General features: G+C 34.2%; 92 protein-coding genes, 2 tRNA genes, 1 pseudogene and 1 riboswitch (1 of these 96 cut by a window edge). Of the genes and pseudogenes, 41 read left to right on the top strand and 54 right to left on the bottom strand.

The genetic code is table 11. The annotated features are described in order from the left end of the window. The 12 genes and pseudogenes from IRZ99_RS18270 to IRZ99_RS18215 all read right to left on the bottom strand — a co-directional run. Positions 1–4,983 (bottom strand): annotated as a pseudogene (locus IRZ99_RS18270) (DUF11 domain-containing protein); the annotation flags it as partial. A 1,026-nt stretch (positions 4,984–6,009) separates the two neighbouring features. Continuing rightward, the gene (queG, locus tag IRZ99_RS18265; RefSeq protein ID WP_194658603.1) at positions 6,010–6,936 is read right to left on the bottom strand and encodes a tRNA epoxyqueuosine(34) reductase QueG; all 927 of its coding nucleotides are present in this window, start codon (positions 6,934–6,936) and stop codon (positions 6,010–6,012) included. Next, positions 6,933–8,279 (bottom strand): cytochrome P450, encoded by a 1,347-nt coding sequence (locus tag IRZ99_RS18260; RefSeq protein ID WP_194658602.1) that lies wholly within the window; start codon positions 8,277–8,279, stop codon positions 6,933–6,935. The genes queG and IRZ99_RS18260 overlap by 4 nt, the downstream gene beginning before the upstream one ends. Before the next feature lie 10 nt (positions 8,280–8,289). After that, complete coding sequence (gene ruvB, locus IRZ99_RS18255) at positions 8,290–9,312, bottom strand: Holliday junction branch migration DNA helicase RuvB (protein WP_194658601.1); 1,023 nt, start codon at positions 9,310–9,312, stop codon at positions 8,290–8,292. A gap of 110 nt (positions 9,313–9,422) precedes the next feature. After that, a complete protein-coding gene (locus IRZ99_RS18250) occupies positions 9,423–11,225 on the bottom strand; it encodes a cbb3-type cytochrome c oxidase subunit I (RefSeq protein WP_099710744.1) in 1,803 nt (600 codons plus the stop codon). Positions 11,226–11,256: 31 nt separating this feature from the next. Further along, the gene (locus IRZ99_RS18245) at positions 11,257–12,441 is read right to left on the bottom strand and encodes a cytochrome c oxidase subunit II (protein ID WP_194658600.1); all 1,185 of its coding nucleotides are present in this window, start codon (positions 12,439–12,441) and stop codon (positions 11,257–11,259) included. Between the two features lie 19 nt (positions 12,442–12,460). Next, positions 12,461–13,984 carry a quinol:cytochrome C oxidoreductase gene (locus IRZ99_RS18240; RefSeq protein ID WP_194658599.1) on the bottom strand — a complete coding sequence of 508 codons (1,524 nt, stop codon included), beginning with the start codon at positions 13,982–13,984 and terminating at the stop codon, positions 12,461–12,463. A 27-nt stretch (positions 13,985–14,011) separates the two neighbouring features. Continuing rightward, positions 14,012–14,557 carry a cytochrome c gene (locus IRZ99_RS18235; protein ID WP_072970536.1) on the bottom strand — a complete coding sequence of 182 codons (546 nt, stop codon included), beginning with the start codon at positions 14,555–14,557 and terminating at the stop codon, positions 14,012–14,014. Between the two features lie 8 nt (positions 14,558–14,565). Then, complete coding sequence (locus tag IRZ99_RS18230; RefSeq protein WP_025572651.1) at positions 14,566–15,090, bottom strand: DUF3341 domain-containing protein; 525 nt, start codon at positions 15,088–15,090, stop codon at positions 14,566–14,568. Then, positions 15,083–16,483 carry an NrfD/PsrC family molybdoenzyme membrane anchor subunit gene (nrfD, locus tag IRZ99_RS18225; protein ID WP_026983716.1) on the bottom strand — a complete coding sequence of 467 codons (1,401 nt, stop codon included), beginning with the start codon at positions 16,481–16,483 and terminating at the stop codon, positions 15,083–15,085. The genes IRZ99_RS18230 and nrfD overlap by 8 nt, the downstream gene beginning before the upstream one ends. 32 nt (positions 16,484–16,515) lie before the next feature. Continuing rightward, positions 16,516–19,569, bottom strand: a complete 3,054-nt coding sequence (locus tag IRZ99_RS18220) for a TAT-variant-translocated molybdopterin oxidoreductase (protein WP_194658598.1) — start codon at positions 19,567–19,569, stop codon at positions 16,516–16,518. Between the two features lie 32 nt (positions 19,570–19,601). Then, positions 19,602–20,933, bottom strand: coding sequence for a c-type cytochrome (locus tag IRZ99_RS18215; protein ID WP_194658597.1), 1,332 nt, complete (start codon positions 20,931–20,933; stop codon positions 19,602–19,604). Positions 20,934–21,152: 219 nt separating this feature from the next. On the opposite strand from IRZ99_RS18215, the gene IRZ99_RS18210 reads away from it, so the two are divergent. Beyond that, positions 21,153–21,542, top strand: coding sequence for an SPOR domain-containing protein (locus tag IRZ99_RS18210; RefSeq protein ID WP_194658596.1), 390 nt, complete (start codon positions 21,153–21,155; stop codon positions 21,540–21,542). 66 nt (positions 21,543–21,608) lie between these two features. On the opposite strand, the gene IRZ99_RS18205 is transcribed toward IRZ99_RS18210, so the two are convergent. Next, on the bottom strand, positions 21,609–22,817 hold the full coding sequence (locus IRZ99_RS18205) for an MFS transporter (RefSeq protein WP_194658595.1): 1,209 nt from the start codon (positions 22,815–22,817) through the stop codon (positions 21,609–21,611). An 89-nt stretch (positions 22,818–22,906) separates the two neighbouring features. Between IRZ99_RS18205 and IRZ99_RS21320 the strand changes: the two genes are divergently transcribed. Then, positions 22,907–23,722, top strand: coding sequence for a helix-turn-helix domain-containing protein (locus IRZ99_RS21320; protein ID WP_194658611.1), 816 nt, complete (start codon positions 22,907–22,909; stop codon positions 23,720–23,722). A gap of 145 nt (positions 23,723–23,867) precedes the next feature. Here the strand turns inward: IRZ99_RS21320 and IRZ99_RS18195 are convergent, their stop codons facing one another. From IRZ99_RS18195 to rimP, 4 genes are all read right to left on the bottom strand, one after another. Next, complete coding sequence (locus tag IRZ99_RS18195; RefSeq protein ID WP_194658594.1) at positions 23,868–24,377, bottom strand: DUF4920 domain-containing protein; 510 nt, start codon at positions 24,375–24,377, stop codon at positions 23,868–23,870. Positions 24,378–24,522: 145 nt separating this feature from the next. After that, positions 24,523–27,408, bottom strand: coding sequence for a translation initiation factor IF-2 (gene infB / locus IRZ99_RS18190; protein WP_194658593.1), 2,886 nt, complete (start codon positions 27,406–27,408; stop codon positions 24,523–24,525). Positions 27,409–27,456: 48 nt separating this feature from the next. Beyond that, positions 27,457–28,710 (bottom strand): transcription termination factor NusA, encoded by a 1,254-nt coding sequence (gene nusA, locus IRZ99_RS18185; protein ID WP_056190461.1) that lies wholly within the window; start codon positions 28,708–28,710, stop codon positions 27,457–27,459. A gap of 13 nt (positions 28,711–28,723) precedes the next feature. Next, on the bottom strand, positions 28,724–29,188 hold the full coding sequence (gene rimP, locus IRZ99_RS18180) for a ribosome assembly cofactor RimP (protein ID WP_194658592.1): 465 nt from the start codon (positions 29,186–29,188) through the stop codon (positions 28,724–28,726). Between the two features lie 177 nt (positions 29,189–29,365). Between rimP and IRZ99_RS18175 the strand changes: the two genes are divergently transcribed. Continuing rightward, complete coding sequence (locus IRZ99_RS18175; RefSeq protein WP_194658591.1) at positions 29,366–30,190, top strand: universal stress protein; 825 nt, start codon at positions 29,366–29,368, stop codon at positions 30,188–30,190. Positions 30,191–30,263: 73 nt separating this feature from the next. Here IRZ99_RS18175 and IRZ99_RS18170 read toward each other — a convergent pair. Then, a tRNA-Gln gene (locus tag IRZ99_RS18170) sits at positions 30,264–30,334 on the bottom strand. A 265-nt stretch (positions 30,335–30,599) separates the two neighbouring features. Next, positions 30,600–30,670 (bottom strand) — tRNA-Gln (locus IRZ99_RS18165). A gap of 245 nt (positions 30,671–30,915) precedes the next feature. On the opposite strand from IRZ99_RS18165, the gene IRZ99_RS18160 reads away from it, so the two are divergent. After that, the gene (locus IRZ99_RS18160; RefSeq protein ID WP_194658590.1) at positions 30,916–34,197 is read left to right on the top strand and encodes a DUF2723 domain-containing protein; all 3,282 of its coding nucleotides are present in this window, start codon (positions 30,916–30,918) and stop codon (positions 34,195–34,197) included. 95 nt (positions 34,198–34,292) lie between these two features. Beyond that, on the top strand, positions 34,293–34,931 hold the full coding sequence (locus IRZ99_RS18155) for a polysaccharide deacetylase family protein (protein ID WP_194658589.1): 639 nt from the start codon (positions 34,293–34,295) through the stop codon (positions 34,929–34,931). 30 nt (positions 34,932–34,961) lie between these two features. On the opposite strand, the gene IRZ99_RS18150 is transcribed toward IRZ99_RS18155, so the two are convergent. The 6 genes from IRZ99_RS18150 to IRZ99_RS18125 form a co-directional block, all read right to left on the bottom strand. Further along, a complete protein-coding gene (locus IRZ99_RS18150; RefSeq protein ID WP_026983729.1) occupies positions 34,962–35,264 on the bottom strand; it encodes a co-chaperone YbbN in 303 nt (100 codons plus the stop codon). A 70-nt stretch (positions 35,265–35,334) separates the two neighbouring features. Beyond that, a complete protein-coding gene (locus tag IRZ99_RS18145) occupies positions 35,335–36,570 on the bottom strand; it encodes a metallophosphoesterase (RefSeq protein ID WP_194658588.1) in 1,236 nt (411 codons plus the stop codon). 177 nt (positions 36,571–36,747) lie between these two features. Next, a complete protein-coding gene (locus tag IRZ99_RS18140) occupies positions 36,748–36,930 on the bottom strand; it encodes a hypothetical protein (RefSeq protein ID WP_194658587.1) in 183 nt (60 codons plus the stop codon). 104 nt (positions 36,931–37,034) lie between these two features. Then, positions 37,035–38,372 (bottom strand): sensor histidine kinase, encoded by a 1,338-nt coding sequence (locus IRZ99_RS18135; protein ID WP_370527671.1) that lies wholly within the window; start codon positions 38,370–38,372, stop codon positions 37,035–37,037. Positions 38,373–38,382: 10 nt separating this feature from the next. After that, a complete protein-coding gene (locus IRZ99_RS18130) occupies positions 38,383–39,057 on the bottom strand; it encodes a response regulator transcription factor (RefSeq protein WP_194658586.1) in 675 nt (224 codons plus the stop codon). 187 nt (positions 39,058–39,244) lie between these two features. Further along, positions 39,245–39,463 carry a hypothetical protein gene (locus IRZ99_RS18125; RefSeq protein ID WP_194658585.1) on the bottom strand — a complete coding sequence of 73 codons (219 nt, stop codon included), beginning with the start codon at positions 39,461–39,463 and terminating at the stop codon, positions 39,245–39,247. A 323-nt stretch (positions 39,464–39,786) separates the two neighbouring features. On the opposite strand from IRZ99_RS18125, the gene polA reads away from it, so the two are divergent. Further along, on the top strand, positions 39,787–42,636 hold the full coding sequence (gene polA / locus IRZ99_RS18120; protein ID WP_194658584.1) for a DNA polymerase I: 2,850 nt from the start codon (positions 39,787–39,789) through the stop codon (positions 42,634–42,636). A gap of 125 nt (positions 42,637–42,761) precedes the next feature. Here the strand turns inward: polA and IRZ99_RS18115 are convergent, their stop codons facing one another. Beyond that, entirely contained in the window at positions 42,762–43,787 is a 1,026-nt protein-coding gene (locus tag IRZ99_RS18115; RefSeq protein WP_194658583.1) for a LacI family DNA-binding transcriptional regulator, read from the bottom strand. A gap of 193 nt (positions 43,788–43,980) precedes the next feature. Here IRZ99_RS18115 and IRZ99_RS18110 point away from each other — a divergent pair, with 193 nt between their 5' ends. From IRZ99_RS18110 to tsf, 6 genes are all read left to right on the top strand, one after another. Beyond that, entirely contained in the window at positions 43,981–44,730 is a 750-nt protein-coding gene (locus tag IRZ99_RS18110; protein WP_194658582.1) for a ferritin-like domain-containing protein, read from the top strand. 26 nt (positions 44,731–44,756) lie between these two features. Further along, entirely contained in the window at positions 44,757–45,569 is an 813-nt protein-coding gene (locus tag IRZ99_RS18105; RefSeq protein ID WP_194658581.1) for a ferritin-like domain-containing protein, read from the top strand. A 192-nt stretch (positions 45,570–45,761) separates the two neighbouring features. Next, positions 45,762–46,217 (top strand): 50S ribosomal protein L13, encoded by a 456-nt coding sequence (rplM, locus tag IRZ99_RS18100; RefSeq protein ID WP_026983738.1) that lies wholly within the window; start codon positions 45,762–45,764, stop codon positions 46,215–46,217. Continuing rightward, on the top strand, positions 46,217–46,603 hold the full coding sequence (gene rpsI, locus IRZ99_RS18095) for a 30S ribosomal protein S9 (protein ID WP_007808909.1): 387 nt from the start codon (positions 46,217–46,219) through the stop codon (positions 46,601–46,603). Before rplM ends, rpsI begins: the two co-directional genes overlap by 1 nt. Positions 46,604–46,779: 176 nt before the next feature. Beyond that, on the top strand, positions 46,780–47,577 hold the full coding sequence (gene rpsB, locus IRZ99_RS18090) for a 30S ribosomal protein S2 (protein ID WP_194658580.1): 798 nt from the start codon (positions 46,780–46,782) through the stop codon (positions 47,575–47,577). A 136-nt stretch (positions 47,578–47,713) separates the two neighbouring features. Further along, positions 47,714–48,676, top strand: coding sequence for a translation elongation factor Ts (gene tsf / locus IRZ99_RS18085; protein WP_194658579.1), 963 nt, complete (start codon positions 47,714–47,716; stop codon positions 48,674–48,676). Between the two features lie 69 nt (positions 48,677–48,745). Here the strand turns inward: tsf and IRZ99_RS18080 are convergent, their stop codons facing one another. Further along, positions 48,746–50,800 carry a M3 family metallopeptidase gene (locus IRZ99_RS18080; RefSeq protein ID WP_194658578.1) on the bottom strand — a complete coding sequence of 685 codons (2,055 nt, stop codon included), beginning with the start codon at positions 50,798–50,800 and terminating at the stop codon, positions 48,746–48,748. A gap of 269 nt (positions 50,801–51,069) precedes the next feature. Between IRZ99_RS18080 and IRZ99_RS18075 the strand changes: the two genes are divergently transcribed. The 12 genes from IRZ99_RS18075 to IRZ99_RS18020 all read left to right on the top strand — a co-directional run bounded on the left by IRZ99_RS18075 (position 51,070) and on the right by IRZ99_RS18020 (position 64,012). Next, entirely contained in the window at positions 51,070–54,753 is a 3,684-nt protein-coding gene (locus IRZ99_RS18075; protein WP_194658577.1) for a TraB/GumN family protein, read from the top strand. Positions 54,754–54,811: 58 nt separating this feature from the next. Further along, positions 54,812–55,474, top strand: coding sequence for a queuosine precursor transporter (locus IRZ99_RS18070; RefSeq protein WP_026983743.1), 663 nt, complete (start codon positions 54,812–54,814; stop codon positions 55,472–55,474). 12 nt (positions 55,475–55,486) lie between these two features. Next, positions 55,487–56,161 (top strand): hypothetical protein, encoded by a 675-nt coding sequence (locus IRZ99_RS18065; RefSeq protein WP_194658576.1) that lies wholly within the window; start codon positions 55,487–55,489, stop codon positions 56,159–56,161. Beyond that, positions 56,161–56,730, top strand: coding sequence for a DNA-3-methyladenine glycosylase I (locus IRZ99_RS18060; RefSeq protein WP_194658575.1), 570 nt, complete (start codon positions 56,161–56,163; stop codon positions 56,728–56,730). Before IRZ99_RS18065 ends, IRZ99_RS18060 begins: the two co-directional genes overlap by 1 nt. A gap of 89 nt (positions 56,731–56,819) precedes the next feature. Beyond that, positions 56,820–56,918: riboswitch (TPP riboswitch) on the top strand. A gap of 85 nt (positions 56,919–57,003) precedes the next feature. Then, entirely contained in the window at positions 57,004–57,210 is a 207-nt protein-coding gene (gene thiS, locus IRZ99_RS18055; protein ID WP_026983746.1) for a sulfur carrier protein ThiS, read from the top strand. 173 nt (positions 57,211–57,383) lie between these two features. Then, on the top strand, positions 57,384–59,207 hold the full coding sequence (gene thiC / locus IRZ99_RS18050; RefSeq protein ID WP_194658574.1) for a phosphomethylpyrimidine synthase ThiC: 1,824 nt from the start codon (positions 57,384–57,386) through the stop codon (positions 59,205–59,207). A 40-nt stretch (positions 59,208–59,247) separates the two neighbouring features. Next, positions 59,248–59,847 (top strand): thiamine phosphate synthase, encoded by a 600-nt coding sequence (locus IRZ99_RS18045; protein WP_194658573.1) that lies wholly within the window; start codon positions 59,248–59,250, stop codon positions 59,845–59,847. Next, positions 59,814–60,569: a hydroxymethylpyrimidine/phosphomethylpyrimidine kinase gene (locus tag IRZ99_RS18040; RefSeq protein WP_194658572.1), complete on the top strand. Its 756-nt coding sequence runs from the start codon at positions 59,814–59,816 to the stop codon at positions 60,567–60,569. Before IRZ99_RS18045 ends, IRZ99_RS18040 begins: the two co-directional genes overlap by 34 nt. Beyond that, on the top strand, positions 60,559–61,197 hold the full coding sequence (locus tag IRZ99_RS18035; protein ID WP_194658571.1) for a thiamine phosphate synthase: 639 nt from the start codon (positions 60,559–60,561) through the stop codon (positions 61,195–61,197). Before IRZ99_RS18040 ends, IRZ99_RS18035 begins: the two co-directional genes overlap by 11 nt. Beyond that, on the top strand, positions 61,178–61,954 hold the full coding sequence (locus IRZ99_RS18030; protein ID WP_305069335.1) for a thiazole synthase: 777 nt from the start codon (positions 61,178–61,180) through the stop codon (positions 61,952–61,954). Before IRZ99_RS18035 ends, IRZ99_RS18030 begins: the two co-directional genes overlap by 20 nt. A 151-nt stretch (positions 61,955–62,105) precedes the next feature. Beyond that, entirely contained in the window at positions 62,106–63,242 is a 1,137-nt protein-coding gene (gene thiH, locus IRZ99_RS18025; RefSeq protein WP_194658570.1) for a 2-iminoacetate synthase ThiH, read from the top strand. Between the two features lie 59 nt (positions 63,243–63,301). Further along, on the top strand, positions 63,302–64,012 hold the full coding sequence (locus IRZ99_RS18020; RefSeq protein ID WP_194658569.1) for a HesA/MoeB/ThiF family protein: 711 nt from the start codon (positions 63,302–63,304) through the stop codon (positions 64,010–64,012). On the opposite strand, the gene IRZ99_RS18015 is transcribed toward IRZ99_RS18020, so the two are convergent. The 4 genes from IRZ99_RS18015 to IRZ99_RS18000 all read right to left on the bottom strand — a co-directional run bounded on the left by IRZ99_RS18015 (position 64,009) and on the right by IRZ99_RS18000 (position 66,907). After that, positions 64,009–64,803, bottom strand: a complete 795-nt coding sequence (locus IRZ99_RS18015; RefSeq protein ID WP_194658568.1) for an MOSC domain-containing protein — start codon at positions 64,801–64,803, stop codon at positions 64,009–64,011. The genes IRZ99_RS18020 and IRZ99_RS18015 overlap by 4 nt on opposite strands. 1 nt (position 64,804) lies before the next feature. After that, positions 64,805–65,443, bottom strand: coding sequence for a leucyl/phenylalanyl-tRNA--protein transferase (aat, locus tag IRZ99_RS18010; RefSeq protein WP_194658567.1), 639 nt, complete (start codon positions 65,441–65,443; stop codon positions 64,805–64,807). Between the two features lie 186 nt (positions 65,444–65,629). After that, positions 65,630–66,001, bottom strand: a complete 372-nt coding sequence (locus IRZ99_RS18005) for a DUF3127 domain-containing protein (protein ID WP_026983757.1) — start codon at positions 65,999–66,001, stop codon at positions 65,630–65,632. Positions 66,002–66,031: 30 nt separating this feature from the next. Then, a complete protein-coding gene (locus IRZ99_RS18000; protein WP_194658566.1) occupies positions 66,032–66,907 on the bottom strand; it encodes a flavin reductase family protein in 876 nt (291 codons plus the stop codon). A 159-nt stretch (positions 66,908–67,066) separates the two neighbouring features. Here IRZ99_RS18000 and IRZ99_RS17995 point away from each other — a divergent pair, with 159 nt between their 5' ends. After that, positions 67,067–68,221: a PAS domain-containing sensor histidine kinase gene (locus tag IRZ99_RS17995; protein WP_194658565.1), complete on the top strand. Its 1,155-nt coding sequence runs from the start codon at positions 67,067–67,069 to the stop codon at positions 68,219–68,221. A gap of 41 nt (positions 68,222–68,262) precedes the next feature. Here IRZ99_RS17995 and IRZ99_RS17990 read toward each other — a convergent pair whose 3' ends face one another. Beyond that, the gene (locus IRZ99_RS17990) at positions 68,263–68,649 is read right to left on the bottom strand and encodes an HIT family protein (RefSeq protein WP_194658564.1); all 387 of its coding nucleotides are present in this window, start codon (positions 68,647–68,649) and stop codon (positions 68,263–68,265) included. Between the two features lie 66 nt (positions 68,650–68,715). Next, positions 68,716–69,192: a transcription elongation factor GreA gene (greA, locus tag IRZ99_RS17985; RefSeq protein ID WP_029271926.1), complete on the bottom strand. Its 477-nt coding sequence runs from the start codon at positions 69,190–69,192 to the stop codon at positions 68,716–68,718. A 156-nt stretch (positions 69,193–69,348) separates the two neighbouring features. On the opposite strand from greA, the gene IRZ99_RS17980 reads away from it, so the two are divergent. Next, positions 69,349–69,762: a hypothetical protein gene (locus IRZ99_RS17980; RefSeq protein WP_194658563.1), complete on the top strand. Its 414-nt coding sequence runs from the start codon at positions 69,349–69,351 to the stop codon at positions 69,760–69,762. Between the two features lie 54 nt (positions 69,763–69,816). Here IRZ99_RS17980 and IRZ99_RS17975 read toward each other — a convergent pair whose 3' ends face one another. The 5 genes from IRZ99_RS17975 to IRZ99_RS17955 all read right to left on the bottom strand — a co-directional run bounded on the left by IRZ99_RS17975 (position 69,817) and on the right by IRZ99_RS17955 (position 76,085). Then, complete coding sequence (locus IRZ99_RS17975; protein ID WP_228519119.1) at positions 69,817–71,949, bottom strand: TonB-dependent receptor; 2,133 nt, start codon at positions 71,947–71,949, stop codon at positions 69,817–69,819. A gap of 280 nt (positions 71,950–72,229) precedes the next feature. Beyond that, positions 72,230–72,634 carry an alternative ribosome rescue aminoacyl-tRNA hydrolase ArfB gene (arfB, locus tag IRZ99_RS17970; protein WP_194658561.1) on the bottom strand — a complete coding sequence of 135 codons (405 nt, stop codon included), beginning with the start codon at positions 72,632–72,634 and terminating at the stop codon, positions 72,230–72,232. After that, on the bottom strand, positions 72,634–74,748 hold the full coding sequence (locus IRZ99_RS17965; RefSeq protein ID WP_194658560.1) for a DUF4301 family protein: 2,115 nt from the start codon (positions 74,746–74,748) through the stop codon (positions 72,634–72,636). The genes arfB and IRZ99_RS17965 overlap by 1 nt, the downstream gene beginning before the upstream one ends. Continuing rightward, entirely contained in the window at positions 74,709–75,332 is a 624-nt protein-coding gene (gene pnuC, locus IRZ99_RS17960) for a nicotinamide riboside transporter PnuC (protein ID WP_194658559.1), read from the bottom strand. Before pnuC ends, IRZ99_RS17965 begins: the two co-directional genes overlap by 40 nt. A 24-nt stretch (positions 75,333–75,356) precedes the next feature. Then, on the bottom strand, positions 75,357–76,085 hold the full coding sequence (locus IRZ99_RS17955) for a geranylgeranylglyceryl/heptaprenylglyceryl phosphate synthase (RefSeq protein WP_194658558.1): 729 nt from the start codon (positions 76,083–76,085) through the stop codon (positions 75,357–75,359). Between the two features lie 95 nt (positions 76,086–76,180). On the opposite strand from IRZ99_RS17955, the gene IRZ99_RS17950 reads away from it, so the two are divergent. The 3 genes from IRZ99_RS17950 to IRZ99_RS17940 all read left to right on the top strand — a co-directional run bounded on the left by IRZ99_RS17950 (position 76,181) and on the right by IRZ99_RS17940 (position 77,541). After that, positions 76,181–76,777: a Crp/Fnr family transcriptional regulator gene (locus tag IRZ99_RS17950; protein ID WP_194658557.1), complete on the top strand. Its 597-nt coding sequence runs from the start codon at positions 76,181–76,183 to the stop codon at positions 76,775–76,777. Between the two features lie 81 nt (positions 76,778–76,858). Continuing rightward, positions 76,859–77,146: a hypothetical protein gene (locus IRZ99_RS17945; RefSeq protein WP_194658556.1), complete on the top strand. Its 288-nt coding sequence runs from the start codon at positions 76,859–76,861 to the stop codon at positions 77,144–77,146. Beyond that, complete coding sequence (locus tag IRZ99_RS17940) at positions 77,143–77,541, top strand: group III truncated hemoglobin (protein WP_194658555.1); 399 nt, start codon at positions 77,143–77,145, stop codon at positions 77,539–77,541. Before IRZ99_RS17945 ends, IRZ99_RS17940 begins: the two co-directional genes overlap by 4 nt. Positions 77,542–77,613: 72 nt before the next feature. Here the strand turns inward: IRZ99_RS17940 and IRZ99_RS17935 are convergent, their stop codons facing one another. After that, positions 77,614–78,264 (bottom strand): 4'-phosphopantetheinyl transferase superfamily protein, encoded by a 651-nt coding sequence (locus IRZ99_RS17935; RefSeq protein WP_194658554.1) that lies wholly within the window; start codon positions 78,262–78,264, stop codon positions 77,614–77,616. Between the two features lie 300 nt (positions 78,265–78,564). On the opposite strand from IRZ99_RS17935, the gene ahcY reads away from it, so the two are divergent. The 10 genes from ahcY to IRZ99_RS17885 all read left to right on the top strand — a co-directional run bounded on the left by ahcY (position 78,565) and on the right by IRZ99_RS17885 (position 88,199). Continuing rightward, positions 78,565–79,881, top strand: coding sequence for an adenosylhomocysteinase (gene ahcY, locus IRZ99_RS17930; RefSeq protein ID WP_026983772.1), 1,317 nt, complete (start codon positions 78,565–78,567; stop codon positions 79,879–79,881). A 341-nt stretch (positions 79,882–80,222) separates the two neighbouring features. Continuing rightward, complete coding sequence (locus IRZ99_RS17925) at positions 80,223–80,702, top strand: hypothetical protein (protein ID WP_194658553.1); 480 nt, start codon at positions 80,223–80,225, stop codon at positions 80,700–80,702. Positions 80,703–80,857: 155 nt separating this feature from the next. After that, on the top strand, positions 80,858–83,176 hold the full coding sequence (locus IRZ99_RS17920) for a patatin-like phospholipase family protein (RefSeq protein ID WP_194658552.1): 2,319 nt from the start codon (positions 80,858–80,860) through the stop codon (positions 83,174–83,176). 239 nt (positions 83,177–83,415) lie between these two features. Further along, entirely contained in the window at positions 83,416–84,504 is a 1,089-nt protein-coding gene (locus IRZ99_RS17915; RefSeq protein WP_194658551.1) for a hypothetical protein, read from the top strand. Positions 84,505–84,556: 52 nt separating this feature from the next. Further along, the gene (locus tag IRZ99_RS17910; RefSeq protein ID WP_194658550.1) at positions 84,557–84,889 is read left to right on the top strand and encodes a multidrug efflux SMR transporter; all 333 of its coding nucleotides are present in this window, start codon (positions 84,557–84,559) and stop codon (positions 84,887–84,889) included. A 12-nt stretch (positions 84,890–84,901) separates the two neighbouring features. Continuing rightward, the gene (locus IRZ99_RS17905; RefSeq protein WP_194658549.1) at positions 84,902–85,369 is read left to right on the top strand and encodes a GNAT family N-acetyltransferase; all 468 of its coding nucleotides are present in this window, start codon (positions 84,902–84,904) and stop codon (positions 85,367–85,369) included. A 268-nt stretch (positions 85,370–85,637) separates the two neighbouring features. Then, positions 85,638–86,489 carry a methylated-DNA--[protein]-cysteine S-methyltransferase gene (locus IRZ99_RS17900; RefSeq protein ID WP_194658548.1) on the top strand — a complete coding sequence of 284 codons (852 nt, stop codon included), beginning with the start codon at positions 85,638–85,640 and terminating at the stop codon, positions 86,487–86,489. Positions 86,490–86,539: 50 nt separating this feature from the next. After that, on the top strand, positions 86,540–87,253 hold the full coding sequence (locus tag IRZ99_RS17895; protein WP_194658547.1) for a 2OG-Fe(II) oxygenase: 714 nt from the start codon (positions 86,540–86,542) through the stop codon (positions 87,251–87,253). A gap of 105 nt (positions 87,254–87,358) precedes the next feature. After that, on the top strand, positions 87,359–87,604 hold the full coding sequence (locus IRZ99_RS17890) for an Ada metal-binding domain-containing protein (protein ID WP_194658546.1): 246 nt from the start codon (positions 87,359–87,361) through the stop codon (positions 87,602–87,604). Continuing rightward, positions 87,591–88,199 carry an alpha-ketoglutarate-dependent dioxygenase AlkB gene (locus IRZ99_RS17885; RefSeq protein WP_194658545.1) on the top strand — a complete coding sequence of 203 codons (609 nt, stop codon included), beginning with the start codon at positions 87,591–87,593 and terminating at the stop codon, positions 88,197–88,199. The genes IRZ99_RS17890 and IRZ99_RS17885 overlap by 14 nt, the downstream gene beginning before the upstream one ends. Before the next feature lie 3 nt (positions 88,200–88,202). On the opposite strand, the gene IRZ99_RS17880 is transcribed toward IRZ99_RS17885, so the two are convergent. Together IRZ99_RS17880 and IRZ99_RS17875 are read right to left on the bottom strand one after the other, a co-directional pair. Next, a complete protein-coding gene (locus IRZ99_RS17880) occupies positions 88,203–88,523 on the bottom strand; it encodes an MmcQ/YjbR family DNA-binding protein (protein ID WP_194658544.1) in 321 nt (106 codons plus the stop codon). Between the two features lie 52 nt (positions 88,524–88,575). After that, positions 88,576–89,331: an NUDIX domain-containing protein gene (locus tag IRZ99_RS17875; protein ID WP_194658543.1), complete on the bottom strand. Its 756-nt coding sequence runs from the start codon at positions 89,329–89,331 to the stop codon at positions 88,576–88,578. Between the two features lie 225 nt (positions 89,332–89,556). Between IRZ99_RS17875 and IRZ99_RS17870 the strand changes: the two genes are divergently transcribed. Further along, the gene (locus tag IRZ99_RS17870; RefSeq protein WP_228519118.1) at positions 89,557–89,883 is read left to right on the top strand and encodes a hypothetical protein; all 327 of its coding nucleotides are present in this window, start codon (positions 89,557–89,559) and stop codon (positions 89,881–89,883) included. A 50-nt stretch (positions 89,884–89,933) separates the two neighbouring features. Here IRZ99_RS17870 and IRZ99_RS17865 read toward each other — a convergent pair whose 3' ends face one another. From IRZ99_RS17865 to IRZ99_RS17815, 11 genes are all read right to left on the bottom strand, one after another. Continuing rightward, entirely contained in the window at positions 89,934–92,162 is a 2,229-nt protein-coding gene (locus IRZ99_RS17865) for a glycoside hydrolase family 3 N-terminal domain-containing protein (RefSeq protein ID WP_194658542.1), read from the bottom strand. A gap of 13 nt (positions 92,163–92,175) precedes the next feature. Beyond that, entirely contained in the window at positions 92,176–93,600 is a 1,425-nt protein-coding gene (locus IRZ99_RS17860) for a glycoside hydrolase family 30 beta sandwich domain-containing protein (RefSeq protein ID WP_194658541.1), read from the bottom strand. Positions 93,601–93,602: 2 nt separating this feature from the next. Beyond that, entirely contained in the window at positions 93,603–94,436 is an 834-nt protein-coding gene (locus IRZ99_RS17855; protein ID WP_194658540.1) for an endonuclease/exonuclease/phosphatase family protein, read from the bottom strand. A gap of 73 nt (positions 94,437–94,509) precedes the next feature. Next, positions 94,510–95,592 carry a glycoside hydrolase family 16 protein gene (locus IRZ99_RS17850; protein ID WP_228519116.1) on the bottom strand — a complete coding sequence of 361 codons (1,083 nt, stop codon included), beginning with the start codon at positions 95,590–95,592 and terminating at the stop codon, positions 94,510–94,512. Positions 95,593–95,611: 19 nt separating this feature from the next. Further along, on the bottom strand, positions 95,612–97,369 hold the full coding sequence (locus tag IRZ99_RS17845; protein WP_194658539.1) for a cellulase family glycosylhydrolase: 1,758 nt from the start codon (positions 97,367–97,369) through the stop codon (positions 95,612–95,614). Between the two features lie 36 nt (positions 97,370–97,405). Then, a complete protein-coding gene (locus IRZ99_RS17840; protein ID WP_194658538.1) occupies positions 97,406–98,884 on the bottom strand; it encodes a glycoside hydrolase family 30 beta sandwich domain-containing protein in 1,479 nt (492 codons plus the stop codon). A 27-nt stretch (positions 98,885–98,911) separates the two neighbouring features. Continuing rightward, positions 98,912–100,381: a glycoside hydrolase family 30 beta sandwich domain-containing protein gene (locus IRZ99_RS17835; protein ID WP_194658537.1), complete on the bottom strand. Its 1,470-nt coding sequence runs from the start codon at positions 100,379–100,381 to the stop codon at positions 98,912–98,914. Between the two features lie 93 nt (positions 100,382–100,474). Continuing rightward, positions 100,475–101,926, bottom strand: coding sequence for a glycoside hydrolase family 30 beta sandwich domain-containing protein (locus IRZ99_RS17830; RefSeq protein ID WP_194658536.1), 1,452 nt, complete (start codon positions 101,924–101,926; stop codon positions 100,475–100,477). A gap of 143 nt (positions 101,927–102,069) precedes the next feature. Then, the gene (locus IRZ99_RS17825) at positions 102,070–102,948 is read right to left on the bottom strand and encodes a hypothetical protein (protein WP_194658535.1); all 879 of its coding nucleotides are present in this window, start codon (positions 102,946–102,948) and stop codon (positions 102,070–102,072) included. 16 nt (positions 102,949–102,964) lie between these two features. After that, positions 102,965–104,473 (bottom strand): RagB/SusD family nutrient uptake outer membrane protein, encoded by a 1,509-nt coding sequence (locus tag IRZ99_RS17820; protein WP_194658534.1) that lies wholly within the window; start codon positions 104,471–104,473, stop codon positions 102,965–102,967. Between the two features lie 14 nt (positions 104,474–104,487). Beyond that, the gene (locus IRZ99_RS17815; RefSeq protein WP_194658533.1) at positions 104,488–107,598 is read right to left on the bottom strand and encodes a TonB-dependent receptor; all 3,111 of its coding nucleotides are present in this window, start codon (positions 107,596–107,598) and stop codon (positions 104,488–104,490) included. Between the two features lie 345 nt (positions 107,599–107,943). On the opposite strand from IRZ99_RS17815, the gene IRZ99_RS17810 reads away from it, so the two are divergent. Then, positions 107,944–110,814 carry a triple tyrosine motif-containing protein gene (locus IRZ99_RS17810; protein WP_194658532.1) on the top strand — a complete coding sequence of 957 codons (2,871 nt, stop codon included), beginning with the start codon at positions 107,944–107,946 and terminating at the stop codon, positions 110,812–110,814. A gap of 38 nt (positions 110,815–110,852) precedes the next feature. On the opposite strand, the gene murF is transcribed toward IRZ99_RS17810, so the two are convergent. Beyond that, on the bottom strand, positions 110,853–112,139 hold the full coding sequence (gene murF, locus IRZ99_RS17805) for a UDP-N-acetylmuramoyl-tripeptide--D-alanyl-D-alanine ligase (RefSeq protein WP_194658531.1): 1,287 nt from the start codon (positions 112,137–112,139) through the stop codon (positions 110,853–110,855). A gap of 120 nt (positions 112,140–112,259) precedes the next feature. Beyond that, positions 112,260–112,635 carry the 3' end of a gliding motility lipoprotein GldJ gene (gene gldJ / locus IRZ99_RS17800; RefSeq protein WP_194658530.1) on the bottom strand. Its footprint extends 1,310 nt past the window's final position, so the window shows 376 of its 1,686 coding nt (coding positions 1,311–1,686); the start codon falls outside the window, past its right edge — the gene reads right to left on this strand; the stop codon is at positions 112,260–112,262.

Below are 112,635 nucleotides of genomic sequence, written 5' to 3'. Positions count from 1 at the left end.
TCCTGTTGATGGCGTTATCGTATAAGTATAAGCCGCATTGTAATTGTCAATCGTAAAACTTCCTGTTGCCGTTGTACATGTTGGCTGGGTCACAGCGCTTAGTGTTGACACCGCAGGTGTTGAAGGCTGAGCGCTTACAACTGCCGCAACTGAATCTGATGAACTGCAAGATCCCAGTGTTGCTCTTATTGTATAACTTCCTTGTGGAGCTGTAACAGAACTTCCTGTTCTATTAACACCTGTTGATGGGGTTATCGTATAAGTATAAGCCGCATTATAATTGTCAATTGTAAAACTTCCTGTTGCCGTTGTACAAGTTGGCTGGGTCACAACACTTAGTGTTGGAACTGCTGGCGTTGAAGGCTGAGCGCTTACAACCGCTGCAACTGAATCTGATGAACTGCAAGATCCAAGTGTTGCTTTTATTGTATAACTTCCTTGTGGAGCCGTAACAGTACCATTAGTTTGTGTTACCCCTGTGGATGGCGTTATCGTATAAGTATAAGCCGCATTGTAATTGTCAATCGTAAAACTTCCTGTTGTCGTTGCACACGTCGGCTGGGTCACAGCGCTTAGTGTTGGAACTGCAGGTGTTGAAGGCTGTGCATTAACAGATGTCGTAGCTGAATTTCCTGAACTACAAACTCCTAATGTTGCCTTAACTACATAACTTCCTGTCGGAGCTGTAATGGAATTTCCTGTTCTAATAACTCCTGTTGATGGCGTTATCGTATAAGTGTAAGTCCCATCGTAATTGTCAATCGTAAAACTTCCCGTTGCCGTTGTACACGTTGGCTGGGTCACAGTGCTTAGTGTTGGAACTGAAAGTGTTGAGGGTTGTGCATTAATTACAAATCCTGTGTTTGCAGAATCACAACTATTGGCTGTCGCTTTAATGGTATAATTACCAGCCGGAGCTGTAACCGAACTTCCCGTTCTACTAACTCCTGTTGATGGGATTATTGTATAAGTATAAGAAGCATCATAATTGGTAATAGTAAAACTTCCTGTAGTTACTGTACAATTTGGTTGTGTTATCGTACTTAATATTGGAGCTGCCAAAGTATTTACAGTCACAATTCCTTTAATTGTAGCTGCTACACAAGGAGCAGTATGCCCAACAGTTGTTATTGTATAAGTTCCTCCTACTGTTGGAGTTCCTGAAATAGTTACTGTTTTTGCACCAGAATCAACAGCAAATGCTAATCCAGCTGGCAAATTAGTTACTACAACATTCGTTGCGCTTCCAGCAAAAGTATAAACAGTACTAGTGATTGCTGTCCCTGCACAAACTGCTGGATTTTGTGTACCACTGGTAAGTGTAACTGTAGAAATAGTGTTTATAACGGCTGCAACTGCAATTCTTGATGACGTAGGACATCCTTCAGTAGAGGTAGCACCAACATAGTAAGTAGTAGTACTTGATAAGCTTGGTGTTGTAAAGTTCGTTCCTGTTCCCAAAGATGTTCCACCTGTTGAAGCAGCATACCAATTGATGGTTGCCCCAGTTGATGCTGTTGCACTTAATGTTACTGTCCCCGTACCACATCTAGAACTTTCTGTTGTTGAATTTATAGTTGGTAACGTATTTACCGTAGCGACAACTGCAGTTCTGTCCGCAGTTGTACAACCATTCTCCGTTGCATCTACATAATAACTGGTTGTTGTTGATAAACTTGGTGTTGTAAAACTTGCACCTGTTCCCAAAGATGCACCACCTGTTGAAGCAGCATACCAATTAATTGTTCCTGATGAAGCCGCAGCTCCCAATGTCACCGTTCCTCCATCACATCGTGAAGCCGGTGTTGTTCCTGATATAGTTGGTTTCGCATTAATAACAAAATTTGTAGCTGTTCTACAACTTGAACCACTAGTGCAGGCAGCATAATAGGTTTTTGTCCCCGGTGTACTTGTATTTGTTAAACCTGATCCGGTAACACCTACAGGATTAAAAGAAGAACCTTTATAAATTGGTGTTCCACCAGAAGATGTGGTATACCATTCAATTTCTCCTAAGGTATAATTCACAGTAATCTGCATGTAATCAACCGATGCAGTTACAGTACCGTTTCCATTTCCATTTCCTCTATTAATATCCGCAGATAATACTATTCCAAAATCTGGCGAATTAATATCAGAAGGACTCCATGAACCATTCCATAAATCTGATGTACCTCCATAATCAATAACAGTCGTAGAACTAGTTGACCAATTACTATTTGTGACTTTTCTATTTGCACCCATAATGGATCCAGCCTTAATCAAACTGACAACATTATCTTTTACATTATTATTATTACTATCAACGCTACTAAAACGACTAATTGATACTTGAATACCTTTTATTGTAGCATTAGTTGGAATTGTAAAGCCAAAATTAGTTCCCTGAAGATAATGCGTTATAAAACTCCCTCCACTTGAGACAGCAACTGTAGCATTACTCGAATCATTCGAAGTAATTTTTTCAGGATTTACCCAGGATAGTGTATTGGTTCCTGCAGTTGCACTCGTTCCTGCCACAGCAATTTTCGCTCCTGTGCTCTCTGAAATTAAGCATGATGAAGAAGCTGTTAATGATCCCGTTCCATCCTGACAAATTGATACTCCTGTAGTCGTTGGTGCACCAGCAACTGCATTTATAACGATACCAGTAGTTGGAGATGAAGTACATCCCTGTGCATTTTTTGTTGTTACTTTATAAGTGCCCGCTACCAATCCCGAAAAAACACCTGTTGTATTATTTACCGGTGCTGCTATAGGATTTGTTCCTGTCAATGTATAACTTATTCCTGAGGCATTTGCTGGCATAATTACCGTTACTGTTCCTGTTGGAGTAGCACAACTTGACTGTAAAATTGTAACGGTCGGCGCAGTTGGCAAAGCTAGTATTGTTATATCATCTGCAGTCGAACTAGTTCCAATAAAGTTAGTACCCGGGACATTAGATTGGTTTAATCCTTCATAATTTTTACTAACCGTTCCATAAGCATTTGTAAATGGTGTTATTTTTCTATTTGGATCGGCAGTTGTACGAGTAGGATCAAGATATAAAGCTTGCGCATTAGAGCTATATGTCCCGGCAGTAATTGATGTTGCAACTTTCCCTACTAAGGTTATTGTTACAATTCCATTTTGTGCGATATTAAATCCACCAAATAAAGGATTATTTGCCGTAGCACTATTAGCCAAAGGTCCAGAAGGCCCGGAAGCATCAAGTGAATATGTTGCTGTAGCGGAATCAAATTCAATACCTGCTGGAAAAAGAAAGTCTAAAAATACTCCTGCAGCATTTCCTACCCCAGTATTTTTTATCTGAACCTCATAAGGTACTTTCTCATCAATGGAATTACAAATTGACGCTGTTGATAAAGTTTTTACTTTGGTCTCAAGAATAGGAAAGCAATTTGAATTTACCTGCAAATTTGGCGGAACATCTTGTATTGTAAATGTTGATACATAACCAACCGATCCACCTATAGCTCCGTGACTGATTCCATTACCAGCATTAGATTTACCTGCTACGCCACCAAGTACACTAGTAATTATGCTTACTGTACCTGAAAGATTATGACTAATAATTCCACCACCACCACCACCACCAGGTCCGTGCTCATCGTTATTATCATTTTCCGTATTTCCTCCAGCTCCTCCATTCGCCTCTATTCTAATAGTTGCATTACTATCATTAGAAATATTTAATAATACTGTTCCTCCAGCTCCTCCTCCTCCAGCTCCGTCAGGCGAACCTGAATAAGCGCCAGGTGCCCCCTTTCCGCCGTTAGCATAAATATTACCAGTTCCCAAAACTGTACCGGCATTAACGAGAATAATAGCACCTCCTACACCACCTTTTACACCAGATGAAGCATTATTGGCATCACCGGCTCCACCGCCTCCGCCCATAACAAGCCTCGGAAATGGAACAGCTGTAAGATATGATCTAAAACCCGGTCTTCCTCCTCCTGTTGCGGGAAGAATATTACCATTACCACCTTGCCATCCGGCACCACCTAAACCACCATATCCACCATTACCGCCTCCACCGCCGCCAGTATTATGGTCATTACCTCCTCCTCCTGCATTAGCTGGAGCTCCTCTTCCCGAAGATCCTCCCGGCATTCCTTCAACTAAATTATCAACTTGATTATATCCATCCCACATATAGCGTGGTGTTCCTGCTATTCCTTCTCCCTTTCCAGAAATTTTATTATTAGTTGATAATCCCACATAAGTATTAGCATCATTTAGATTAGAGTCTGCTCTGGGACTATAACCACCTCTAAAACCACGAGCAGTTCCATCAATTGTATATCCTGCAAAATTGAATGTCCCTGAAACATTAAAAGCGATTACACCACCTGCAACTCCATTAAAAGGTGGAGTAGTAATATTAGATGTAAGTGTTAAATTAGAATATTGTGGCACTCTAACGATTTGAAATGTTCTTTTCCCTCTTGTTGCTGTTGCATCTGCGTTAAAAAAACTATTGAGCACACCGCCGCCAGAACCAGTCCCTTTAAATGTTAAATTCCCTCCTGTCAATGGTACGTTATTAGTTGCAATAACATATTCAAAAATACCAGTATTGCCAATAGCCGTAAAACCAGTCCCTCCTAAACCATCCAAGCCACTATTTGCAGTTCCAGAACCATAACTTGTACTATTTGTATAATCTATTGTAGCATCCTGCATTTGAATAATTAAAATCAAATCGCCTGCAGAAATTGGAGTCGCTCCAAAATTATTAAGATAACCATCTGTTGCTGGTACTTTACTTAGTACTATGGATTTTGCTCCGGCATTCATCGTAACATTTCCTGTAATAGGATAATAAGTATTTACAGAACTTGATACTGTTACAGGGCCATCAACTCCAGGGGTACCGCAAATTTGCGCAAACAAAGATGCGTTTGATAATAGAAGTACTAAAGCAATAAAAAATGGCCTAAATAAATTACGGCCTTTAAAAGTAAAGTTACGCATACACAAATGAGATTTGAGGAATACAAATATTGTTAACCGAATAACCAATCACGGTTTTCAGGATATAGCAGACATACGAAAAAATATGATGAAGGGATTTTAAATTAAAAAAAAATCTGAAGTGAGATTTTTTTCTTAATTCAAAAAATGATTGAACCATTTGAGTAATCGGCTCAAGACATAAAAATAGTCTCATAATTTCATGGTAGTTTTGGTGTGGCGAAAATAGATAAACACCTAATAACTAGCTACATTAGTCGACAAACTACCTATAAAAACGTTGAATTACACTTATTTTCAAGCAAAACGCCCTTTTATATTTAAAAAAATTAATCATTCATCAATATAAAAGGAGAAATTTATTAATTTTTTATGAATTAAGACAGATTATCTTTAGTTTAATAACAAAACATCAAAAAATCTTACAAAATTAAAAATTACAAAAAGAGGTTTCATTTTTAACATTTGTTTACTTTTTATTTACAATATGTTAAAGGCGTTTTTCTTCTTAAGTAATTATTTTTAATAAAATTTATTACTATTGAACTCACTTTTTTCAAATAAAAAATGAGTTAAAAGACATCTCTACAATTAGATAATTTATTCTACAAACAAGACGAATAAATATTGATTATCAAACATTTAACGTTTTAATAAATATTTTATCTTTTTAATTAAATAAAAAAACTGTTGCACTTTCAAAATTCACAAACGCTTTCTTACATCTCAATAAATAAGAGAAGTAATAATTTAATTACCAGATTCTATAATAAAATTATTGTTGATCAATAAAACAAACTTTCAATAGATTTACCGTTTGTCGATAAAAAACATAGACAAAATACACATGTTGTGTTTCATTTCCTACATTGCAAAAAAGACACATATATCAAATTGTAAAAGAGGTTCTTACAAAAATGTGTCTTTTTCTTCGTTTATAAAAATATGGGAAATAAAATTCTGGAAGCAAATTATTAGGCAATTCAATAGAAAAAAAATAATCAAAACCGATATCTAACTTTTTCTTTAATCTAAAAAGTTAATATTGCGTTTTAAACCATCGAATTTGGTTCGCTTAATTGGAGAATTTTTAAAGACTTTTTTGAAAGTTTCTTCCGTTATTTCAATCCAATCTTTCTTTGAAAAAGAAAGCAATTCAGGATTAGGATTAAATAAGGGTTCAGAATGTGGTTTTGAAAAACGATTCCACGGACAAACATCCTGACAAGTATCACAACCAAACATCCACTCATCGAATTTCCCTTTCATCTCATAAGGAATATTCTCTTTTAGTTCAATTGTATAATAGGAAATACATTTGCTTCCATCAACAACATAGGGAGCAACTATTGCCTGAGTGGGACAAGCATCAATACAAGCAGTACACGATCCACAATGATCCGTAGTAGCATGATCATAGTCTAAATCTAAATCAAGTATTAATTCTGCAATAAAGTAAAACGAACCTACTTTTTGAGTTAGCAAATTACTGTTTTTGCCAATCCAGCCCAATCCACTTTTTGCAGCCCAGGCTTTATCTAACACAGGCGCAGAATCAACAAAAGCACGGCCTGAAACATCTCCGATATTTTCTTGAATAGCATCTAAAAGTTCCTTTAATTTTTCTTTAATAACAAAATGATAATCTTGGCCATAAGCATATTTGGAAATTTTAAAACTTTCATGGTTCTGAGATTCTGCAGGATAATAATTAAGTAAAAGTGAAATTACGCTTTTTGCATCATCAACTAATAACGTCGGATCTAATCGCTTATCAAAATGATTTTCCATATAAGCCATCTGACCGTTATGATTATTCTTTAACCACTTCTCAAGTCTAGGCGCTTCCTGTTCAAGAAATCCAGCTTTAGATATCCCACAAGAAAGAAAACCAAGTCGTTTTGCTTCAGCTTTTATAAATTTCGAATATGTCTCTTTTGAATTGATTGTCATCTTTTAGAGAATATAACTTCGACTCCTACGGGTTTCAATGTTATTAGCGGATTAAGTTTAATATCCGAATTAACCGTTTTAATTGCATATTTTTTCACAATATGAGAAATGGTCAAACACATCTCATAAATAGCAAATCCGGCACCAATACACATTCGGGGTCCCGCACCAAAGGGATAAAAATATTGCATTGAATGCTTCTTTTGTTCTCCAAGAAAACGATTTGGATTAAAATCATTTGGTTTCTCCCAATATTTAGGATTTCGATGCAATTCATAAAAAGAAAGCCCAATTAAAGTCCCCTTTTTCAAATAGAATAAACCAATACTATCATCCTCAACATTTTGCCTATCCGTAATCCATGCGGGCGGATACAAGCGCATTGATTCATTTAAAACTGCATTTATATAAGTCATTTTTTGAAGCTGCTCGACTACATTTTCAGTTTGCGATTCAATTTCAAGAATTTCGTCAAAAACTTTTTGTTGTATTTCCGGATTTCTTCCCAAAAGATAAAGAGTAAAAGTTAAGGCATTTGCAGTTGTCTCATGTCCGGCAATAAAAAGAACTTTAATTTCATCTATTAATTGCTTTACTGACATTCCTTCACCAGTATCTTCGTAACGGGTATCTAAAAGCATATTCAGCAAATCATTAATCTCTTCGTTTGAAGAAATTCTCTCTTCTATAATTTCCCTAATAATACAATTATTTTCTTCTGCTAATTCAAGATGTTTTTTCACCTGACCAGTAGCAGAAAACCACCAAGCTTTATGAGGAAGTCGTATCTCTTTAATTAAGAAATTCTGAACTTCTTCTATAATAACTTTTATACGATTTAGCTTTTCTTCAGAAATAGAAAGTTCAAATAAAGATTTTGCAACAACATTAAAAGCCAACTGGCTCATTACTGGAAAAAGATCAACCTCTTTTTCTTTCACTAAAACATCTAATTCTGAAACAATCGTATGATTCATGTTTTCAATCAACTGATTCATTTTTTCCTTGTGAAATGCAGGCTGAATAAGTCTTCTCTGTTTAAGCCAAAAAACGCCATCAACAGTCAACAGTCCTTTTCCCAAATACTTGGAAAGATAAACCGACTGAAACTTTGATTTATGATAATTTTTTTGATTCTTCTGTAAAATATGCTGTGCGATTTCATTATCCCTTGACAAAATCAAGTGCTTTGAAATACCGATTCTCAGAGAAAAAGAATCACCAAGTTTATCAAAATATTTTTTATGAAACGGAATAGGTTTTTTGCGCACTCCTTCGGCATCCAAAAAGAATCTAAAAATGGAAAGTTTGTTCGGATAACTATATTTTTTATTTTCAGACATTGAAAAAAAATTAAAATAAGCCGCCCTGAATGTTTGTATTTAATTTCCCTAAATGTTTATAAGCTTTATCCGTTACTTCACGCCCACGAGGTGTACGCATAATAAACCCCTCTTGAATTAAAAAAGGTTCATAAACTTCTTCGATCGTTTCACTACTTTCAGAAACTGCTGTTGCCAATGTTGAAAGTCCAACAGGTCCGCCTTTAAACTTATTTATAATAGTCAATAGTATTTTATTATCCATTTCATCGAGTCCATGTGCATCCACATTTAATGCTTTTAATGCGTAACGAGCAATTTCCAGATCAATCGTTCCGTTACCTTTTATTTGTGCAAAGTCACGAACTCTGCGCAACAAAGCATTAGCAATACGAGGTGTTCCTCTACTGCGTCCAGCAATTTCGATTGCGGCATCCAAAGAAATTGGCATTTTTAAGATTGAAGAACTTCTTTCAACAATAGTAGTTAAAAGTTCAGTAGTATAATATTGTAAACGAGATGAAATTCCAAAACGAGCACGCATTGGAGCAGTCAATAGCCCCGAACGTGTAGTAGCACCAATTAAAGTAAACGGATTCAAATTAATCTGAACAGTTCTGGCGTTTGGCCCTGATTCAATCATGATATCTATCTTAAAATCCTCCATTGCTGAATATAAATATTCTTCAACAATAGGACTTAAACGATGAATCTCATCAATAAATAAAACATCTCTCTCGTCAAGATTAGTAAGCAATCCGGCCAAGTCACCAGGCTTATCTAATACAGGCCCGGAAGTAATTTTAATTCCAACTTCCAATTCATTGGCTAATATATTGGCCAATGTAGTTTTCCCTAATCCCGGAGGTCCATGAAAAAGCGTATGGTCAAGTGCTTCACCACGCTGATTAGCAGCAGCGACAAAAACTTTCAGGTTCTCTAAAACCTGATCTTGTCCGGCAAAATCATCAAATGATAGCGGACGCAATCTTTTTTCAAGATCTAGCTCTTCTGGATTGTATCCCTTTGTAGTAGGATCTAAGTTTTCATTCATCTTACAAAGATATACAAAGTAATCAGTTTGTAAAACAGTAAAATTGAACGGGTCAAACTTTAACTAAAACAAAAAAGACTATCATTTCTGATAGTCTTTTTGAAATATTTTTAGTGGTGTAAAACTTCTTCACCTTCTTTCATTGGTACATTTTGCGGCACAAAATCTACATCATGATTTGGGTTACTGTAGTCATATGGCCAACGGTATACATGAGGAATTTCACCAGGCCAGTTACCGTGAATATGCTCTACTGGAGTTGTCCACTCTAATGTTGTAGATTTCCATGGATTCTGAACTGCTTTTTTACCATAGAAAATACTACTAAAGAAGTTGTATAAGAATACTAATTGGAATGCACCTCCTACAAGAGCAAATGTTGTAATTAAAACATTCACATTTTGTAAATCATCAAATAATGGGAAGTTTGTATTTGTATAATAACGTCTTGGTAAACCAGCTAATCCGATAAAGTGCATTGGGAAGAATACTCCATAAGCACAAACAGCTGTTACCCAAAAGTGAATATAACCTAAATTTTTATTCAACATTCTTCCATACATTTTAGGGAACCAGTGGTAAATACCAGCAAACATTCCGTAAAGTGCAGAGATACCCATTACTAAGTGAAAGTGAGCAATTACAAAGTAAGTATCGTGAACGTTAATATCTAAAGTACTATCTCCTAAAATGATTCCGGTTAAACCTCCAGTGATGAAAGTAGAAACCATTCCGATAGAAAACAACATTGCAGGGTTAAACTGTAAGTTACCTTTCCACAAAGTTGTAATCCAGTTAAATGCTTTTACAGCGGATGGGATTGCAATCAATAAAGTTGTAAATGTAAATACAGATCCTAAGAAAGGATTCATACCTGAAATAAACATATGGTGACCCCATACAATTGTAGACAAGAATGCAATTGCAAGAACTGACATAATCATCGCTCTGTATCCGAAGATTGGTTTGCGAGAATTCGTAGCCATAATTTCAGAAACAAGACCCATTGCAGGTAAGATTACGATATAAACCTCAGGGTGTCCTAAGAACCAGAATAAGTGTTCAAATAATACCGGAGAACCACCTTGATAGTGTAAAACCTCTCCAGCAATATAAATATCAGACAAGAAGAATGAAGTTCCAAAACTTCTATCAAAAATCAATAATAATGCGGCAGATAATAAAACTGGAAACGAAATAACACCAATAATAGCTGTTACGAAAAATGTCCAGATAGTAAGTGGAAGTCTAGTCATAGACATCCCTTTAGTTCTTAAGTTGATTACAGTAACGATGTAATTTAAAGATCCCATTAAAGAAGATGCAATAAAGATAGCCATAGAAACTAACCATAAAGTCATACCTGTACCAGAACCTGGAATAGCTTGTGGTAAAGCACTTAATGGCGGATAAATTGTCCAACCTGCAGAAGCTGGTCCAGCTTCAACAAATAATGAACTTAACATTATTACAGCAGATAAGAAAAACAACCAGTATGAAATCATATTCATAAATCCAGAAGCCATATCTCGAGCTCCAATTTGAAGTGGAATAAGTAAATTACTAAAAGTTCCACTCAAACCAGCCGTCAGTACAAAGAATACCATGATGGTACCGTGAATTGTAACTAAAGCCAGGTAAATATCATTAGCCATTACACCATCAGGTGCAAATTTATCTCCTAATAAAACATTAAATATTTTGAAAGACTCCTCTGGCCATGCTAATTGCATTCTGAAAAGCAAAGACATTGCAATACCAATTATACCCATAATAATACCGGTAATTAAGTATTGCTTAGCAATCATTTTGTGATCAATACTAAAAATATATTTAGTAATGAACGTGTCTTTATGATGATGTTCGTGCTCGTGATCGTGTCCGTGATCGTGACCGTGCGCTTCTGCTGACATATATGTGTACTTTAAATTTTCTTAATAAATATTATCTCATAGCAACTTTAGCTACAACCGCTTTTACAGTATCAATAACTGCTTTTACAGTATCTTTAGCGGTACTATCTGTAGTTGGCTCAACTCCTTCAGCTGGTTTCTCAGCAGCTGCTGCCGCTTTAATATCTTGAGTTAAAGTTGTTTTTTCACTTAACCATTTTTTATAATCTTCCGGAGTATCTACAACCACTTTCATTTGCATGTTATAGTGAGAAGCTCCACAAATTTTATTACATAGTAATAAATAATCAAATGTATAAGGATCTAAAGCTGTACCACCTTTAGCAACTAACTCAGCACTTTTTTCAGCTCTTAGTTTATTGATATTTGCAACTTTTTCAACCATAAATGGCAACTCTCTGTATTCAGAAGTCGTGTAAGTTGGAATAAAAGCAAACTCAGTAACCATTCCAGGAACACAGTTCATTTGCGCTCTAAAGTGAGGCATGTAAGCGGAGTGCAATACGTCTTGAGAACGCATTTTGAAATGTATTTTTTTACCTTTAGGAATATGTAATTCACTAACAACAATATCATCCTGAGCATTAGGATCTGACATATCAACACCTAAAGTGTTCACACCTTCAATTAAACGAACATTAGCTTTTCCTAAAACATTATCCTGTCCAGCATATCTTGCAGTCCATTTAAATTGTTGAGCATATAATTCAATTTCAATTACATCTTCATCTTTGTCAACAAACATAATGTTGTTCCAAGCATATAATCCATAAAGGATTAAACAAGCTAAAACTACTGATGGAATAATACTCCAGATTGCTTCTAACTTATTACTATCAGCAAAAAACAAAGCTTTTTGATTTTTATTTCCTTTATATTTAAAAGAAAACCAGTATAATAAACCTTGTGTAATAAATTGAACTACAAAAATTAAAACCCAAGTAATATTCATTAAATTATCTACTAAAAGTCCATGCTCTGAAGCAGGACTATGAAGTGCTAAACCACCCCATTTTAGTAAACCGTAAATCGTGAAGATATAAATGAAAGCTAAAAAGCCGAACATAATATATCCCTGAATATTATTATCATTATCTGATGCAACCTGAGAATCGTCCGAAGAAGATCCTACCTGAGTAAGATCAAATATCTTGGTCAATTGCCATAATGCAACTGCTAATAAAACTAAAACTATAATTACCAACAAACTTGTCATCTGTTTACTTCTTTAAATATTAATAATGAAAATGTTTACTTTCTTCAATGAAAGGATTTCTTTTTGCTAACAGAGGCGCTTTCGTTAATGCAGTAAATACAACAAAAATAAACAAACCTAAGAAGAAAAGAATAGATGCAATTTCAGGAACACCAATAAACCATCTATCTCCTACTGTACCAGGCATAATCATATTAAAGAAATCAACATAATGACCTAATAAAATAACAGTACCAGCCATTACAATAACCCAGCTTAAACGCTTAAAGTCAGTATTGATTAATATTAATAATGGGAATACAAAGTTCATAACTACAGCACCAAAGAATGGTAAATTGTATAATTGAATTCTTGTTACGAAGTAAGTAACCTCTTCCGGAATGTTAGCATACCAGATCAACATGAATTGAGAGAACCATAAATAAGTCCAAAAAACACTAATACCAAACATAAATTTAGCTAAATCGTGAATGTGGCTTGTATTTACATACTCTAAATAACCTTTAGATTTTAAGTATATTGTAACTAGTGCGATAGTAGTAATACCACTTACAAAGAAAGAAGCAAAAACATACCATCCAAATAATGTACTGAACCAGTGTGGATCAAATGACATAATCCAATCCCAAGACATAATAGACTCAGATACGATAAAGAATACTAAGAATCCAGCAGATAACTTAAAGTTCTTTTTGTAATTTAAATCATCATTAGCTTCATCTTGAGCTAAACAATTTTTTCTTGAATAATGACGGTATAAGTTCCATCCTAATAAAAAGATTCCCGCTCTAACGATCCAGAAAGGAAAGTTTAGATAACCTGCTTTACCAGCAATGATTGCATCGTAATTAGGACTTTTTGGATCTGTAACACCTTCACCTAACCATACAAATATGTGATTAAAGTGTAATCCGCATAAAACTAAAATAATAAAGAAAATTACAGAAGCCACTGGCAAATAAGCCGTAATTCCCTGCATAACTCTAAACAATACTGGAGACCAACCTGCCTGAGCCACTTGTTGAATAGCATAAAATGCTAAAACTCCCATAGAAAGTAGCAAGAAGAAAATACTAGCAACATATAAAGCAGACCAAGGTTTGTTTTGCAATTGATGCAAAACGTGTTCCGCATGTGCTTTAGGATCATGATGAGAAGCTTCAGCATGCTTATCCGCTTTTACATCATGTGCAACTGCAGCTTCAGTTTCGTGTGCTTCTTCAGCTTTTACTACATGGGTAGTATCTTCATTAGCTACAAGAGAATCTTTACTTGCTGCCTCTTCAGCATTTGCATCTTTTGCTTCCTCATGATGAACTGCTTCAACTGTTTCTGCGTGTTGCGTTGCTTCAGCTTTTTCTTCATGATGTGCCGCAGCGGCTTCACCATGTCCTCCACCGTGCTCTGATGCTTCTTTTGCCAGAAGAGTTTCTACCTCTTCAATATTTTTAGGAGCAGTTAAAAAACCATATCCAATTCCTAATATACCAAGGGCCATTAGGATGATAGAAAAAGTTTTTAATTTACTTGAAAATGTATACATATCTATTACGATCAGTTTGTTCAACAATTATAATTGGCTTTTTAGTTTTAGAACATAGTCAGCAACTAACCAACGTTCATGGGCACTTAATTGATTTGCATGTGAACCCATTGCATTTAAACCATAAGTTTCAACGTGAAAGATACTTCCTTCAGTAATAACTCTGTCTTTATAGCTAGGTACTCCAAGAAATTTTTCTCTCTCAACCAATTTACCTTTACCGTTTCCAGTTGCACCATGACAACTGATACAGTAAATTTCGAAAAGTTCTTTTCCTTTTCCTGAATTTCTATCCGCTTCACTTAAAGGTGATTTTAAATTAGCTTTAGCCAATTCATAACCAGCAGTTGAATTCTCATATTCATAAGGTTCAAAACCTCTATTGATAGTTCCTTCTACAGGAAGTTGTCCTTCTTTTCCACCTTTAAATATCTTTGCTTCTGAGTAAGTTTCATAACCTACAGATTCATACATATTAGGGAAGTACTGATAGTTTGGTGCCGAATTATTGTGGCAAGATGAAACTAAAATAGTTATACCAACTAAAAGTGTTATTTTATATATCCTTTTCATAGCTACAATTAATTCTTTTCAATTACTTTAACTTCAACAGCTCCTGTACCTTCGAAAAAAGAAACAAGTTCTGCTTCGTTATCGTTTACAGCAACTTCCATTAAGAAATGGTCATCTGTTGTTCTTACATCAGGATTTTCAGCTTGCTTAAATGGCCATAATCTACTTCTCATGTAAAAAGTGATTACCATTAAGTGGGCAGCAAAAAATACAGTCATCTCAAACATAATCGGCACAAAAGATGGCATATTCTGAATGAAACTAAAACTTGGTTTTCCACCGATATCCTGTGGCCAGTCATGAATCATGATATAACTCATCATTGTTGTTGCAACAGAAATACCAACACATCCATATAAAAAAGCACAAATTGCTAATCTTGTTGGTGCTAAACCCATAGCTTTATCCAATCCGTGAACTGGGAATGGAGTAAAAACCTCTTCAATATGATGATGAGCAGCTCTGGTTTTCTTTACTGCATCCATCAAAATATCATCGTCATTATAAATGGCGTATATTACTTTATTACTCATGATGTGAATCTTTATTTGCTCTTTCTCTAATGTAATTATCTCCTGTTCCTTTCAAAATTGTTTTAACCTCTGCCTGAGCAATTACAGGAAATGTTCTAGAGTATAATAAAAACAATACAAAGAAGAAACCAATTGTTCCGATGAAAATTCCAATATCAACAAATGTTGGTGAGAACATTGTCCAAGAGGATGGAAGGTAATCTCTATGTAAAGAAGTAACAATAATTACGAATCTTTCAAACCACATTCCGATGTTTACCACAATCGAAATAATAAAAGAGAACATGATACTAGTTCTTAGTTTCTTGAACCACATAAATTGTGGTGAAAAAACATTACAAGTCATCATTGACCAATATGCCCACCAGTAAGGTCCGGTAGCTCTGTTTAAGAAAGCATACTGCTCATACTCTACTCCTGAATACCAAGCTACGAACAACTCAGTAATATAAGCTACACCAACAATAGAACCAGTAATCATAATAATGATATTCATTAATTCGATATGTTGTAATGTAATGTATGCTTCAAGATTAGAAACTTTTCTCATAACGATCAACAATGTATTTACCATTGCAAATCCTGAGAATACCGCTCCAGCAACGAAGTATGGAGGGAAAATTGTAGTATGCCATCCTGGAATTACTGAAGTAGCAAAGTCCATAGATACAATCGTGTGTACAGAAAGTACAAGAGGAGTAGCCAAACCAGCTAATACTAGAGATACTTCTTCAAAACGCTGCCAATCTTTAGCTCTTCCACTCCATCCGAAACTTAGGATAGAATAAACTCTCTTTGTAAAAGGAGTTACTGCTCTATCACGTAGCATTGCAAAATCAGGTAATAAACCAGTCCACCAGAAAACTAATGAAACTGAAAGATAAGTTGAAATCGCAAATACGTCCCAAAGTAATGGTGAGTTAAAGTTTACCCATAAAGATCCAAACTGATTTGGAATAGGTAAAACCCAGTATGCTAACCATGGACGTCCCATGTGAATAATTGGAAATAAACCTGCCTGAACTACCGAGAAGATAGTCATTGCTTCTGCAGAACGGTTAATAGCCATTCTCCAACGTTGACGGAAAAGTAATAATACCGCAGAAATTAATGTTCCAGCGTGACCAATACCAACCCACCAAACGAAGTTCGTGATATCCCAAGCCCAACCAACTGTTTTATTTAATCCCCATGTTCCGATACCGGTAGATACGGTGTAAATGATACAACCTAACCCCCAAAGGAAGGCTATTAATGCGATTGAAAATACAATCCACCATTGTTTGTTTGCAGGCCCCTCAACAGGTGCAGCTACATCTACTGTTACATCGTGATAAGATTTATCACCTATAACTAAAGGTTTTCTAATGGGTGCTTCGTAGTGAGACGACATAATCCTTTATATTGTTTCTAATTAATAATTTACTAAGTATTTCTAACTTTAACATGGTAAACCACATTAGGTTTTGTTCCTACATGCTCTAACAAGTGATATGATCTTTCATCAGCTGCTAATTTAGCTACTTTGCTTTCTGTATCATTAACATCACCAAATATCATTGCTCCAGAAGAACAAGCATTAGAACAAGCTGTTTGGAATTCGCCATCAGCAACTGGGCGACCTTCATTTTTAGCTTTTAACTTAGTTGCTTGTGTCATTTGAATACACATAGAACATTTTTCCATAACTCCACGAGAACGAACGTTTACGTCTGGGTTTAACACCATACGCCCTAAATCGTCATTCATATGATAATCGAATTCTGTGTTTTTGTTATACAAGAACCAGTTGAAACGACGTACTTTATATGGGCAGTTGTTTGCACAGTAACGAGTACCAACACATCTGTTGTATGCCATGTGGTTTTGACCTTCACGACCGTGAGATGTAGCAGCTACAGGACATACTGTCTCACATGGTGCGTGATTACAGTGCTGACACATAACTGGTTGGAATGAAACTTGTGGATTATCTCCAGCTTTTTCCATTTCATTAAATGTAGATAATGAACTAGATAAACCAGCAATATTTTCTTTTCTTTCATTATCACCTTCAAAAGTACTTTCAGAAGAATAATATCTATCAATACGCAACCAGTGCATATCACGACTTCTTCTTACCTCTGCTTTACCAACAACCGGAACATTGTTCTCAGCGTGACAAGCAATAACACAAGCACCACAACCAGTACAAGCATTTAAGTCAATTGAAAGATTAAAGTGATGCCCAGTTGTACGATCAAATGATTCCCATAAATCGACAGTAGTAGCCTCAACTTCCTGGTGATCTAAAGATACCATTGGTTTTTCATTCCAATGTTCAGCATCTTTAGTATTAAAGATTTCAAGAGTAGTTTCTTTAATAATATCTCCTCTACCCATTAATGTTTTCTGTCCTTGAACACAAGCGAACTCGTGAACTCCACTTGCTTTCGCAATAGAAACAGATTGAACACTATTGAAATTTTTATATAAAGCGTAGGCATTTAAACCTACCTGCATTTCATCTTTTAAAGCAGCTTTACGACCGTAACCGACAGCTAAACCAACTGTACCAATAGCTTGTCCAGGCTGAACAATTACAGGAACATTTTCTAACTTAGCTCCATCAGCAGTAGTAATTGTAGCATAACTACCATTCAAACCACCATTAGCAACAATTTCATTTGTTAAACCAAGTTTCTTAGCGTCTGCATTAGAAATAGTTACATAATTATCCCAAGAAACTCTTGTGATAGGATCTGGAAACTCTTGCAACCAAGGATTGTTTGCTTGTTGTCCATCACCCATACCTGTTTTAGTATATAGTACTAACTCGAAATTTCCAGCTGATCTTGACTTAGAAACTGCACTTGCAGCCGCAGTGTAATCAAAAGAACCAGCAGATAAAGCAGTAGAACCAATTACAAAAACACCATCATGTAAGACTTTATTCCAAGAAGAACCAGCAATAATCCCAGCTGAACTAGCTTTAAGATAATCGTAGAAGTTTCCAGGAACACCGTTTAATGATAATAAAACGTCTTGAAATTGTTTTGTATTGAATATAGGACGAATAGTTGGCTGAGTCAAACTATAAGTTCCTTTTGTAAGGACAACATCACCCCATGATTCTAAGTAATGAGGAGCAGGAGCAGCAATTGTAGTAATCGATGCAGTTTCATCTTCTTTTAAAGAAAAAGCAACTGACGTTTTTACTTTTTTCAATCCGGAAACAAAAGAAGCTGAATCAGCTAATGTGTAAACAGGATTGATACCACTCATGATTAAAGTATGAACACTACCAGCATTCATATCTTTTATTAATTGCGATACAACCGCATTAGAACCTTTTCTAATTTGTCTTGTACCAGCAGTATTAAAAGCTTCACTAGCCAATACCTGATTGATAGCTAAAACTAATAATTGTGCATTTTTATCTTCAATTCCAGATACTAAAACTCCTTTAGAACCAGCAGCTTTTAACTGTTGGGCAGCTTTAACAACTTCTGCTTTAAAATTACCGTCTAAAGTGACAGCAACAGAAGCACCTGCAACTATATTATATATTTGAACTAAAGCTTGTTTTTGATCAGCAATAGTCATTGGAACACGCTTATCAGCAGCAGCTCCAGATAATGTCATATTTGATTCGAACTGAAAGTGACGAGACATTTTTCCGTTTTGAGGAATACGTCCTTTTGCATATCCAGTATCGTATCCACCACCTTGCCAGTCTCCTAAGAAATCAGCACCAACAGAAACAATTAAAGAAGCTTTTGAAAAATCATAATCAACTAAAGCTCTTTCACCGTACACTGTTTCAAATGCATCTAATGCGTCAGATGAAGAAACTGCATCATAAACAACATGTTTTGCATTAGGGTTTTTAGCGATAAATTCACCAATTAACTTTTCAGTAGATGGACTCGCTAAAGTATTTGTCAACAATACCACTTGCCCACCTTTTGCTTTTGCATCAGCAAGACTTGATTTAATTTTTAAATCAACAGCAGACCAGCTACTATTTTTTCCTTCCAATTTAGGTTCTTTCAAACGCATACTATCATATAATGATAAGATAGATGCATGAATTCTAGCATTGGCTGAAAATTTAGCTCCAGAAATAGTATTGTTATCAATTTTAATTGGACGACCCTCACGAGTTTTCACTAATAAGTTAGCAAAATCAAAACCATCAAAAACAGTAGTTGCATAATAATCTGCAACACCAGGAATGATTTGTTCTGGTTGTAACACATAAGGGATAGACTTGTGAACAGGACCTTCGCAAGCAGCAAGTGTAACAGCTGCAGTACTAAACCCTACGTACTTTAAAAAGTCACGACGTGAAGTTCCAGATTGAGCTAAAGCATCTGCATTCCCTAAGAATTCTTCTGTAGGAATCTCTTCAACAAATTCGTTATTTCTAAGCGCCTCAACAATAGAACTATTCTCTAGTTCTTCAACACTTTTCCAGTATTTTTTGTTTGATGACATTGTATATAAATATTAAAATCTTAATAATTCGATTAATAGTGGCATTTACCGCATTCTAAACCTCCCATTTGCGCTGCAGTTAATTTCTCTACACCGTATTTTTTAGAAAGTTCAGCATGAATTTTATCATAGTATGCATTTCCTTCCATCTTAACATCAGTTTTTCTATGGCAATCAACACACCATCCCATTGTTAATTTAGAGTATTGCTTCATGATTTCAAATTCCTGTACCGGACCGTGACATGTTTGACATTCAACTCCAGCAACATTTACGTGTTGAGAGTGATTGAAGTACACGAAATCAGGTAAATTATGAATACGAACCCATTTAACAGGCTGTGTTTTTCCAGTATAAGCTTGTTTAGTCTTATCCCATCCAACAGCATCATATAATTTTTGAATTTGAGCATCGTAAAACGCTTTGCTATACTCAGGAGTAGCAGTAGTCTCAGCAACCTCAGAAATATTTTTATGACAGTTCATACAAACATTTAATGAAGGAATACCAGCATTTTTACTTACACGGGCAGCAGAGTGACAATATTTACAATTGATCTCATTATCTCCTGCGTGAATTTTATGAGAATAGTGAATTGGCTGAATTGGCTCATAATTTTGATCAACACCAACTTGCATCAAATAAGCGTACACAAAATAACCACTCGCTAATAATAAGAATATAGAAGTAACCAATACCAAAAATTGATTTCTAGCAAAAGCTTTCCAAATTGGAGTTCTAGCTTCTCTAGAAGGAATCTCGATACCATTTTTGCTAGCAACTTTTGTTAATACCTTATTAACCATTACCAACATAACAACTAAAATAGCCATCACAAGAGCAAGAGCACCTAAAATGATATTATTAGAAATTCCACCTTCTTCAACTTTTGTTCCCGGAGGAGCAGCAGAACCAGGAGCACCAGGAGCAGGCTCAGCTTTTACTTCAGAAGTATAAGCTATAATATTATCAATATCACCTTCAGATAATTGAGGAAAAGAAGTCATTACAGACTTGTTGTTTTCTTCAAAAAGTTTAACAGCAACAGCATCACCTGACTTAATCATGTCAGAACTGTTATGCACCCACTTGTAAATCCAAGCCATATCATGCTTAGAAGCAACACCTCTTAAAGCAGGACCTGTTGATTTAGCATCTAATTTGTGACATGCAGCGCAATTTGCATTAAAAAGTTCCTTCCCTTTTACTGGATCACCACCTGCAGTTGCAGCCGGAGCAGCAGCTTCAGGCGCCGCCGGAGCAGCAGCATCTTGAGCAAATGAAGTTAGGGAGAAAATCAGCGTTAGCGATAAGCTAAGCAGCAATTTTCTTGAGATCGAATTATGGTTACCCACCTTTTTCATATAGTATAATAATTATCTACTAATTTTTGGTATGATTTTTACTGTAGTAAAACAATAAAAAACGAATACCCTCTTTTAAAACTTGCACAAAAATACGACTTATGAACTATTCTCAAAACCTTAAAATAGTCTTAAATATCAATTTATATCAATTCTAAATAATATTAAAATTTTCCATACAAACTTTAAATACTATTTTTGCATAAAAACCATCACATTATGAGAATTTTAACCCCTTCGAAAAGAGTTTTCTTAACATTAACAATGTTAACATTAGCCTATAACATTAATGCTCAAGACCAAAATTTAACAGTAAATCAGGATCCCAAATTTGAGCAGTTACTTAACGATAAACGCAAAATTAACACGTCAATAAGCACAAACGACACTTATAAAATCCAGATTTTTAGCGGCAAAAGCGACGAAGCAAAAAAAACCTTATCCGATTTTAAAAGAGAAAATAGTGACATCGATGGCACTATTATTTTCAACACACCAAACTATAAAGTAATTGTTGGAAATTTCAAGACCAGAATCGAAGCAGAACGAAATTTAGCCGAAATTAAAAAGAGATATAAACTTGTGTTTCTGATTAAACCCAGCAAATAAATATAACTGATATATGATAAAAAAAAAGCAACTCAATTGAGTTGCTTTTTTTTTATCATCTGTCTATTAAACTTTCTTACTCTCAATATTAGGCAAAAAACCTGCAATTACTCCAATCAATGGTAAAAAGGCGCAAATTCTAAATACATATTCAATACTCGTCAAATCAGCAAGTTTACCTAAAACTGCAGATCCCAGACCTCCCATTCCAAAAGCAAATCCAAAAAACAAACCGGCCACCAAACCAACTTTACCAGGCAGCAATTCTGTTGCATATACCAAAATCGCAGAGAAAGCAGAAGAAAGTATCAAACCAATTAGCACAGACAAAATCCCAATCCAAAATAACGAGACATAAGGCAGTAGCATTGTAAAAGGAGCTACTCCTAAAATAGAAATCCATATTACATACTTCCTGCCAAATTTATCACCTATTGCCCCCCCCATTAACGTTCCTGCTGCAACTGCACCTAAAAAAACAAATAGATAAATCTGAGATTGCTGAATAGACAAATGAAATTTATCTATTAAGAAAAAAGTATAATAGCTTGTAATACTGGCCATATAAAAATATTTGGAGAAAATTAAAACCAGTAAAATAACCAGTGACAACCAAACTCTTCTTTTAGAAAGCTGATGAATAATAACTTCTTGTGATGTCGTTTTGCTTCTGCGTTTTACTTCCAAATGATCAGTGTACCATATCGCAATTCTATATAATGCAAAAATCCCTATCAAAGCTATAGCACAAAACCAAACGATATAGGATTGACCATTGGGTATAACAATTAAGGCTGCCAACAAAGGCCCAACTGCACTTCCCGCATTACCTCCTAATTGAAAAATAGATTGCGCTAGTCCTTTCTTTCCACCTGAAGCTAAATGAGCCACTCTTGACGATTCAGGATGAAAGACAGAAGATCCAATTCCAATTAAACTAACCGAAATCAATAAATAAGAAAAACTATCAGCAATAGAGACGAAAAACAATCCTGCCAAAGTAAAAATCATTCCAACAACTAATGAATAGGGTTTAGATTTTTTATCTGTATACATTCCAATAAACGGCTGTAGAATTGAAGCTGTAAGCTGATAAGTAAAGGTTATCAGTCCTATTTGTGTAAAACTTAAATTAAATTTTTCTTTAAATAATGGATAAACCGAAGGTATCACAGCTTGCAGTAAATCATTTATAAAGTGAGAAAAACTAATAATAAAAAGAATGGAATAAATTGTTTTCTGAACCACTTCGGGCTGTGTCTTAACATTTGTCATAAGGTGTCATTTATATTTTGAACGGTAATAAATAATGGTAATTTATTTTTAACAAAGATGCTAATTAATTACAATGTCATAATTACTACATTTGGACAACGAATAACGATTATCAGACATATCATGTTGTTGACTACGGATTCCAAATAAATCCATCATTACCCGTTTTAGGTTATACTGAAAAAATCACAGACGCTGTTTGCGCATCTCATTCGCATCCGAGAGCACAACTTCTTTATGCAACAAGTGGCGTCATGAATGTAGTTGTAAAAAATCACATTTGGGTAGTGAATCCATTGCAGGGCTTATGGATTCCCGGCGGAATTGAACATCAGGTATCTTTTCAGAAGGATGTAAAATTATATAGTGTTTTTATAGATCCTTCACACACAGAGAAACTCCCTGAAAGCAGTTTCTCTTTTGACATTTCTATATTCTTAAAACAACTAATGTTTAAAATCATCTCATTTGAAAATGAAAAAAATCCAACACTTTCTCAAAAAAGAATTATGGAAGTATTTACAGATGAACTAGCCTTAATTAAACCAAGTTCTACTTTTCTACCTACAAGCAATCATATAAAACTTCAAAACATTATTTCACTTTTAATGAATGACATCGCCAGCAAATACACTATAGACTATTACGCCGATCTATCGTTTATGAGTACGAGAACCCTATCCCGGTTATTCATTAAAGAATTGGGCATGAACTTTAGTGATTGGCGCATAAGATTAAAACTTCTAGAAGCCATAAAAAGACTAGGCGAAAAACAATCTATTAAAGAAATAGCTTTAGATTTAGGATATAAAACTACGAGTGCCTTTATATTTATGTTCAAAAAAAAATTAGGAAAAACACCTTCAAACTATATTCTGGAAAATAAAATGAATGAAGTTTTTTAATCCATTTAAAAATCAAATATCGGACAAAATCAGAATTACATTCAAAATAAAAAAGCCTCATTTTTAAATGAGGCTTTGATTATTCTTTAGCTGCATCCTATTTTTTTTTCCTTTCTATAATTTTTCAACTTTAGAAAATCTAAAATTAATCTACAACCTTAATTCCATCAGCTAAAAAACGTATCTCTTCTTTTGGCGAAGTAATAGCATTGATCTCCGCTTGTGATTTTTTAGCATCTTTAGCATAATGTTTTAGATCATCAACGGATGTGATTTTTTTCTCAGCATTACCTTCTAAAACAACATTTTTACCTTTTAAAGAAGTAGGTACAAAAAATGCATAATCCTTCATTTTTACAAAAAAAGAAGAACCATTCCCGGTTTTGACAGTCAACCAACAGCCACGTTTTTCACAAACATCTGTTACTTCTCCCTTAACGGTAACATTTTCAATCTTTTTTTCATTTTGCAATTTAGTTTCTAATTTTTCTACCGATATCGCCTCACTTTCCGCAGCTTTAGAAACATCAGCTCCATAATAATCACCAACTATAGCACTTCCTGCCGGAGGAGACGCCTTTTCAACAGCTTCCTGCGAAAAAGAAATTGTAGAAAAGCTTATAAAAACAATAACTGAATATAAAAATGGTTTCATATCAAATAATTTTATCAAAAAATAATATTAAAAGTAAACTATAATTTTTAACTACAAATCAATTCCTCAAAAATAAATATCTTACAATCCTTTTACAAAAAAAGCCTCAATTTTCATTGAGGCTTTAAAATATAACTGTTGAATATTATTTCAACTTCTTTTTAATTGCTACTTCATGGTATGCTTCAATAACATCTCTTTCTTCGATGTCGTTATAACCTTTAATCTGGATACCACAATCATAACCTTTAGAAACCTCTCTAACATCGTCTTTGAAACGTTTCAATGCAACAAGTTCTCCTGTATGCACTACTACTCCATCTCTAATAACTCTAATTTTAGAAGTTCTCATAATTTTACCATCCATCACCATACATCCTGCAATTGATCCTACTTTAGAAATTTTGAAAATCTCACGAATTTCAGCAGTTCCTAAAATTTCCTCTTTCATTTCAGGAGCTAACATTCCTTCCATCGCATCTTTCAAGTCATCGATAGCAGCATAGATAATAGAATAGTAACGGATATCGATTTCTTCTTTATCTGCAAGTTGTCTCGCATTTCCAGCAGGACGAACATTAAATCCGATAATGATCGCATCAGAAGCAGAAGCCAACATAACATCAGTCTCCGTAATTGCTCCAACACCTTTATGGATAATATTAATTTGAACTTCTTCAGTAGAAAGTTTAGAGAACGAATCTGATAATGCTTCAACAGATCCATCAACATCTCCTTTAAGGATTACGTTCAATTCTTTAAACTGACCCAGAGCAATACGACGACCAATTTCATCAAGCGTAATATGTCTTTGTGTACGTACAGATTGTTCACGCATCAATTGAGAACGTTTAGATGCAATTTGTTTTGCTTCTTTTTCGTCTTCAAAAACGTTAAATTTATCACCTGCAGTCGCAGCACCATCAAGACCTAAAACAGATACCGGAGTTGACGGACCAGCTTCTTTAACAATATGCCCGCGTTCATCATGCATAGCTTTAATTTTACCATGATGTTTTCCTGCTAACATATAATCTCCAACTCTTAAAGTTCCGTGTTGAACTAAAATTGTAGAAACATATCCTTTTCCTTTATCTAAGAAAGCCTCAACTACAGTTCCCTGAGCTGCTTTATTTGGGTTTGATTTTAAATCTAAAATCTCAGCTTCCAATAAAACCTTCTCTAATAATTCTTTTACACCAGTTCCAACTTTTGCAGAAATATCATGTGACTGAATTTTTCCACCCCAATCTTCAACAAGTAAATTCATACTAGCTAAACGCTCTTTGATTTTCTCAACATTCGCATTTGGTTTATCAATTTTATTGATTGCAAATATAATTGGCACTCCCGCTGCTTGTGCGTGAGAGATAGCTTCTTTTGTTTGTGGCATGATATCATCATCCGCAGCAACAACAATAATAGCAATATCGGTAACCTGAGCTCCACGTGCACGCATCGCGGTAAACGCCTCGTGACCTGGCGTATCTAAGAACGCGATTTTTTGACCGTTATCTAAAGTTACTCCGTATGCCCCAATGTGTTGTGTAATTCCTCCAGACTCTCCAGCGATAACATTTTCTTTACGGATGTAATCCAGTAAAGATGTTTTACCGTGATCGACGTGACCCATTACAGTAACAATCGGCGCTCTAACTACTAAATCTTCTTCTTTATCTTCAATTACCTCAATAGCATCTTCGATATCAACTGTTATAAACTCAACTTCGTAACCAAATTCATCAGCTACAATAGTTAATGTTTCAGCATCCAAACGCTGGTTCATGGTAACCATGATTCCAAGCGACATACAAGTCCCAATTACTTTAGTAATCGGCACATCCATCATGATTGCAATTTCCCCTACAGTAACAAATTCCGTAACTTTAATAGTTTTACTTCCTTCATCAATAGCTCTTTGCTCCTCATCAGATTTCTGACGGTGCGTATCTCTTTTATCTCTTCTATATTTAGCCGCTTTAGATTTACCACCTTTACCTTGAAGCTTTTCAAGAGTCTCCCTAATTTGGTTTTTTACTTCCTCTTCAGTAGGCTCAACTTTAGCTACAATAGCAGGACGATTTCCTTTTACAAAACCAGGTCTCGCACTTCTGTTAGCATTAAAACCTCCTCCACCAGTATTTGGTGTAATTTTATTAGGGTTTGGTGTTCCCGGCGCATTACCTGTAGCAGGTTTTGGTGCACCCGGAGTACCTGGCTTCGGAGCTATTCTTTTACGCTTATTTTTGTTAGCGTTATTTCCTGCTCCCGGAGCACCCGGTTTATTTGGTACTATCTTCGGATCTTCTTTCTTTTTCTTAGGCTTATTGAATTGAGATAAATCAATTGTTTGCCCTGTAAGAGTAGTTCCTGATAATTTTTGATATTGAGTAGTGATAGTCTCCTCTGCAGTTGCCGGATCTGTTGAAACAACAGGCTCTTGCGATACTACTTTTGGAGTTTCCACTTTTACTTCTTTTTTCTCTGTAATAATAGGTTTTTCTACCTTTTTCTCTTCAGAAACGACAGGAGCAACAACAGGCTCAGGCTGTACAACTTCTTTTTGAACAGGTTTTTCTGGTTGAGCTGGAGCAACAACAACTGCTTTTGGTTCTTCTACTTTCGCAGGTTCCTCAGCAGGAGTAGAAACAATTGCAGGTTTCTTTGGATTTAAATCAATTTTACCAACCTGAACAGGTCCGGTTACAACAGCTCTCGCTTTTATAATCTCTTGCTGCTTTTGGCGCTCTTCGTCTTGTCTGCGTTTGTCCTCAATTTCTTTCTCACGTTCAACACGTAAAGCTTCTTTTTCTTTTCTTTTCTCTTCTCCTACCTCTTTAGAAGCTTCCTTATTCCCCTTATCGCCCGCAAATTGGCTTTGTAGGATATTAAATTCGCTATCAGAAATTTTTGCATTCGGATTTGCATCAATAGCAATTCCCTTATCTTTTAGATAATCAACAGCTCTTTCTAACGAAATATTTAATTCCCTTAAAACCTTGTTTATTCTTATTACTCTCTCTTCAGACATATAACCTTTTTATTATTACCTTTTTCGTTGTGTTGTTAGAGCAGATAATTAGTTATCAAACTCTTCTTTTAGTATTTTCATAACGTCAAGAATAGTTTCCTCTTCTAAATCCGTTCTTCTTACTAAATCTTCTACTTCTTGTTTTAGAATACTTTTTGCAGTATCTAAACCTATTTTAGCAAATTCTTCAATTACCCAGTCTTCGATTTCATCCGAAAACTCTGTTAATTCAACATCGTCTTCATCAGCCGTTGCTCCTGCAACATCTCCTTCACGAATAACATCTAATTCGTAACCCGTTAACTGACCAGCTAATTTAATATTGTGACCTCCTCTACCAATTGCTTTAGAAACTTCTTCCAGTTTCAAGAAAACTTCAGCTCTTTTGTTTTCTTCATCAATTTTGATTGAAGAAACTTTTGCAGGGCTTAATGCTCTTGTAATAAACAATTGAATATTGCTTGTATAATTGATAACGTCGATATTTTCATTTCCTAGTTCACGAACAATTCCGTGAATACGAGAACCTTTCATACCTACGCAAGCTCCAACAGGATCAATTCTATCATCATAAGAATCTACCGCTACTTTTGCTTTTTCACCAGGAATACGAACTACATTTTTAACTGTAATCAAACCGTCAAATACTTCAGGAATTTCTTGTTCAAACAATTTCTCTAAAAACTTCTCAGAAGTTCTAGACATAATAATTTGAGGCTTATTCCCTTTTAATTCAACGCTTTCAATGATTCCACGAACATTATCTCCTTTGCGGAAAAAGTCAGATGGAATTTGTTTTTCTTTTGGAAGAACAATTTCGTTTCCTTCATCATCAACTAAGATAACTACTCTAGGACGCACGTGGTGTACTTCAGCAGTATAAATATCACCGATAATATCTTTAAATTGCTTGTAAAGATTTGTATTATCGTGTTCGTGAATTTTAGATATTAAGTTTTGACGCAAAGCCAAAATAGCTCTTCTTCCTAAGTCAATTAATTTAACCTCTTCAGAAACTTCTTCACCAATTTCAAAATCCGCTTCGATCATTCTTGCTTCAGTCAAGGTAATTTCTTCGTTTTCAAAATCAAGATCTTCGTCAGCAACGATTACTCTTCTTCTCCAAATCTCCATATCCCCTTTATCAGGATTTATAATGATGTCGAAGTTATCATCAGAACCGTATTTTTTCTTTAATGCATTTCTAAACACGTCCTCTAAAATTGCCATAAGCGTTACACGATCAATAAGTTTATTATCTTTAAACTCTGAGAATGAATCGATTAATGCTAAATTTTCCATGCGAATTCTTTAATTAAAATGTTACTGTAACAATTGCCTCTTTAATTTCTGTATAAGGTATTTGTTGCTCTTTTTGAACTGTTTCTTTTCCTTTTCCTACTTTTTTCGGTTCTCTTGCTTTCCAAGACAAAATTATAAAAACATCGTTAGCTTCTACTAATTCTGCTTCAATTTTTTCAGTATTTGCAGTAACAATCAACGTTCTACCAATATTTTTCTTGTATTGCCTTGTCATTTTCAAAGGTGATCCTACTCCAACCGATGCTACTTCCAGCGAAAAATCCTGCTCTTCACGATCCAGATTATTCTCGATTGCACGACTAATATCAATACAATCCTGCAGCGCCACTCCATTATCTCCGTCTAAACCAACACTAATTTTGAAAGAATCTGAAATAGATAAATCAATCAAAAAGATTGAAGGCTTTTCCAGAAGAGCTTCTGCGATTAATCCGTTTACTTTTTCTTTAAATGTCATAATTTTATAAAAAGAGGGGACACTTAGTCCCCTCATTATTTAGATTTTAATAAATAACGGTGCAAATATAGTGTTTTTTTTATAAATCAAAATAAATTGATTGCTCTAAAAATATTTCTTATCTTTATAGAAGCATTAAAATCACGGATTATTCAAATAATTTAACCTCAAAAAATTATGAAACGAATTTTAGTCCCTACTGACTTTTCAGAACATGCAGAAGACGCCCTAAAAGTTGCTGCCCAAATTGCCCAAAAAAACGATTCTGAAATTATCGTTTTACACATGCTTGAATTACCACACCAAATGAATGACGCCATATTGGGTGGTGCAAGTATTCCGGAAACGATGCTTTTCATGAAAAAAGCAAACGAAATGCTTGACAACATCTCTTCAAGACCTTATCTGAATGGAATTCCGGTGACCGAAATTGTAAAAATAGACAAACCCATTCATGGAATCACGCAAGTTAGCAAAGATTATGATATCGATTTAATCATCATGGGATCACATGGTTCTTCTGGTATTGATGAATTATTAATTGGTTCTAATACTGAAAAAGTCGTTCGGAATTCAGAAATCCCCGTTTTAGTTATTAAAAAAGATATTTCCGATTTCAAAGTAACCAACATTGTTTTTGCTTCTGATTTTTCTGAAGAAACAAAAAAACCATTCGAAAAATTACTAAACTTCACCAAATTCTTTGAATCAAAAATACATTTGGTTACAATCTGCACGCCAAACAGCTTCAAACCAACACATGTTATTGAAAAAGCAATGAAAAATTTCATAACCGAATTCAACATAACCAATTACACAACTCACATTTATAACGATACTAACATTGAGAAAGGAATTATCAATTTTGCCAATAGTATAAACGCAGACATTATTGGAATGTGCACACACGGAAGAACAGGCTTTGCACACTTTTTCAACGGCAGCATTAGCGAAGGATTAGTAAACCATGCCATAAGACCTGTTATCACTTTAAAAATCTAAATCAGATTTCACCACTTAAAACTCACGTAATTTTATTGCATAAAAAAGCCTCTCGACTGAGAGGCTTTTTACGTTGGTCTACTAGGACTCGAACCTAGAAAGACTGCACCAAAAACAGTTGTGTTACCATTACACCATAGACCAGCAATACTGTTAAGCGAGTGCAAATTTAAAGCTTTTTTTAGTTTACACAAACTTTTTCAACAGAAGCACCAACAAAGATTAATAAATCATTGCTTCTCAGACCTATTCATACTTTTATTTTTTCACAACAAACCCGAAAAGCTTCCACTTTGACTCATTTTTCTAACCAATCCTCATTTTTTGAAACCAATTCCGTGCTCCAAAATTTTGAAATTGCCAAAAAAATTATCGCATAAAAAAAGCCTCTCAAATGAGAGGCTTTATGTTGGTCTACTAGGACTCGAACCTAGAAAGACTGCACCAAAAACAGTTGTGTTACCATTACACCATAGACCAGCAATGCTGTTAAGCGAGTGCAAATTTAAAGCTTTTTTTAGTTTACACAAACTTTTTCGCGAAAAAAAAACTTTTTTTCATGTTTTTTTTTCGCGAAAACCAGCAACACTTTCGCAAGTATTTCACAAACAATACGTTACTTTTACTAAATAGTTTTGTAGAATTTTATGTTAATGCTCGTTTCTTTACACAAAAAAACATTTTCTTTGTAGAATAGAAAACACACAAAATTTTAACATCTAAATATGGCACAATTCAATTTCAATAAATGGAATACAATTATTGGTTGGTTTGCATTTGCAATCGCTTTAACTACTTATACACTGACTGTTGAACCTACTATGAGCTTTTGGGATTGTGGCGAATATATTGCTACAGCCGCTAAATTAGAAGTCGGTCACCCACCGGGAGCACCTTTGTTCCAGATGATGGGAGCTTTTTTCGCCATGTTTGCTATAGACAATCAACATATAGCAGTAATGGTAAATATGATGTCTGTTTTTTCTAGCGCCTTTACTATTTTATTTATGTTTTGGTCATCGTCTATGATTTTGAAAAAAATTGTAGCTCGCTTTGCCGAAATCGATCAAAACAATTCAATTGTTATTTTAGGAAGTTCATTTGTTGGTGCACTTGCCTATACTTTCTCTGATAGTTTTTGGTTTAACGCTGTTGAAGCAGAAGTTTATGCAATGGCTTCTCTGTTAATTGCATTACTTTTCTGGCTTGGTCTTCGTTGGGAACAAGATATGGACAAACCTAAAGGAAACAAATGGTTATTAATTATCTCACTTGTTGTAGGTCTTTCATTTGGAGTTCACTTCATGGCTTTACTTACAATTCCTGCGATTGGTTTTTTATATTATTTCAAACATTACGAAAAAGTTACCGTCAAAAATTTCATTATTGCCAATGCTGTAGTAATTGCAATTTTGTTGTTTATTTTTAAATTACTTCTACCTTTAACCATGGCTTTCTTTGGGAAAACTGAAGTTTTCATGGTAAACAGTATGGGACTTCCTTTTAATTCAGGAACCATATTTGTTGCATTACTTTTTATTGCTTTCTTTTATTTTGGATTAAAATACACAAAGCAAAAAGGCTTGATTTTCTACAACACTATCATTCTTTGTGTTTTATTTATCCTGATTGGTTTCTCAACGTGGATTATGTTACCTGTACGTGCAAATGCCAACACAGTAATCAACGAAAACAAACCGTCTGATGCAACTGAGGTTTTAGCCTATTACAATCGTGAACAATATGGTGTGAACCCATTATTTTATGGTCCTCAATACACTGAAGTTTTCTCTGGACTTGACGAAAAAACACCATATTTAGATAAAAAACCAAACTACGAAAGAGATTATAAAACTGGTAAATACATCATTACTAACAATTATAAAAATGCAGATCAAAACAGTGATGACAATCAAAAAACGATCTTGCCAAGAATGTGGAGTACTGAAACCGGACATATTCAAAACTATATCAGCTTCACAAATCCTCCTGCATTTAAAATCAACCCTAATTATCCTTATGAAGATGATTTAGCTAAATACGGAATTGACGCCAGTCAATTAAGCGAAGAGGAATACAATAAAGCGACAGGTCAATTGAGAAATGAAGTTGAAAAAACAGTTTCTGAATTCAGAAAAGCTTATGCTCAAAAACAAATTGACAATGAAGGGTACGTTAAATTCCTAAATAGTTATAAAGATTATCTAATCATAGAAAAACCTTCAACTGCAGATAATTTCAGCTTCATGTTCGAATATCAATTTGGATATATGTATTGGAGGTATTTAATGTGGAACTTTGTAGGACGCCAAAGCGATGAGCAAGGTAAATATGATAATCTTGATGGAAACTGGATCAGTGGAATCAAAGCTCTTGATTCATTACATCTAGGTTCTCAGGACAACCTTCCTTCAGACGTTTTAAACAACAAAGGAAGAAATGTTTACTTTTTCCTTCCTTTTATCTTAGGACTTATCGGAATAATGTATCACGCTAATAAAGATCTTAAAAGCTTTTATGTCCTTTTAGCATTGTTTTTATTTACTGGTATCGCTTTGAAAATTTATTTGAATGAGAGACCTTTTGAGCCTCGTGAAAGAGATTATGCACTTGTAGGATCATTTTATGTGTTTGCGATTTGGATAGGATTTGGAGTATATTCTTTATATGAAACTATTCAAAATTATTTAGCTCCAAGAATTGCAGGGCCAATTATTATTGCCGGAACTTTATTAGCTGCACCTATTTTAATGGCTTCTCAAAACTGGGATGATCACGACAGATCAAATAAATATACTGCAGTTGCAATGGCTAAAGCATATTTGAATTCTTGCGATAAAAACGCCATTCTATTTACCATTGGAGACAATGATACTTTCCCGCTATGGTACGCCCAGGAAATTGAAGGGATTAGAACTGATGTAAAAATCGTAAATACAAGTTTATTTATGACGGATTGGTATATTGATCAAATGAAAGCTAAATCATATGAATCTGATCCATTACCAATATCATTCAATCACGATGAATATGTAGGAGACAAACTAGATTACGTAGCTTACATTCAGAAAATTGATACCCGCTGGAACATCAATGACTTTATTAGTTTTATTAAAAATCCAAAATCGACCGTAGGTTTACAAAACGGACAAACGATTCATTTTTATCCAACTAATAAAATTAGAGTACCAGTTGACAAAAATCTTATCATCAAGAACAAAGTTGTCAATCCTAAGTACAACGATTCTATCGTTCCGTATATGGACATTGATATCAAAGGAAGTGCGATCTACAAAAATCGCCTGATGATGCTTGATATTCTAGCCAATAACAACTGGAAAAGACCAATTTACTTCAGTGGTGGCGCCTTTGACGATGAAGATTATTTATGGTTAAAAGATTATTTACAATTAGATGGAATGGTATACAAATTGGTTCCAATTAGAAATGTTCCATCAAAAGATGGCGGACCAATGGATATGGGACAAATTGATGCTGATAAAATGTATGATATTGTAATGAAATGGGATTGGGGCAACAGTGATAGTGATAAAATCTACCACGATCCTGAAACAAGAAGAAATAGTATCACATACCGCACTAATTTATCTCGCTTGAGTGAGCAATTAATTGCAGAAGGTAAAATCGACAAAGCCAAAAATGTAATTAATTTGGCAATGACAAAATTACCTGTGGAGAAATATGGATACTATTCATTGGTAGAGCCGTTTGCAAATGGATATTATAAAGTTGGTGAAACAGCAAAAGCGCATGATTTATTAAATAAATTAGTTCAGAAATACAAAGAGAACTTAAATTATTATGCAACATTGACGCCAGGTGACCAAACCGACTTAGCAATGGATATTATTACTGACATTGAGCGCTACAGAAGTCTTTTACAGGTTATGGAGCATAATAAAGACAAAGCATTCTACGAAAAGCACAAAGTGACTTTCAATACCTATGTAAATGTTTTCGAACGTTTTGGACGCGAAAAAGAATAATAATATACGAAAAACATACTGATTAAAAAAATGCAGCGCTTCTAGTTAAATAGCGCTGCATTTTTTATTTTTACATATCTCTAAATCACCTCACAATGAGCTTTTATTGGGTAAAAACAAATTCATTTATAAAAAGGGTATTTTCTAAGTATTGTTGGGATATTCCAAATCAAGAAAAGAAAATATACCTCACTTTTGATGATGGCCCAACTCCAGAAGTTACCGACTGGGTTTTATCTGAATTAAAGAAATTTGATGCAAAAGCAACGTTCTTTTGTATTGGAAAAAACATCAATGCAAATTCATCTTTGTTTGAAAGATTAATTGCAGAAGGGCATTCTATTGGAAATCATACCATGAACCATATCAATGGATGGAAAAGTCAAACAAATGATTACATTGAGAATGTAAAAACGTGTGCCTCTATTTTATCAGATGAAAAAAGGCTGAACTGCTTATTATTTCGCCCGCCTTACGGGAAAATTAAAAAAGCGCAATCTAAAATTTTACGAAATTTAGGCTACAAGATAGTAATGTGGGATGTTTTAAGTGCCGATTTTGATCAGAGTATTACACCTGAAAAATGTCTTGAAAACGTTACTAAGAATGTACAATCCGGAAGTGTAATTGTATTTCATGACAGTATAAAAGCATCGCATAATTTAAAATTCGCGTTACCTAAAACTTTACACTTTTTAAAAGAAAACGGATATAAGTTTGATATTATTCATTAAAAAAACAACACCAACTAAGAGGAAGTTTAATTAGATATTGAATTGATCCTGAACAATTCCGATAATAGTATTGGCATCAAGCTCCCCTGATTGCCTCCATATCATTTGTCCTTCCTTATAAATCATTAAAGTAGGAAGCCCCTTTATACGCAAGGCTTCAGCAAGCTCCTGATTTTTATCTACATCAATTTTAATTACTTTGGCTTTATCGCCAAGTGCAGCAGCTACATCCTTAATAACAGGATGCATTGATACAGAAGATTCGTTCCAATCTGTGTAAAAATCTATTAACACTGGAACTTGGGCATTTATAAGTTCTCCAAATTTTGACATAAACCAAAAATTTAATTCTTTTAATCTATTAAAAAGAGATAATTAATACAAATGTAGCATTTTTAACGAATTAAGCCACATTGTTACCTTTTTTTAGTTCAATGACTGTTATTTCAGGCATGATACCAACACGTCCTGGGTAAGCATGGAAACCAAATCCACGATTTACATAAACGTATCGGCCAACATTTTCATATAATCCGGCCCACTGTTTGTAAATATATTGCGCCAGACTCCATTTAAAATAACCCGGAATTTCTATTCCAAATTGCATACCGTGAGTGTGACCAGCTAAAGTCAAATGAAAATTCTTAGGATGGTTTTTAATTTCAGCTTCCCAATGACTTGGATCATGACTCATTAAGACTTTAAAATCATCCTGATGAACATTTTGTGATGCTTTATTTAAATCACCTGCTTTTTTAAAATTAACACCCCAGTTCTCTACTCCAATCAGTGCTATTTTATCATCGCCTTTCTGAATATAAGTATGCTCATTCAGCATTAATTTAAATCCTATTTGCCCATAAAGCTTTTTAATCTCTTGAAAATTTTCATCTTTTTGCTTCTCAGAAGGCCAGGTAACATATTCACCATAATCATGATTCCCTAAAACAGAAAACTTACCGTATTTATAGTCTTTAATTCTATTGAAAGTCTCCAACCAAGGATGCATTTCTTTTGCGTGTGTATTTACAATATCACCCGTAAACAAAATCATATCAGCTTCCTGTGCATTAATTAAATCAATCGCATAATTTATCTTTTCAGGATTATCAAAACTTCCACTATGAACATCTGAAATCTGAGTGATTCTAAAACCATCAAAAGCATCTGGCAAGTCAGGAAAAAAGACTGTCTGTTTGATTACTTTGAAATTATATTTTCCTTCGAAAATTCCGTAGATCAAAGATAAAAAAGGAACAGCTGCCAGGCCTAATGCGATTTGACTGATAAACTTTCGTCTGTCCGGCATCATTTCTTTTCTAGGGGCATTATAGATACAGTAATTAAAAATACTTGCTCCCACTCTAAAGATATCTTCGCCAAATAATATAAGCGTTACTACAATTTTTGGCACATAAACCAACAACATCAAGCCTGTAGTAAACATAAACTGTCTGGTTTGCCCAACAGAACGATCTACTTGTGAGAAAGAATAAATTATAAAGATTAAAATAAGCAAACTTATAACCTGATAACTTACTAAAACCCATCTTAATTTGATTAAAGTCCGGAAAGCCTGATAAGAATAGAACTCAATAAACAGAAATAGAGCACAAAGAATTACAAAACGAAGGATCATGTAGGTATAGTTTTAAGCAAAGTAACAAAGAATGAAAATTTTATCGCTTTTTATTATCAAAAATTTAACTCAAATAACAACAAAAAAACTGGTGAATTTCTCCACCAGCTTTTTCTTTACCAAATTTTTTAAAACCTTTTAATCTACAATAAAGTTTATAAATAAACTTATGCTCTTTTATTTTTGAGCTTTTGCCGCTTCTGGCTTAGCTTCTGCTTTTTTAGTTTTTTTATCTGCTTTTTTTTCTTTTTTAGGAGCTTTAGCTTCTTTTACAGGGGTTGTTTGTGATGGAGTTATTTGAGCACTTACCATTGCAGTTGTTCCTAAAACAGCTACTGCTAACATTACTAATTTCTTCATGATTTTAAGTTTTTTATGATTATTATCTCATTATTTATAGCTCAAAGATATAATCGGAAAATGAAGACAAAATGAAGATTGAAGTGCTTTTAAAAATTTAACTTTTAATTATACAAATGCACTTCGGGAAACAAAAGTGTAAAGCTCGACCCTTCATTAATTTCAGAAGTAACCTTAATTTCTATACGGTGAAAAACAGCAATACTTTCAGCAATGGCGAGTCCTAAGCCCTGACCGTCCTGGTCAGAACTTATTCTGGCAAATCTATTAAATACTTTTTCGATTTGAGCAGCGTTCATTCCAATACCAGAATCTTTAATAGAAATAAAATATTGGCTATTATTAAAACCATCTTCAACTACAATCCTGCCTTGTAGTTTATTGTACTTTATGGCATTGGTAACTAAATTATAAATTAAGATATGAATCAGCGTTTTATTTCCTGTGAAAACAAAATCATGTTTTATCTGGTTCGAAAACTGAATTTCCTTGTCCTCGATTCGATCTTGTAAGTCTTCCTGCAAATTATTTAAAATCTCTTTAAAATTGATTTTTTCATTCGCTTCATATTGATTGTTTTCAATTCTTGAGATCAACAATAAATTATTGATGATTTTTTTCAGCATATCTAAGGTTCTCAATGCACCTGCAATTTTATCAATTGCATTATCATCCAAAGAATCATTTTGCAATAAATTCTCAAACTTATTTTTAAGCAATGCAATTGGAGTCAAAAGTTCATGAGAAACATTCGAAATAAATTGCTTCTCTTTTTTGAAAAGTTCGCCAATACGATCCATCATCTGGTTCAAAACCAAATCTAATTCTCTAAAATCTCTTGATTTTGCATTTATAGGAGTATGATCAAAAGCTTCAGGTTCGTTGACACGCCTGATCTTCGTATCAATAATTTTATAAAAAGGTTTAAGTAAATATTCAATATAAACAGTGTCCGCCAGAAAAGTCACTAAAAGAATAACAACCAATACTATAATGATAAACAATCGAATAATAAAAGTTAGATCGTTTACTTCACTTAAACTGCTTCCTATTTCTAATTGATAACCTTGATTTTGATAAGTAAAATGATACTGCAGGATTCGGTATTCATTTTCCTCACCTTCAATTATACGATAATCATTACTGAAAGTTGTTTTTTTCTGATGCGGCTTCCCGTTAATTTTAGAAAGCACCAAAAATTCACTGTGTAAAGTTGAAAACTGAGAATACGTTTCGGTAGAATCATCTGAATTTTCGATAAAATCATTGATTTCTTTTTGATTCAAATGATCAATAAATTTTTTCTTTTTCTCTACTAACCCATTATTAATATGTCTGTAAACCACATTTTCTACTAAAATGGGCAACATCAGCCATAAAACCAAAATCACCAACAATCTTGTCAGTGCATTAAAAATGGCTAGTTGGTGTTTTATTTTCACAGAAATATATCTACTCGTTTATACGATAACCCACATTTCGTACGGTTTCAAACCAATTTATTGCAGTGTGTTTATCCAGTTTTTTTCGAAGATTTCGAACATGAACATCAATAAAATTTGAATCTGAATTCACTTCCAGAATATCACCCCAAATATGTTCCGTAAGTTGCAACCTTGTTATAACACGATTTTTATTCAAAACTAAATATTGAAAAATATCAAACTCTTTTTTAGTCAAATTAATTGGAATTTCATCATAACTAACCTTATAATCCTGCAACTGCAATAAAAACCCATGAACTTCTAAATTGTTCATAGTGAAGCCATGAATTCTTCTAATCACAGCAAACAATCTTGCACTTAATTCGGTTAAAGCAAATGGTTTTGTCAGATAATCATCGGCACCCAAGTGAAGGCCGTTTATTCTATCATCTAATTCTCCGCGCGCTGTCAGAACAATTACAGCTATTTTAGATTTGGTTTTACGAATTGTTTTCAAAACATCAAAACCATCTCCGTCTGGCAAGCCAAGATCAAGCAACATCGCATCATAATCATTACTGCCTACTTCCTCAAGAGCATCGCTACAATTATTTGCAATTTTACATATATAACCTACGTTACTTAAAAAATCATAAACCTCTGCAGCAAGTTCCTTATTATCTTCAACAATTAAAACATTCATAAAAACAGCTTTTTAAGCGCAACTAAATTTAAGCAATAAAAAAAAGTGGTGTTGCTTATTATTAAAAAATTAACGAATCGAAAAAAAGCTGACAAATTTCTTCATCAGCTTTCTCATCCACATTCCATAACCATTATTCTTGTTTTGTCTCCTTTTGAGTTCTTCGAAAACAAAACAAAAGCAGTGCTTATTTTTTCACTTTTGTTGTTTCTGCTTTAGGAGCTTCCGTTTTTGCTGATTTTGTTTTTTTATCAGCTTTGTTTTTTGGGTGTTTTGTAGCTTTAACTTCTTTTGAAGGAAGTTCTTTTACTTCTTTTGCAGGTCCAACTTTTACAGCTGGTGGAAATGCATGCACCATTACACTTGTTCCTAAAACTGCTACTAATAACATCAATAAATTTCTCATGATTTCTAAGATTTAAATTAATACCTTTTATTTTACAGATCAAATGTAACTCCGTAAAATGAAGAGAAAATGAAGATTATCAACACAGAAAAAAATTAACGCGAGATTAACGCTTTTTGTAGTTTTTACCATATAAGTGATATAAGTTCATTTTAACAGTAACGCTTAGCAGTACGCAATGGCTTGATTAAACTATCGCAGGACATATAAGATAGCCTCGAATATCAAAATAAACTTATATCACTTATATGGTGGAAAAAAAATCTTTTTAGTTTAATTTTTGAGAACCCAATTGTTTATTTTTACAGACTAATATTTTTTTTATGTCAACTCAAAAACGTCTTTTTCTTCTCGATGCTTACGCGCTAATTTTTCGTGGTTATTATGCCTTTATAAAAAACCCGCGAATTAACTCAAAAGGAATGGATACATCAGCGATCATGGGGTTCATGAATTCGCTTTTGGATGTTATTAAACGTGAAAAACCAGACCATTTGGCCGTTGCTTTTGATAAAGGCGGAAGCCACGTAAGAACCGAAATGTTTGTCGAATATAAAGCCAATCGTGACGCTACTCCGGAAGCGATTAAAATTGCTGTACCTTATATTCAGGAATTATTAAGAGCAATGCACATACCGATTATTGAAATAGAAGGTTGTGAAGCCGATGATTTAATTGGAACAATTGCTAAACAAGCAGAAAAAGAAAACTACAAAGTTTTTATGGTTACTCCTGATAAAGATTTTGCTCAATTGGTTTCAGAAAACATTTTCATGTACAAACCAGCCCGTATGGGTAATGGAATAGAAATTTGGGGCGTACCTGAAGTTTTAGCAAAATTTGAAATCGAAAGACCGGAACAAGTAATCGATTTTCTTGGAATGATGGGAGATGCCGTGGATAATATCCCAGGATTACCAGGCGTTGGAGAAGTTACTGCCAAAAAATTCCTGAAAGAATTTGGTACGATGGAAAACCTTTTAGACAACACACATCTACTAAAAGGAAAAATGAAAGAAAACATCGAAGCCAACAAAGAAAAAGGAATTTTATCTAAAAAACTGGCTACTATTATCTGCGACTGCGATGTTACTTTTAATGAAGATGATTACGAACTTTCGCGTCCTGATATTGAAAAAACAGATGCTATTTTTCAGGAATTAGAATTCAGAAGAATGGCAGAACAATTTGACAATTTATTTAAAGTTGGTGGCGGAAATGAATTAGCTACTTCTGCAGCTCCAGCTTCTGATGCTAAATTGTACAAAAAACCACAACCTAAAAATGAAGATCAGTTTGATCTTTTTGGTGGAGGAAGTTCAGATGAAGGGACAGAAACTGAAAGAACTTCATTCTACAATACTTTAGAAAACACACCTCACTCCTACCAGCTTATTCAGGGTGATTTAGGAATAAAATTGCTTTTACAAAACTTACAAAACCAGGCTTCAGTTTGTTTTGATACCGAAACTACAGGTTTAGATGCTTTGCATGCTGAGTTGGTTGGAATTGCATTTTCTTATGAAAAAGGAAAAGGATTTTATGTTCCGTTTCCGGAAAGCCAAGAAGAAGCACATACTTTAATCGAGAAATTCAGACCGTTTTTTGAGAATGAAAACATCGAAAAAATAGGTCAGAATTTAAAATATGATTTAAAAATCCTTTCTAATTATGGCATCAACGTAAAAGGAAAACTTTTTGACACGATGATTGCACATTATCTGATCAATCCGGATATGCGTCATAATATGGATATTTTATCTGAAACGTATTTAAAATATTCTCCAAAATCAATTGAAACTTTAATTGGTAAAAAAGGAAAAAATCAAATTACAATGCGCGATGTAGCGCTTGAAGATATAAAAGAATATGCTGCTGAAGATGCTGATGTTACTTTTCAATTAAAAGAACTCTTTACAACTGAATTAGATAAAACCGAAACCAAAAAGTTATTTGATGAAATCGAGATTCCATTAGTGACTGTTTTAGCTGCTATGGAAACAGAAGGAATTCGTTTGGATGTCGATTTTCTGAAACAAATGTCGACCGAAATGGAGGTTGAGATTAAATCTTTGGAACAAAAAATCTACGAAACTGCAGGCGAGAAATTCAATTTGGCTTCTCCAAAACAATTAGGAGATATTTTATTTGATAAAATGAAAATTGGTGGCGCCAAACAAAAGAAAACCAAAACCGGTCAATATGCTACTGGCGAAGATGTTTTAATGTATTTAGCCAACGATAATCCAATTATAAAAGAAATTCTGGACTGGCGTCAAATGGTAAAATTACAAAGTACTTATATTTTGGCGTTGCCAGAACAAGTAGACAAGAAAACGTTACGTGTTCATACCGATTATATGCAGACTGTTGCCGCTACAGGTCGTTTGAGCTCTAATAATCCGAACTTGCAAAATATTCCGATTCGTACAGAAAGAGGTCGCCAGATTCGTAAAGCTTTCGTTGCACGAGATGAAAACCATACTTTAATCTCTGCCGATTACTCGCAAATAGAATTAAGAATTATCGCTGCTTTAAGTGGCGAAGAAAATATGATCGCGGCTTTCAAAAATGGAGAAGACATTCATAAGGCAACGGCTTCAAAAGTTTTTGATGTGCCTTTAGATGAAGTAACACGCGAACAAAGAAGCAATGCAAAAACAGTAAACTTCGGAATTATATACGGTGTTTCTGCTTTCGGATTGAGCAATCAGACTTCATTATCAAGAAGCGAAAGTTCGGCATTAATCGAGGCATACTATAAAACGTATCCAAGATTAAGATCTTATATAAATGAACAAATTGAATTTGCACGTGAAAACGGATACGTTCAAACGATTTTAGGTCGTCGCCGTTATTTAAAGGACATCAATTCGGCAAATGCTGTCGTGAGAAGTGCCGCGGAACGAAATGCTGTTAACGCGCCAATTCAGGGAAGTGCTGCCGATGTGATTAAGATTGCCATGATCAACATTCATAAAAAACTAACAAAAGAGAACTGGAAATCTAAAATGCTACTTCAGGTTCATGATGAGCTTGTGTTTGATGTGCACAACGACGAATTAGAAAAAATACAGCCGATGATTAAACATGAAATGGAAAATGCTTTTATGATGAGTGTTCCTTTGGATGTTGAATTGGGTATGGGTGCAGATTGGTTGGCCGCGCATTAAGGGATTTTAGATTTTAGATTTTAGATTTTAGATTTTAGATTTTAGATTTTAGATTTTAGATTTTATCTCTCCATAAAAAAAGGACTGTTCTTTCGAAAAGTCCTTTTTTTATGGTATATTTTTGATTAAGCTTTTCTTGTCGATTCTCGTTCTTTCAATTTTGTTTTGATGACGATTGTTTCATAATCTGAAGTTTCATCTTCAGACTCTTCCAGTCTTTCAATTAGTTTTTTGGCAGCCACTTCTCCAATTTCAATTCCGTGTTGACTAACCGTTGTTAAACTTGGTGATAAACGTCTTGAAGCTAAAATTCCATCTGCAAAACCAATTATCGAAATATCTTCCGGAACTCTGTATCCTTTTTTCAAACTCACTCTTAAAGCGGCAACTGAATCATTTTCATCCAAAGCAAAAATCGCATCAATCTTATTGTCAAAAATGGCGTCAATCTTACTCTTCATATCGTCTTCAGAATCGGTACGAAGAATGATTTTTTCATTTACCGGAATATTATTATCAGCCAAAGCTTTTAAATATCCATCAGCTCTTAATTTCCCAACACTTAAATTATCTACTGAAGAAATCAGAGCGATATTTTTGCATCCTAAATTGATTAAATGCTGTGTTGAATTCAAAGCTGAATCAAAATCATCTACTACAACTTTATCACATTCGACTTCATCAGCAATTCGGTCAAACATTACAATCGGCGTTCCGTCATTAATAATAGCAGAAAAATGACTGTAATCTTGTAATTTCTGAGCTTCTTCAGAAACAGAAAGAATAAATCCGTCAATAGTTCCGTTACTCAACATTTCAAGTGTATGAATTTCTTTCTCTAAAGATTCGTTCGAAATACAGGTAATTACATTATATCCTTTTTTATCGGCTACTTTCTCGATACCGCTAAAAACCTTTGCAAAAAAGGAATTTAATATATTAGGTATAATTACACCGATTGTTTTGGTTTTACGATTCTTCAAATTCAGACCAATAACATTAGGCTTATAATTTTTGAGTTTGGCATACTCCTTAATCTTCACCTTCGTTTGCTCACTAATCTCCGGGCTATCATTCAACGCCTTAGACACCGTAGATACAGAAACACCAAGTTCTTTCGCAATTTGTTTTAGAGTTGCTTTAGCTTTCATCTATTAAAATTTTATGTAATTAATACAAATATAGTAGAATTACCTAAAATAAAACAAAAAAGGCCTACCAGTATTTAAAATTATAAGGCTTTTTAGAAAAATTAAAAAATACATTGGCTTTTTAAAAACCGGATGTCTTTAAATCTCGTTAATACCTAAATATATGTTATTAACCTTTTAAAAGACCTTGATTATGAAAAACGAAGTTAAAATTCATGAAGTTGACCCTTCATTGAATAACAGAAGGAGCTTTCTAAAGCTCAGCGGCTTAACACTAGTTGGCGCAGGTTTGGTTTTAGCTGGCTGCAGCGATAATGATAATGATGACAATAACATGCAGGATAATACTCTGCCCGGAATAAAAAATGGAGTATTTGATTTAGGCTCTGGAGATTTTGGAGTTCTGACCTATGCCTATGCCTTAGAACAGTTAGAAGCTGATTTTTACACTAAAGTTGTAAACTCCTCAAATTTCAATACTACTTTTAATGATATCGAACGTCAGGTTCTGACCGATTTGTATCATCACGAAGTAGTTCACAGAGATTTTTTTAAAGCCGCATTGACCGGAGCACTTCCTGACCCGAGTTCACAATTACTTCCTTCTCTGGCATTCAATTATGGATCCATGAATTTTAATAGTCGTACTGAAGTTCTTGCAACTGCAAAAGCTTTGGAAGATACAGGGGTGGCCGCTTATAACGGAGCCGGGAAATTAATTAAAAGTCCAGACTACTTATTATTAGCTGGTAAAATTGTTTCAGTAGAAGCCAGACACGCTTCAGCAATAAGAAGTCTAATTAATCCAAATTCAAGCGATTTTGCAGGTGATGATATTATCAACACATCAACTGGTCTGGATGTAGCCCAGGATCCTTCTAAAATCCTGCCAATTGCCGGAGGCTTTATTACCACAAAATTTACTGCCAAATATTTACCTTAATCCTAACCAGCTAAAACTTAGAAATTATGAATATCTTAAAATTTTTAGAAACCTTCACTGATGATAGCTTAATGAATAGCACTGGTTCCCGAAGAGACAGTTTTTCACAGTTTGGAAATATTGGAAAAAATTTAGCATTCGCAGCAATTCCTTTCGGGCTTTCCGCTTTTGCCAACAAAGCACTAGCTGCAGATATAACCGCCACACCAGCAACACCAATTGGGGCCTTACAATTTGCCCTGACTTTAGAATATCTTGAAAACGAATTTTATGCAATGGCACTAGATTCCGGAGTAATTCCAGCATCTGAAAACGGTGGACGTGATTTAAAAGTTTTTCAGCAGATTGCGGCTCACGAAGCTGATCACGTTTCTTTTTTAATTGCAGGATTAGGAGGAACAATGAGTGCAAACTTCGTTCCGAAACCTACTTTTGACTTTACTGTTGGAGGAGCATTTGATCCTTTTGGAGATTACCCCACCTTTTTGGCATTGGCACAAGCGTTTGAAGACACAGGCGTGAGAGCTTATAAAGGACAAGCTGCCAATTTAATTACAACTCCTGATTTATTAACCGCAGCTTTACAGATTCATTCTGTTGAAGCACGCCACGCATCAGAAGTAAGAAGATTACGCGGACTAAAAGGCTGGATTTCGAATGCTGAGAGAGGCTCCGGAATGCCCGCAGCCACACAAGCCGTATACGATGGTGAAGGCGTTACCATGCAGGCTGGTTATAATACAGCCAGTTTATTTGGAGCTGCCGCAGGATCAGAAGCTTATGATGAGCCGCTTACAACACAACAAGTTGTAGACATCGCAAATATATTTATTGTTTAACAAAACAAATCCAAATATTGAACCACCTTCGCGTTATTGTGAAGGTGGTTTTTTTTTATTGTTTTAAATAGAAAACTGAAGGCCTGATTTTCAACAGATAAAATATTCTTTTCAGGTATTTGGTTTTAAAATAATTAATTGTACTTTTGCATCCCCTTTATTGGGGATGGAATGTTTAATTAAAATAATATTATGGACGCATTAAGCTACAAGACAATTTCAGCTAGCAAAGCCACTGTAACTAAAGAGTGGATTGTTGTTGATGCTGAAGGGCATAACTTAGGACGTCTTGCTTCAAAGGTTGCGATGATCTTAAGAGGTAAGTACAAACCAAGTTACACACCGCACGTTGACTGTGGAGATAACGTAATTGTTATCAACTCAGAAAAAATTAACCTTACAGGTACAAAAATGAATGACAAAATTTACATGCGTCATACAGGTTACCCAGGAGGACAAAGAACTTTAACTGCTAAAGTATTGCAATCTAAAAACCCTGCATTATTAGTAGAAAAAGCTGTAAAAGGAATGTTACCTAAAAACAAATTAGGAGCTGAACTTTTTAGAAATCTAAATGTTGTTGTAGGTGCTGAGCATACTCACGGAGCTCAAAAACCTAGAACTGTTAACCTAAACGATCTTAAGTAATGGGAGTTATTCACAAAATCGGTAGAAGAAAAACCGCTGTTGCACGTGTATATGTTTCTGAAGGAACAGGAAAAATCACTGTAAACAAAAAAGAATTCGCAACTTACTTTCCAACTGCAACTTTACAATACAAAGTTTTACAACCAATGTCTATGACAGAAAATGTAAACAACTTTGATGTAAAAGTAAACGTTTACGGAGGTGGTTCAACTGGTCAGGCAGAAGCTGTAAGAATGGCATTAGCACGTGTTATGTGCGAAGTAAATGCTGAAAACAGAGCTATCCTTAAACCAGAAGGTTTATTAACAAGAGATCCAAGAATGGTTGAACGTAAGAAATTCGGTCAGAAGAAAGCTCGTAAGAGATTCCAATTCTCTAAACGTTAATATTACCTGTCTTGTACATTTGGTACAAGACACGATCAATTATTTATTGAAATTAAAAAACACAGTTGTTGTTGCTCTCCTATCGAGGTAGGAAATAGTTTAGCATCTAAATGTATAAAGCCTGGGAAACCGCCATTTATACATTGCTAATCAACAGAACGTAAACTAGTACAAAAATGGCAAACAAAATAGAAGTAAAAGACTTACTAGAAGCAGGTGTTCACTTCGGACACATGACTAGAAAATGGGACCCAAACATGGCTCCTTACATTTATATGGAGCGTAATGGTATTCACATTATTAATCTATATAAAACTGCAGCAAAAATTGAAGAGGCTAATGAAGCTTTGAAAAAAATCGCTGCATCAGGTAGAAAAATCTTATTCGTAGCTACCAAAAAACAAGCAAAAGACATCGTTGCTGATAAAGCAAAAGCTGCAAACATGCCTTATATCACTGAAAGATGGCCTGGTGGAATGCTAACTAACTTTGTAACTATCAGAAAGGCAGTTAAAAAAATGTCTTCTATTGATAAAATGAAGAAAGATGGTACTTTCATGACGTTATCTAAAAAAGAGCGTTTGCAAGTTGATCGTCTACGTGCTAAATTAGAGAAAAACTTAGGTTCAATTGCTGATATGTCTAGACTACCTGCAGCATTGTTCGTAGTAGATATCAAAGCTGAACACATCGCAATAAAAGAAGCACAAAAATTAAACATTCCAGTTTTCGCAATGGTTGATACGAATTCTGACCCAAGAGAGGTTGATTACGTTATTCCTGCAAATGATGATGCTTCTAAATCAATTGACAAAATTTTATCTTTAGTAACTGCTGCTGTAATCGAAGGTCTTTCTGACAGAGGTTCTGATAAAGAGACTGAAGTTTTTACTGAAGAAGCTGCTGCTGAAGCTGCTCCTGCTGTAGAGGCTGCACCAGCTGTTGAAGCTGCTGCTCCTGCAACTGAAGAATAAATCAAATTTAAATTCCAAATTTTAAATTCTAAAATCCAACCACAAATTAAAAACGTTATGTTGATAATTTAATAAAATTGGAATTTAGAATTTAAAAGATGGAATTTTTACTTTTAACATTAAAATTCAAAATATTATGGCAACAATTACTGCTGCAGACGTAAATAAATTAAGACAAACTACAGGTGCCGGAATGATGGACTGTAAAAAAGCTTTAGTTGAAGCTGACGGAGATTTCGATAAAGCTATACAAAACCTTAGAGAAAAAGGACAAAAAGTTGCTGCTAACCGTTCTGACCGTGAGTCTTCTGAAGGAGCTGCTGTTTCTTTTATCAATGCTGACAATACTAAAGGAGCTATCATCACTTTAAACTGCGAAACTGATTTCGTAGGTAAAAATGAAGCTTTCGTAACTTTGGCTAAAGAATTAGTTGAAAGAGCTATTAACTTCTCTACTAAAGAAGAATTCTTAGCTTCAGATTTCAACGGAATTACTGTTGCTGAAAAATTAATCGAGCAAACTGGAGTTATCGGAGAAAAAATCGAAATCGGTGGTTTTGAAATTTTAGAAGGTGCTTTTGTTGGATCTTATGTTCACGTTAACAAAATTGCTGCATTAACTGCAATTTCTGCTGCAATTCCTAACGCTGACGTTTTAACTAAAGATGTTTCTATGCAAGTTGCTTCTATGGGAGCTGATACATTATCTTACAAAGATTTTGATCCTGCTTTCGTTGAATCTGAACTTGCTGCTCGTATTGCTGTAATCGAAAAGGATAATGAAGAAGCAAAACGTTTAGGAAAAACTTTAAAAAATGTTCCTAAATATATTTCTTTCTCTCAATTAACTGAAGAAGTTTTAAAACAAGCTGAAGAAGATGCTAAAGCTGAATTAAAAGCTGAAGGTAAACCAGAGCAAATTTGGGACAAAATTATTCCAGGAAAAGTACAACGTTTCATCTCTGATAACACTACTTTAGATCAGGAAAAAGCTTTACTTGATCAAAACTTCATCAAAGATGACAGTAAAAAAGTTGGTGATTATGTTAAAGGATACAACGTTGAAATTACAGGTTTCAAAAGAGTTACTTTAGGTTAATATATTATTTCAATATAAAAAGCCCGAATATTCATTTATTCGGGCTTTTTTATTTTTATCAATTTAATTCTAGACTGTCGGGAAATTTCTAGCCCGCATTAAAGCATTTGATTCCGGAGCTTTTCCTCTAAAATTTTCATACATTTTTTCGTTATCAATAGTATTTCCAACACTTAAAACCGTATCATAAAGTCGTTTTGAAATTTCTCTATCATAAGGTCCTTTTCCTTCCAAAAATGCTTCGTACGCATCTGCATTAATAACATCAGCCCATAAATAACTATAATATCCGGCTGCGTATCCATCGCTTGAGAATATATGTGCAAATTGCGGAATTCTGTGTCGCATAACAATTTCAGACGGCATATTAATTTCTTCTAAAATCTCTTTTTCAAATTTATAAGGATCAATAATGTCTGTTGTTAAGTGCAATTTCATATCAACAAAAGAACTTGAAATTGTTTCTACTGTCGCAAAACCTTCATTAAAATTAGCCGCTTTTTCAAGCCTTTCAACTAATACAGCGGGTAGTGGCTGATTTGTTTTATAATGCAGCGCAAACTTATTTAATACTTCCGGAGTGGCCAGCCAATGTTCCAGCAACTGTGACGGAAATTCAACATAATCTCTTGCAACAGCAGTTCCGCTTAAACTAGGATAGATAACATTTGAGCATAATCCGTGTAATGCATGACCAAATTCATGAAATAAAGTAGTGGCATCATCCCATGAAATCAAAACAGGCTCATCTGCCGCACCTTTAATAAAATTGCAATTGTTAGAAACAATAGGAAGCACATTAGCTTTTATTTTTTGCTGTTTTCGATGTGAGTTCATCCAGGCCCCAGAGCGCTTTCCCTGGCGCGCATAAGGATCAAAATACCATAAACCGATAGGATTTCCAGTACCTTTATTATTAACCTCCCAAACTCTAACATCTGGATGATAAACCGGAACATCAAAAACTTGTTTGAAACCTAAATCAAATAACTCGCCTGCAACCCAAAACATTCCTTCACGTAAATTTTCTAACTGCAAATACGGTTTTAACTCGTTTTGATCTAAATCATATTTTGCTTTACGAACTTTTTCAGCATAATAACGGTAGTCCCAAGGCTGAATTTTAAAATTCCCGCCTTCCTGATCCACCATTTCCTGCATCGATGAAACATCATTTTTTACTTTTTCGACAGCGGGTTTCCAAACAGATTCCATTAAGTCTAATGTTTTCTGTGGTTCTTTTGCCATTTTATTGGACAAACTCCATTGGGCAAAATTATCAAAGCCTAAAATTTTAGCTTTTCTGGCTCTTAATTGCAAAATAGACACAAGTGTTGCATTCGTATTGCTTTCATTTTTGTTATCTCCCCGCTTTACAAAAATATCAAAAGCTCTTTCTCTTAAATCTCTACGATTTGAAAAAGTCAAAAATGGTTCAATTGAAGATCTCGTATTCCCAATACATGCCAAAACATTTAAATCTCTTTCTTTTGCTTCGGCGATGGCAGCATTTTTAAATGCTTCCGGTAAGCCATCCAAATCCAATTCAGATCGCAATTCCAGAAACTGATCATTTTCTTCTGCCAATAACTTTTGACTAAAAAGCGTAAAAAGCCCTGCAAGTTCCTGATTAATTTTAGCCACTTCTTCTTTATCAACTTCATTCAACTCTGCTCCTTCCCGAACAAAATCTGTATAATACAGCCAAACCAGACGTTGTTGTTCTTCATTTAATTTTCCCTTTGTATCAGATTTATACAATTTTTCGATTCTGGAAAATAATTTCTTGTTCTGATACATTTTATTATTAATCTCTGCTAATCTTGGAGACATTTCTGTATCTACATCATTAAACTCGGGACTGCTCAAATTAGATCTGTAAATTCCGAAAACGGTTTGAACCTGATTAAGTGTTTTGCCAGCAAGTTCTAAAGCGACAATTGTATTTTCAAAACTAACTTCTTCTAAATTATTTGCTATAGCATCAATTTGATCTAGTTTTTCCTGAATAGCAAATTCAAGTGCCGGTTTAAAATCTGAAACTTTATATTCATTAAAAGCAGGAACTCCCCCGTAAGATCCTGTCCATTTCTTTATTAAAAAATTAGTAGCATTTGTTGCCATATATAAGAAAAATTGAGATGATTTTTTATGCTTTTCCAGTACGCAGAAAGCAATAAGTTATTATAACTTCAAAAATACCTAAAAGTTAGCAATCAAGAACAAATTCAATAGTCTTAAAAAAGAGCTATTTTAGAAACTTTCCAGATTTTAAAACAAATTCTGATTTTTAAGAAAATACCTTATAAAAAGCAAAGAAAAAGCAATATTCATAAACGAAAAGACCGTAATCTATTTTATATTTGTTTAGCTAAACCACTAAACCAACCCTCTTGAAAAAATTACTTTACATCTCATTATTAATAAGTTCAGTCCTTCAGGCACAAAACAAAAGTTTATTTTGGGAAATATCCGGCAACGGTTTAACCAAAAAATCCTATATCTACGGGACTATGCATGTTAATGATAAAATTTCGTTTCATTTATCTGATTCGTTTTTCACCAATCTTCTGGGGTCAGATATTGTAGCCAATGAAAGCAATCCTGAAACTTGGGGAGATTTGAATGATTTGATGAAAAGTAATGATTTCAATTCTTATAAAAAGTTTTATACCGAATTCTATTTGTTCCCCACAACAAAAGAAAATATTCAGACTATTTTTATTAATGACAATGGTAAGTACTTCAGAAATATGTTATCCGGAGCCGAAGGAGATCAGGCAGATTTTCAGGAAGATACTGTATTAGACATGTTTATTTTTCAAACAGGAAAGAAATACAAAAAGAAAATCGTAGGTCTTGAAGATGCAAAAGAATCAATGCTTTCAATATTACAGATCATTGATGAAGACGCAAAACCAAAAGAAGAAAACAAACTTGCTCTTGTAAAAATCTTAAAAAATAGAAATCCTCAAGAAGTTCTAAAAGAATATTACAGAGAGAAAGACATTATAATGCTTGACTCAATCTATAAATTAATATTTTCAAAAAAGGCACATGATGCGCTTATTGTTAATCGCAACAAAGTAATGACCAAGAGCATTGATTCTATTGCAAAAACAGGCAGTTTATTTTCAGCAGTTGGTGCGGCGCATCTCGCAGGAAATGACGGTATAATTACACTTTTGCGACAAAAAGGTTATACAGTAAAACCCATAATTGACACTTTTACCGAAAGCGGAAAAAACCAGAAGAAAACTATTGAAGCTTATTTCCCTAATCCTAACTTTACTGTTTCTAACACCAAAGATAAAATGGTACAACTGCCATTATACAAAACTACTATTGAAGAAAACGAAAATATGGGCTCTCCGGATTTCACCAACGGTGGTGCCATTACGATAAAAAGAATTCCGTTAAATTATTTCCTAAAAAACACTGATGTTACTTATAATCCGAAATCCTTGGATAGTTTATTTTTTGAAAAGATTGCGGGAGATATTATTGAGAAAAAATATGCTGAACAAGCTAATTATGCTAGTTATGACATAAAAAACATTACGAAAACAGGAAACGCTCAACATTCTAAATTTTATATTACGCCTTTAGAAATCATTTCTATTGCAATGACCGGACCTGCAAATTATGTTCGCCAATATGAAAATGAAGTTTTCGAAAATATTAAAATCAAACCTTTTAAAAACGAATGGGAAAAGATCAAACCTCTGAAAGGAGGTTTTGAAGCTGAAATTCCATCATTCAATTTCGTCTTTGGAAACAGTGCCGAAAAAGGTACTAATATTGATATTCAAGCTTACGATAATCAGGAAAAAGGATTCTACTTTTTAAGAGAGAAGACCCTAAATGATACCAGTTTTCTTGAAAACTCTGAATATGAGCAAAAGCAAATTCATTATCAGTTTTATCTCCAGCAAAATCAAGATTCTACAGCAACGAAATATAATAAAATAGACAATTCTTTTGTTTCATCCTCTAAAATTGGCGACCGAAATATTAAATTAAAAACAATTATTTCTGGCAACAAATATTACTTATTGGGTTCTGTTAATACATCTGACGCGAATACAAATCGATTTTTTAATTCATTTGTACTTACTCCATTTGATTATAAATCTAAATCGAAAGTTTTAGTAGATTCAACTGCAAATTATAAAATAGAAATTCCTGAAAAGGAAAATGAAAATCTATTTTTAAAATTAAATAAAAACAAACGCGAGACGAAAAACGCATTTAAGGTCGTAAATCAGTTTCAGGCATTCAATTCTGAAACGGGTAGAAAAATCAAATTAGCGTATCATAAATTCCCTAAATACGAAAGAACATTATCTATTGATTCTGTTCAGCGTATGCTTAAAAAAGAATTTCTAAATCAATATGAAAGTGATCCGGAGCAAAATTATTTTGAAGCAGAAGATGATGAAAGTTACACCACTGCAACTTCCTTATTAAGCCCTGAATTGTTTCTTAAAAAAGGATTTTCACAGTCGTTATGGGATGAAATTATTGCTGACAAAAAAGACAATTATGAGTTTTTATCTGAAAGTACCACTTTTAACAAAGACCAAAATAGTTACACTATTAATGCTTTGGTTTCTAAGCCAAATGCGACTCAGGCCGTTAAATACAAAGTGCTTTACAAAAACAACACCTATTATCTACTAAATACGCTGGTTGAGAAAAACTATAAAAATGATGATCCTTTCATAGAAAAAACCTTTAACTCACTAGATCTGGTTGACAATATCAAAACGGATAATGCTGAAGACAAAGTAAAGCTTTTTATCGAAGATGCTAAAAGCGAAAAAGACACCATTCGTTATTCGGCCTTAAACACGATTGATAATCTTGATATCACAAAAAAAGATTTTGAAGCGATTACCAACTTCATCAACACTTTTAAATTTAAAGAAAGTGAAACGGATGCTATAACTTCATTATTGGAAAAAATTGGAAAAACAGAAGATGAAAGAGTAATTCCTTACCTAGAGAATTATTATAAAAAAGAATCGACTAAAACGGATGTGCAGATTAGTATTTTAAAAAGTATTTCGCATCAAAAATCAAAAGCTGCTTACAAAAAAATCAATGAATTACTAGAGTACGATTTACCTATTTCCGATTTACAATATGAGATTGGAAGCCTCTTTTATACTTTTGAAAGAGATCCTGAAAACAGTAAAGAATTGTTTCCTGAAATTTTTCAATATTATAGTATTAAAGAATACAACAAACCAATCATAAGCTTTTGCAATTCATTATTAGAGAAAAAATTGATTTCGGTCAAAAAGTTAAAAGCATTTAAAAAAATAATCCTGACCAACACAAAACTCGAATATAAAAGAGTGGCCAGCTGGAACGAAAAAAACAAAGCAACACAAGAGGCAGCAACCGCAGAAGATGAAGTAGCTTTTTATTCTGAATCATCCAGATCATTAACGGATTTGATAAATTACACTAATCTAATCTATAATTATGCCGATGATACGGCTGTAAAAGAAGTGCTGAAAAAAATAAAAAATCTTGATATTCCAGAATTAAATATAGAATTAGCCCGATTAGGAATCACACATAACGCACTAAATACAACCGAAATTGAAGGTTTTTTAAACGATCCTAAAACGCAATTCATTACCATCAATTTGTTATTGAATCAAAACAAAAAAGATTTAATACATTTTACCGATGATGAGATTGCAAAATCGGCTGTTGTAAATTTTCAAAATCTTTCTAAAAAGGACTCTATTACTTTATTAAAAAAGCAAATTGTAGAAAAAGACAATCATGAAATTTCGTTTTACTTTTATCAAATTCAAAGAAAAAATGATGAGACAAAAGCTGTCAAAAAGCAATTATACACCATTGCTTTTTTAAACGAAAACAAAAAAATAAATCCTTTGGCTTATACTACCGCTCCAATAAAAACAATAAGTATTGAAGAAGATCCGGAGAAAACATATGCTCTTATCATCAATGAAACCCTGAATGGTGATCATATGAGAGCAAGTTTTGAAAAAGAAAAAGAAGAAGAGGAGTTATCACTTGGTGAAGAATATTAAATCTATTTTCGGCATAAAATAGTTAACTTTGAAGTATCAGATTTTATAGTACGTATTTATGTTCAAAACCAAAAAAGAAATTGTCTTTGTAATTCTGGCTGGAATTTTTATAACAAATGCAGTTGTCGCGGAGCTTATTGGAGGAAAATTAATTCAGATTGGACCGTTTGTAATGAGTATTGGTATCTTACCATGGCCAGTGGTTTTCCTGACAACCGATTTAATAAATGAATATTTTGGAGAAAAAGGAGTAAAAAAACTCTCTTTTATCACGGCTTGTTTAATTGCATATGCCTTTTTAATTTTATTTATGGCCATTGTAATTCCGGCAGCAAAAGGAATAAGTCCCGTTAATGACGAACAATTTCAGGCTGTTTTTGGACAAAGTATGTGGATTATAGTCGGAAGTATTATAGCTTTTATGGTTTCGCAGCTTATAGATGTGAGTATATTTTGGTTCTTTAAAAACCGAACAGGAGATAAAAAAATATGGCTTCGAACGACAGGATCAACTGTAATTTCGCAATTATTTGATTCGTTTATTGTACTTGGAATAGCATTCTGGCTACCGGGAAAAATTGACTTTGATACATTTCTTTCATCAGCATTGATAGGCTATACCTTTAAATTATCTATAGCCATTTTATTGACACCATTAATTTACGCAGGACATCATTTGATTAAAAAATATTTGGAAGGAGACATTTCTCATAAGGACTAAAAAATTATTGTTATGAAAAAAACTAATGTAATATTACTATTTTCAATAAGCTGCCTCCTTTATAGCTGTGGCAGCGACGACAAAAAGCAACCTAACGATAAAGTATACCCCGTTAGTTCTTTAAAACCTGCTCCTCAAAAATCACTTGATCCAACTCCTGCTAAAATAGCAGTTGCAAAAGACGGCGATAAAAATTCTCCTCTTAACCAAAAGAAAGCGTTTACTGTTACTAAACCTATTACACCTCCAGAAACGCCAGCTGCCAAAATAGCGACAGCAGAAAAAGCTCTCGTTCCGGTAAAAAAAGAAGAAAACGACTTAATGAATTTTGTTAATCTGCGTAAAATATTTTCAGGCACAAAAATCGGTCAAACCATGAGTCAGAAAGATTTAACCCAAAATTTTAAAATCCCGGAAGAAGCCGTTAAACTCGTTAAAAGTGTTACAAGAACTGCTCATGATGAACTAGCTGTAAAATGGCGTTCGACCTGGCTTGTAGAAAAAGTATCTGATGCCGAACTTGAAGACGGTAAAATGAAAGTTCGATTTCAAGCCAATAAAATGTTCATGTCTGGTAAAGCAATTGGCATTAAATACAACAGAAAAGTCTATAATGATTTAATAATAATTGGCCATTCCGCCTATATACCAAGCGTAAAAGGGTACCATTGGCAAATTGGTAAATAATGGAAAACGAAGATTTAATTCGATGTGGCTGGTGTACTTCCAGCGATTTATATAAAAAATACCATGACGAAGAATGGGGCGTTCCAGTTTATGACGATCCTACCTTATTCGAATTTTTGATTTTAGAAACTTTTCAGGCCGGATTAAGCTGGATTACCATTTTAAACAAAAGGGAGAATTTCAGAAATGCATTTGACCATTTTGATTATAAAAAAATAGCGCATTATTCTGAAGATAAAGTCGAGGAATTAATGCAGAATACCGGAATTATCAGAAATAAACTAAAAATAAAAGCAGCAGTTTCCAACGCTCAGGCTTTTATGAAAGTACAGGACGAATTTGGTAGTTTCTCTGATTATATTTGGAAATACACCAACGGAAAACCAATTATAAATAATCTCAAAACGTCAAAAGATGCTCCGGCCACTACTCCACTTTCTGACGAAATCAGTAAAGATTTAAAAAAAAGAGGTTTTAAATTCGTTGGTTCAACCGTCATTTATGCACACATGCAAGCCACCGGAATGGTCAATGATCACGCGGAAGATTGCTGGAAAAGAGCTAAGTAAATAGCCTCAGTTTTCAGTTCTCAGAAACAACATGAAACCTGAAACTTGAAACTTTTTCAAACAACCAAACAAAATTTTATTACATTTGCTTCACACTTTAGGGGTGTCTGCTAAATAAGCAGGCTGAGATTTTACCCTCTGAACCTGATCTAGTTCATACTAGCGTAGGGAAAAGTAAGATGACTTCTGCGCGCATTTTTATGCGTTTTTGTAGCCATTCCTAAAGTAGAGACGCACGGCAGTGCGTCTCTACAAGAAACTAAATCTAAAGGAATGGAACTAAAAATCAACCAACAAATCAAAAAGTTCAATGCTGAATCGCTAAGCGTTCAATCATTGCTCGATCTCGAAATTCCAAACAAACAAAACGGAATTGCCGTTGCCATTAACAACACCGTTGTTCCAAGGATCAATTGGAACCAACATCTCGTACAAGAAACTGACGAAATTCTGATTATTTCTGCTACTCAGGGAGGATAGTCCCAATAGCTAGCGGGATAAATTCCAAAAAATAAATTCCAAATTCCAACTTAGGCACGCTTAAAAGACGCACTGCTTTGCGCCTCTACAGAACCATCTATTATTTTATCTAACATTCAACACAATCAAGATCAACCTGAAACCTGAAACTTGAAACTTGAAACAAAAAAACTATGACAACAGAAGAACAAATTTCCAGAACACCTTTTCCGAATTCTAAAAAAGTTTACGTCAATGGCGAAATTCATCCCATAAAAGTTGCGATGCGCGAAGTCATTTTAAGCGACACCAAACTTTCGAATGGCGGAATTGAGAAAAATCCACCTGTAACTGTTTACGATACTTCAGGTGCTTACACAGATCCAAACATTGAAATCGACATTCGAAAAGGATTGCCACGCTTACGCGAAAGCTGGATTCTCGATCGAAATGATGTTGAAATTTTAAATGAAATAACTTCTGATTATGGTCAAACCCGTTTGAAAGATGAAAGCTTAAATCATCTTCGATTTGAATATTTACATCAGCCAAAACGTGCTAAAAAAGGGGCAAACGTAACGCAATTGTATTATGCCAAACAAGGAATCATAACTCCTGAAATGGAATATATTGCGATTCGTGAAAACCAACGCATTGAACTTTTAAACGAGCAAACCAAGGCAATGCAATGCCAGCATGCCGGACATAGTTTTGGGGCAAATACACCAAAAAGCAAAATTACTCCTGAATTTGTTAGAAGTGAAGTTGCTTGTGGAAGAGCCATTATTCCAAACAACATCAACCATCCTGAAAGCGAACCAATGATTGTTGGCCGTAATTTTTTGGTCAAAATAAACGCCAATATTGGTAATAGCGCCGTGACTTCGAGCATTGAAGAAGAAGTTGAAAAAGCAGTTTGGGCTTGCCGTTGGGGAGCCGATACTATTATGGATTTGTCAACAGGGAAAAACATTCACGAAACCAGAGAATGGATTATTCGTAATTCACCGGTTCCAATTGGTACGGTTCCAATTTATCAGGCATTGGAAAAAGTAAAAGGAATTGCCGAAGATTTAACCTGGGAAGTTTTCCGTGATACTTTAATTGAACAGGCCGAGCAAGGCGTTTCGTATTTCACGATTCACGCTGGAGTTTTATTGCGTTACATTCATTTAACTGCTGATCGTGTTACAGGTATCGTTTCCCGTGGCGGATCGATTATGGCAAAATGGTGTTTGTTTCATCATAAAGAAAACTTCTTATATACCCACTTCGAGGAAATCTGCGAAATCATGAAACAGTATGATGTTGCTTTTTCTCTTGGAGATGGTTTACGTCCGGGTTCGATTGCTGATGCTAACGACGCTGCGCAATTTGCCGAATTAGAAACGCTTGGAGAATTAACCAAAATAGCCTGGAAACATGATGTTCAGGTTTTTATTGAAGGGCCGGGTCACGTGCCAATGCACATGATTAAAGAAAATATGGACAAGCAATTGGAGCATTGCAACGAAGCGCCTTTTTATACTCTTGGACCATTAACAACGGATATTGCTCCAGGTTATGATCATATTACATCTGCAATTGGAGCTGCCATGATTGGCTGGTACGGTTGTGCGATGTTATGCTATGTAACGCCCAAAGAGCATCTTGGCTTACCCAATAAAAAAGACGTAAAAGATGGTGTAATCACTTATAAAATTTCAGCTCATGCTGCGGATTTGGCCAAAGGTCATCCAGGTGCGCAATATCGAGACAATGCTTTAAGTAAAGCCCGTTTCGAATTCCGTTGGGAAGATCAGTTTAACCTATCGCTTGATCCTGATACTGCAAGAGAATTTCATGATGAAACACTTCCTGCGGATGGCGCAAAAGTGGCACATTTCTGCTCCATGTGCGGGCCAAAATTCTGCTCTATGAAAATATCTCAGGAAATTAGAGATGTCGCTGCCGCAGAAAAAGGAATGCAGGAGAAATCAGAAGAATTTATTGAACAGGGGAAAGAGATTTATATCTAGTAGAAAATAGAGTCAAGAATCAAGAGTAAAGATAAAAGATATGATTGTGATTACAAATCCTTCTGCAATTTCTGGCGAAATTGGCATTATCAATTCTTTATTTGAGGAAGGATTGTCTTTGCTCCATATTCGGAAACCTGAGTTTTCTGAAGTTGAAATGGTGGAATTTATTAATCAGATAAAAGTAGAATTTCGATCTCATTTGGTTTTGCACAGTCATCATCAATTGGCTGAAAATTTTGGAATTAACCGAATTCATTTTTCTGAAAAAGACAGAAAAGATTCTCATGACTTTCCTGCAAGGTTTTCAAAACCTTGTAGGTATTCAACGTCAACTCACTCTATAGAAGATTTTAATTCTTTAGAAAAAGGTTTCGAATATGCATTTCTAAGTCCAGTCTTTAAAAGCATTTCTAAGAAAGAATATTATCCTGTAAAAGATCTTTTTGAGGAATTAAAATCAAAAACAAATTTTAATACAAAAGTTATCGCTTTAGGCGGAATTGATCTTGAAAACATCAAAAAAACACTTGAAAATGGTTTTGATGATGTCGCGCTTTTAGGAAGCATCTGGAATAGTGAAAACCCTGTAAAACAATTTAAATTATGTCAGCAAATCGCCCATTCGTACTTAGCATAGCAGGATTTGATCCTTGTGGTGGCGCGGGTGTTTTAGCTGATGTTAAAACATTCGAGCAACATCAGGTGACCGGTTTTGCTGTTGTAACGGCAAATACAATTCAGACAGAAGATGGCTTTTATGAAATTCAATGGACCAATTTGAGTTTTGTAATCCGCTCTATTGAAACCTTATTTCTAAGCTATAAAATCAAAACGGTAAAAATCGGGATTATGCCAAGCCTGCATTATCTAAACCGAATTCTTTCGACAATAAAACTGTTGTCTTCAGCTACTAAAATTGTTTGGGATCCGGTTTTAAAATCCACAACAAAATTCGAGTTTTTGAAAGTCGAAGATGATTCAGATCTTAATAAGATTCTTTCAAAAATTGATTTGATTACGCCTAATTACAATGAAATTGAAATTTTATTTCCCGGTTTTGTTCCAAACAAATTCTGGCTCCAAAATGAAATTCCAACCAACATTTTACTAAAAGGAGGACATAACGAATCGGAAATTGGTACGGATCGTTTGTTCTTAAAAAATGAAATTATTGAATTTGCCACTTCCCAAAAAAAATGTTTTGAAAAACACGGTTCCGGTTGTGTTTTATCAGCAGCAATAGCCGCAAATCTGGCATTAGACCAAACTTTGGAAGAAGCTTGTAAAAATGCGAAAACCTACATAGAAAAATACCTCAGTTCAACATCAACTTTAATTGGATATCACTATGTACAATAAACTGCAATACATTTCGCAAGGAAAAACAATCGAAGAACAATTGTATAATATTCATCACGCCTTAGATGCCGGATGTGATTGGATACAACTGCGTTTCAAAAATCAAACAGCCAAAGACACTTTTGCTTTAGCGGAAGCGGTAAAATTTTTATGCGAAGAATATCTGGCCAATTTTATTGTAAATGACAATTTATATCTCGCACAACAAATCGCTGCAGATGGCGTGCATTTAGGTTTAAGCGACATGAATATCGCAGAAGCCAGAGCAATTTTAGGAAATACAAAAATTATCGGCGGAACTGCCAACACTTTTGAAGATATTCAAAATCACGTGAAAAATGGTTGCGATTATATTGGGCTTGGTCCTTTCCGATTTACGAATACAAAAGAAAAATTAAGCCCAATTTTAGGTTTATCGGGCTATTTTAACATTCTTCAAAAAATAAAGAATAGTAAAATACAGATTCCAGTTTACGCTATTGGCGGTATCACATTAAATGATATAAGCCCGCTAATGGAAACCGGAATTCACGGAATAGCAGTTTCTGGAATGATTACTGAAAGTGATCAAAAAGAAAAATTAATTCAACAACTCAACGAAAAATTATATGCAAACGTCATTGTTTAATATTGGGGATAAAAGTTTTAAATCGCGTTTGTTTTTGGGAACAGGGAAATTTGGTTCTAATATCCAAATGGAAGAAGCGATTTTGGCATCAGAAAGTGAATTGGTAACAGTGGCCTTAAAACGTATCGATCTCGAAACGGATACTGATGCTATTTTATCGCATTTAAAACATCCCAAAATCAATTTATTACCCAATACTTCAGGAGCGAGAAATGCCAAAGAAGCTGTTTTCGCAGCACAATTAGCAAGAGAAGCACTTGAAACCAATTGGGTAAAACTCGAAATTCATCCGGATCCAAAATATTTAATGCCCGACCCGATTGAGACTTTAAGAGCAACAGAGGAATTGGCAAAACTTGGATTTTTTGTATTGCCCTACATTCATGCCGATCCTGTTTTGTGCAAACATTTAGAGAGTGCAGGAACAACGGCAGTAATGCCTTTAGGTTCACCAATTGGAAGTAATAAGGGATTAAAAACTATTGATTTTCTGGAAATTATTATCGAAAAAAGTAATGTTCCTGTAATTATTGATGCAGGAATTGGCTCTCCATCTGACGCTGCAAAAGCAATGGAAATTGGTGCCGATGCTGTTTTGGTCAATACTGCAATTGCCGTAGCCGGAAATCCAAAATTAATGGCTGAAGCTTTCAAAGAAGCCGTTATTGCAGGACGAAAAGCTTTTGAAGCTAAAATTGCGAATCAACAAAATCATGCGATTGCTTCTAGTCCTTTGACTTCATTTCTTTACGAATAAATTTAACCGCAAAGTTCGCAAGGGTTTTACGCAAAGTTCGCAAAGCTTTGCGAACTTTTCATCAAAACAAAAAACAAAAAACAAAAAACACAAAGCTTTGCGAACTTTGCGTAATCCTTAGCGCACTTTGCGGTTAAAAAACACAATCCAAATGAAAACATTTAAAGCAATATTTGAGCAATATAATTGGGATAATATTCAATCTAAAATATACCACACAACTTCTCAGGATGTCGAACGTGCGTTGGCAAAAACAAAACGAGCTCTAGATGATTTTTTAGTTTTGATTTCTCCTATTGCCCAAAACTATCTAGAGCAAATGGCACAGCAATGTCATGAAATAACCAAGAAGCGTTTCGGAAAAACGATTCAAATGTATGCGCCATTATATTTAAGCAACGAATGCCAAAACATTTGTACGTATTGCGGTTTCAGCTTAGACAATAAAATCAAACGAAAAACACTTACAGACGCAGAGATAAAACTCGAAGTTGAAGCATTAAAAAATGTTGGTTTTGATCATGTTTTATTGGTGACCGGCGAAGCAAATTACACCGTAAACATTAATTATTTCCTGAATGCAATTGCTTTAATACGAGAACAATTTTCGATTATTTCTGTTGAAGTCCAACCACTTTCTACTGAAGATTATGAACGTTTGCATGAAGCTGGTGTTTATTCTGTATTGGTGTATCAGGAAACCTATCACCAGGAAGTTTACAAAAAATATCATACGAAAGGAAAAAAATCAAATTTTGATTATCGATTAGAAACTCCTGACCGAATTGGAACTGCCGGAATTCATAAAATTGGATTAGGCGTTTTATTAGGTTTAGAAGATTGGCGAACCGATAGTTTTTTCAACGCACTTCATTTAGATTATCTGCAAAAGAAATATTGGCAAACGAAATATTCGGTTTCATTTCCGAGATTACGTCCCGCTGAAGGCATTATCGAACCTAATTTTATTATGGATGACAAAGATTTGACACAACTAATCTGCGCTTATCGTTTATGGAATGAAGATCTCGAAATCTCAATCTCAACTCGTGAAAACGAAAAATTCAGAAACAATATTATTCCGATTGGCGTAACCAGTATGAGTGCCGGTTCTAAAACCAATCCGGGTGGTTATGTTGTTGACCCACAATCGTTGGAACAATTTGAAATCAGTGATGAGCGTTCTGCAAATGAAATAGCACAAATCATAAAAAAATCAGGCTACGAACCAATCTGGAAGGATTGGGATAGAACATTTAGTCAAAGGTCTGAAAGTCGAAAGTCATAAAGTCTACCAACTTTTGACTTTATGACTTTCGACTTTCAAACTTTAAAACTTAAAAAAAAATGAGCATCATACAAGAATTTCTACGTTACAACCGACAAACCATCCTTCCCGAAATTGGCGATGAAGGACAGGAAAAACTCAAAAAAGCAAGAGTATTGGTCATTGGCGCTGGAGGCTTAGGCTGTCCAATTTTACAATATATTGCAACTGCAGGTGTTGGTTTTATTGGAATTATGGATTTTGATACTATTGAGATTCACAACTTACACAGACAGATATTATATACCGAAAATGAAATTGGGCAAGAGAAATCGCTTGTTGCAAAAGAAGTTGTTTCCAAACTAAATCCATTAATTAAAGTTGAAGCCATTAACGAAAAACTGACTTTAGAAAATGCTTCAACAATTATGCAGCAATACGATGTTATTGTAGATGGCTCTGATAATTTTGCAACCCGTTATTTGGTAAACGATACTTGTGTTGAATTTCAGAAACCTTTAGTCTACGGAAGCATTTTAAAATTTGAAGGTCAGGTTGCTGTTTTTAATTATAAGGGAAGTAAAAACCTGCGTGATTTATTCCCTGAAATGCCAAATCCCAAAGAGGTTCCAAATTGTAATTTGAATGGTGTTTTAGGAACCTTACCGGGAATTATTGGAACCATGATGGCGCACGAAACACTCAAGTTAATTTTAGAATTACCAACTTTAAAAAATGAATTGGTACTTTTTAATACGCTAAATTGGGGTTTTACAAAGTTAAATTTCTAAAAAACAACGGCATCACCAACGCTAATAACTCCTGAATTCAAACTCACAATATTAGTTCCGAATAAAACGGAGTTATTTACATTTCTGTATTTGCTTAAAGTCTTTAAAGGTTCTTTTTTCAACCGACCATTTGCAGGATTATTATTGACCATAATACATCTTCCGCAAGGCTTTATGTTTTTAAATTGAACTTCTCCGATTTTAAAAGTATCAAGATCATCTTCTTCATGTTCCTTTTGCGTACTGATTACAATGTTTGGACGAAATCTTTTTATCGTAATTTTTTCCGCCAATTTATCATTTAAAAAATCCAGACTTTCTGTACCAATCAACAAATATGGATATCCATCAGCAAGACTGACATTGAAAGTTTCTTTTAATCGGGAGCTTTCATGTTTGCGATCTCCATTTTTAATGATTTTAACCAGCTTACATTCAAAACCTAATTGTTCGCTGAACCATTTTGAAGTTGTCTGATTTACCTCAACAACTTCACTTTTATCATCCCACACATTGACTTTTATTGCATTTTCTAAATTTTCATCAATAGAGAATTCATGTTTTTGATCCTTAAAAGTAATGCTGATTTTTCCATCTGAAATCTGAGGATAAAACTGACTCATAATACGATGCTCTCTTTGTGTTATCATCTGATTTTCGACATCAATCAACATCCAACGACGATCGTTTTCAAAGCCCATTTCTTCTGCTTTAGCATTTTCACAACTAATTCCAGCCAAACTTTTTATCGGATAGATATAAATTTCTTTTACAACATGAATTGCACTCATTTTACTTACTTTTTAAAATAGACATAAATTCATAACGATCAATTTCGCGACAGCCTAAACTCTCTAAATGCGGATTATAAACCTGACAATCCAATAGCTTATAATTTTCTTTCTTTAACTTGTTTACCAAAGCGATAAAGGCCACTTTTGAAGCATTAGAAACTTTTGAAAACATACTTTCTCCACAAAAAACATCTCCTAAATCAATTCCGTACAAACCACCAACCAAAACCTCATCTTGCCAAACCTCAACTGATTTTGCAACTCCTTCTGCATGCAATTTGCAGTACGCTTCGATCATTTCGTTTGAAATCCAGGTTCCGTCCTGACCGTCGCGTTTTATTTTTTGACAATTCGAAATTACATCTTCAAAATTTTGATTAAAAGTAACTTTAAACTGATTGCGGTTCAAAATATTACGCATGCTTTTGGACATTATTAATTCATCCAAAAACAAAACCATTCTGGGATCTGGCGACCACCATAAAATAGGCTCTCCCTCATTAAACCATGGGAAAATTCCGCTTTGGTAAGCCAGCTTTAATCTTTCCGGATTTAAGTCACCACCAATTGCCAGAATACCTTCTTCATCGGTTTCTGAAACGGGAGGAAAAGCTATATCTTCAAATAAATAATACATCTTATAAAAAATTCCAATAATAAAAATCTAAATTCCAATGTTGAAAATCCCAAATTCCAAGCGCTTAGATAACCTTTGTCAAAGTTTTAAACTTTGACAAAGGTCTACATAATATAAAAAATTCCAAATCCCAATACACAGAATGATTTGGAATTTGGAATTTATATTTTTTGGAATTTAAACTTATTAGAAAGGCAAATCGTCCGGTTCGTCTTCGTTTAAGTTTGTTGCCGGAGCAAAAGCTTCTGCAGCTGGCATTGGAGCCGTTTGTGCAGGACCTTCTGGAGCTAATCTTTCGATTCTCCAACCTTGAATACTATTAAAATATCTGGTTTCTCCTTGTGGATTAACCCATTCTCTTCCTCTTAAATTGATAGAAACTTTAACAGCCTCACCTTGCTTGTAGCTGCTTAACAAATCGCACTTATCCTGAGTAAATTCAATCAAAATATGTTGAGGGTATTGCTCGTCTGTAGTAACAACCAACTCTCTTTTTTTGAATGCAGCACTAACTTGTTGCTCTGGATTAACCACTTTTACTTTTCCTGTAACTTCCATCTTCGTCTATATTAATTATTGTTTCTATTCTTATTTTTTGGCTAAAAGCACTTTCCAGGCCGATGAAATATCATCATTATTGAGATATTTTTTGGCTTCTAAATGAATTTTTTCCAGATCGTCTGAGCTCAAAACTCCTTTCACTGAAAAATTTTCTTTCACAAATATACTAACTTCTTCCGTTGTAGGCAAGGCTTCAATATTACCTAATTTTCCGAGATCATTTCCGTCAAAAACCAGACTTTCCTTGACGAAATTCGGAATTGCATCTACTCCGACCCCTAAAGTCGTTAGTGGTTTTGGTACTTCAAAAAGTCCTTGGTTTGATCTTGAGTACCAATTATTTCCGAGTCGTGAAACCAAATCAATTTTATGCTGATCAATACCACCATTTTCATCTAAAACTGCTTCGTGAATATGAATTTTCACTACTTCACACAAAACTAAATTTCCTGCTCCGCCTTTCATTCCTAACGGAATAATCTGCGTGACTTTGCACTCAAACTGAACCGGAGACTCTTTTACACGGTACGGTTTTACCAAATCTGACGGAATTTGTGTCAATCCCGCTTTGATAAATTCGTTTACACCTTCTGCATATTCTGTACTGGCTAAAGATGTTTGTTGTACTAAATCATAATTGACAACATTAATAACCACTTCGCGTGTTGCTTCGACATTAATCAGTGTATGTTTGACTGTATTATCGCGTACACGTCGTGCCGGTGAAAAAATCAAGATTGGCGGATTGGCACTAAATACATTAAAGAAACTAAAAGGCGACAAATTCGGAATTCCTTTTTCGCTCATTGTACTGGCAAATGCAATTGGTCTTGGTCCCACAGCACTTTGTAGATAACCATGTAATTTTGCCGTTGGAATCTCTTTTGGATTAATGCTAATCATATTTTTTCTTTTTAACCGAACCTCATTTCGGTATCTGCAAAAGTAGAAAAATCGTTTAATCCAAAGAAATACTTTAAGACATAAAAACAAAAATCTTTAGTAAATAACAAAATATAAAATGTGTTTATTTCGTTATATTTATACCTCAAAAAAATACCTATGTCTTTTTCAGAAAGAAGAAATACTACCCGCTGGATTATCATTTCCATTTCCTTCTTAATCATTTCTCTGATTCTCTGGAATACCTATATCTTTTTTCAGGTTTTCAAAAACGAGGAAAGGTTAAAAATGAATCTTTTAGCCAATGCACAAAAAGCCTTGGTTAATGCAGATGAAAACACAGACTTAGATTTACCACTTGAGATTTTAAACAACAATCATTCGGTTCCTGTAATGCTAACGATGTATGGCGATAAAATTATCAGTTCTGTCAATGTACCTGAAAGAATAATGGAAGACGAAGAAAAATCCCTTTCCTATTTAAATAATCTAAAGCGAGAGAATGATCCAATTGTTATTGAATATGCTCCGGGAAAATTTCAGAAATTATATTATGGTAATTCTGAGCTAATCAATAAACTCAAATATTACCCGATTGCTTTACTGCTGATTATCGTTTTGTTTGGTGCCCTAATTTATAATTTTTACAAAAGCACTAAAATGGCCACTCAAAACAAGCTATGGGCTGGTATGGCAAAAGAAACGGCTCACCAAATTGGCACTCCACTTTCGTCTTTAATTGGCTGGGTTGAAATTTTAAAAACAGAAGAAATCGATCCATCCATAACATTGGAAATTGAAAAAGATATTGATCGATTGCAAACCATTACAGATCGTTTTTCAAAAATTGGTTCCGTTCCTGCTTTAGAATTACATGATGTCGTTTCTGAGACTTTAAATAGCTATGAATATCTGCAATCACGCTTTTCAAAACAAGTCACTTTTTCTTATGACGCTCCAAAAGAGCCGGTTTTAGCCATGATAAATCCAACGCTTCATAGCTGGACGATTGAGAATCTAGTTAAAAATGCCATTGATGCCATGAAAGGAAAAGGAACTTTAGATCTTCAAATTGAACAAGATGCACATCATGTTAAAATAAACATTAAAGATTCAGGAACCGGAATTTTAAAAAAACAATTCAAAACTATTTTTGAACCAGGTTTTACAACCAAAAAACGAGGTTGGGGATTAGGACTTTCTTTGACGAAAAGAATTGTAGAAGAATATCACCGGGGAAAAATAAAGGTTTTACAGTCTGAAATTGGAAAAGGAACCACATTTCAGATTTCACTAAATAAAAAAGAGCAGTAAAATTTTTATTTACTGCTCTTTTTATTTTATTTCAGAATCTATTACAAATTCGACTGAATGCTTTTTGCTAAAGCCTCAAATTCTTCTTTAGAAAGCGATACTTTATTTTGAAAACGCATTTCATCCATATGGTTCAAAGGAATCAAATGAACGTGTGCATGAGGCACTTCCAAACCAACAACTGCCATTCCGACTCTTTTGCAAGGAACCGTTTTTTCTAAAGCAATCGCAATTTTTTTAGAGAACTTCATTAAGCCTAAATACAATTCATCCTCCATATCAAAAATCTTATCGATTTCCTGTTTTGGAATACAAAGCGTGTGTCCTTTTGCATTTGGATTAACATCTAAAAAAGCTAAATAATTATCGTCTTCAGCAATTTTATATGAAGGAATTTCTCCGTTTACTATTTTTGTGAATATTGACATCGTTTATTCGTTTATTTGGTTAATCGTTTAACCGATTGAACGATTAAACAATTAAACTTAAAAAAATTAGTCTCTTGAGATTTCAAGAATTTCAAATTTAAGAACTCCGTTTGGTACTGTAATTTCAGCTACTTCTCCAACAGATTTCCCTAGTAAACCTTTTCCAATAGGAGACGTTACCGAGATTTTTCCAGTTTTAAGGTCAGCTTCGCTTTCAGCAACAAGCGTATATTTCATTTCCATTCCGTTGCTTTGGTTCTTAATTTTTACATTAGAAAGCACCAATGCTTTCGAAACATCTAATTGTGATTCGTCAATTAATCTGGCGTTAGAATACACTTCTTCCAGCTTAGCAATTCTCATTTCTAATAAACCCTGTGCTTCTTTTGCTGCATCATATTCGGCGTTTTCAGATAAATCGCCTTTATCTCTTGCCTCTGCTATATCTTGAGATGCCTTCGGACGCATTACACTTTTTAAATGCTCCAACTCATCTTTCAATTTTTTTAATCCTTCTGCGGTATAATAAGATACTTTACTCATAACTTCATCGTTTATATAAATACAAAAAATCCCATCGGGACGGGATTTTGTATTACAAATATACTATTATTTTTAATAGTACATAATTATATGTTAATCATATAAAATTCAAAACTAAATAATTTATTTTTGTTTCTCCAATTCTTATTTAAACTAATGAAAAAAATCTGGCTATTAATCGTATTTGTTTCTATTCTTTTCTCGTGTAGTGATAGTGAAAGAAGCAATAATAATCCAAACATACCTAATTACTCTGTAAACTTATCTGTAGATATGAATCTGCCTGCTTATTCCAATCTTAAATTTGTGAGTAATGGAGTTATTGTCCCAAATTTTGGAGCAAAAGGAGTTATTATATTTAACGCCGGAGGCACTTATAACGCTTTTGATGCTGCGTGCCCAAATCAGGCTATAAATTCCTGTACTGCTATGACTATAAATGGAATCAATGCTTTATGTTCTTGTGATAAAACAGAATATAGTTTATTTACTGGGCTTGGAGGGAAAGAATATCCTCTAAAGCAATATAAAGTAGAAGTTACGGGAACACTGATTCACGTTTATAATTAAAAACAAAAAAGCCTGAAAGTTTTAAATTTCAGGCTTTTTTGTTTTTGGACTATTTTAGAATTTCAAAGTCAGTCCGGCTAAGAAATTAATTCCCGCCTGTGGATAATAGTACGGATAAACATCCCACATATATCCGTTTGAAACATATTTCTTATCTAAAATATTATTTACCAATCCCGTAATCATTATTGATTTGAAGACAGATTTTGGTCTAATCTCGTACGACACATTCAAATCGTTTACAAAATAATCTGCCAGTTTTGCTGATGGCAATTCGATATTGTTCATGTATTGCTCACCAACATATTTCTGCAATAACGAAATGTGCAAACTCTCAAGTGGGCTGTAAACAATTATATTACCTGCTATTACTTCTGGAGAATAGGCAATTTTAGTTGTGCCGTAATTCTGGCCTTCAACAGCCAGATCAACATTTTTATTACTGCTTAAAGTAAAGTTTGGACGAAGCAAGAATTTCTCTGAAAGTTTAATTGTGGCATCTACTTCAAATCCTAAACGGTAACTTTTATCTGTGTTTGAACGAATTGGCGCACCAACATCGTCTAGTCTTCCAGTTAAAATCAACTGGTCTTTGTAGGCCATATAGTAGAAATTCGAATTCAGTTGAAATTTCTCCGAATTGAATCTCCAGCCTAATTCAAAATCATTTAGTTTTTCCGGTTTAACATTTCCGCCTTCATAATCCGTTCTGTTTGGTTCACGATTGGCTCTTGCGTAGGAGAAATAAAGTGTGTTTTTTTGATTGATTTCATAATTCAAACCTGCTTTCGGATTAAAGAAATTGAAATTATCATCAACCAAACCAGTGTCTGCACTATTAGATTTGTATTTTACATTTCTGTATTGTAAATCACCATAAAAGCTCAATTTTTCTGTGAATTGATAATTGGCTTTAGCGAAAATATTTCCATCTGTTTTAGTGGAGAAATCATCGTAATAATGATCGCCTAATTCTGATTGAGCAGAATTTCTAGCCCAAATTACTTTTCCGAAATGATCGCCCTCGTATTTATTCCAGCCTCCGCCAAAAATAACATCCAGCTTTTCGTCTTTGTATTTTACAGAAAAAGTGGTTCCGTAAAAATCATTGTCCAGCCATTTCTGACGAATTAAATCAGTCCCGGGAACTAATTCTCCGTTGTCATTCTCAACCATTTTAGTAGGCTCAATTGGTCCATATCCTTCAATTGGTTCATCATATTTATAATTTTCGTAGTATCCTTTTCCTTTTGTATAATGAACAGCTAAGTTGGAGCTCCATTTGTCTGAGAATGATTCACTCCAATGCAATTGATAATGATCTTGCTGGTAGTTATCGGTTTCATTATCGTAAAAACGAATGTTTCCAGATTCGTCGATATACATTCCGGAAGAATTAAAAGTACGATCTGCGTTTAGGGTTTCAGCATCAATTCCATTCCAGGATTGATATGTTTTTTCTGTTCCGCCAAAAACCAATGCTTTAATCAAAGTTGTTTTACCAACATAAGTTCCTTGTAAAAAATACGATTTCAAATCAGAACTTGCTCTGTCTATATAACCATCCGATTTGATTCTGGACAAACGTCCAGCCAACTCAAAATGATCGTTTAATAAACCTGTACTAAATTTTACTGTTTGTTTTTGAGAATTAAAACTTCCATAAGAACCTGAAATTTCACCATTGGCTTTTGAAGCATAATTATCTGTCAGCATATTCAAACTGGCACCAAAAGCACCTGAACCATTAGTTGAAGTTCCTACACCTCTCTGCAATTGTAAACTCTCAACAGAAGAAGCAAAATCAGGCATATTTACCCAAAATGTCCCCTGACTTTCAGCATCATTGTATGGAATTCCGTTGATGGTAACATTAACACGTGTTGCATCGCTTCCGCGGACGCGAATTCCAGTGTACCCCATTCCGTTACCAGCGTCAGAAGTTGTAACAACAGAAGGCATATAATTCATAAGAATTGGAATATCCTGCCCCAAGTTTCTGTATTTGATGTCTTTTTTATCCAAATTACTAAACGTAACCGGCGTTTTTGTCGTAACACGAACTGCAGAGACCAAAACCTCATCAAGAGAATTTACTTTGGTAGAATCTTTTTCCTGCTCCTGAGCGAAAGAAAATAGAGAAAAGAGAAAAGAAAATAGAGAAAAGAAAATAGACTTTTGGTTCATCTTTGAACCTTTGTAACTTAGCACCTTAGTACCTTTAAGAGAAGTTTTCATCCGTAAAAAAATTACGAATAAAAGGGGGAATTATTCTTTTTGTTAAATTAATAAATGTGTTTCTTACGACAAGATATAGTGTGCACGCTAACCATTGTCGTTTTTTCCCTTAGCAACATTACTCGCTCAGGTTCTTTGGGTATGATCTCAGCTCGTTATTTAGAGCACCCCTTTGAGACAGTGCAAATGTAGAGTTAAAAAATCCAAAAATCAAATTCCAAATTAGAATTCAATCTAAATTTGGCTTTCTTCTTGATTGTTTTATTTCAGAAATATTCTTTTTATCCTTAATTCGTTTTTTAATTACAGATTTTGGAATCTTGGTTGCTTTTCTGATTTTCGGAACATGCAATCCTTTTTTGATTATTTCCAGAAAACGTTTTACAACAATATCTTTATTTTTAAGCTGGCTGCGATCTTCGTCACAATTTAAAATCAGAATGTTTTCAGTAGTTAAGCGTGGTGCAATATTCAGCAATAAAAGTGCTTTTTCTTCTTCAGACAAGGCTTGCGATGCATTCAGATCAAAAGTTAGCACCACTTTTGATGATACTTTGTTTACGTTTTGTCCACCGGCGCCACTGCTTCGAACGGCTTTAAAACTTAATTCTGATATGATTTTTTCAATATCCATTATTGCGGTTGATGTGCTGCTTTTAATAAATCGTTTACTGTTTTCACCGGATTAAAAGTTATCAAAGGAACTGCAACAAAAACAGTTAACCAGTTTGCCATTGCTCCATTCCATAAACCGGGTAATTCATAACTTTTAACTGTTTTTCCGTCAATACTTTTTTCTACAATAAATCCAGCTTTATGATCGACAAACTGAGTCAGATCAAACTTTTGCTTTTTATAATTTTTAATACCGCAGATTAAATCAACAGGATTAAAATGAGTTGCTTCTGCTAAAATTTGAAGTTGTTTTTTATTCATTACATCTACTTGCGATGTTTCTACGATTTGAAGTGAAATATTTCCTTTTTCATTCATTACCCAAAATGGTCCGCCTCCAGGTTCTCCTTCATTTTTAACCATTCCACAAACGCGGATTGGGCGATCTAGCAACTCCTTAATTTTGATGATTTTATTTTCAAAAGTAAATTTATTAAAATCATTAGTTAGACGAATGTTTAAGTCTTGTCTTAAAAAGTCAACAATTTCATTGACATCATTTTCTTTAATTTCATTGTTTTCAATGGCAGTTAAATAACCAAAAACTTTATGCTGTGTTTCGATTAAAATTCCTGCCAAAGACTTTTTGTACAACGTAATTTTATCGATATGGTTTTGAATTACGTTATCTATATTCTTAATAAAAATGATATCAGAATCTAATTTGTTCAAATTTTCAATTAGTGCTCCGTGGCCTCCAGGTCTAAAAACCAGCGCTCCATCTTTATTTCGAACTGCTTTATTATGAACATCAACTGTAATAGAATCAGTACTCTTACTTTGATAAGAATATCCAATATTAATCTTAGTCTCAGAATCTTTTTCTATTTTATCTTTAACAAAATCAATAGCCTCTTCAAACTGAGTTTGATGATTTTCTGAAACCGTAAAATGAAGATTTGATGTTTTTCCTGCAGTTGCATAATGTACACATTCGTTCAAATGTTCTTCTATGGGATTTGCAAGATGCGTCTTATATTGATGAAATGGTAAAACCGCTTTTGGCTTGCTTGCAAAATCAAAATAATCAGGAGACAGCAATACCTTTATAAAATAGTAATTTTTATAATCCCTATCCAGGGTTTCAAAATCAGGATAAATTTCTCTAAGTTTTTTATCTATAGTTTCAAAAAAAGGAAATTTATCCATTGCTACTATAAAAATCGAGAGATCACTATCTTTTTTTCTGTTTATATAAGCGTTTATTGTTTCTTTATGAATATCAAAATCATTCAAAAACGCATTCAAAAACTTAAACATTCTACTCGCAGCTCCAGACGCAGGAACAAACTTTTTTAGCTTTAATTTCGACTTTTGACTATCAAAAAAAATAGCTTTTTGCTCAAGTTCAGAATCTGAAAGACTTACAATACCATCATTGATAGTTGCGGGGCTTATTAAATTGCTTTTTGCAATTCCGTTTTTAAAAATCTCCAATTGATTCAGTATATTCTCAAATGGTATTTCGTGATCGTAAATCTGGACAAAATCAACAGAAGAAAAACCTTTTTCTTTAGCTATTGTCAAATTATGTATGATTGAAGTTGCTTTTGCTAAACGGCATTCCTTGTTTCCGGAAAGTGTTATAAAAGGTTTTTTGGTATCGATTAGCGTTTGCTTAAAAACAGAGAAAACAGTTTCTCTTCCATCCGGTGTATCTCTAATATCGTCTTTTTCCCAAGGAACATCAATATCTGTTAAAAAGAACAAATCATATTCGTGTTTAAGTGCAGCTTCATTTAATAAAGGATCACAGAAACCGTAATACATTTCAGAAAAAACTTTAGTGACCATTAAGTTAGTATCACAAAACAAATATTTATTTGCTGTAGATAACTTTTGATTTTCTAATTCTGTTTGTCCGTATGCGATGGGCATCATATCATCAGCCACACAGATGTGCTGGTTTTCTTCCCACTTTTCTTGTAGATAATCGCGTGCAAACTCAGGAACCCATTCAGTTTCATAGTAATCTGCCAATTGTTTCGCCAAAGTTGTTTTTCCTGTACTTTCAGGACCAAATAAGGCAATTTTTATGATAGCTGTTTTTTGCTGTCTAAGATTTTTCTCCATTCTAAATAAGCTGAAATAGCTAAAATTGTAAAAATTAAATATTGAAGTGACAACATCCCTAAGCCGCGATAAGCATAAAGTGGCACTACAATAATATCACCAATAATCCAAAGTGTCCAGTTTTCGATTTTTTTCCTGGCCATGTACCACATGCCTGCAAAAAATATCCCGGACGAAATCATATCGACATAATTGTCGGTTTTAATTTCGTAATCAAAATATTTATAAATCCCGAAAACTACAAAAACAGTTACAAAAAACAGTAAGATTCCAATTATTTTTTCATTAAGATTTGTACGAGTAATTGGTAAATTGTCTACTGTCGTTCCGCCTTTTCCCCATAAATACCAACCGTAAATGCTCATAATCGAGAAATAACCGTTAATAATCATATCTCCTATGTAACCTGCAATATATAATAGATAAACCGAAATTACGGTAGCGATTAATCCTGTTGGGTAAACCCAGATATTCTCTTTTTTAGCAAACCAGACACTTAAAATTCCGCAGACAAATACTAAAAACTCTAATGCAATATGCCATAGCGGTGCGTTTTTATAGCTGTCAAGAAAAAAATCAATCATTTGGTTGGGTTATTTGGTTATGATTTAGGCTTCAAAAAAATGACTGTCGTTTTCAAAAGCAGTTCCTATAACTACTAAATCGGCGCCAGCTTTATAGGCATTCTGAATTCCGTGCAAATCTACAATTCCTCCGCCAACAATTATAGGAATTTCGACATTTTGCGCTATTAACTGTATCATTTCCAGAGGCACTGCATTTTTAGCTCCACTTCCAGCCTCCAAATACATTAATTTATTACCCAGCATTTCCCCAGCCTGTGCTGTGGCCAGAACTAAATCAAGGTTTTCACGTTTAAGCGGCTTTGTTTTACTTACCCGCGCTACTGCCGTTTCGTTGCCACTTTCTATTAAAATATATCCTGTTGAAATAACTTCAAGATTCGTCTTTTTCAGAATTGGCGCCGCCTGAACCTGATATTCAATTAAATAATCCGGATTTCGACCTGACAATAATGATAAGAACAAAATGGCATCAGCCTGAGGGGAAATCTGCGAAGGATCACCGGGAAATATCACAACGGGCAAATTTGTTTTTTGTTTTAATTCGGCAAGCAACTCTTCTAAAATGGTAGCCTGAACAATACTTCCTCCCACAAAAATGTGTGTTGCTGGTGATTGCTTTATTTTATTTAATAAATGATCTAAATTTTCCCATACAATTTTATCCGGATCTAAAAGTACGGCCAGCAATTTTTGCCCCTTCTTTTTAGCTTCCAAAATCTGTTGGTGTATGTTGGATATTCTTTGTTTCATAGCGGGCGTAAAAGTAAAAGTTTTTTAATGCAGAAGAACTATTTTGAATGAATTATATTTGTACAATAGCTTTTGACAACTAAATAAATGAAAGCATGATTGCTCCTGAATTGTTAGAAAAATATGGCGCCTTAAAGAAGTCTTTCGACAAAAATGAAATTATTTTTGAAGAAGGGAATTTGCCAACTCATTATTATCAGATTCTTTTCGGAGAGGTAAAAATGAGCAATTATAATGACGATGGCCGCGAATTCATTCAGGGAATTTTTTATAAAGAACAATCTTTTGGTGAACCTCCCCTATTTTTAAATCAAAATTATCCGGCAAATGCTATTGCGGTTGACAATTCAGAAATTCTTCTTCTTCCTAAAAGCAATTTCCTGAAACTACTGAAAGAAAATCCGTCAATAAGCCTTAAAATAATAGAGAATTTAGCACAGCGCTTGTATTACAAATCGGTTATGGCGGCAGAAATGTCTACTCAGGAACCCGAACATCGTGTTTTGAAATTAATTGACCACGGAATCGCCTATTTTAATTTCAAGAAAGATGTCAACGGTTACCTCATCAATTTCACCAGACAACAAATTGGAGACTTAACCGGTTTACGTGTTGAAACCGTAATCAGAACCATAAAAGCTTTAGAGAAAAAGGGTCTGTTGAAGATTATAAACAGAAAAGTATACAGATAAAATAGTTGCTGTTTTATGATTAAAGTCATAAAATGAAGATGTATTGTGCCTGTACCTTTGTAGTATAAAAATCTCAATATCATGACACTATATCAAACAACATTCGAAAATTTTAATAAAAATTATATGGGTTCAGCAGCAATGGCTGTAATTGGTCAAAGCTGTTTAGGCGGTGCCGCTGCGATGTATATTCTTTCACACGGAACTTCTATTGGACAAATGATTCAACTGGCTATTATTGTATTGGCTTGTGTTTTTGCTAATACTTCAATCTTGGCGCAAATGAAACATAAAGTAGTTTTCAACCTTATTATTTTAAGTGCTCTATTAAGTGTTTTCCTAATATTTCTGAATAGTTTTGTACTATGAAAAAGCAAATAGAAAATAGAACTGATGTCGAATTTTTAGTACATCAGTTCTATGCTAAAATAAGAGCCGATGAAGAAATTGGTTTTTATTTTAATACTATGATTAAAGACTGGGACGCACATCTCGAAAAACTGACTGATTTTTGGGAAACCAATTTATTTGCAGTCAAAAAATACAAAGGCAATCCTAATGCCGTGCACAATGAAGTTGATGCTCGTTTTGATGGCAAAATCACTTCGAATGAATTCGGAATCTGGCTTAACTATTGGTTTCAGACTTTAGACGAATATTTTGAAGGAGAAAATGTAGATACCCTTAAACGCCGCGCCCGAAAAATGAGTACATTTTTATATATGAGTATGTTTGAGCACCGTAAAAAAGGAAGTGAGATTTAGTTTTTGTCATTGAAATGACAAGATTGTGCCTCACACAAATCCGCAGAGTTTGGAATTTGGGATTTATTGAAATTATTTCTCAAAAGCATAAACCAAAGTAAATTTCCCTTCAAAATTATCAGACTTGATTTCTTCATAATGAACATCAAAATCTTTTACCAAATCATCAAAATGAAGGCTTGAGACAGTTTGTTCTTTATCCAAAGAAAAATCGCCAACTCTAATATGATCTTTAAAGCTGATTCCTTTTTCGTTTCTGATTTTAAAGATTGCTTCTTTTGCTCCCCAGATTACAGTAAGTTTCTTGATGTATTCTTCAGAAACATTCGGATTTAAATATTCAAATTCGGTATCAACAAATTTATCAGCGATTTTACGGATTTTTTCGCGCTGTAATTCCATGTCAATTCCAACCGTTTCGTGACTAATGATAATGGCTGCAAAATGATAGGAATGTGTAATTGAAATATAATTATGACAATCAAAATAAGGTTTCCCGAATTCATCATAATGTAAATCTTTATCGGTAAAACCCATTTCCTGAATCAGCATACGAACGCTTAAAAAAGCACGCTGATGCAACTGAGATTTCATTCCGTTTAACCTCAACTGTGTTTTTTCTTTCAAAACTACTTTGCTTAATAACTCTTCGAAAGATTCGGTTATTTCCCAAATTAAAAGTTTGGTCGTTTTGTTACACTGTATGGTTTTAAATAAAGGCATTCGTTCTCTTATGTTTTATGGGGTTTAATTTTTTAAACCATATAAGTCATATAAGTAAATATAATTTTAGGGTCTAAAAAATGTCTTTAGTAAATTTAAGTAATTCGGAATTTAAAAAGTAGTAATGAAGAATCTTTTTTAAATGACCTTATATCACTTATATGGTGAAAACCAATTCATAAACTAATGTTCTAAAGATTAAGAAATTAAACATTTCACAAATCTGACAGAAATAGTAAAAATTCCAAAGGTATTCCGTAAATTTGCAAAAATTTTACAATATACAAATATACACTATAAATGAGTACTACAACTACGCCTTATGTGGCTTTCAAAGTAAAAGACATTTCTCTAGCGGCTTGGGGAAGAAAAGAAATTGAACTAGCTGAAGCTGAAATGCCAGGTTTAATGGCACTTCGTGCTGAATACAAAGACGAACAACCTCTTGCAGGTGCTCGTATCGCTGGATGTTTGCACATGACGATTCAAACTGCTGTTTTGATCGAAACTTTAATTGCTCTTGGTGCTGAAGTTACTTGGTCTTCTTGTAATATTTTCTCTACTCAGGATCAGGCTGCTGCTGCTATTGCTGCTGCAGGAATTCAGGTTTATGCATGGAAAGGTCTTGATGAGCAATCATTTGACTGGTGTATTGAGCAAACTTTATTCTTTGGTGAAGACAGAAAACCATTGAACATGATTTTGGATGATGGTGGAGATTTAACAAACATGGTTATTGACCGTTTCCCAGAATTGGTTCCTGGAATCAAAGGTTTATCTGAAGAAACTACAACTGGAGTTCACAGACTTTACGAAAGAGTAAAAGCTGGAACTTTACCAATGCCTGCTATCAACATTAACGATTCTGTTACTAAATCTAAATTTGATAACAAATACGGTTGTAAAGAATCTGCTGTAGATGCAGTTCGTCGTGCAACTGACTTAATGTTAGCTGGAAAAAGAGTAATCGTTTGTGGATACGGTGATGTTGGAAAAGGAACTGCTGCTTCTTTCAGAGGTGCAGGATCTATTGTAACTGTTACTGAAATCGATCCAATTTGTGCTTTACAAGCTGCAATGGACGGTTATGAAGTTAAAAAATTAAACACTGTTATTGCTAATGCTGATATTATCATTACTACTACAGGAAATAAAGATATCGTTCTTGGAGAGCACTTCGAGCAAATGAAAGACAAAACTGTTGTTTGTAACATTGGACACTTTGATAACGAAATTGATATGGCTTGGTTGAACAAAAACCACGGTGCATCTAAAATCGAAATCAAACCTCAGGTTGACAAATATACAATCGCTGGAAAAGATATCATCATCTTGGCTGAAGGTCGTTTAGTAAACCTTGGTTGTGCTACAGGTCACCCAAGTTTTGTAATGAGTAACTCATTTACAAACCAAACTTTGGCTCAAATCGAATTATGGAAAAACAGCGCTGCTTACAACAATGACGTTTACATGTTACCTAAACATTTAGATGAAAAAGTTGCTGCTTTACACTTAGCTAAATTAGGAGTTGAATTGGAAACTTTACGTGACGATCAGGCTGCTTATATTGGTGTTCCGGTTGAAGGTCCATTCAAACCAGAGTACTACAGATACTAGTAAATTTTAGATTTCTGAATTTAGATTTTAGATTCTAAATCTGAATCTCTTTAATACATATTTCAAACCCGATAGATTTTAAAAATCTGTCGGGTTTTGTTTTTTAATCTAAAATCAGAAGTCTAAAATTTAAAATAATAAGGGCGTGCCACCATACCGGTAAGAGGGCAAAATTACTTTGCGCGTATTCGCCCTCTTACCAGCATGCCGTCGGGCTATCCGGGTTACTTCGGTAACCTTTCCTATCCCTCACGCAAACGGCAATTAAAAACCAATAAATTACTATTTTCTTTAATTCATTTTAAAATATAAGCTTATTTTTGAAAACCAAAAACCAAATTATGAGAATACGCCTTGTTGTAATAATAATCATGATATTACCACTTTATATAAATGCACAAAGCTTTAATCCTTCTAAAATACAATTTACTCCTCGACATCCTTTTGGAATTGGAGATGAAAAACCACCACAGTTAGTACAATTACCAGCCATGAAGCCACTTTCTACTTTAACCCAAATAGAAAAGGCACAAGCTAAATTGGCAAGAGAAGAGCAAAAACTAATAAAATTAGCAAGAATGGCCTGGGATTTGGAAGATGACTTGAAAAAAGAACAAGAGCAATTAAAAACTCTTGAAAATGATCCAGACACAAGTAATGATCCAGATCATCAAAAAAGAATTGAAAAATTAAAACAACAAATAGCTAAATCTCAGGATAAAGTAAATGAGTCAAAAGCAGAGGTAAAATCAGAATCAAAAAAAGTAGAAGATCTTGAAAAAGCGATTGAAGAAGCTAAATATACAAGGTACGGAGAATAATAATACAAATAAACCCTTGCAGAAATGTGAGGGTTTATTGTTTTTATACCCACTCAAAAAAACATTCTCTCAAAAAATTGCACGTTTATAAATATCTACTTACTTTTAATAATTAAAATAAGGTTCTATTTCTCAAACACTTAAACAGTACAAGCTTGAAAAAAACTACTTATTTAATCGTCTTCTTGTTTTTACTAAGTCTCCCACAAATCATTTTTTCTCAGGAAAAGAAACCTAAAGTCGTATTAGTATTAAGCGGTGGTGGAGCAAAAGGAGTTGCCCATATTCCGCTTTTGCAAAAACTCGATTCCTTACACATTGTCCCTGATCTTATCGTTGGAAACAGTATGGGAAGCATCATTGGAGGTTTGTACGCCATGGGATATTCTGGTGACAGTATCGAAAAAATCACTAAAAATATATATTGGGATAAACTCCTTGGCGGAGGCCAATCGTTGCGATCTGTAAGTGCAGAAGAAAAACGAGAATTTCAAAGATATTTAGTTGGAATAGGTGTTAAAGATGGAAAACTTAATAGTATTGGTTCTCTATTAAATGATCAAAACCTAAGAGAATATCTTTCTGAATTAACCTTTCCTGTTTATAATGTTAGAGATTTTGACAGTCTCCCAATACCTTTTCGAGCTATGGCTACCGACTTGGTTGAGGGAAAAGAAGTCATTTTAAGTAAAGGAAGTTTAGCTTATGCTATGCGTGCAAGTATGTCATTGCCTGCGATTTTCAAACCAATGCCTTACGAAAAATCAATTTTAGTAGATGGAGGGGTATTAAATAATTTCCCGACTGATGTTGCCCAACAAATGGGCGCCGATATTATTATTGGAAGTGATGTAGGTGGTGGATTGGAACCAATTGACAAACTGAACAATGTCATGACAATATTGATGCAGACCAGTATGTTTCCGAGCAATATTAAAAATCCTGCAAATCGTGATCGTTGTTCAATATTAGTCGATCACTTACCCAACTTACGTTTCTCTACCGCTGATTTTGCAGATAGTGACGAAATCTATAAAGACGGTAAAATAGCAACAAATCAAAATCTTCCTGCTTTAATTGCATTATCAGAAAAACTAAAAGCATTTCCGCAACGCACGCACGCGTTGCCTGATATGCCAAAAGAATTTGTCCTGGACACAATTGTTTATAAAAATATAAGTCCTGAGAATATGCCTTTGGTATTAGGAAGAGCAAACCTTAAAACACATGTAAAATACACTACAAAAGATTTAATAGCCGGAATTAACAGAGCCATGGGTACCAATCTTTTTGATCAGATAACCTATAGCTATTTCATCAAAGACGGAGACAAATTAGGAATTACATTGTTTGGATTTGAACGCGCCAAAAATCAGCTCAACACCTCAATACATTATGACACTTACCGAGGCGTTGGAATCATTTTTAATTACACCGGCCGAAATGTTCTTGCTGATGCCTCTCGTCTTCTTGTAACAGTAGATATTGCTGAGCAACCCAAAGCAAGAATCAATTATCAGAAAAATTTCGGGCAAAACAGAGAATGGTGGTGGATATCTGAAGCTTATGGTGCCTTGTTGCGACAAGAAATTTACATCAATGGCAAAGCATCAGACAACATACTTTATAATGCTATTGAAATCAATAACGAGGTCAACAAAAATTTAAATTCACTGAAAAGTTATGCAGGTTTTGGCTTAAACTATATCCACTCTAACCTAAAACCAAAATATGACCGGGAATACAATCCAAACTCCGTCAATATAAACAACTACAAAGCTAATAATATCGAATTCAACATGCATTATTCCTATAATGATATGGACAAGGTATTTTTTGCGACAAGCGGAAACATTATAAAAGCAAATGTAGCGCGATCATTCCTTAGTGATGTCGACGCCTCTTTTTCTGCTCCTGATTTAATAAATATTTCCGGTTCAACAAATGGCTACACAAAATTTGGTTTTAGTTTTGAAAAGAGGACACTCTTAAAAAAGAAAATTACAGGAATTATAGGATTTGATTCCTATTTTATTTTTCAGGACAAACTTAAAGACGATCAAATTCCGTTTTCAGGATTTGGTTATGCTACAAAATATTTTTTAGGAGGCATTATTCCAAGCTCTGGCAGCAATCGTTTTTCATTTGCCGGTCTAAATGAAGACGAAGTCAATGTCACGCAATATATGGGACTTAGACTCGGCTCTCAAATAAATCTAACCGGAAAAATTTACCTTACTCCACACTTTAATATTGCTAGTATAGGTTTTGACACTTTTGACGATTATATCGGTCATGCATTTAGCCCAAAAGGAAAGTGGGATGAAAACATCGAACCTAGCCTTATATTGTCCGGCGGATCAGCGATTTCTTATCAGTCTATTTTAGGGCCTATTCATTTTGATATGTCATGGATAAACAACATTGATAAAGTGCGATTGTTTTTTAGTGTAGGATTATCACTCAATCCGTAGTTAATTTTAAAAGTATTTTTTTTTAAAATCCAAAATCATTAGGGCGTGCCACCATCCCGACAAGAGGGCAAAATTACTTTGCGCGTATTCGCCCTCTTGTCGGCATGCTGTCGGGCTATCCGCGCTACTTCGGTTGCCTGCTCCTATCCCTCACGCAAAACGGAAAGCAGGAAAGCATCCAGTAAGCCAGACATTCTTTTTTCAAAAGCTTATTCTTATATTTACCACAAATACTTTTCATGAAACAATTTATACTGTTCAATCTGTTTTTATTTATAAACTGTTCCGTATTTGCTCAAAATAATGATACCTGGATTTCATTTTGGGACAAAGACACCACACACATCGGATTTAAGGATAAAAACGACAACATCAAAATAACGCCAAAATTTACGAGAATGACTTCTGCCCTTAAATTTGATGCTATCATGGCCGTAAGCGAAGATGAAAAGGATAGCTGGAAAAGTTATTACTTAACCAAATCCGGAAAAATTGTCGGCCTTGACAGTTTGTACATTTTTGATAACGGACCGGATTGCGAAAATGAAGGTTTCATTCGTTTTAGAGATCCAAAAACCGATAAAATGGGAATGTTCAACAGCGAAGGAAAGATTGTCATTCCAGCGGCATATAGCAATTTAACAAAAGCCAGAAACGAACTGATAATCGCATTAAAAGGCGCAATCAAAAAAAAGTTTGACGACGAACATTTTGGCTGGACTGGCGGAAAAAAATTTCTCATCGATATCAACAATAAAGTCTTAGTAGAGAACTTTGAATATGAAAACGATTATGATCTGAATTTTTATTCTGTACAGAAATCAAAAGAACCAAGTAAAGATTCTGTAAGAGAAAGTTTTCGCGGAATTAACGGCCAGTATTATTCTTTTATTAATTATGATAAGGAATTTAAATTATGGCTCAAAAATACTTTGCTTTCAGATCTGTCCAAAGAAAATTTACTGAAACATTCCTTTGAGCAAATCACTTATTGGAAAAACCCAAACGGATGGATCAATGAATCAAAAACTAAATTTACCGAACAGAATTACAATCTTTTAAAATTAAAACTACAAGAATTAAATTCTGAAAAAACGGATTACTTTATTTCTGCTGATGGTTTAAATCAATTTATATTCAAAGAAGGAGAATATGAAAACTATTTTAACAATTGCAATGAATCTAAAGAGTGGCAATATCCCGTTATGAACATAGTAATAACCTCAAAAGACAGTGAGGATTTTGGTCAGGATCATTTCGAGTTTTTAAGAACAGAAAATGGTTATCAATTAATAAGCGTTTCCATGTCAAAAGATAATCTTAAATAATTCTTTTAGATCTCACTCAAAAACAAAGCTTAACTTTGTAAAAACGTGAAATATGAAAAACTTCTTCTTTTTAGGAATTGCCATACTATTTGAAATCATTGCTACTTCTGCCTTAAAAAGATCAGAACAATTTACGCAGCTTATTCCCAGCATTATTACAATTATAGGCTATTTTGCTGCATTTTACTTTTTAAGTTTTGCAATCAGAACCATTCCGGTTGGAATTGCTTACGCCATCTGGTCAGGCGTCGGAATTGTTTTGATTACTATTATTGGTGCGGTTTTCTTTAAGCAAATACCCGATTTACCAGCCATTATTGGATTGGTTTTAATTATGATTGGCGTTGTAGTAATCAATGTTTTCTCTAAAACTACCGCTCATTAAATTTCTGATTTTATGGAAATAACTTTCAGAAATGCAACTATTTCAGATTTAAATGAAATGCAGGAACTATTTGTCCAAACGATTCAATCTGTTTGCAAAAACGATTATAATCCCGACCAAATTAAGGCGTGGATTTCCGGTGTAAAAAACAAAAAACGCTGGATTGAGGTGATCGAAACGCAGTTTATTTTATTAGCCTTTTTCGAAAATAAAATTACTGGTTTCGCAACTTTGAAAGACAACAATTATATTGATTTTTTCTACGTTCACAAAGATTATCAAAGACAAGGAATTGCTCATAAAACCCTAAATAAATTAGAGTTTGAAGCTAGAAATCATCATTCAGAAAGCATAACTTCTGATGTAAGCATAACCGCAAAACCATTTTTCGAAAAGAAAGGATTTGTTGTAAAAGTGGAACAAAAAAACATAGTAAAAGGCGTTGAGATTATAAATTACAAAATGGAAAAAGAATTATAACGAACAATATAATCTCGCAAAGACGCGAAGTCGCAAAGATTTTTCTTGCTATTGTCATCCTGAGCGAAGTCGAAGGATCGCAAAGTAATTCCATAAAGATAAGCAAACTTAAAAAGTAAATCTTTGCGACTTCGCGTCTTTGCGAGATTAAAAACATTGCGATCTTTGCGTAAATCTTAGCGCACTTTGCGGTTTAAAAAAACGCAGCAAGTTTCGGATTTTATGACTGCAAAAGCCGGTCGATATTTGCATTATAAAATTGAAAGAAATGAACACACAGGAAAACATCAATTATAATAGAATCGCCGATGCGATTGATTATATCAAAGCCAATTTTAAAGCGCAACCCAATCTTGATGAGGTTGCCGAAAAAGTGCATTTGAGTCCGTTTCATTTTCAGCGTTTGTTTACGGAATGGGCCGGCACAAGTCCGAAGAAGTTTTTGCAATACATCAGTGTCGAACATGCTAAAAAAATTCTGAAAGAAGACAATCAGGCAACATTATTTGATGCTGCTTTCGATACCGGACTTTCCGGAACGAGTCGTCTTCATGATTTATTCGTAAACATCGAAGGAATGACGCCAGCCGAATACAAAAATGGCGGAAAGAATCTGGAAATCAATTTCAGCTTTGCCGAAAGTCCGTTTGGGAATATCATTGTCGCTTCGACGCAAAAAGGCATTTGTTTTATGGCTTTCGCCGAAAACGAAGAAATCGGATTTCACGATTTAAAACATAAATTTCCAAACGCAAACTTCTCCCGAAAACTGGATTTAGTACAACAAAATGCCTTATTTATTTTCCAGAACGACTGGAGCAAGTTATCTGAAATTAAACTGCATTTAAAAGGAACTGATTTCCAATTGAAAGTTTGGGAAACGTTGCTAAAAATCCCAATGGGACAACTTTCAACTTACGGTTCCATAGCGCATCAAATTGAAAAACCGAATGCTTCAAGAGCTGTCGGAACAGCAATTGGGAGCAATCCTGTAGCATTTTTAATTCCGTGTCACCGCGTAATTCAATCAACTGGAACCTTTGGTGGTTATATGTGGGGAAACACGCGTAAAACGGCTATTATTGGCTGGGAAGGCGCACAATCTGACTCAGAAATTTAAAATCACAGAACGAAGACGCACTGCTGTGCGCCTCTACAAAAAACAATTCCATGCAAAATATACAATCAAAAATTGCTTCCCAAGATTGGGAAAGCATCACCGAATCTATGCACGAAAATGGCTTTGCAATCATTCCAAATTTACTTACTACCGAAGAATGCGAAGATTTAAAATTCGATTATGATAATCCAAATTTATACCGAAAAACAGTTGTTATGGAGCGATACCGTTTTGGTTTAGGTGAATATAAATACTTTAATTATCCACTTCCGGATTTGATTCAAAGCATTCGCTCGACCATTTATCCAAAGCTGGCTCCAATTGCAAACGCCTGGATGAAAGTGCTAAATATCAACACCTTTTTTCCGGAAACACATGAAAAATTGCTCGAACAATGTCACGCTAATAATCAACTAAAAGCAACTGTTTTAATTTTAAAATATGGTAAAAGCGGTTTTAATACTCTGCATCAGGATCTATATGGAGATGTTTATTTTCCTATTCAAATAGTTCTTTTCCTAAACGAACCCGATGAAGATTTTACGGGAGGCGAATTTGTCTTAACACAACAAACGCCCAGAGCGCAATCAAAAGCGATTGTTTTGAAACCTAAAAAAGGTGATGTTTTGGTTTTTACAACCAATTTCAGACCGGTAAAAGGCACAAAAGGATATTATCGTGTGAATATGAAACATGGTGTTAGTGAGATTCATTCCGGTGAACGACATACATTGGGAATTATATTTCATGATGCGTTATCTTAAGGTTCAAAGATGCAGAGGTACAAAGGTTCAGAGGTTTCCTTATAAGCTGGCATCTTTGCGCCTTTGTACCTCTGCATCTTTGAACCTTTGAACCTAAAAAAACAAATGATACAACACAACAAAATTCTTGATTCCGATCTTAGAAATAAAATTAAAAATGCGGAAATTTGCTTCGGTGGAAACCGAAAACTAAAAATTTACGGAACATTAAAATGCGCTTCCGGAAAAAGAATGAAACACGAAAATCGGGTTTTCTTTTTATCTGAAAATGAAGCTAAAGAAAATGGTTTCAGGCCTTGCGGACATTGCATGAAAACCGAATATCAAAACTGGAAAAATGGACTTATTTGATCCACATACAGACGAAAATACAAACCTGCTTCCGAAAGATGGAACGGTGAATTATTACGGAAAATTATTTTCTCGTGAAGATTCAAACCATTATTTAGATATTCTTTTGAACACAATTGAATGGAAAAATGACGAAGCGATTATCTTCGGAAAATTAATCTTAACCAAACGCAAAGTAGCCTGGTACGGTGATTCTGGTTTTGAATATACCTATTCGAATACAACAAAAAAAGCACTTCCGTGGACAAAAGAGCTTTTGAAATTAAAAGCCATTATTGAAGAAAAAACAGGTGAAACATTCAACTCCTGTCTCCTTAATTTATATCATTCGGGAGAGGAAGGAATGGCCTGGCACAGCGACGCCGAAAAAGATTTAAAAAAGAATGGCGCAATTGGCTCTGTCAGTTTTGGAGCGGAACGTAAATTTGGTTTCAAACATAAAGAAACCAAAGAAGTTGTTTCCTTAATTCTGGAACACGGAAGTTTATTAGTAATGAAAGATGAAACACAAACGTATTGGTTACATCGTTTGCCTCCAACCAAAACAACTTCAAAACCGAGAGTAAATTTGACTTTTAGAACGATTGTGAGATAAAAATTATTTCTTTTTTGAAATTACATTTTCATAAGATCGTATCAAAGCGTCTTCAAACATTTCGGGTCTTACTTTTGAAAGTTCGACAATTGTCCATCCTTGTTTTCCCCATTTATTTGGAATTGGATAAAAAATCTTTTCACTTGAAGCACAAAAAACAGATTGGTCGATTTCGTTTAATTTTAAAACCGCTCTGTTATTCTTTTCATCAAAAGTACCGAAGATTTTCTTATTGACACGAAAAGAAGTTTTCTCGAAATGTGGCTCTTCTGTTGCATTCGGAAATGACATGGCTAATTTTCTAAATGCTTCAATTGCTATCATAGTATAGTCTTTTAACAGACCTAACAGGTTTTAAAAACCTGTTAGGTCTCAATTACCAACCTTGATTTAATCCATTTTTTAAGACCTCATCATATTTTTCTTTATCAAAAGAATATAAATTTGGTGCTTTGTGTGCTACGTTGCTTTTCTTCTCGTCAAGCTTATTAAGAATTCCGATGTTAGTTATTTTTCTAAGAAAGTTTCTCCGGTCTAATTTTTTATCTAAAATCGTTTCGTATAATTTTTGAAGCTCTGGAATCGTAAATTTCTCGGGCAGTAAATTATATCCAATCGGCATTAAATTCAATTCTGTTCTCAAAGTGTCCAATGCTTTATCAAGAATTTCTTTGTGATCTAAAATTAATTCTGGAACTTCTTTATGATCAATCCATTCTATTACTTCGTCTTTATTAGCTGGTTTTGGAATAGTTTTTAGAAAATCCACTAATGCATAATAGCCAATCGTAACAAAACGACGCATCAGCCACTTACCTTTTTCTTCTTCAATTTTTAAATACTCCAATATCTTTTTATCAAAGTGCTGGTCGTTACGTTTTACTTTTCCAAAAGTAGCAAATTGCCTTAAAAAAATACCTTCTACACCTGTTCTTTCATTTAAAACGGTAACAGCTGCCACATCAATATCCTGATCTACCGGAATAAATCCACCAGGCAAAGACCACGTTTCACGATGCGGAATTTTAATCAAAAGAACCTTAAGCTGATTGTCATGAAAGCCAAAAATAACACAGTCGATTGACAGTCCGGGCTGATAATTTTCATTATTCTCTATAATGTCTTTTAGCATTCGTTTTCAATTAAATACCACTTTTTCAGTGTCAAATTATCTTGCAATGTAATTCATTTTGATAAAACGAAAACATTTTTGGTCCAATTCAAAAGAATTAGTACAGAAATAAAACGTTAATAAAGAAGTGTATGGATCACAATTTTAACTTAAAATTAAAATGCAATATAAAAAAAATAAGTACATTGCGTCATAATAACACATTAATTAAATCATTTGTTATTATTGAAACACAAAAGTAAGAATAATTCTATTTTTAGTTTCATCACAAATCAGAAAGTTAATGCAAGAGATATGAATACCAATCCGTTAAAAAATATCAATGAAAAAATTAGAACCAAAATCTGGACTTCATTCGGGTTTGTTTCTAAAACTTATCTTTTAGAAGAATCAATCAAATACAGTCAGCAACAGGAAAAGATTTTCAACCAAATGATTGTTGAAACTGAAGCAAAAGATAAAAAGGCAAAACGCGAAGCTTTTGATAAAGCGTTATATGCATCTTATAAAGGAATTGGCGCTATGGATTTTATAAATACCGTTTTGAAATAATTCAAAACCTTTATAAAATCCATAACGCCAATTTTAATTGACATACTATATTACTGTACTAATTCAAAATCTGATTTTAGTTTAATATCTGCTGACGAAGCTCCAATCATTACTTCAAAATCTCCCGGCTCAGCAACCCATTCTAATTTATTATTGTAGAAAGAAAGTTTCTCTTTGTCAATTGCAAACTCAATTGTTTTAGATTCTCCAGCATTCAATTTTACTTTTTGAAAATCTCTCAATTCTAAAACCGGTCTTACAACAGATCCAAATTTATCTTTTAAATATAATTGCACTACTTCTTCTCCGGCAACTTTTCCAACATTTGATAATTGAAAAGAAACTTTAATCGTTTCATTACTTTTAATTTTTGTTGAAGATAATTTCAAACCTGAATAATCAAATTTCGTATAGCTCAAACCATATCCGAAAGGAAATTTAGGCGAGTTTTTTAAATCGATATAAGCTGAAACATAATTTTTAGAATCTTCATCTTTAGCTGGTCTTCCTGTGCTGAAATGATTGTAATAAATTGGCACCTGACCAACTTCTCTTGGGAAAGTCATAGGCAATTTTCCAGATGGATTATAATCTCCAAATAAAACATTGGCGATTGCAGTTCCTGCTTCAGTTCCTAACCACCAAGTATAAACGATTGCCGGAACGTTATCAGCGGTCCAGTTAAAAATAAGAGGTCTTCCAGCATTTACCAAAACTACAACTGGTTTTCCAGTTGCCTGAATCGCTTTTACTAAATCTTCCTGAACACCTGGTAAATGAAGGTCACTTCTACTTTTTGCTTCACCACTCATGTCGCGTCTTTCGCCAATGCTCAAAATAACAACATCAGCTTGTTTTGCAGTTGCAACCGCTTCAGCAAAACCATCTTTATTGTCTCCGTCAACTTCACAACCTTTTGCGTACAACAATTTAGTGTTTTTACCCACTTTATTTTGTAAACCATCCCATTGTGAAACAACCCATTTATCATAATTCACATCTGGTAATTCAACTGACCAAAATCCCATATTGGCTTTGTATTCTTTTACCATTGGTCCTATAAATGCAATTGTTTTTACGCTTTTAGAAAGTGGTAAAGTTTGGTTTTCATTCTTTAATAAAACAATACTTTTCTCCGCTACTTCAAGTGCTGCTTTTCTGTTTTCAGGATTGCTAAGTGCTTTTTCAGCTCTTTTATCATCTGAATATCGGTATGGATCCTCAAATAAACCTAATTCAAATTTCTTACGAAGAATACGTTTTACAGCATCATCAACCAAATCAACAGAAACTCTTCCTTCTTTAATCAATTCGGCTAAATTATAACGGTAGGCATTACTTTCCATATCCATATCGCTTCCGGCAGTAATTGCTGAATAAGCGGCTTCTTTAAGATCTTTTGAATAACCGTGTGCTACCATTTCTCCTATCGAGCCCCAATCCGAAACTACGAATCCCTGAAAGTTCCATTTTCCTTTTAAAATATCACGTTGCAAATGCGCATTTGCAGTTGCCGGAATTCCGTTTAAATCATTAAATGAATTCATAAAAGTTGCTGCACCAGCATCTAAAGCCGCTTTAAACGGAGGTAAATAGGTTTCAAACAACATTCTTTCGCTCATATCAACTGAGTTATAATCTCTTCCGCCAACAGCAGCACCATACGCCGCGAAGTGTTTTACGCAAGCCATAACTGAGTTTAAATCGCCTAGTTTATTTCCCTGAAAACCTTTTACTCTTGCGTATGCAATTTTAGATCCCAGGTAAGTATCTTCCCCGGCTCCTTCCATTACACGACCCCAACGCGGGTCACGTCCGATATCAACCATTGGAGCAAATGTCCAGTGAATACCACTTGCAGAGGCTTCCGTAGCAGCAACTCTGGCAGCCAATTCAATTGCCGCTAAATCCCAGCTTGCAGCCTCGGCTAACGGAATTGGGAATGTAGTTTTGTAACCGTGAATAACGTCCTGACCAAACAACAACGGAATTTTTAGACGGGATTGCATCGCTAATTCCTGATACTGCCTTGTATATTTTGTTCCGATGATGTTCAACATCGAACCCACTAAACCTGCCTTAATTTCAGCTTGTTTGTTTGGATTAATTGTAATTGGCCCTGTTGCTGAATTATCTCCGGTATATTGGTTAAGCTGACCAATTTTTTCTTCAATAGTCATCTTCTTCAGTAGGGCATTTACTTTCTGATCGATTGTTTCCTGCTGAGCGGTCGCAAAAAACGAGACCATCAACAAGGTAAATGTGGTTAATTTCTTCATAGTTTAATTTTGATTACCAAACGTAAGTTGCTACTGCACCCGCATTTAAAGTAGTTGAAATTTGTTTTTGATTGTATTTGATATTGAATGTTTCTGCTGCAGTTCCATCATTTTCTACAAGTAGAACAATTTGTCCTGATGGCGTTTTGAAAGCTACATTATAAAGATTTCCGCTGATCTTACTTCCTATTCTAACCGATCCTAAAGGAACAAATTTTGAAGCATGTCCAATAATATAATACCCAACTTCTCTTTTGATATTTTGATTTTTATCAATCATCAAAGCACCCTTACAAGTAGAACAGCCGCCTGGTGTAAAAGGTTTGTAGAATTCATCATTTGCTAATCCCCAAGAAAGTGCAATTTTACTCCAATTACGCATCGAACCAATTACTACATTTTTCACACTCCATTTCAAATCCGATTCAAAATTGCTTCCTGATCCTGTGTATTGTTCTGTAAAATATAAATCTTTGTTTGGATAAGCATCGTGAACGGTAGACATCGCGCTAATATCTCCTTCATATAAATGAAATGCAGAACCTGCTACAAATGGATTTGCTTTTGCATCTTTTAAAATAGTCAAAGGATATTCTGGTTTATTGCAATTATGATCGTAAATCACAATTTTGGTTTTAATTTTTGCTTTTGCGAAAGCGGGACCTAAATGATTCCCAATGAAATCTGCCTGTTGTTCTGCAAGCATCAATAAACTTGGATTATTTCCAGGATGAAGAGGTTCATTTTGAGGTGTGATTGCGTCAATTACAATTCCCTCCGCTTTCATGGCCTGAATATATTTTACAAAATACTCGGCGTAAACCTGATAATATTTAGGTTGTAAACTTCCTCCTTTAGAGCTTCCGTTGTCTTTCATCCAAACTGGTGGAGACCAAGGAGAACCCATAATTTTTATTTTTGGATTTATAGCTAAAATTTCTTTTAAAACGGGCACCACGTCTTTCAAATCAGGGCCAAGGTTAAAGTGTTCTAATTTTAAATCCGTTTGGCCTTCCGGCATATCATCATACGAAAAAACAGTTTCATTCAAATCAGAAGCACCAATACTAATTCTTAAATAACTCAAACCAATTGCATCTTCTTTTCTCGAAAAAAGCTCCTGAAGCAATGCCTCTCTTTTTGCTTTATCCAGTTTCAAAATTGCCTGAGCACTTCCTCCAGTTAATGAAAATCCAAAACCTTCTATGGTTTGAAATTTCTGAGAATCGTCAACTGTAATAGTTTGGTTCGAATTCGTTTCTGAATTAAAAACCAAATCATTTTGCTTTAGCAATTTTGATGATTCATCTGTAGTCGTGATCCACGATTGAGCTTTACCGGAATTGGCAGCTGCATTTTTTGAAGATCCACATTTTATCTGAACTGCTATAAGTGGCAGTAAAAGTAAAATCTGGAGTTTTTTCATACTATTTTTCATATTTAATCTATTTCTATTAAGACAGGCAAATGATCTGAAGGATATTTTAAATCTTTAGAATCACTTAGCACTGCGTGTTTTTCTATTTTCAGTCCACTATTTTTAGAAACAAAAATGTAATCTATTAACAACGTTACTGGTTCATTGTATTTAAAACCGTTGAAGGTTCCTGACGGTCCAAAAGGTTTTTCTTTAGAAACATCTCTGGTATCATCCATCACTTTTTTAATCTCTGTAATTTGTTTGGTATCAGGTTCCGAATTAAAATCTCCCATTAAAAAAACTGGGTATTTTTTGCTGTTAATTGCTGCAATTTTCGAAAGTACTAACTGCACTCCCTTTACTCTTGCTTCTTCACCCATATGATCCAAATGCAGATTAAAAACCCAAAATGTTTTTTTTGTTTTCAAGTCTGTAAAAAGTCCATAGGTGCAAACCCGATTACAAGCCGCATCCCATCCTCTTGAAACTACATTTGGTGTTTCTGACAACCAGAATGTGTTAGAATCCTGAACCTTAAAACGATCTTTTTTATAATAAATCGTACAGGCTTCTCCGGTTCCTGCTTCTTCTCTTCCTATTCCAAACTTGTTGTATTTTGGAAAAGCCGAAGCGATATCAATAACCTGGTTTGGCAGTGCTTCCTGAACGCCAAAAATATCAGGACTATAAAATTGTATTTGAGAAGTAAAATAATCCTTTCGGTTTGGCCATGCATTTTCTCCATCTGAAGCAACATCCAAACGAATATTATAGGTCATGATTTTCTGACCATAAAATGAACCACTTACCAAAAGCAGCATTACTACTAAAACAATTGAATTTATCTTTTTCATATTTAAAAAATTTTAATCTCGTAAAGCTAGTCTTTCAAAGACTTTACTGAAAAAAATTAATTTAAAACTTATGTTAATTATACACTCTAACGTAATCAACTTCGAAAGTTGCATTGGTGAAATTTGGATCAACTGTTCCACCAAAATTCCCTCCCATGGCCAAATTCAAAATCAGAAAAAAGTTTTGATTAAATGGTGTTGAAGCGCTATTTACATATGTGTAGAACAAATTATCATCTACATAAAATTTAATACTTTCAGCACTCCACTCGGCGGCATAGATATGAAATTCTGTCGCTGAATTTGGAACTGTTGTAGTTTTTGTATCAGGTGTGTTTCCTGAGCGTCCAGGAGAATGTAATGAAGAATGATTTACATTCGGATTATTTCCAACTGATTCTAAAATATCAACTTCACCACATGCTGGCCATTGAACTGTATCGATATTATCGCCTAACATCCAAAACGCAGGCCACGTTCCGCCGCCAACAGGCAGTTTTGCACGAACTTCAGCTCTTCCGTATTTAAATGAAAACTTCCCTTTTGTAAGCATTCTCGATGAAGTATAGTGACTCCCCATATACTCTTCTTTAATCGCTTTTATTTTTAAAATACCATTTTCGATAATTACATTTTCTGGCCTATTCGTATAATACTGCAATTCATTATTGCCAAAACCATTTCCTGTTCCTAAATCATATCCCCATTTTGAGGTATTTGGAGAACCGTTAACATCAAATTCATCAGCCCAAAGTATTTTTCTCGCAACAAAAACAGTAACAGAAGTGGTTTTACTCACAAATTGCCCCGCAGCATTATAAGCCGAAACAATTATGGGATAATTTTTAGTTCCCGAAGCTGTAAATTCATAAGTTAGATTACCATTTGTCAGGTCTTTTGCCTGACCATCAATTAAGACTTTATATGAAATTGCATTTGCTGCATTAAAGGTAAAATGCACTTTCCCGCTTCCATCTCCATCAGGTTTAGCAGTCGTTTTACCAACTACTTCCATTTTAACAGTAAGATTTGAAGGTGCTGGCAATACAGGAGTTCCGTCACTTGCGTCGCTACCACTGCTGCAAGACTGGAAGCCAAACAATAAGAGAAAAGTAAAAGTCCCTACTTTTTTCATGTAATTCTTTATTTTCATCATTATTAATTTGAATTAGTTTTTACTTTTTTGATGCGTCTTTTTTAGCTTCTGAAAAATCCAGGTAATTCAGATTGAAGCCTCCTTTTTCGAAAACCACTTTAATCTTATTTGTTCCTGCATTCACCTTTACATCAGATAAAATAACAGTTTTCCATTTGTTATTATCTCCTGTTGCAGGAAGTGTGATGGCTTCTGATTTATTTCCGCCTTCTGTTTCTAAATGAAGTTTACCTTCTGTACTTTCACTTGAATAACGAATAGCAACTTTATAATCATTCTGTTTTTTAACTTCTGAAGTAAATTGCAGCCATTCTCCATCTTCAATAAAAGAAACCTGATAACCATTTGATCCAGAATCTTTACAAGGCAAAATATCAACACCATCATTTCTCATGGTATTTCCTTTGTTCCATTGATCAAAAGTTCCTGTTGCCACTTTGTAATTCACAAAATCTTTATCTGAATAAGCATATCCATTTGTTCCCAAATCATATTGCGTTGCAATAATTTTCCCCGGAATTATATGTTTTTTATATGGTTTAGTGTCATTTGTCTGAACTTGCCTGAACATTGCATCAATAACATCTGGCTTAACCGTTACATTTTCCATTTTGTAATTATCTGCCATTTTCATCAACGTTTTTTTGGCGAAATCTTCTGATGGTTTTTGTCCGCCATCTTTCCAATATTTTAGTAAAATATCATATTCAGGAATTTTTGTAACCGAAGTCACGCCAGCAATATTTTCTATTTTTTTCATTGGCCAAAAAGCCCATCCAATATTATTGGTTTCCATTAGCGTAAGTGCGTCTTTGAACCAAACATTAGAATTTTCTCCACTTTCTCCCAACCAAATCGGAACGTTATATTGTGTTCTGTAATCCAACATTTTTTGGATAGATGCTTTGTCATTGTAATTCCAATATTTATGAAAGCTCAATGCCATATTTTCATCCCATAAAGGAAAAACTCCGTTGTAATTATTCCCCCAGCAATTCCCTTCGATAATAACCATGTGATTATTATCAACTTCACGAATCGCTTTTGTAACGGCAACCAATAAATCTCTTAAAGGGCCATTTGAGTTTTCATCACAACCGTTTTTATTGGTTCCTGTAAAATTCCAGTTTGGTTCATTAATAATGTCGTAAGCTCCAATCCATGGATTATCTCTATAACGAGAAGCTAGTTTTTTCCATAAAGCAATCATTTTTTTCTGATTGGCTTCACTTTGCCACAATGCCGGTTTAGTCGTATCATAATCAGATATTGCCGCATCATTTCCTTGACCTCCCGGAGCAGCGTGTAAATCTAAAATGAGGTACATTTTATTTTCGGCACACCATTTCAGTAAATTATCTGTCATAGCAAAACCTTCTTCAATCCAGGTTATTTCACCATTTTTTTCCTCTTGTATTGATGGTGTGTACAAATTATAATGCATTGGCAAACGAACCGAATTGAAACCCCACGCTGCTAATGAATCAATATCTCGTTTCGTGATACCATTCGCTTTGTAAGCGGCATAGAATTCCTTCGTTCCTTTTTCTCCGGCAACTTCCTGAATTTTTTGTTTAATTTGATACTGTGGACTCGCAAAAGGCTGCGTTTGCAACATATAGCCTTCCTGAACCATCCAGCCTCCTAAACCGAGACCTCTTAATATTATATTTTTACCATTTCCGTCAACGATCTTTTGTCCGTCTCTATGCAAGAAACCTTGTCCGAAAGTAGCAACTGAAAGTAAAAGTTGTACTGTTATAAATATTTTTTTCATCTGAAAATGATTTATTTTCTGTTAAAAATTATCTGATTATTTCCAGGTATAAGTTGCAACTGCTCCAGCGTCTAAAGACGTTGTAACCCATTTATTATTGAATTTAATATTGAAGGTTTGACTTGTTGTCCCATCATTTTCAACAATTAATACTTTTGATCCGGAAGGTGTAATAAAAGCAACGTTTTGAAGATCTCCGCCTGAATTACTTCCAATTCTTATAGAACCCATTGGAACAAATTTTGAAGCATGGGCAATGATGTAATAAGCAACATTACGCTGAAAAGCCTCACTTGATGTTATTGTCAAAGCACCTTTACACATAGAACAGCCACCATCAGTATGAGGTTGAAAATTGCCGTCATTGGCTAAATTCCACTCAAGCGCATTTTTACTATAATTTCTCATAGAACCAATGATTACATTTCTAAGATGCCATTTTAAATCGCCATCAAAACTGGCTGCAGAAGAAGTCCATTGCTCTGTAAAATAGACATTTTTAGTTGGGTAAGCATTGTACACATTCGTAAGCGCGCTGATATCTCCACCATAAAGGTGAAAGGCAGATCCGTCTACAAATGGATTAGCATCTACATCAGCCAAAATTGCTTTTGGGTAATTAGGATTATCACAGTTATGATCGTATGCAATAATTTTAACTTTAAGATTTGCAGCTTTAAAAGCAGGGCCTAAATTATTTTTAATAAAAGAAGCCTGATCTGTGGCAGACATATACATACTAGGATTATTTCCGTCATGCAAAGGCTCGTTTTGAGGCGTTATGGCATCAATTGTAATTCCTTCAGCCTTCATTTGCTGAATATACTTTACAAAATATTTAGCATAAACATCATAGTATTGAGTCTGTAATTTTCCTCCCATAAAACTGTCCTTGTCTTTCATCCAAACTGGAGCAGACCATGGTGTTGCCATAATCAAAATTTTAGGATTGATTACCAGAATTTCTTTCAACAGAGCAATTACTCCAGCTTTATCTTTAGCTAAACTAAATTTTGCCAAATCTAAATCAGTTTCCCCAGCTGGAAGATCATCATAAGTAAAAGGAGCTGCATTTAGGTCGGATGCACCAATACTGATTCTAAGATAACTTATACCAATAGAATTTTCTGCTGTACCAAATAATTCTTTCAATAAAGCGCTCTTTTTTGATGCCGTTAATTGATTAATCATGTCAGCACTTCCTCCTGTTAGAGTGTAACCAAAACCATCTACAGTTTGATACTTTTGAGATTCACTTACTTCAATATTTGTATAAGCATTAGCAACAGTTCCAAATCCTAAAGTTCCGGTTTGCTTCGCTAATAAAACACTTTGATCTCCTTTTGTAAGCCAAAAATCGACATCGTTTGTTACAACTACTGGTGGCGTTACGGGAGGTGTAACCGGCGGCGGAACAGGATCAGTGGCATCGTTTGATGAAGAGCATTTTACCTGTGCTAATATGGCAATCGCAAAGAATAATACTTTTATACTATTTTTAAAATTTAGTTTCATTTTTATAGTTTTTAGTTAGTAGTGCCGTTAGTACACAATAGTTTGTATAGCATGTGGCGGAATAGTTATAGTGGTTTTTAAAGTGTTGTTTATTAAACTATAAACAACATCCTTATCGGATTGATTCATAACGATAGTGGCAATTTTTCCGTCAGAATTTTTAAAAGAGGTACTCAAAAGACTTTGATCACTAATAGTCTGATTTATTCTCTTAGCATTTGGCTGAATAAATTTTGACAAATGGCCGATATAATAATACATCGGAGTAAAAATCAATTCGTCTTTTGTCGTATCTGCATGGATTGGAGCAAAACAAAAATTCCCAACATGATTAGGTCCTCCATTTTGATCTAAAAGAATATTCCAATCTGTCCAGCCAACCGTACCGTTATTAAAATCATTAATCATATTAAGACCATAACGCTCTGCATTTTCCCAAAATTGAAATTTTGCAGTATCAAATTTTTCAACACAGCCTTCTGTAAAAAGTAAGTTTTTATTTGGAAAAGCTTTATGTACATTCCCTACAGATTGAAATTGCGGAGGCCCTCCATTCCAGGTCTCATACCAGTGGAATCCAATTCCCCAGGCGTATTTTGAAACTTCAGGATCTGAAAAAACAAGATTCGCTCTTTTTTCCAGCATATCTCCACGATTGTGATCCCAAATAATAATATTTTTAGAACCCAGTCCTTCTTTTTCTAAAGTTGGTCCGAGGAAGTTTTTCAGGAAATCACGTTCAGCTTCAGGAGTATAAATACACGATTCCCATCTTTGCTTGGCCATTGGTTCATTTTGAATTGTCAATCCCCAAACTGGTACACCTTCTTTTTCGTATGCTTTAATAAATTTGGCATAATAATTTGCCCATGATTGTGCAAACTCAGGCAATAAAACGCCGCCGTGCAAAATATCATTATTGTCTTTCATAAAAGCTGGGGGACTCCAAGGACTTACAAATAATGTTAATTTCCCGCCGGCAGTTTCAATTGCTTTTTTGATTAATGGAATTCGATATTTTCTATCGTGATCAATGTTGAAGGTTTTTAATTCTTTGTCCCCTTCAGAAACATAAGTATAACTGTCGCTGCTAAAATCGCAACTATGAATGTTAGTTCTGGCTAAGGAATAACCAATTCCTTTATTTTTATCATAATAAGCGGTTAGGAATTCCTGCTGCTTTTTAGGAGATAATTTGGCAAAAACTTCAGCACTTGCATCAGTAATGGCGCCGCCAATTCCTAAAAAAGTCTGATCTGTTTTTTCAGTATCAATAACAATAGATACTGTTGAATTTATTTGTTGTGAAGTTGAATTCGAAATTAAATTATTAGATAATGACAATCTCAAATTAGTGTTTTCGGCTGTAGTATAAACCTGGATTTTTTTATTTGATTTGGATGGAGATACTGTAGTATCATCCACATTTTTTGATGAAGAACAACTTAATTGCAGAACTAGTATTGGGACTATTAAAATTCTATTTATGGTTTTCATTGTTACTTTTCAAAAACTATTTAATTTAAAAATTAAGTAATCGAGGGCTAAAATGGATGATTCAGATCAACCCTCGTACTCTATTATAAAACATTAATATACAAGCGTCTGTATAGCATGCGCTGGAATCTTAACTACTGTTTTTTCAGCAGCAATAATTAAATTATAAGTAATATCCTTATCAGTTTGGTTCATAACAATAGTTGCCATGGTTCCATCGGTATTCAAAAATGAGGTACTTAATAAAGCACTTCTACTTACTGCAGAGCTAACTCTAACTGCATTTAAGTGAATGAATTTTGAAAAATGTCCGATATAATAATAAGAAGGTGTATAAATTAACTCGCCTGTTGTAGTGTCAGCATGAATTGGCGAAAAACAAAAATTTCCAACATGATTAGGACCACCATTTTGATCTAAAAGAATATTCCAATCTGTCCAGCCAGCAGTTCCATTATTAAAATCATTAATCATAGAAATACCATATCTCTCACCATTACCCCAAAATTGATATTTTTTGGCATCAAACTTTTCAACACAACCTTCAGTAAATAATAAACCTTTATCAGGATAAGCCTCATTTACTTTGGCTACATTATCAAACATTGAAGATCCGCCTGACCAGTTTTCATACCAGTGAAAACCCATTCCCCAAACATATTTTGAAGCTTCAGGATCAGAATAAATAACATTAGCTCTGTAATTCATTAAATCACGGTTATGATCCCATGCAATAATTTTTACATCACCTAGTTTTTCTTTTTTCAATGTTGGCCCTAGGAAATTTTTAATAAAATCTCTTTCGGCTTCTGCAGTATAAATGCAAGACTCCCATGTTTGCACCGCCATTGGTTCATTTTGAGTTGAAGTTCCCCAAATTGGAATTCCTTCTTTCTCATATGCTTTTATAAACTTCGCATAGAAATTTGCCCAAGTCTGATAATATTCTGGCAATAAAGTTCCGCCTTTCAATACATTTTTGTTGCTTTTCATGAAAGCATTTGGCGACCATGGCGCAACATATGTTAACAGTTTTCCTCCAGCAGTCTGAATGGCTTGTTTTATTAACGGAATGCGATATTGTCTGTCATGATCAATAGAAAACGTTTTTAAATCTTTATCGCCTTCTTCGATATAAGAGTAGCTTCCACTGCTAAAATCAGAACTTTGTATCGTTGTTCTTAGCAAAGAATAGCCAATTCCTTTATTTTTATCATAGTAGGCATTTAAAAATTCTGCTTGTTTTTCTTTTGAAAGTTTAGCAAAAATTTCGGCACTTGCGTCAGTAATGGCTCCACCAATTCCCATAAAAGTTTGGAATCTTTTTGATGGTTCTACAAAAACCGATGTTTCGATTTCAAGAGGTTGTTTTGATGCTGAAAAAGTTAAATTATCTGTAGAAGTAATTCTTAAATTTGAATTTTCAGCAGTAGTATAAACCGTTATTTTTTTTCCATTGGTTGTAAATTCTTTTTTTGTTTTAGGCTGGGCAAAAGAAGCCACCGAAAACAAAAAACATAGAATTTTGAAACTATTTTTTTTCATTCTTTCCTTATTATTTAAATTCGAAATTGAAGTTTTTTCAGAAACTGTTTTTACTGTTTCTTTTTGCTTAAGTATTTAAAAAATAGCCCATACTCATAACGATTATGGGCTATTTACAACCAAACTTAAACTTAACTTAAACTTTATTTTCCTCGAAGCTCGATTTTAGTAACCGTAATTCCGTCTTTTGTAAACGTATTTCCACCACTTCTGATTAGAAGATAAATTTTACCGCTCTGAGCAAATTTTACTACATTCGAAACGGTACCTGTTTTATCGTTTTTCACACAACCTACAGTTGACAATTTTCCAGAGAATGCATCTTTGGCACAACCGTCCCAAGTACTCAATCCCATAACTTTATTGTCTTTGTATTCTACTCCAGAAGCAGGAGCAGATGTACCAGCATACACTTCGAACCAAGTCTCATCTGAACCACTAGGGCTAGAAACCAACATATCTATAGTATATTCTTTGTCTTTGATCACATCAATTGCCTGATAGATTCCTTCCTGAGCCCATCCACCCGGAGAATGAATTGTTGCGCTTTTATTAGCATATGACCAGAAAGCAGATCCATTTGCACTAAGATTCAATACAGTCCATTTTGCCTGATCAGCTGCAGTTTCAAAAGAACCACCCTGAACTAAATTACCTTTTAAAGGATCTGTTGTAGCTACAACAATTTGTTGAGAAGCCGTACCTGTCGCACCTCCAGCACCAATCGCTGTATGAGTAATAGTATAAGTTCCTGCATCTGGTAAATTGATAGTTTCATTCATTTTACCTGAATATGCGCCATCACCAGTATTCCATTTAGATCCAATAACGCCTTTGGTTTGTGCAGTTAAAAGATAAGTATTTACAGCTCCCGCAACTGGAGTTATGGTAAAGGCAGCATCGACATTAGTCGCAGTTAAGCCATTTCCGTTTCCAACTTCATCATCGCAGCTGGTTAGTATTCCTAATGCTAATGCAAACATTAGGAAAACATTTTTTTTCAAATTTATATTTAGGTTCATTTTTTTTGGTTTTTGGTTATTGGTAGTTAGGATTTTGCTTCAATTTAGTACCAGTTAATTCAACAAATGGTATTGGGAAAATTTCATCAGTACCGGCATCAAAACCTCTATCGGCTAAAGCTGTAGCAGCATCACCCCATCTCACTAAGTCAAAGAATCTGTGTCCTTCACCTGCAAGTTCCATTCTTCTTTCATTTTTAATAGCAGCCAATGTTACAGGAACAGATGTTAATCCAACTCGCGCTCTAACAGCATCTAATAACGCTTGTGCTCTGGCACCTGAACCTAATGCTTCAGCTTCCATTAAGTAAGTATCTGCAAGTCTGATGATATATGAATTCTGTCTATAATTCAATTCTGCTGCTCCACCACCTGTACGAACATCAGACATTCTTGGTAAAAATTTGTTTAAAAAATATCCTGTATCCTGATTAGCTGCAATATAATCTGCCTTTCCAGCTGCTTTTAATGCTTTTATGTCTAAGATAGTAGCAGCAAATCTTGGGTCATTTTTCATTGCATCGTACAACTTTTGAGTAGGAACACTAAAACTCCATCCTGAAGGAAGGTCTGGCGCATCTGAATTTGCTGTTTTCGTATAGCTTCTTGGTCCAACCATTACGTTCAATGAGTTTCCTTCGTCTCGACCCGATCCCCAGAAGCCCCAATCAGAGTTACCTGCGCTACTGTGACCAACTTCAATTAAAGATTCTGTATTATATTTATTTGCCGTTACCCATAAATCGCTAAACTTTGCTAACAATTTATTGCCATATTGGTTTGTACCGCCTGGAGTACCATTAACTTCTGCAAGAACTGCAGCCGCTTCGGTTTTTTTACCATTAAATAGATATACTTTTCCTAATAATGCCTGTGCACCACCTTTAGTCATACGTCCAGCTTCTGTAGTAGCAGGAACTGTTCCTGGTAAAACCGGAATAGCTTCTTTTAAATCTTTTTCGATTTGAGCATACACATCTTCTGGCTTAGCCTGCTCAGGAGTAAAGATATCACTAGCTACTAATGGTTCTAAAATCAAAGGAATATTTTTAAACATCCTAACCAGGTTAAAGTAATACAATGCACGCAATGCTTTAGCTTCAGCAGCAAATCTTGCTCGTACAGCATCAGACATTGACGCAGTTGGTAATTTAGATATTAAAACGTTCGCTCTGTAAATACCCTGATAATGATCATTCCAGTAACTTGCTGGTATTAAAATAGAAGAAAGTGAATGGCTAGAGAAATTTTGGATTCCCTGACCGTCAGTCGAACTACCTCCTCCTGCCCAGAAATCATCTGAACCAGCATTCAACATTGCTACCATATTTTCAAAACCCCCTGTATTTTTTCTCATAGGATCATAAACTCCTACCAATGCAGCATAGGTTTGTGATTCGTTTGAGTAATAGCTATCAGAATCTAATTTTCCTTTCGGGGCAGTGGTTACAAAATCTTCCGAACAAGATCCCATTATAGCCAAAGCTATTCCACAGAATATATATTTAAATTTTATTGTTTTCATAATCTTATTTTTTATTAAAATTGAAAGTTCGCTCCAAACATGATCGTTCTCGCTTGTGGATAAACTCCTTTATCTACACCATATACCTGTCCACCAATTTCAGGATCATAACCTGTGTATTTAGTAAATGTGAAAAGATTTTCTCCATTTAAATAAAAACGAATTTTGTCAGCCCCAATATTAGATGATAATTTTACTGGCAAAGTGTACCCTATTTGAACAATTTTCAAACGCACATAATCACCGCTTTCAAGATAAAAATCTGACATTTTACTGAAGTTTCCATTAGGATCTGTATTTGTCAATCTAGGATAATCATTTGATGTTCCTTCACCTGTCCAGCGACCTAATGCATTTGTTTGATAATTGGCATTCAAAATATCTAATCTTCTTAATCCCTGGAAAATTTTGCTACCTCCTGCACCTTGAGCAAATGCCATGAAATCGAAGTTTTTGTAATCAAGATTTACAGTAAGTCCGAATGTATATTTAGGAACATTAGTTCCTAAAAATTGTTTATCATCGTCTGTAATACTTCCATTCCCATCTGTATCAACCCAACGGAAATCTCCTGGTTTTGCATTTGGCTGAATTAAACCGCCAGCTGCATTTGTATAAGCCGCAACTTCTGCTTCATTTTGAAAAATTCCATTAGTTTTCATACCATAGAATTCATTGAATGAATGCCCAACTTTAGTTCTTGTAACAGGACCCATTGATTGAAAACTTGCATCACCCTGAATAAAATCAGTATTTGTATTGATATAAGTTACCTCATTTTTAAGTGTTGCAAAATTTCCATTAACACCTAAATTGAAATCTCCTAATCTCTTTTTATAACCCAATTCAATTTCAAAACCAGTATTATCCATGTTGGCAATATTAGCCGAAGGAGCATCAACAACACCCACATATCCAGGGATTACAACATCTCTTAAAATTCCGCTGGTTTTCTTTTTAAAGTAATCTAAAGTCAGCGTAAAATCGTTAAACAATCTTGCATCAAGACCAACTGTTGCCTGAGAAGTTTCTTCCCATCCTAAATCTGGATTTGGTAAAGTTGAGTTTCCATAACCTGTAGTGATATTCCCTGAATTTCCAATAGTATAATTGTAACCTCCAACTACAACAGGAAGATATTTGTCAGGATCGATATTATCATTACCTACAACACCATAACCTCCGCGCAATTTCAAGGTATTAACTACTTCGTTTTCTTTCCAAAAGCCTTCTTTAGAAAGAACCCATCCTAAAGAGAATGAAGGAAAAACACCCCATTTTTTATTGTCACCAAAACGATTAGAACCATCACGACGAACTATACCTGTAAAAAGATATTTTTCCATGTAATCATAGTTGGCACGTACAAATAAAGAGGCTAATTTGTGCACGGGTTTATCACTAGACCAACTTAGTCTGTCTGTTTGAGGTACATCAAAACTAAAAGAAGCATCACGATAGTCAGAAATTGGCAGACCATACATTGTAGTTCCAATTACACCTCCAATGTTTTCAGCCAATGCTTCCTGACCAAGTAAAACATTCACATTGTGATTTCCAAATTTATTTGAATAATTAAGAGTGTTTTGTAACGTCCATGCAAATGATTTCTCATTGTTTTGAGTATAATTATTTCTGGCAGCATTAACGTTATTACTTAAAAAGAATGAAGGTGTAAAACCTTGACTTCCCCAGTAAGCAATTTTACCCCCAATAGTTGTTCTAAACTTTAAATGGCTTGTAATGTTTGCTTCAAGATACGCATTACCAACAAAATCATCTGACCAGTTGTAACCGCCTAATCTTGTTTGAGTGTATGCCAATGGATTTGTCATCTCCTGACCTACCCATGGTGAGATACCGTAAGGATTACCGTTTGCATCACGAATAACCAATGGATTATTATAAGGTGCCTGACCTGCAAGCACTGGATCTGTAACTACCAATGGAGTTGTTGGATCTAAGTTAATTGCAGAACTTAATGGTCCTCCAAATTCACTGTTAGTATTTCCAAGACTCTGTGATTTTTGTCTTGTGAACCCAAAAGTTTGACCAAAAGTAAAATAGTCAGAAATTTTATGAGTTGAATTTAAACGAAAGTTCTTTTTGTTGTAACTAGAAATATCTGTTGTAACAATACCTTCCTGGTCCTGAATACCAAATGAAGCATAAAATGTAGATTTTTCACCACCACCACTTATACTTAATTCGTGATTGTATCTGAATGCCTGATTATTAAAAATAGCATCTTGCCAATCAGTTCCTTTTCCTAAAGCAGCAGGATTTGCATATCTGATAGCATTTCCGTCAGCTGCTAATTTTTCATTTATTAATGTAGAATATTGCTCTGCATTTAATAAATCTAATTTTTTAGCTGGCGTCGAAATTCCAGCAAAACCATTATAGTTTACACTGATTTTTCCAGATTTACCTTTTTTAGTGGTTACCAAGATAACCCCTGTTGCTGCACGAGTACCATAAATTGCAGCAGAAGCCGCATCTTTAAGAACCTCAATAGATTCAATATCAGATTGATTAATAAAACCAGTAGCTCCTGCATCAATTACAATTCCATCAACTACCCAAAGAGGATCATTACCCCCTTCTCTAAAAGTAGTTATACCTCTAATACGTACTTTCGCAGCAGAGCCTGGCTGACCTGATGTTGAAGCCACAGAAACACCTGCTGCTCTACCTTGCAAAGCCTGCTCAACACGACCGTTTGGAACTTTTTCCAGATCTGCAGCTTTTACACTAGAGATTGCTCCTGTAACAACTGCTTTCTTTTGAGTACCGTATCCTACGACCACAACCTCATTTAAGGATTGTGATTCTGGTTTTAATTGAATTGTAATATTTGTTCTTCCGTTTACAGCCTCTGTAACTGTAGTGTAACCAATAAAAGTAACTGTCAAAACACCATTTGACGGCACTTTAATTTGGAATTTTCCGTCAAAATCTGATGCCGCCGATTTTGTTGTACCCTTTAATACAATAGTTGCACCCGGAACTGGCATTCCACTCTCATCGTTTATCATCCCATTTACTGTGACATCCTGAGCCACAGCTATAACCGAGAATAACAAAGACGAAATACAAAAAATAAGTAATTTTGTTAATTTCATTTTTCTAAAAATTTTGGTTAATTAATTAGTAATTTGATGCAATAATAATCTTAATTTTTTACTATCAGCAATTTAAATTCCCTACAAAAACACATCAAAGTAAAATTTACAACGTTACAAAAACACATCATTTTTTTCATAATCATCTAATTTACAATATTTTAAAATTAAAATTTAAGATGTTATGAAAATGTTAATTATAAAAATAAACACTACAGTTGTATAAGAATGCTTATTTTTATCAATAAAACACACTACTACCTCGTTGTAGTAATTACAAAAACACATCAAATAACTGAAATACAAATAGTTATATACAAAAAATTGAAATAAATTAAAAAATTCATGAAATTGATAAAATCGTATTTTATTATTATTTTTTTTACATTATTCACAACAGCATTTTTTGGACAAGTCAAAAGCATAGGTTTGCCTGATGTAAGAAATTACAAGCGAAACGAATACAAAGGAGGAACCCAAAATTGGAACATTGGACAGGATAAAAATGGAAACCTCTATTTTGCCAATAATAATGGTCTTTTGCAATTTGACGGTTCATCCTGGAGAAAATATCCGTTGCCTAATTTAACCTCTGTACGCTGTTTAAAAATTGATGACTCAGGAAAAATTTATGTAGGCGGCTACAATGAATTTGGTTATTTCCAGCCAAACGAAAAAGGAAAACTTAAATACACATCGTTAGCAAAAAATGTAGATAAAAACAAAATCAAAATAATTGATTTCATATGGAAGATTCATACCCTAAACAATCAAACCATTTTTCAGTCTTTTGCCAGAGCTTACATCTTTAAAGATGGAAAACTTACTATTTTAAAAGCTCCAAAACGATTTCAATTCTCATTTGTTGTTAGCAACAAACTCTATTTTCAGGATATAGATAAAGGAATATTAGAATACCGAAATGGAAAACTATACGCTCTGCCAAACACAACCAGCCTTAATAACACCGAAGTGTGGGGAATGTATGCTCTAGACAAAAGTAAAATCTTAATTATAACACTTGAAAAAGGATTGTTTATCTATGAGAAGAATACCGTAAAGCCATGGGATACTGAAGCTAATAATTTTGTAAAAAAGAACAACTCACTGGGAGGAGCTACAATAGAAAATAATTTCATTGTTTTAAACTCTGTACTAGATGGTATTGCTATTTGTGATTTCAATGGTAAAATAATACAACATCTCAATCAAAAAAAAGGATTACAAAACAATACTGTTTTAACATCCTTTATTGACAATAAAAACAACCTATGGCTTGGTCTCGACAATGGTATTGCCTTTGTAAACGAGGGATCTCCTTTTACCTATTTTGGTTTCAGCTATGACATTAGTACTGTTTATGCCTCAGTAATTCATGAAGGAAATTTATACGTCGCAACAAACCAGGGTGTTTTTTATCATGCGTGGAACAACAGCTTCAAAGAAGACACTTTTAAACTTGTCGAAGGAACTACTGCACAATCATGGAATGTTCAGGTCATTGATAATGAATTAATTTGTTCAAACAACAGAGGAGCTCTAGTTATAAAAGGAGGAAAAGTAACTAAAACTATCGATTCCAAAGGTTATTTTGGTTTTAAAAACATCCCAAACCGACCTGGCTTTTTTATAGGTTCGAATTATGATGGATTTGCTATTTTTCAAAAAACAGCTGCCGGATTAATCTATAAGAATCAGGTTATCGGCTTTGACAAATCATCCAATAGCTTTGAGCTTGATAAATCATTTTTATGGCTAAAAAAAGACGAGTCAATATACAGAATGTCTCTTAGTAATGATTTAACAACATTTTCATCTATCAAAAAAATTGACCGATTAACTCCTCAGTATAAAAACATTGGAAGTATTCAGAAAATTGACAATCAATTATACTTCCAGACGAATAACCATTTTTATAAATACTCTCAGGAGCAGGATTTATTTTATGAGGATAAGAATTTATCTAAATTATTCAGGAATATACCTAATATAAATGCATTGAGTGAAGATTCTCAATCAAACTTATGGTATGCCTTTGACGAATCTATAGGCGTATTAATGAAACGTAACAAGTATTACACTAATATTGTTGCTCCATTTTCAAATTTAACAGGGAATTTGGTTAGTAATTATTTATCTGTAAACACAATTGATTCTAAGAACATTTTTATTGGATTGACAGATGGATTAGCCCATTACGATTCAGAACTCCTGAATAACTATGTAACAAAACCAAAAGCATTTATTAGAAGTTTTTCATTTCCAGGAGATACAATTATCTTAGGAAACAATCAAAATAAAATTGAAAACATCCGAATTCCATATTCTTCAAATCATGTTCGCTTTACATTTTCATCGCCTACGTATGAAAACCTTGAAAATGTAGAATTCTCCTATCAACTGGAGCCTTTTGATGACAAATGGAGCAACTGGTCAACCATCTCAATCAAAGAATACACAAATCTTCGTGAAGGGGATTATAAAATGAATGTAAAAGTTAGAAATAGCTACGGGATTCAATCTGAACCATCTACCCTTTTATTTACTGTTTCTCCACCGTGGTACAGACATTTTTTGGCACTGATAATTTATTTTGTTTTAATCATAATTGGTATTTATGTTATTTCGAACCGAATCAAAATGAAGATCAGAAAAAACAAATATTATGAAACGATAGAACAAAGAAGACTGTATCTTGAAAAAGAATCAAGAATCAGGCAAGAGCAATATGACCTTGAAAAAGAAATTGAAAAACTGAAAAATGATAAACTTCAGATCAAAATCCTGGCAAAAGACAAAGAATTAGTAAATAACTCTCTGCAGGTTGTAAAGAAAAATAAAATCCTAAACGGAATTATTCACAAACTAAAAGAAATTGATGTTGATGCGCTTGACGATTCAACAAAATTTCAAGTTAGCAAACTAAACAAAAGTATTGTAAAGGAAGTGAATACAGACAAAAGCTGGAAAGATCTCGAAAAACACATCAAGAACGTTCACTTTGAGTTTTTGAAGCGTTTAAAGGAAAAATACCCAACTATATCGCCGCGAGAACTTGACTTATCAACTTATCTTTTGATGAATATGTCAACTAAAGAAATTGCCGAGATCATGAATATTTCGACTGGTGGAGTTGAGCTGGCGAGATATCGCTTAAGAAAAAAATTAGGTTTAAATAAAAAAGAAAACCTAATAGGTTTTCTAATGAGTATCTAAAAATTAAAAAGCCATTCGTTGAAACGAATGGCTTTTTATTATGAAATATATTCCAAAGTACGCTCGAGCGCCATTCCTCTGGATCCTTTTATTAAAATGCTACTATCAACAAAGTGCATTGTCTTTAGATGGTTCGAAAAATCATCAAATGTTTCAAAAAATTGAATATTTTCACTTGCAATCTTATTTTCATAAAATGCCTTTCCAATCAAATAGCAAATTGATCTATTTTGGCCCAATAAAGATTCAACGATAATTTTATGTTCTTGTTGACTTTCCTTTCCTAATTCAAACATATCACCTAAGATCATTACTTTATTCGGACTATCTAATTGAAGGAAATTTGTAATAGCCACTGCCATACTACTCGGATTAGCATTATAAGCATCAAGAATAATCTGATTTGACCCTTTTTTTAATAATTGCGATCTGTTATTTTCCGGAATGTAATTTTCAATTGCTTCTTTTACAGCTGTGTCATCCACTTTAAAATAACGACCTATAGCAACTGCAGCATTTATATTATTTGAATTATACAGGCCAATTAAATGCGATTCAACAGTAAAATTTTCATAATCTACCACCACAAAAGGATTTGCAGCAATGTTTTCAATTTTCACATCAGCTTGATCATTATTTATTCCAAAATTAAATGATTTTATACCTGCAGATTTTTCAATCTGAATTGGATCTTCAAGATTAACAAAAGCCAATTTATTATTCTTGGCCAAATATTGATACATTTCGCTTTTACCTTCAATTACACCTTCAACACCACCAAAACCTTCCAAATGCGCTTTTCCAAAATTGGTAATATATCCATAATCAGGTTGGGCAATTTCACATAAAAATTCAATTTCTTTTTTATGATTCGCTCCCATCTCAACAATTCCAATTTCAGTTTCTGTAGTAAAACTTAACAATGTCAATGGAACACCAATATGATTATTCAGATTTCCCACTGTAGCTTTCGTTTTGTACTTTTTAGATAAAACTACATTAATAAGCTCTTTTGTAGTTGTTTTTCCATTACTGCCTGTAAGTGCTATAATTGGCAATTTTAAATTGGCACGATGAAATTTTGCCAGTTCCTGTAAAGTCTCTAAACTATTTTGAACAAGAATAGTTCTTTCATCTATAAGATAAGATTCATCATCAATAACAACAAATAAAGCTCCTAACTCAAGCGCTTGTTTAGCAAAAGTATTTGCATCAAAATTTTCGCCTTTAATAGCAAAAAACATGGAATCTTTTTCAATTTTTCTTGTGTCAATTGAAAGAGATTTACATTGTAAAAACAGGTTATGAATTTCTTGAATATTCATTTATAAAATTTTTAATAGATCGTAAAAATAGAAAAAAATAAATACAAAAAATTCCAAATTCCACACTGAAATGTTCAGCTTTTGGAATTTGGAATTTTTGTTATTTTAAATTTCTAAAACTTAGTTTCTAGGCGATTTTCTTTTTTCAGCTTTTGAACCTACTCTAGACATTGCACATCTGAATCCAATGTAATCAGTTGCCATATCCTGAGGAAAATATCTTCTTTGAGCCGGATCTAACCAATATGCTCTGTCTCTCCAAGAACCTCCTTTATAAACTCTTACTTTGTCATCGATCAAAGTAGTACGTTTACTTGAGTTATCATACTTTCTAGTCATCTTACCTAAACTATCAGTAGTGATATTATGTTTAGGAGAATTATACATTGTCTGATCTGCTTTTGGCCCTGACTCAGAATCTCCAAAGTCAAAATATCTAGAAGATTGTTTATCACCATCTCTATAATTGATATTATCGCTTGTACTGAAATTTGTT

The organism is Flavobacterium sp. LC2016-12 (assembly GCF_015351595.1).
In the GTDB taxonomy this organism is placed as follows: domain Bacteria; phylum Bacteroidota; class Bacteroidia; order Flavobacteriales; family Flavobacteriaceae; genus Flavobacterium.
The sequence above is the reverse complement of the archived record's forward strand: the minus strand, read 5'-3'. Positions and strand labels throughout refer to the sequence as shown.

Excerpts from the sequence above, each read along its gene's own strand:
- arfB (WP_194658561.1), bottom strand. The coding sequence starts at position 72,634 with ATGGATATTGAAAAAATCATATCAGAATTAAGTTTTAAAGCCGTTCGA.
- nusA (WP_056190461.1), bottom strand. The coding sequence starts at position 28,710 with ATGGAAAATTTAGCATTAATCGATTCATTCTCAGAGTTTAAAGATAAT.
- IRZ99_RS18210 (WP_194658596.1), top strand. The coding sequence starts at position 21,153 with ATGAGAATTTTAACCCCTTCGAAAAGAGTTTTCTTAACATTAACAATG.
- IRZ99_RS17925 (WP_194658553.1), top strand. The coding sequence starts at position 80,223 with ATGAGAATACGCCTTGTTGTAATAATAATCATGATATTACCACTTTAT.
- IRZ99_RS18000 (WP_194658566.1), bottom strand. The coding sequence starts at position 66,907 with ATGATTAGCATTAATCCAAAAGAGATTCCAACGGCAAAATTACATGGT.
- IRZ99_RS18150 (WP_026983729.1), bottom strand. The coding sequence starts at position 35,264 with ATGTCAAAATTTGGAGAACTTATAAATGCCCAAGTTCCAGTGTTAATA.
- IRZ99_RS18250 (WP_099710744.1), bottom strand. The coding sequence starts at position 11,225 with ATGTCAGCAGAAGCGCACGGTCACGATCACGGACACGATCACGAGCAC.
- polA (WP_194658584.1), top strand. The coding sequence starts at position 39,787 with ATGTCAACTCAAAAACGTCTTTTTCTTCTCGATGCTTACGCGCTAATT.
- murF (WP_194658531.1), bottom strand. The coding sequence starts at position 112,139 with ATGAATATTCAAGAAATTCATAACCTGTTTTTACAATGTAAATCTCTT.
- IRZ99_RS18160 (WP_194658590.1), top strand. The coding sequence starts at position 30,916 with ATGGCACAATTCAATTTCAATAAATGGAATACAATTATTGGTTGGTTT.
- IRZ99_RS18045 (WP_194658573.1), top strand. The coding sequence starts at position 59,248 with ATGATTGTGATTACAAATCCTTCTGCAATTTCTGGCGAAATTGGCATT.
- thiH (WP_194658570.1), top strand. The coding sequence starts at position 62,106 with ATGAAAACATTTAAAGCAATATTTGAGCAATATAATTGGGATAATATT.
- IRZ99_RS18240 (WP_194658599.1), bottom strand. The coding sequence starts at position 13,984 with ATGTATACATTTTCAAGTAAATTAAAAACTTTTTCTATCATCCTAATG.
- IRZ99_RS18005 (WP_026983757.1), bottom strand. The coding sequence starts at position 66,001 with ATGGAAGTTACAGGAAAAGTAAAAGTGGTTAATCCAGAGCAACAAGTT.
- IRZ99_RS18065 (WP_194658576.1), top strand. The coding sequence starts at position 55,487 with ATGAAAAAAACTAATGTAATATTACTATTTTCAATAAGCTGCCTCCTT.
- IRZ99_RS18035 (WP_194658571.1), top strand. The coding sequence starts at position 60,559 with ATGTACAATAAACTGCAATACATTTCGCAAGGAAAAACAATCGAAGAA.
- IRZ99_RS18080 (WP_194658578.1), bottom strand. The coding sequence starts at position 50,800 with ATGGCAACAAATGCTACTAATTTTTTAATAAAGAAATGGACAGGATCT.
- thiS (WP_026983746.1), top strand. The coding sequence starts at position 57,004 with ATGGAACTAAAAATCAACCAACAAATCAAAAAGTTCAATGCTGAATCG.
- IRZ99_RS17885 (WP_194658545.1), top strand. The coding sequence starts at position 87,591 with ATGGACTTATTTGATCCACATACAGACGAAAATACAAACCTGCTTCCG.
- IRZ99_RS18260 (WP_194658602.1), bottom strand. The coding sequence starts at position 8,279 with ATGTCTGAAAATAAAAAATATAGTTATCCGAACAAACTTTCCATTTTT.
- IRZ99_RS17850 (WP_228519116.1), bottom strand. The coding sequence starts at position 95,592 with ATGATGAAAATAAAGAATTACATGAAAAAAGTAGGGACTTTTACTTTT.
- IRZ99_RS18235 (WP_072970536.1), bottom strand. The coding sequence starts at position 14,557 with ATGAAAAGGATATATAAAATAACACTTTTAGTTGGTATAACTATTTTA.
- IRZ99_RS18070 (WP_026983743.1), top strand. The coding sequence starts at position 54,812 with ATGTTCAAAACCAAAAAAGAAATTGTCTTTGTAATTCTGGCTGGAATT.
- rpsI (WP_007808909.1), top strand. The coding sequence starts at position 46,217 with ATGGGAGTTATTCACAAAATCGGTAGAAGAAAAACCGCTGTTGCACGT.
- ruvB (WP_194658601.1), bottom strand. The coding sequence starts at position 9,312 with ATGAATGAAAACTTAGATCCTACTACAAAGGGATACAATCCAGAAGAG.
- IRZ99_RS17940 (WP_194658555.1), top strand. The coding sequence starts at position 77,143 with ATGAAAAAGCAAATAGAAAATAGAACTGATGTCGAATTTTTAGTACAT.
- IRZ99_RS18015 (WP_194658568.1), bottom strand. The coding sequence starts at position 64,803 with ATGAGTGCAATTCATGTTGTAAAAGAAATTTATATCTATCCGATAAAA.
- IRZ99_RS17955 (WP_194658558.1), bottom strand. The coding sequence starts at position 76,085 with ATGAAACAAAGAATATCCAACATACACCAACAGATTTTGGAAGCTAAA.
- IRZ99_RS17835 (WP_194658537.1), bottom strand. The coding sequence starts at position 100,381 with ATGAAAACCATAAATAGAATTTTAATAGTCCCAATACTAGTTCTGCAA.
- IRZ99_RS18125 (WP_194658585.1), bottom strand. The coding sequence starts at position 39,463 with ATGAGAAATTTATTGATGTTATTAGTAGCAGTTTTAGGAACAAGTGTA.
- greA (WP_029271926.1), bottom strand. The coding sequence starts at position 69,192 with ATGAGTAAAGTATCTTATTATACCGCAGAAGGATTAAAAAAATTGAAA.
- IRZ99_RS18130 (WP_194658586.1), bottom strand. The coding sequence starts at position 39,057 with ATGAATGTTTTAATTGTTGAAGATAATAAGGAACTTGCTGCAGAGGTT.
- IRZ99_RS17875 (WP_194658543.1), bottom strand. The coding sequence starts at position 89,331 with ATGCTAAAAGACATTATAGAGAATAATGAAAATTATCAGCCCGGACTG.
- IRZ99_RS18155 (WP_194658589.1), top strand. The coding sequence starts at position 34,293 with ATGAGCTTTTATTGGGTAAAAACAAATTCATTTATAAAAAGGGTATTT.
- IRZ99_RS18060 (WP_194658575.1), top strand. The coding sequence starts at position 56,161 with ATGGAAAACGAAGATTTAATTCGATGTGGCTGGTGTACTTCCAGCGAT.
- IRZ99_RS17980 (WP_194658563.1), top strand. The coding sequence starts at position 69,349 with ATGAAAAAAATCTGGCTATTAATCGTATTTGTTTCTATTCTTTTCTCG.
- IRZ99_RS18030 (WP_305069335.1), top strand. The coding sequence starts at position 61,178 with ATGCAAACGTCATTGTTTAATATTGGGGATAAAAGTTTTAAATCGCGT.
- nrfD (WP_026983716.1), bottom strand. The coding sequence starts at position 16,483 with ATGTCGTCTCACTACGAAGCACCCATTAGAAAACCTTTAGTTATAGGT.
- IRZ99_RS17820 (WP_194658534.1), bottom strand. The coding sequence starts at position 104,473 with ATGAAAACAATAAAATTTAAATATATATTCTGTGGAATAGCTTTGGCT.
- IRZ99_RS17950 (WP_194658557.1), top strand. The coding sequence starts at position 76,181 with ATGATTGCTCCTGAATTGTTAGAAAAATATGGCGCCTTAAAGAAGTCT.
- IRZ99_RS18205 (WP_194658595.1), bottom strand. The coding sequence starts at position 22,817 with ATGACAAATGTTAAGACACAGCCCGAAGTGGTTCAGAAAACAATTTAT.
- IRZ99_RS17935 (WP_194658554.1), bottom strand. The coding sequence starts at position 78,264 with ATGCCTTTATTTAAAACCATACAGTGTAACAAAACGACCAAACTTTTA.
- IRZ99_RS18175 (WP_194658591.1), top strand. The coding sequence starts at position 29,366 with ATGAAACGAATTTTAGTCCCTACTGACTTTTCAGAACATGCAGAAGAC.
- IRZ99_RS18245 (WP_194658600.1), bottom strand. The coding sequence starts at position 12,441 with ATGACAAGTTTGTTGGTAATTATAGTTTTAGTTTTATTAGCAGTTGCA.
- IRZ99_RS17880 (WP_194658544.1), bottom strand. The coding sequence starts at position 88,523 with ATGATAGCAATTGAAGCATTTAGAAAATTAGCCATGTCATTTCCGAAT.
- IRZ99_RS17865 (WP_194658542.1), bottom strand. The coding sequence starts at position 92,162 with ATGAAGAAATTAACCACATTTACCTTGTTGATGGTCTCGTTTTTTGCG.
- aat (WP_194658567.1), bottom strand. The coding sequence starts at position 65,443 with ATGTATTATTTATTTGAAGATATAGCTTTTCCTCCCGTTTCAGAAACC.
- IRZ99_RS18145 (WP_194658588.1), bottom strand. The coding sequence starts at position 36,570 with ATGATCCTTCGTTTTGTAATTCTTTGTGCTCTATTTCTGTTTATTGAG.
- IRZ99_RS17815 (WP_194658533.1), bottom strand. The coding sequence starts at position 107,598 with ATGAAATTAACAAAATTACTTATTTTTTGTATTTCGTCTTTGTTATTC.
- thiC (WP_194658574.1), top strand. The coding sequence starts at position 57,384 with ATGACAACAGAAGAACAAATTTCCAGAACACCTTTTCCGAATTCTAAA.
- IRZ99_RS17845 (WP_194658539.1), bottom strand. The coding sequence starts at position 97,369 with ATGAAAAAAATATTTATAACAGTACAACTTTTACTTTCAGTTGCTACT.
- IRZ99_RS17890 (WP_194658546.1), top strand. The coding sequence starts at position 87,359 with ATGATACAACACAACAAAATTCTTGATTCCGATCTTAGAAATAAAATT.
- tsf (WP_194658579.1), top strand. The coding sequence starts at position 47,714 with ATGGCAACAATTACTGCTGCAGACGTAAATAAATTAAGACAAACTACA.
- IRZ99_RS18215 (WP_194658597.1), bottom strand. The coding sequence starts at position 20,933 with ATGAAAAAGGTGGGTAACCATAATTCGATCTCAAGAAAATTGCTGCTT.
- IRZ99_RS17830 (WP_194658536.1), bottom strand. The coding sequence starts at position 101,926 with ATGAAAAAAAATAGTTTCAAAATTCTATGTTTTTTGTTTTCGGTGGCT.
- IRZ99_RS18105 (WP_194658581.1), top strand. The coding sequence starts at position 44,757 with ATGAATATCTTAAAATTTTTAGAAACCTTCACTGATGATAGCTTAATG.
- pnuC (WP_194658559.1), bottom strand. The coding sequence starts at position 75,332 with ATGATTGATTTTTTTCTTGACAGCTATAAAAACGCACCGCTATGGCAT.
- IRZ99_RS18140 (WP_194658587.1), bottom strand. The coding sequence starts at position 36,930 with ATGAAGAAATTAGTAATGTTAGCAGTAGCTGTTTTAGGAACAACTGCA.
- IRZ99_RS17900 (WP_194658548.1), top strand. The coding sequence starts at position 85,638 with ATGAACACACAGGAAAACATCAATTATAATAGAATCGCCGATGCGATT.
- IRZ99_RS17945 (WP_194658556.1), top strand. The coding sequence starts at position 76,859 with ATGACACTATATCAAACAACATTCGAAAATTTTAATAAAAATTATATG.
- IRZ99_RS17810 (WP_194658532.1), top strand. The coding sequence starts at position 107,944 with ATGAAATTGATAAAATCGTATTTTATTATTATTTTTTTTACATTATTC.
- IRZ99_RS17965 (WP_194658560.1), bottom strand. The coding sequence starts at position 74,748 with ATGGAGAAAAATCTTAGACAGCAAAAAACAGCTATCATAAAAATTGCC.
- IRZ99_RS17860 (WP_194658541.1), bottom strand. The coding sequence starts at position 93,600 with ATGAAAAATAGTATGAAAAAACTCCAGATTTTACTTTTACTGCCACTT.
- IRZ99_RS18220 (WP_194658598.1), bottom strand. The coding sequence starts at position 19,569 with ATGTCATCAAACAAAAAATACTGGAAAAGTGTTGAAGAACTAGAGAAT.
- IRZ99_RS17915 (WP_194658551.1), top strand. The coding sequence starts at position 83,416 with ATGAAACAATTTATACTGTTCAATCTGTTTTTATTTATAAACTGTTCC.
- IRZ99_RS18115 (WP_194658583.1), bottom strand. The coding sequence starts at position 43,787 with ATGAAAGCTAAAGCAACTCTAAAACAAATTGCGAAAGAACTTGGTGTT.
- IRZ99_RS17825 (WP_194658535.1), bottom strand. The coding sequence starts at position 102,948 with ATGAACCTAAATATAAATTTGAAAAAAAATGTTTTCCTAATGTTTGCA.
- ahcY (WP_026983772.1), top strand. The coding sequence starts at position 78,565 with ATGAGTACTACAACTACGCCTTATGTGGCTTTCAAAGTAAAAGACATT.
- queG (WP_194658603.1), bottom strand. The coding sequence starts at position 6,936 with ATGACAATCAATTCAAAAGAGACATATTCGAAATTTATAAAAGCTGAA.
- IRZ99_RS18230 (WP_025572651.1), bottom strand. The coding sequence starts at position 15,090 with ATGAGTAATAAAGTAATATACGCCATTTATAATGACGATGATATTTTG.
- IRZ99_RS18110 (WP_194658582.1), top strand. The coding sequence starts at position 43,981 with ATGAAAAACGAAGTTAAAATTCATGAAGTTGACCCTTCATTGAATAAC.
- rplM (WP_026983738.1), top strand. The coding sequence starts at position 45,762 with ATGGACGCATTAAGCTACAAGACAATTTCAGCTAGCAAAGCCACTGTA.
- IRZ99_RS17905 (WP_194658549.1), top strand. The coding sequence starts at position 84,902 with ATGGAAATAACTTTCAGAAATGCAACTATTTCAGATTTAAATGAAATG.
- IRZ99_RS18040 (WP_194658572.1), top strand. The coding sequence starts at position 59,814 with ATGTCAGCAAATCGCCCATTCGTACTTAGCATAGCAGGATTTGATCCT.
- rpsB (WP_194658580.1), top strand. The coding sequence starts at position 46,780 with ATGGCAAACAAAATAGAAGTAAAAGACTTACTAGAAGCAGGTGTTCAC.
- IRZ99_RS17995 (WP_194658565.1), top strand. The coding sequence starts at position 67,067 with ATGTCTTTTTCAGAAAGAAGAAATACTACCCGCTGGATTATCATTTCC.
- IRZ99_RS17910 (WP_194658550.1), top strand. The coding sequence starts at position 84,557 with ATGAAAAACTTCTTCTTTTTAGGAATTGCCATACTATTTGAAATCATT.
- IRZ99_RS17840 (WP_194658538.1), bottom strand. The coding sequence starts at position 98,884 with ATGAAACTAAATTTTAAAAATAGTATAAAAGTATTATTCTTTGCGATT.
- IRZ99_RS17895 (WP_194658547.1), top strand. The coding sequence starts at position 86,540 with ATGCAAAATATACAATCAAAAATTGCTTCCCAAGATTGGGAAAGCATC.
- IRZ99_RS17975 (WP_228519119.1), bottom strand. The coding sequence starts at position 71,949 with ATGAACCAAAAGTCTATTTTCTTTTCTCTATTTTCTTTTCTCTTTTCT.
- IRZ99_RS18020 (WP_194658569.1), top strand. The coding sequence starts at position 63,302 with ATGAGCATCATACAAGAATTTCTACGTTACAACCGACAAACCATCCTT.
- rimP (WP_194658592.1), bottom strand. The coding sequence starts at position 29,188 with ATGACATTTAAAGAAAAAGTAAACGGATTAATCGCAGAAGCTCTTCTG.
- IRZ99_RS17855 (WP_194658540.1), bottom strand. The coding sequence starts at position 94,436 with ATGAAAAAGATAAATTCAATTGTTTTAGTAGTAATGCTGCTTTTGGTA.
- IRZ99_RS18195 (WP_194658594.1), bottom strand. The coding sequence starts at position 24,377 with ATGAAACCATTTTTATATTCAGTTATTGTTTTTATAAGCTTTTCTACA.
- infB (WP_194658593.1), bottom strand. The coding sequence starts at position 27,408 with ATGTCTGAAGAGAGAGTAATAAGAATAAACAAGGTTTTAAGGGAATTA.
- IRZ99_RS17990 (WP_194658564.1), bottom strand. The coding sequence starts at position 68,649 with ATGTCAATATTCACAAAAATAGTAAACGGAGAAATTCCTTCATATAAA.